This is a genomic window from Mucilaginibacter sp. (genome assembly GCF_028288225.1).
Lineage (GTDB): Bacteria > Bacteroidota > Bacteroidia > Sphingobacteriales > Sphingobacteriaceae > Mucilaginibacter.
Genome location: NZ_JAQBOC010000076.1, coordinates 1 through 115,343, shown reverse-complemented (window position 1 = coordinate 115,343; position 115,343 = coordinate 1). Strand labels below are relative to the sequence as shown.

Sequence of the window (115,343 nt, the reverse complement as noted above, 5' to 3'; positions counted from 1 at the left end):
TATTTGAACAAATGTATTGTTTTTGGTTGATTAAGTTTATCAAGCAGGGGCGCAGGTTGTTTTATAGCGCAAGTGTTGTTTGCCCCTGCCAGAATATTCCGGCAGGTGATTAACTATTTGTTATTTTTACATTAACAAATTAATTTGCGTTTGTTAGCGGCTTTAATATTCAAATCTTTGTAACTAATAAATTACAAGCGGCATGCCCGGGATATTAAAAGCATCAGCGAAATTTTTACTCTTCTTAGCAGTATTAGTTATTGTGGTAATGCCTTTTTCAAGCGTGTTTTCGGGCCTGACAAAAAATCACTACCATCATAGTATAGGCAATAGGCAAAAAAATGTGCATCCTCAATATTTTGAGCATGGCCTGCACGACATCAGTTGTGATTTTATTAATAAAAGGCATCTTATAACCCCACCGGTGCTTTTGAAAATACGGGCTGTTACTGTTATATGCCTGCTATTCAGTTTGTTCTTTATTAATTTAGGTTTAGCATCCCCAAAGTTATTAGGCTTTAATTTTTTTTCGGGTAAAAGCCCTTTCCCGGTATCTCAAAAGTACCTGTTCTACCAAACTTTCCTTATTTAACACTTCTCCGGCTATTTAGCCACATCCGTTATAATTAACATAATTATTCATTACCAGGCGACCAATTTTTTATTGGCGCAGGGTACAGATTTTATTATAAATGAATTTTGGAGAAGATTTAAGCTTGCAGATAATGCAGGCCAATAAATTATACCAGCAATATTTATTCAGGGCATTAAAGGAGATAGATATTTACCAGCATTATCAAATTATTTTGCTGATAAGCCGGGCAGGCGGCCGAACTACCCAAAAAGCAATTTGTGATACCTTACAGATAGAAAAATCAAACCTGGTAGCGATAATCACATTGCTGGAAAGCAAGAATTATATCAAAAAAGAGGTGAACTTTAAAGACAGGAGGGGCAAGCTCATTTCTCTTACATCAAAATCAAACTACCTTATAAGCATCATGAACAGTTTATTTGCTGTTTTTGAAGAGCAAATTGCTGACGACCTTACCTGGCAGGAAATGTATAATTGTTTACGTGTTTTAAATAAGATAAATGAGAAACTTAAAAACATTGCCATACAGGATGCCGGCTTTGATAAAATGATGAAACAAATGGCATTGCTAAATAATGAGCAGGTTTTATCCTGAATTTGCTTAAATGGTTATAAAACTGAACCATTGGTAACCTACTATGAAGAAACATATAATGGTTTAGTAATGGCAAAAAATCTTTAAGAACTTTTGATAGAAATAGCTTTGCATCAAAATATTTTTAGTGAAAAGAGCTGTATATTCTGTCTTTGTGTTCCTGTTGATAAACGTAATTAATACGGTGGCTTTTGCCCAGGGAACCGGTAAAATTGTTGGTAAAGTTATAGATACAAAAACCAGCGAAACTTTAATAGGCGCAACCGCCGGCATACAAGGTACCGCAACCGGCACTGCCAGCGATGTAGAGGGCCGCTATGTATTAAGCGGCATAACACCGGGTAAATACACCCTCGTAATTAAGTACATTGGTTACGAAAGTAAATCAATTTCTGATATAGAAGTTAAAGCAGGGCTTGCCACACAGCTTGATATTACATTGGCACCCGCTGCATCAACAAACCTTAATGAGGTTGTGGTAAAGGCAACTTTTCGCCAGGAATCAACCAATGCGCTGTATGCCATTCAAAAAAACAGCGTATCTATTTCTGACGGTATCTCATATGAGTTGATCAGGAAATCGCCGGACAGGAGCACAAGTGATGTTTTAAAAAGGGTAAGCGGTACAACTATCCAGGATAACAAATTTGTTGTTGTGCGTGGATTAAGCGACCGTTACAATAGCGCTTCGTTAGACGGCTCACCTTTGCCAAGTACCGAACCCAATAGAAAAGCCTTTTCATTTGATATAGTGCCTTCTAATCTTATTGATAACATCATCATCAATAAAACCGCCAGTCCGGATATACCCGGCGATTTTGCAGGCGGGAGCGTACAGATATTGACAAAAGACATACCCGACCAGAATTTTATAAATTTTGGTATTGGTTACTCTTATAATACGCAAAGTACATTTAAAGATTACAACACAGGTTTCCGTTCTGTTAGCGACTATTTTGGTTTTGACGATGGCAGCCGCAAGTTGAAAGGTAATTTTCCTTCAACTAATCAAATTATTAACAAGCAGTTGAGTGCAGGGCAAAATATTCAATCCATCAAGTCTTTAAACAATAATTTTAACATATATAAAAATAAAGCATTTCCAGGGCAAAACTATCAGCTCACTTTAGGGAATGTGCAGGAGGTAGGTAAAAATAAAAACCGGTTCGGCACCACCATCTCACTGACCTACAGGAACACGCAAACCGTTATACCAGACCTGGTTCAGAAGTTTGATAATTTTGACTATCACAACCAGCAAAACAAATTTTCGACCAACGTAGGGGCACTGGCAAATTTTGCGTACAGCTTCGGTAAAAATAAAATCACTTTTAAAAATTTATATAACCGGGTTTTTGATGACCAGTTTACTTACCGCACCGGCCCTAATACCAGTACAACCAGTTCAGACAACCGGTTTTATGCTTATGATCTGTTAGAGAAATCTTTATTAAAATCAACAATAGAAGGTGAGCACGGCATAGGTTCAAAAAGCTCAAAAATTAAATGGAACCTTGGTTACAGCAATGTAAAGAATGATCAGCCGGATCAGAAGAAGGTTAACTATAAGCAAAGCAATCCCGGTGAACCGTATTATGCAACCGTTACTACCCTTGGTAAAGAAAATGCCCGTGTATTCTCTAACTTAAATGAAAACATTTATTCCGGTAAAATAGATTACAATGTGCCGGTAAAATTATTTGATCAAAGTACACTTAAGGCGGGTGTTTATTCGCAGTATCGCGACAGGGATTTTAAGGCAAGGTTTATTGGCCTGGTACTTGATCAAAACAGTCAGGATTATGATGTGAACACCATACTGCAAAGGCCTGTTCAAACATTGTTTGGCCCTAATATTATTAATACCGGCTTGTACGGGCTTGAAGAACTATCTAATCCTACAGATAGGTATACAGCAAACAGCTTTACCAACTCCGCCTATGCAATGCTGGACAGCAAGATTGGTAAAAGCGTAAGAATAGTTTATGGTTTAAGAGTGGAGAAATTCAACCTTAAATTAAGAACCGAAGAAACAAGTGTAACACAACCGCGTGCAGAGCTGGATAATGTTGATCTGCTGCCTTCTGTAAATTTCACCTATTCTTTAACCCCGAAAGCAAATTTCAGGGCATCATATTACCGCACTGTTGCCCGTCCGGAATTTAGGGAGCTGGCGCCATTTGCATATTATGATTACGAGATGCTTGCAACCCTGCAGGGTAACCCCAATTTAAAACGGACCACCATTGACAATGCCGACCTTAGATATGAGCTTTATCCATCGGCTGGCCAGATATTTTCGGTATCGGCTTTCTATAAAAAGTTCACTGATGCTATTGAACCTGTAATTGATGATGTAAACTCATCAACCACTATAAGTTATTTTAATTCAAAATCGGCCTATGTATATGGTTTTGAAATGGAGGTGCGCAAAACGCTTGAATTTATCAGCAGCCAGGCATTTTATAAAAATACCACAGCTTATGCCAATCTTTCAATAAACAAATCAAGAATTACCAACCCTGATGACGGCATAACCAGGCTTGAAAAAACACGCCAGTTAGTGGGCCAGTCGCCCTATGTACTTAATGCAGGTTTGCTGCACACAGAATTTAACAATGCTCTTTCTATCAACCTATTGTTTAACCGTTTGGGAAAAAGGATCTTTTATGCAGGCGGTGAAAGGTTCTCAAGCATATATGAAAACCCGCGGAATATGCTTGATGTGCAGTTAGGCTATAAAGTGCTTAAAAGCAAAGGTGAGATTAAGTTGAGCGGAACCGATGTTCTTAATCAAAAATACAATTTCACCTACCAGCTAAACGGCAAACCTTACATCCCTTCAGGTACCGGAAACATTTTCAAAAGCTATAATACAGGCTCAAATTATTCATTATCATTTAATTATACATTTTAACAACCCAATAAATCAACATGAAAAAATCGTTATTATTATTAGCCTTAAGCGCTACTATTTTTGCTACGTCGTGTAGTAAAAAAAACAACACCGTTGACCCTCCGGTTAACCCGCCTGCTTCATCAACAGTTGAAGTTAAAGGAGATATTGCAACGAACACAACCTGGAAAGCAGATAAAATTTATCTTTTAAAAGGCTTTGTTTACGTTACAAACGGCGCAGTACTTACTATTGAACCCGGAACATTAATAAAAGGCGATAAAGCAAGTAAAGCTACCCTTGTAGTAACCCGCGGTGCCAAGTTAATGGCAGAAGGTACAGCTGATAAACCAATTGTGTTTACATCATCATTTGCTGCCGGAACACGTAATGCGGGCGACTGGGGCGGTATTATCCTTTTAGGAAAAGCACCGGTTAACCAGGGTGATAACGTAGGTATTGAAGGCGGCCTGGATGCCAAAGGCGATGCTGCTAAATACATCCAATACGGCGGTACTGCTGCTGATGACAATTCAGGTAGTTTAAAATATGTGCGTATTGAATATGCAGGGATCCCTTTTACACCTGATAATGAAATCAATGGCCTTACCATGGGTGGTGTTGGCTCAGGTACCACACTTGATTTTATTGAGGTTTATCGTTCAGGTGATGATAGCTTTGAATGGTTTGGCGGTACTGTAAATGCCAAGCACTTATTGGCTATAGGCGGTTTGGATGATGACTTTGATACTGATTTTGGTTACTCAGGCAAAGTTCAGTTTGGTTTAGGGCAGCGTTATCCAACAATTGCTGACGTTTCAGGATCAAATGCTTTTGAATCAGATAACGATGGTTCCGGTTCTGATAAAACCCCGCAAACTTCGGCTGTATTTTCTAACATGACGCTGTTAGGCCCTATCTCAAGCCCAACAGTTCCAAGCAACGTAAATGCCAACTATCAGCACGGCGCTCAAATTCGTCGTAACTCTGCAGAAAGTATTTTAAATTCTGTATTTGCAGGTTTTGTTGAAGGTATTTATATTGATGATTCAAAAGTTACTACTGCCGGCTCAACATCAACCAACTACACTGCAGGCCGTTTAGTTTTCACAAACAATATAATTTTCGGAAGCAACAAAAAAAGTAATGAAGTAAAAGGTGATAACGCTGTTCAAAAAACAATATTTGAAGCAACTTTAAGAGCCAATAATACTTTCAATTCAGCCTTATATGCTGATGCCCTGATTACTGACCCTTTCAAATTTTCATCAGATTTTGCTCGTCCGGGAACACCTAATTTCACGGTTAAAACCGGATCATTAGCAGAAACCGGCGCATTGTTCACCAATGCAAAAGTAACTGATGCGTTTTTTGATAAAGTTACTTACCGTGGTGCATTCGGTGCTACCGACTGGACTGCTGGCTGGGCTAATTTTGACCCGCAGGTAATGCCATATGCTACACCAGGTGCTGTAAAATAATTATTAATCACTATTAAAAAGCTGCTCCAAATATTGGAGCAGCTTTTTAAGTTATATTCAATTTTATCCAGCTTATTTTTAGATGAGTGCTTTGTCTGTAAAATTTAATGATAATGACGTCCAGATCTCAAAATTTGCCCGGGCGATAGCATTGCCCATCAGGGTTTTTATTTTACGTATGATCATTGAAAATGGAAATGCGATCAGTAAAAAGACCTTTTACACTGATACTTATAATTCAAGAACAATTGATAAGCATATACTTGAATTAAAATCCCTGGGAATTATAAAAACTAATACCGCACAATCTGTAGTTACTTACTACGTGGATCAAAAACTGTTTGACCAAATGTCGGTTAAGTTTAACCTGTTTCTTGACTGCACAAACCGCAAATCCAACAACTCTTGAACCGGCAGGACTATTTAGTAGTTTTTATTCTGGTCTAAATCAATCCTCCATCTATGCTTACTTATCACTTATCTATTATTTGTTCCTGATATTTATTTTATATTTACTTTTAATTGTGTCAAACAAACACAATGGTCTAACCACCCGCATTATATTATAAACCTGTTTAAATACCCTGAATTTAATTAACCCTTTGCTGTACTAACCATGAAGAAAAACCTTAAAGTACCTATGGCGCTTTGTCTCCTGAGCGCATCATCTCTATTGATATTAGGTGCAATGACCGCCGGTACATCCATCAAGCTAACAAAAAAGCAAGCAGCAGCCGATAGTTCCGGTATTGTATTGGTCAAAAATATAAACGGGCCAACGCTGGGCTATTCAACAGCATCGGGTATAAAAATTTTAACTGTTGACGGGCTATCTTTTAAGGACCTGAATAAAAACGGCAAGCTTGATAAATATGAGGACTGGCGTTTACCGGTTGATGAACGCGCAAAGGACCTGGCATCAAAACTTACTATCGCGCAAATTGCAGGGTTAATGTTGTATAGTGCACATCAGGCAATTCCCGCTATGCCAGGGCCAATGGGGGCAGCAACGTACAACGGGAAACCATTTCCTGAAAGTGGCGCCAGGGCATCAGATCTGACAGACCAGCAAAAGGCATTTTTAATAAATGACAATTTACGCCATGTGCTGGTTACTTCGGCTCAAACCCCGGCGGTGGCGGCACAATGGAATAACAATGTGCAGGCATTGGTTGAGGGAAGCGGCTTCGGAATCCCCGCTAACAACAGTTCTGATCCGCGGCATGGCACAAACTCGGGTGTGGAATATACAGCAGGTGCAGGCGGCAAGATCTCGCAATGGCCTGATCAGCTTGGCCTGGCAGCAACATTTGACCCGGCTGTTGTACAGCAATTTGGGTCAATAGCTGCCAAGGAATATAGGGCATTGGGCATTTCCACTGCATTATCCCCGCAAATTGACCTGGGTTCAGAGCCGCGATGGGCACGGATAAACGGTACTTTCGGCGAAGATCCGCAGCTTGACGCTGATATGGCCCGTGCTTATGTGGATGGTTTTCAAACCTCTGCAGGCAACAGCGAAATTGCCGGTGGCTGGGGTTACAACAGCGTAAATGCCATGATGAAGCACTGGCCCGGCGGTGGCCCTGAAGAAGGCGGCCGGGATGCTCACTTTGCCTATGGAAAATTTGCCGTATACCCTGGCAATTACTTTGATGAACACCTCGTATCGTTTGTTGATGGTGCTTTAAAGCTATCAGGCAAAACAAAAATGGCCTCGGCAGTGATGCCGTATTATACCATCTCCTACAACAGGGATAAGAATGGTGAGAATGGTGGAAATAGTTATAGTAAATATCTGATAACTGATCTGCTCCGCAAAAAATACAGCTTCGATGGCGTGGTGTGTACCGACTGGCTGGTTACTGCCGACGAAGGTAAAACGCCGGATGTTTTCGCCGGAAAATCATGGGGGATGGAAACCAAAACAGTTGCCGAACGGCATTATAAAATTTTGATGGCCGGGGTCGATCAGTTTGGCGGCAATAACGTAGCAGGCCCGGTAATTGAAGCCTACAACATGGGGGCTAAAGAACATGGTGAGGCTTTTATGCGCGCGCGATTTGAGCAGTCGGCAGTGAGATTGCTACGTAATATTTTCAGGGTGGGGCTTTTTGAAAATCCTTATTTAAATATCGAAACCTCCAAACAAACGGTAGGTAACCCTGAGTTTATGACAGCCGGGTATAATGCGCAGCTAAAGTCTATTGTGCTGCTGAAGAATAATGCCAATGTGCTTCCGCTGCAAAAGGGAAAAACGGTGTACCTGCCTAAAAAATATAGCCCGTCTGTAAAAGGTTTTTTTGGTTCGCCATCAAAAGAGAAATTTGAAGATGCGGTTGGTGCTGAGCTGATGAAGAAATATTATAATGTTACCGATGACCCTGCCAAAGCCGATTGTGCCATAGTATTTGTAAGCAGCCCGAGCGGTGGCGTCGGCTATGATGCCGACGATGTGAAAAAAGGTGGCAGCGGCTATGTGCCCATTACCCTGCAATACGGTGCTTACACCGCCACCGATGCCCGGGAACATAGCATTGCTGCAGGTGACCCGGCCGAACCTACTGTAAAAGACAGGACTTACAAAGGTAAAAGCATAACCGCAGCCAATGTTACTGACCTTAAAACGATTGAAGATACCAGGGCTGCTATGAAAGGCAAACCGGTTATTGTAGTGATAACGCTCTCAAAACCGGCTATACCTGCCGAGTTTGAAAAAGATGCTAATGCAATTGTTGCCAGCTTTGGCGTACAAAACCAGGCTATCCTGGACATTTTATCCGGGGCAGCTGAACCATCGGGTTTATTGCCTTTCCAGATGCCTGCCAATATGCAGACAGTTGAGCTGCAAAACGAGGATATTCCGCATGACATGCTTTGCTATACCGATGCCGACGGTCATATTTATGATTTTGGATTCGGGATGAATTGGAAAGGGGTAATTAATGATGCCCGCACCGCAAAATATGCAAACCGGGTTGTAAAACCAGCCATCAGCATAAAAGGAAATATGGTTACCATTACCTGCCCGACTGCTGATACTAAAGTTTATTATACCACCAATGGCGCCACACCTGCTTTTGTTGAAGAAAATGAATATTCAAAACCATTTGCTATAAGCAAGGGTTTAACTATAAAAGCTATAGCAAAAGTTTATGGGGTTGATAATAGTGGCATGGTGGTATATAAGGTGAAGAAATAATATCGAATAATGTTTCATCACGCGCAAATCTGACGATGGTATAATTTATCCTATCTTTAGTTTTAAAAACCCTATTCAATCATGATCAAGCAAATAAAAATTTTCATCATCTTATTATTATTGCCGGCCGCTTTGTGGGCACAAACAGAACCAATGGTTATCCCGCTTTGGACCAAAGGTGCACCGGGTTTTGAAAACCGCCGTAACGAACCTGAGCAGGCAAAAGATTATTGGGTGAAAAATATCCATAATCCATCACTTACGGTATTTTTACCGCCAAGGGATAAGGCTACAGGTGCTGCGGTGATTGTTTGTCCGGGTGGTGGTCACAGGTTGTTGGTATATACTGCCGAGGGTGTTGACCCCGCTAAATTTTTAAATAATTTAGGTGTAGCCGTATTTGTGCTGAAATATCGTTTGGGCCGCGATACGCTTTCTCCCTATAAAATTGATGTACATGCTAAGCAGGACGGGTTCAGGGCTATGCGGCTTGTCCGCAGCAGGGCAGCTGAATTTGGGATTGATACCAACCGGATTGGCCTGATGGGCTTTTCGGCAGGTGGTGAGGTGGTTGATATGGTAGCTTTTGATAAGGGTAAAGGTGATCCAAAATCAGCTGACCCTATCGATCGCCAAAGCTCGAAGCCTGCTTTCGTGATCCAGATCTATCCGGGGCCGCTTTATATTCCGGACGTTATTCCGGCTGATGCACCACCGGCATTCTTGCTGGCCGCCAATGACGATCCTTGCTGTTCCATATCAGTAATGCAGCTGCTGCAACGCTATCGCGATGCCAAAGTACCTGTAGAAGCGCATTTGTTTACCCAGGGTGCGCATGGCTTTAACATGGGGCAACGGTCAAAACTTAAATCAATAAATACATGGCCACAGCGCCTGGCTGATTGGCTGTCTGATAATAATGTTTTGCAACCGGTGAGCAATGTCAGGCCGAAAGTGATGCATTAGAGGCCCCCTAACCCCCTAAAGGGCGAACGTTTTTTGGTAAGTAATTTTAGGTTTTTAATTCCGACATCGAAATTCCGACATCCGAAATCTTTTTGTTACTCCCAGGTAATTTTCAGCAATAAGTAAACCTTATGGCTTATAAAAGTGTTACCTTGTTATAAACCCCAAAACATCATGGCAAATTTCCAGGAGATAATAGCATCAGATAAACCTGTATTGGTTGATTTTTCAGCAGAGTGGTGCGGACCGTGTAAGATGATGCCGCCCATATTAAAGCAGGTAAAGGATGCTTTAGGCGATAAGGTGACTATTATAAAAATAGATATCGACAAAAATCCGGCAGCGGCGAATGCCTATAGGGTGCAAAGCGTACCTACCCTTATGATATTTAAAAATAGCGAAACCAAATGGCGCCAAAGCGGCGTAGTACAGGCCGGGCAATTGCAGCAGGTTATACAGCAGTTTGTTTAATACTTTGCGTCCTTGCGAGGAACGAAGCAAACATTGCGAAGGACAATCAAGAATTTAATGATTGTGGTGACCGATTAGCTTTAAGCCAATTGGTCACCATAAACCTTTTCTTATGGATTAGCATGTGCAGAGTTTGCTTCGTTCCTCGCAATGACGATATTTTTTCAACACCTACACATTCCCCATTTGCGGATCACTAAAGCTTGGTTTCCCGGTTTCAACCCTGCCGGCGTACCTTTTTTCAAAGGTTTGTACTCCATTAACTTTAACGCTGAAATCATACCAGCCATGGCTGTTGATCAGGTTAAGCATTACTGTTGATGAACCGGCTGGCTTAACCGTTACTACGTGGTTATTGGTTTTATAAGCATGATCGGCAATCGTAATGGTTTGTTGATGGCTACCCAAATTATTCAGGTTCAGCTCAATATTACCGGTAAGTTTTTTTCTGTCTATATGGTTGGGCTGGTATTCGCATACAACATCTAATGCCGGATCATTGGCGCTGCCCTTAAACTCGCGGAAAAAGCCGTTTGGCCCATATACCCGCAGGTGGTAATGGCTGTTTTCAAAGTCACTTAAAGGCCATTCATCTGTTAAAGTATCGCCTGCTTTTGCGGTGTACGCCCATGTGCGCAGATCTTCAGTAAGATATTTTCCAGGTGCATAAACATTAAATGGTGAACCCGATGCCGAACTGCCAAAAACTTTATCGCTTGCCGTAAACTTTAACCCGAATGATTTTTTATCCGCACTTAATTTGCCATCGGCATAAAGCTGGTAGGGCAGGGCGCATGATGGCTTGATGCCTTTTTCCTGCTTCGGCATGTACGGCGATGTATAAGGAGCTTTATTAATTAAAGCTATCTCATCGGCAGTAAGCAATTTATAATTATCAGGCAGCTTTTTAAACTGCGCTTTGTGGATACTCTCTACAAATTCGTCTTTCGGTAAAAACTCCGGTTTAGGGATAACCTCACCATTATAAGGGCGGAATACCGAGGTAAGATCACCGCAAACGGTACGGCGCCAGTCGCTGATGTTTGATTCCTGGATTTTTTTACCTGTTTTTTTGCTCAGGAATGTTTCTAAAAACTGTAACGTTGAAGTATGATCAAACACTTCGGAGTTTACCCAGCCGCCTTTACTCCATGGTGATGCAATCACAAGCGGCACGCGGAAGCCTAAACCTATGGAATTTTCCTTATCATATTTCTCAGGAAAATCCTTCCGGGCAAGTTCTTGTTCAAGTGTTACAAATTCAACACGGGTATCAATCCCGTCAGATACCTTGCCTGTTCCTGTTTTATGCGAATGCGGAGCAGTAAATGGCGGCACATGGTCAAAGTAGCCATCGTTTTCGTCATAGGCCAATATAAAGATAGTTTTTTTCCAAACCTCGGGATTTTGGGTAAGGATATCCATCACTTCTGATACATACCATGCCCCAAACCATGCTGCGCTTGGGTGATCGGAAAAATTCTCAGGAGCCGTTACCCATGATACGGTTGGCAACTTGCCGGTTTTTACATCCTCTCTAAATTGGTGCAGCACATCGCCTTTTGGCACTTTCAGCTCGCGCGTGGTACCGTCGTCTGTATATTTTAAGTCGACGAGGGTGCGGTAATCCTGGTCGTTTTTATTATTGCTGAATGCTTTGTTATGCAGGCTTTTTTCCTTGTCTGACAGCTTATCAAACATACCCTGCTTATAAACTTCACGTTCTTTATTAACCGATTCCAGGTAGCTTTTCATCTCCCTTAATTGTTTTTTAAGGTGACTGATATGTGCATCACCGGCAGGCAAAGCATCTATCTTTTTTTGCAGCTCATCAATCTTAGCAGGCAGCTCGGCCGATCTTTTCTCCATAGCGATGATATGCGGCTCGTGCAAATGAATGTTGTATTGTGCAAAAAATTCCAGGGGATTATCCTGGAAGTTTGACAGCCATGGGTCTTCTTCGCCTTCAAAACCGGTATCTATGGCTACCTCGTTCTGGTAACAGTTCCATGAAATGCCGTTCTCTTCCAAACGCTCAGGAAAGGTTTTCCATTTAAGGGTGCCATAATCCATATCCTCGTTCCAAACGTGGGCGCGTGAGTTTTCATTTTGCTCTTCGCGGATGGTGCCACTCCAAAAATATAACCGGTTAGGGTTAGTACCTGTTAAGGCCGAGCAAAAGTTCTGGTCGCAAACGGTAAAAGCATCTGCCAAAGCATAGTAAAAAGGGATATCCTGGCGGGTATGGTAGCCCAGGGTAAGCGGCATATTTGCATATTCTTTGTTGCCGTTGCGCTTATTATCGAGCCACTTATCAAATTTGCCATCGTTACGGGCATTAACCTGGTTCCGCCATGAATGCGGGAGTGAGCTCATCCAGGTTGATTTTGTATTTTTTATATCTAAATGAAAAGGTGCGTAAGTTTCACCTTTTTTGTTGGATTGAAGCCATACTTTATTTTTGTTAGGGAGATCAATGGCACGCGGGTCATTATATCCCCTTACACCCTTAAGCGTACCGTAAACATGATCAAACGACCGGTTTTCCTGCATCAGGATAACAATATGCTCGGCATCAATGTAAGTGCTGCCAGGTGGCGGGTTAATGGCCATTGCCTTTTGAATTGAAGCCGGTATTAAACCCGATAAACCAGCCGCGCCTGTTAACATTGCAGCCTTTTTTATAAAATCTCTCCTGGTATCCATTTATTTGATGTAGGTATAAATATAATATCTTTAGTTTGCAGTTTTCGGTTGGCAGTGCGCAGTTCTAATTGATTAACTCCAAAAGTAACAACTCTTTTATTGTTATATTGTTAACTGTACTGCCCGATATAAATTGTGCCAACTGCTTACTGCCAACTGCCAACTTTCTTCAAAAAGTACTCCTCGCACAACCCAAAAGATAGCGTCATTCCGTTGCCGCCAACTCCGTTTATTACGGTTACGCCGGGTGCGATATCAACAATCAGTTCGGTTGCGCCATTGGTCATTTTGGGGTAGATGCCGTGCCATGACTGCAGTAATTTCCAGTCCTTAAAAGTGGCAAAAGTTTGTAAGTAGGAAGTTATCATATCATTAATAAATTCCTTGTCGAAAGGGTCATGAACCAGGCCATATTCGTGCGAATCGCCGATGGTTAGCTCGCCGCTGCCGTTTTGCGATACCATTACATGAATGCCCCATTTCAGATATTCGGCATATTGTTCCTCGTAACGTTTCCGTAAAGCAGGCAATGATGCCGCAGCCTGGAAGCCAGGGTAATGGATCATGGATAAGCCGCCGCATAATGACGGGCCAATTCGCCATTCGTCTGGTTGGGTAACCAGTCGCATCATTTGCAGCTTGCATTTAGTTATTTGTGTTTCTGAAAATAAATCAGGGTACAGCGTTTCAAAATCAGCCCCGCTGCAAACAAAAATCTCATCGGCTTCCCAGGTGCGGTTGCCTGAAATAACTTTTGGATGATCTATCTGGCTGATGGCAGTGTTCCAGTAAAACTCCACATTATATTTTTCAGCAAGGTATTTAGCCACCTGCCCTACAGCAACTCTTGATTCTACTATCATTTCCTCGCCGCTCCATAAGGCTCCTTTTAAGCCATTCGGATTCACTGCCGGCGATTTTTGCAAAGCTTGCTTTGGCGATAATAAACTGCAGTCGCGGAAATGCTGGTTAATCTCCACGTATTCAGCTATTACCTGCAATTCATCATCATGATAAGCCAGGTGCATTGATCCAACCTCATCATGCCAGATCCTGGCTTCTGTACAAATTTCTTTCCAGATACTGCGCGACAGCATTGCCCGTTCAAACAGGGGACCGGTTGCCTGTCCAATTGGCCAGATCATCCCAAAATTACGGATGGATGCACCTACGGCACGCTCGTTACGCTCAAATATGGTTACTTTATAACCTCTGAGGGCAAGCGCCCTCGCGGTAGCAAGTCCTACAATACCAGCCCCTATAATTATTGCCGAGCCCCCCGACCCCCTGAAGGGGGAGTTTGTTGAAGATGTTTGTTTCATACAGGTTGTATGTTTAGTTCTCGTGGTGATTTTTCGCCTTTATTGCCTTTGCGGGCGCTTTGTAAAAAGTATAAAAGTGATAAAATTGCGCATACACCGCCAATAACTGCTACAAATACAACTCCTTCCTTAAAAAAATCAGCCCAGCTTATGTTTGGCCGGCCAATCTCTTTTATAAGCAGCAGGCTTACACTGCCCAGGTAACCTATTGAATCGGCAACGTATATCAGGAAACCAACATTACTTTTATAGTGAAAGGTGGCTATCATCCGCTCAAAAAATATGGCGTTGTAAGGTATGTAGCCCAGGTATAAGCCAAGGCCTGTCATAGTCATCCAGGCGGTGGGGCTTATTATATTTAAAGAAAATAAAATGGTTGATGCACCAATTAATACGCAGCCTCCAATAATCATTAGATGGATTATACTGAATGCCCGCAGGTTTTTTCGGATCAGGATCATCAGGCTGATGGCTATCAATACAATTACAGATATTTTTGTATTTGTAGTGGTGTAAATCATAGTGCCTTTTATGCCCAAACTAGCCCAAATTTCCGGCTCGAAATTATCGCGCACGTCGCGCATAACAGTTAGCAGTACATATATGATAAGGGTTAGGATGATGCCCGGTAAAAAGCGCTTTAAAAACTGCCTGCGTTCCTCAGCATTCATGGGTTTGCGTTTGGTACGCAGCTTAATATCTTCTGCAGTTGGCGGGGGAACAACCTCGAGAAAAAGCACAAATAATACCAGCGGAATTGCGAAAATAGCCCCCATTAAGAACGGCATCTGGAAGTCGTTTATAGGCAAAACCTGCAGCAGGGTACGTCCTATTGTTTTTACAAAGCCCGATGCAAATATCAGGCTGACTGACAGCACCGCAGCCATAAACTCGGTTGAGCGTCGGCCTTCCAAATAGCCGAACACCAGTCCCCATATTAACCCCAAAGGAAAACCGTTTATAAACAGGAAAATAATGTTATAGGGAGCCGGTACTAATGCGAAGCCTAACAAGGCCAGCCATGCAATTCCTATCAGCATTAAAATGGTTACCCCGCGTTTGGCGCCATTTATTTCGGAAATAAAACGAATGCCATAAAACTTGCTCAGGGCGTAGCCCATTATCTGTGCAATAACCAGCCAAACCTTATAGTCGACATGAAAATACTGCTGACCTGTGAACGTGCCGGCGGCAAAAGCTTTACGGAACGCATACATAGAGGTATAAGCCCCGAAGGCTGCAACACCCGCTGTTACCGATAAAAGCGCATAAGGCCATTTGGCAACTTTTATACGCAGGCGATCCATAACTTGCATAGCTATTTGCTTATGATGTTAATTACCTGTGCAATATCGTCAATAATATGTGTAGGATTATATGGCTCAAGCTCCTGGCGGGTAAAAATGCCGGTGGTTACGCCAATTACATATTTACAGCCCGCATTTTGGCCCTCGCGCACATCAACTTCAGTATCGCCAACCTTGGCAACCTCCCTTGGCCTGTCAATCTTACCGTCGATCATCATTTTCTGGATCATGTAAGGGTGCGGCCTGCCCAGCTCTACTTCGTCCGAACCAACAACATGGTCTATCAATTCTTTTTCAACCCATTTCAGGCGGTGAACTATAGTATCGGCGATATCACGTGAGAAGCCCGTATTTATACCTACTTGTATGCCTTGTGCTCTCAATGCCGCAAAAGTTTCCTCAACGTTTGGCAGCGGTTCAATGCCGGGTGCTGTTTTATAATGAGCTATCATTTGCTGTACAAACTCCTTATGGATCTTGCTTACCAGCTCCGTAGTTATTTTGGCATCGTTATGCTCATGCAGGCGCAGGATCTGCTTTATGGCAAGATTTTTTTCATATCCCATAAGGGGATTTATCAGGTCGAGAGGGACTTCATAACCTGATTTTAATAAAGCCTCCCGGAAAGCCTTGCTTACGTCATGGTCATCTTTAACCGTTGTGCCGGCTATATCAAACACTACTAATTTTATTGACATAATTGTCTATGGATTGTTGAGCAATACTAAACTTAGTTTATTAATAGCAAACTAATTTTGTGTTAAGGTTGTGTTATGGATTAGTTGATTGAGTTAGAATGAGTTGATTAGGTTGAATAAGTTGCTGCCGGAATTAACTTAATCAACTCAATCTAACCTAATCAACCCAATCAACTCACTTCCCCTTCTCCTCAAAAAAATAAATAACAAGCATGCTGGCAGTTGTGGTGCCAAGGTTTTTTGGAGTATGAGGGATTCGACCGTCAAATAACATGGAATCGCCCTGGCTTAAGATTATCTTTTCCTCGTTAAACTGGTATTCTATCTCGCCGGATAACACGTACTTGTATTCAAAGGCATCGGTTTCAACCAAAGGGCGGGTAGCGCCAGGCTCAAGCTCAAGAATAACAATATCAATGGTGCCTGGATTGATGGATTTTGTAAAGATCCGCTGGTAATGAAAACCCAATGCATGTTCTTTTTCAAAATGCTCGTAATCGGTTTTTCTTTTTACCAGGATAGGAAGATCATCACTTTTTGAGCGGATGTCTTTAAAAAACTCATTAAGATCAATTTCAAGCGCCTTGATGATTTCTATCAATACCATTAATGACGGTATGGTACGGCTGTTCTCAATCTGTGATATTAGTCCTTTACTAACGTTGGCCCTTATAGCAAGTTCATGTACTGTTATGTTTTTTTCCCGTCTTCGGTCTTTAATCCGGTTACTTATCTGGATCAGAATGTCGTCTTCCATTAATATTTAAAAGGTTTGAGGCACAAAGTAACTAATAAACCAAACGCCCGGAAATAATATTTATGTTAAGAAAAGTTAAACTAAGATTTTTAGGATTAAAAGATTATAAGATAATTTTTTGTCTGAATCAGAATTTAAAAATTACCAGGATGAGATCCAATAACGCAATCAAATTTACATTCTGCGAATTCTCAAATCCTGTAAACGGCGTAGCCTTCTTGAACGCCTTAGAAAACAAACAAGAGGTGAAAAATTCTGATTCAGACAATAGTTGCGACATTAATGCACCCTTAACACAATCATAATATTCGTTTGTTTAATTTGCACTCAAAAATTACCCAAATGAGATCCGCAGCTAACAATCACAAGGCAATAGTGAACAAAGTTTTTTCATTGTATGAAAAATATGGTGATGAGGATTATATAGGCGAGCCGGTTTCGCAACTGGAGCATATGTCGCAGGCGGCAGCGCTTGCCGAAGAAGAGGGTTATGATGATGAAGTGATTCTTGCCGCATTTTTTCATGATATAGGCCATTTATGTGCAGAAGAAGGAGAAGCGGAAAGTATGGATGGGATGGGTAATGTAGACCATGAAAAGCTTGGCGCTGATTATTTGTTGGAACGCGGCTTTTCAGAAAGGCTGGCCAATTTGGTGCAGGGCCATGTACTGGCAAAAAGATACCTCACTTACAAGCAGCCCGAATATTATAGCAAGCTTTCTGATGCAAGCAAGGTAACACTGGAGTTCCAGGGCGGCAGAATGAGCAAAGAGGAAGCTGATGAATTTGAACTGAACCCTGAAGCCGATTTAATAATCCGTTTACGCTACTGGGACGATATGGCAAAAGAAACGAATGTGCCCGTTAATAATGTAGCCCATTTGAAAGAGCTTGCATTGGCACACCTGGATAGGGGTTAGAAATTGGTTGAATAGAGATTAGAGACCGGAGATTAGTTTTTATAATTTTCAGTCAATTGCACACTTAGCATGCGGCGCAGGGTCCTTTTTCAAAGAGACCCCGCGGAAACTGGCACGGCGGAAAACCTTCGCCTTTTACCTTTCAGCTTTAACCTCTCCCCTCCAATATTAAAATATTGTAAGCAATAAGTAACGCCCCTGTTACAGAAATCTACCCGCTTAACATTTTCCTCATCTATTATTAAATATTGCTTAATACTAATTTAGTTTACCAATAATAAACAAAGTTTAGTATTGCTGCATGAAAACTTCCTTCCCATCACTATTAAAAATTAACAGATGAAACAGATTTACATGCAACTAAAGACCGTAATAACGGTATTGTTATTCTGTCTTGCCCCGATAATTTTATTCGGGCAATCAAAGATCGGCGGTACTGTAACCGATGACAAAAAACAGCCTTTACCAGGCGTGAGCGTTATGCTTAAAGGTACCACAAAAGGCACAGTAACAGATCTTAACGGTCGCTTTTTATTTACCGTTGAAAAAGGCCAGGTGCTTGTTTTTAAATTCCTGGGATTTGTAACACGGGAAATTACTATAGGCGATCAAAGCAACTACAATGTATCAATGGCTGATGATGCCAAAGTACTAAATGAAGTTGTGGTAACGGCCTTAGGTGTTAAAAAGGAAACACGCCGCGTAGGTTATGCTATTCAAACCGTAAACGGCGATGCCTTAACTACTGCCCGCGACCCTAATCCTATTAACGGCTTAATTGGTAAGGTAGCCGGTTTACAGGTAGGCGCCACATCAGAAATTTTGGGAAGTCCTAAAGTAACTATCCGTGGCAACGAAGTCTCGTTATATGTTATTGACGGATTGCCTTTTAACTCAGATACTTTTGACTTGAGCCCTGATGACATTGAGAGCTATACCGTGCTTAAAGGGCCGGCTGCTGCTGCATTATATGGTAGTCGCGCACAATTTGGCGCCATTTTGATAACCACTAAAAAAGGTGATAAAAATAAAAAGGGGTTATCTGTCGAAATAAACAGTAGCACCGTGATCAATAAAGGATTTCTTGCATTTCCGCGAATACAAAATTCATTCGGGCCGGGTGAAAATACCTTTTATCAATTTGTTGATGGTAAAGGTGGTGCACCGGGTGGTGTGGATAGTGATTATGATGTTTGGGGGCCATATTTTGCTGGCCAGCTTATCCCTCAATATGACAGCCCGGTTGTTAATGGTGTACGCCAGGGAACTCCATGGACTGCAAGAGGTGCAAATAACCTGGCTAATTTTTTACAAACCGGTTATCAAACCAATAACAACGTTGCCTTAACAGCAAATGGGGATAATTATAATATTAGGTTTTCCGCTTCGCAGGAACATCAAAAAAGTTATATCCCATCTCAATACCTTGATATAGCAAATGCAAACATTTATGCATCGTATAATGCATCCCCGCGGTTAAAATTTGAAGCAAGTGTTGATTTTAACAGGCAAAGCACTAATGATTTTCCGGACGTTCAGTACGGCCCGAATAGTATCATCTACAACATGGCCATCTGGACAGGAGCTGACTGGGATGTAAATGCTCCTGATATTAAAGCTATCTGGCAGCCGGGTAAAACTAATATTCAGTCGCAGTTTGCTGAGTATACCCGTTACCATAATCCTTATTTATTAACTAAAATATGGACAAGGGGACATTACAAAAATGATATTTATGGTTATTTGTCTGCTAACTACAAAGTTGATAACCACGTTAATATATCTTTAAAAAACCAGATTGACACTTACAACCTACTGCGTACGGAGGATATGCCTTTTTCTGCTCACCCTTACGGGCGTGAAGGAAACCAGGGTGACTATCGAGAAGACAGGCGCGACCTGTTTGACAACAATACCTTGTTAACGGTAAATTTCGATTACACCATAAAGCATTTTCTAAATTTATCCGGTTTGGTGGGTAGTAACCTGCGTAGTTTTAAATATAACTCCAGCTGGGTTTCAACTGATTACCTGAACGTGCCAAATGTTTATGCCTTCAGTAATTCACGTAATGCTTTACAGGCAACCAGCTTTAATTCAGCACAGATCCAGTTAAGTGAATTTGCATCGTTAGATGCATCGTTTGGCAAGTATGCAACTTTGTCAGCGACCATCCGTAATGAATATTCATCATCATTCCAGCAGCCAACCACTTATTTATATCCAAGTGCCTCACTAGCTACAGTGATCTCGGATTATATTAGAATGCCGGAGTTTATATCTTTCCTGAAAGCAAGATTTTCATATGCCAATATTCGCAGTGATGCCACCAGCCCTACTATAGGCCCCGCACCTTTTAGTTCAATAACAGCCTTTGGAGGAAGTACCGGTGCTTCACTTTTTAATAACCCACTGGGTTACGGAACCACTTATAATTCTCCTTATAATGGCCCTACATATGCACTTAATACCTCTTATTCTACGGCAAAGCCATACAATAGCCAAACCGCTGGTTATGGGCCTAACAGCTTGTATGCAAACGGCATTAAAACATCAACACGCGTAAATTACGAAGAAGGCTTTGATATTAAATTCCTTCAAAACCGTTTGGGATTAAGCGGTACTGCGTTCCAGTATGTAGACGGGCCGCAGATATTGGCTAATGCTATTTCAACGGCAACCGGGTATACTACAGAATACATAAATGCTTTAAAAACAAAAACCACCGGTTATGAACTTTCATTAACCGGTACCCCAATAAAGGACCTTGGCGGTTTTGGATGGGATGTTTTGGTTAACTTATCTACCTACAAACAAATTTTTGCTGAATTGCCAGCTGGCCAATCAACTTACAACACTTATTTTAAGAAAGGTGACCGTACCGATATATTTTACGGTTCGGCCTTTGTAAGGACACCTGAAGGAGTGATCATCAACGGAGCGAATGGCGAACCGTTAAAAAATAGCTTTCCTTCTGTGTTAGGGCACCTTAATGCTGACTACAACTGGTCTATCTATAATAAAGTTCACTACAAAAGCGTGAGCTTAAGTTTTCAGTTTGATGGTGCAGTAGGCGGGGTTACTTCAGATTATGTTCATAACAAAACAGTTCGTGGTGGTAGTAATGCCTTAACAGCTGAAGGCGCTTTGGGCGCTGCCCGTTACCAGGACTGGTTAAACTTTGGTAAAACAGGTTATACCGGTAGTTATGTAGGCAAGGGTGTAGTAATATCAAATGGCGTTGCCCCTAACTATGACTCAAAAACCGGTGCTGTATTAAATTACAGTGCGTTGCAATATTCGCCTAATACATCAAAAGCCTTTGTACAGGAGTACGCCAGTGAATATTATAATTTTACTGAAGCTAACCTAATGAGCAAAACCTATGCAAAATTACGCGAAGTAACAGTAAGCTATGATGTGCCTAAAAAATGGCTGCAGAATACCTTCATTGAAAAAGCGTCAGCATCGATTTATGGCCGTAACCTGCTTTACTTCTACAAGAATCCGGAATTTAAGGATGTTGATTTAGATCAGTATGCCAACTCTGCTACCACCAGTACAGGCTTGCAGTCACCATCAGTGCGCAGCTACGGGTTGAATATTAAACTATCATTCTAATTAAAATAAGATAATGATCATGAAAAAGATATTAAAAATTTATTTACTGCCGGTACTTATGGTATTGACGGTAAGCAGCTGTAAAAAGACTTTTGAGGACAGGGCTATAAACCATAATGTGCCAACCAGTGTACCGGCATCGTTACTATTAAATGGGGTGTTAAATAGTATGGTTGATTTCCCTGATGGTTCTTCAGAAATATACGATCAGTATTACATTTATAACTATAATTATTATGGTGATAATACTTATGATTTGGGTTCAGGAGACAATTATTACCTTACGCTGAAAAATGTACTTCTTATGGAGCAACAGGCAGTAGTTGCAGGCTCTCCGGCTGTTAATCCGTACAGTGCAATCGGTAAATTCTTCAGGGCTTATTTCTTTAGTAAAATGAGTTTGGAAGAAGGGGATATCCCAATGACACAAGCTTTACAAGGACTTGCTAACCTTAAACCTGTTTATGATAGCCAAAAAGCAGTAATGGTACAATCATTAGCCTGGTTAGAAAGTGCAAACGCCGATCTTGCATCATTGATCACCACAGGCAGTAATACATTGACCGGGGACATATTTTTTGGTGGCGATTTAACTAAATGGCAAAAAGTTGTGAACGCTTACAGGATAAGGTTGTTAACAGAACTGAGTAAAAAAACTTCTGAAACAGATTTAAACGTGCCGGCACAATTTGCAGCCATAATTGCCAATCCTGCAAAATATCCGCTGATGGCCAGTTCCGATGATAACCTGCAATATACATTTGTTGCACCTACCAATTATTATCCGCAAAATCCTGATAACTTTGGTCAAAATGGCTCAAGGCAAAACTCTTCTCAAACATATATTAAATTATTAACTTCTTTTAAAGATCCAAGGGTTTATGTTACAGCTGAGCCTGCGCGTTATTTAGTTGATACTAAAAAGCAGAGCCCAACAGATTTTGCTTCATTTGTAGGTGCAGACCCTGGTTTAGACCTTGGAGTAATGTATAATAATGCCGGATTGCAATTTTATTCATTCATTAACCGCAAACGTTATTATTCAACCTATACCGGCGAGCCAAGTATTCAAATTGGTTACCCTGAATTGATGTTTAATATTGCAGAAGGTATTAACCGTGGCTGGGCTCCGGGAAATGCGGAAACTTACTATACCGCAGGTATCCAGGCATCAATGGCTTATTATGGTATCCCGGTTACAGGATCATTCACCGCTTATTTTTACCGTCCTGGTTCATCCAGTACAACCAATATCGCCAATTATGATACCTATGCTATTAATACAAACTGGAATACTTATTATACACAATCAGCTGTAAAATATGCCGGTGGTGCAACTGGCTTAACACAAATCCTGCAGTAAAGATATCTTGCACTATTCCGCCATTCAGGTTTAGAGTCATACTTTACTTATCGCAGAACAGGGGTGCCAAACTTTACTACTGGTCCTGGTACCAGCAACGGGCAGCGGATAGCTTTACGTTTTCAGTACCCATCGTCAGAGCGTACCGCAAATGCTGCCAATTACAATACTGCGCTTGCAAGCCAGTATGGTGGCAACGATGATATTAATGGTGTAATGTGGATCCTTAAATAATAATACTTTCTACAGGAAGCCATCCGCCAAAACCGGGTGGCTTCTTTATTTTATAATATTAATGAGCTTACTTTATACGTAATGCTTTTATTGCAAAAAGTAAATAAAATCCATAATAATTGATAGCGATGAAAGATAAATTTTTTTCTGTAGCAGCATTTTTATTTATAGTTGCTTCCTCTGTATGTGCTCAAAAACGAGCAACGATTCTGGAAGTTCCGGGTGTGAGCGAATATTGTAAAATTGATCAACACAGGGTCTCTGTATTACCCAGCGGCCGTTTTGTAACGCCAGCGGGACAAATAGTACGCATCACCCATGATCCCTTCGGGCTTTCCATCTCTCCCGATGGAAAAAAAGCAATTACACTGCATAATGGGGTAATTACTTTAATAGATCTTGCATCAATGGATGCCTTAAGGGTTCCCTCGTACGATAAAACAATAATTTCACCCATTAAAGATGGTTCATTTTTAGGAGTTGCTTTTGCACCGGATTCAAAAACCGTGTACCTGAGCGGGGGAGATAACGGAGCTATAATTGTATATGATACCGAAACGTTGAAACGGGTAGACTCCTTATCGCTAAATGGCAAAGTGGATGGAGTAAATTATGAAGATAGTTTTACCTCAGACCTGCTGCTGAATGATGCAAATAATGAGCTACTGGTTTTGGACAGGGGGAATTTCAGGATGGTTCGTATTGACCTGGCAACTAAAACCATTACAGCGTCGATCCCTTCGGGAAGGCAGCCATTTGGCCTGGCCCTTAGTCCGGATAAAAAGACCGCATTTGTGGCCAATGTTGGGATGTATTCATACCCGCTGATAAAGGGAGCAACCCCCAAAAATGTTGACTCTATAATGATCACCCATCATCCTTATGGCAACAACACTAAAGAATCAATAGAAGGAACAGTTGTAGAAGGCCGGCAAATTCCGGGCGTTGGTAGTCCGTTATCGCCTGAGGCTATGAGCGTTTTTACTATTGACCTTGCATCCAACCGCATCATTAATAAATTTAAAACAGGCCACCAGGTAGGGCAAATGATTGAAGGGGCCGAGGTTGTTGGCGGAGCTAGTCCAAATTCAATAGCCGTAGGCAGCAGGTATGCTTATGTTACAAATGCTACTAATGACAATATTTCAATAATCGACTATAAAAATCATCAATTGCTGGGTGACATACCTATTACAACAGATAAAAGAGTTGATCATTATCGCGGCCTGCTTCCATTTGGAATTTGCTTAAGCAAGGATGAAAAAACACTATATGTAGCTTTGCTTGGTTTTAATGCGGTAGCGGTTATTGATGTACCTTCAAAAACTACCCTGGGCCTTATCCCTACAGGCTGGGGTCCGTCAAGGGTTAAGTTATCTGCCAATGAAAAAGAACTTTATATAACATCATGCAGGGGGCTGGGTGCGGGTCCGAACGGCGGGGCCGGGTTTATTAAACCACCACAGGGAACTTATATTGGTGATATACAACTGGGCCTGTTTCAAAAACTTCTTGTGCCTGATATTGAAAAGCTGAAAAATTATACCAGTCAGGTTATCAGTAATACTTTTTTAAGTAAAACTGTTACTGTTGACCCAACCAATCCCTTACCGGCGCTGCCGGGGCTAACGCCAACCCCAATTAAGTACATTGTTTATATAACAAAGGAAAACCGTACTTATGATGAGGTAATGGGGCAGCTAAAAAATGCGAACGGAGACAGCACACTTGCCCGGTTCGGCGTAAATTGTGAGTATACCCTGCCCGATGCCTTAAAAACTCAATTGCCGAATCTTAAGGTAGCCCCAAATCATCTAAAAGCAGCGCAGCAGTTTGCTTTTTCTGATAATTACTATTGCGATAGCGATGCCTCAATACATGGCCATCACTGGATGCTTGGCGTTATTCCGAATGAATGGGTTGAAGCAAATTCAAACGTAAGCAAAACAGCCAAAATATTTTCAACCGCACCGGGAAGGCGCTTTCCGGGATCAACGGGAAGCATGGATCCTGAAGACTATGCTGAACGTGGCGGATTATGGGAAGCTTTGGACCGCAAAGGAGTTGAATTTTACAATTTTGGCGAGGGAAATGAAACCGCCCACAATCGCGAAGAATGGCAGGATACTGCAACAGGTTCAGGCCATGTGGTAATGGTACCTATGCAAAAGGCATTATTCAACCGAACCAGCCATAATTATGCCGGCTTTAATACCAATATCCCTGATCAGTTCAGGATGGATCAGTTTGAGGGTGAATTTACCAAGATGTGGATTAAAGGCAGGAAAAAAATGCCTGCTTTAATAACCATGCAAGTACCCAATGATCATACTGCTGATGTAAGGCCGGAAGACGGGTATCCGTATAAACAATCTTTTGTTGCTGATAATGACCTTGCCGTAGGGCGCATATTGCATTTTTTGTCGCGCACCAAATACTGGAAAAATATGCTGGTTATTATTACTGAGGACGATCCCCAGGGCGGCGTTGACCATCTTGATGCCCACAGGTCAATACTTATGCTGGCGGGGCCATATGTTAAAAAAGGATATGTGAGCCATACGCATGCAAATTTTGGAGCGATCATTAAAACCATTTATAACATACTGGATGTTCCCTATGTAAATCAATATGATGCTACGGGTACTTTATTACAGGATTTTTTTACATCCAAACCTGATTATACACCCTATACCTTAATTAAAAGCGATACCAGGATCTTTGACCCGCAAAAGGCAATGTTGAGATATAATAAAACCATTGACTGGCGAAAAATTGAAAAAGGCCCTGATATGGATGATGAAGAACATGAAAGAAATGAACGCAAGCGCCTGGATAAGGGCGATAAGGATTAATAACATCTAATTTATAATAACTAAATATGAAATTCATATGTTTAGCAGCCACTCTGCTACTACTAATACCAATAACAAATTACGCTCAAAACCCCGTACCAAAAGCAAGGCATAAATATATTGTTGTTGCTCACCGGGGCGATCATACCGTTTATCCTGAAAATACCCTGGAAGGTTATGCCGCAACTATTAAGGATGGTGCCGATTACATTGAGATAGACTTACGCACCACCAGCGATGGAAAACTCATCAGCATGCACGATGCCAGCATAAACCGGATGACCGATAGCAAAGGATTGATCAAAGATCTTACCGTGCAGCAGGTAGCGGAGCTTAAAGTAAGGGTTAAAAGCAAGCCTGATACGGCTACTTACCGGATCCCCACTTTTGAACAGATCCTGGAGCTTTGCAAGGATAAAATTTATATTTATATAGATTTTAAGGAAGCCGATGCAACAGCTACCCTGAACCTGCTAAAACAATACCATATGGAAAAACAGGTGTTGGTTTACATTAACAAGGCTTCGCAGATTACCGACTGGCGTAAAACCGACCCAGCCATGCCCCTGATGTTGAGTATGCCAGATAGTATAAAAGATCCCGTGGCCATGAAAAAGTTTATTGATGCATACCACCCGGATGTGCTCGACGGAAATTATAATACCTATAACAGTGATATGCTGGCGTTTGCTGCATCCCTTAATTTACCCGTTTGGCCCGATGCTCAGGGGCCGCTGGAAGGGCCGCTGGTTTGGGATAAGGCAATTGCCCTTGGTTTAAAGGGTTTGCAAACAGATAACCCGCCGGCTTTAATAAAATATTTAGAAGAGAAGGGGTTGAGGTAAGATTGGGGTGTATTTATTGGGGGCTTATAAATTTTTTTAAGAGTTCATATTTTATGTGACGTTAGCGCGTATTTTCCGGTAGTTTGAAAACTAATTACCCTGATAAATGTTATTGCTTTATATAAAACATATTCTTATTTTTATATAGCGATACAAAAGGCCGTTTAACTCATTAACTCCATTTTGTATCATAACAATTTATAATCTTAAAACCGGAGGTTATTTATGAACGTGGTTCACCGAATTGAAAGTTGGGGAGACAGCCATCACCCAAAGTTCCTCGACATTGTCCGCATTGCGCTTGGTGCTTTTTTATTATGGAAGGGTATTGCCTTTATGAACAACACCGAGTATCTGAAACAATTGATAACAGACCAGAACGTTGTTGATGTTTCACCGGGACTTTTAATGTCGCTGGTTTATTATGTAACCTTTGCACACATGGTAGGCGGCATATTGATAGGCGTGGGGATCTTAACCAGGTTTGGCTGTATTATTCAAATCCCAATAGTACTTGGCGCCGTATTTTTAACCGGTATTTTCAATGACCCTATTAATGCAATGGTATGGCCGTCCATTGCTGCATTGGCCGCCCTGATAATGTTTTTAATTTTAGGTTCGGGGCCGTTGTCGTTAGATAAGTATTTAGCTGAACAATAGTAATAAGTTTGCAGTTTTCAGTATGCAGTTGGCAGTTTTGGTTACACGGTTTAAATTTTTACTGCCCACTGAAAACTGCCTACTGCCAACTAATATTCAGCCATTTCATCATCTACATAACACCATAACCAGCGTTCGCCGGGCTCAGACGAGATCACTACCGGATGACCGGCTGCTGCTGCATGTTTACTGGCATGCTGACCAGGCGAGCTATCACAGCAAAGGGTAACCCCGCAGGTTTGGCAGGTACGCAGGTGCATCCAGGTACCACCCACTTTTATACATTCCTCGCATACATATTCTTTAGCATGCTTTAGGGTTTTAATAGCAGCCAGGTGCTCACATACTTCGTCTTCCATGGTGATAATTTACTTTTATAACTTTTTCAACAACATTCCAGCCAAAACCTACACCTCAGCTAAATACTTATGTACAAAGCTGATGGCCATTGAGCCTTCTCCAACAGCGGATGCAACCCGGTTCATGGCGCCTGCACGTACATCGCCGGCCGCAAAAATGCCGTTGCAACTGGTTTCAAGCAAAAATGGATCGCGTTTTTGTTTCCATATTTTTGGGAATTCATCATAACGCCTTAGCTCACGCCCTGTTTCAATAAAACCTTTTTCATCTTTAAGAATATCAAGTTTTAGCCAGTCGGTATAAGGTTTGGCGCCAATAAAGATGTAAAGGGCAGCCGCAATATTGGTGACAGTTTCCTTTGTTTTAACGTTGATAAGTGTTAGCTTTTCCAGGCAGTTATCGCCTGCAACTTCAATAATTTCAGTATCAGCCAAAACATGAATATTGGGCAGGTTAGCTATCTGCTGGATCAGGTAGGCCGACATGGTATAACTTAAACTATCCCTGCGAATAATGATATAAACGTTTTTGGCAAATTTTGACAGATAAACAGCCGCCTGCCCTGAGGAATTCCCCCCGCCTATAACATAAACTTCCTTTCCCTTGCAAGCCGATGCTTCGGTAGTTGCGGCGCCATAATAAATGCCGGCACCGGTGTAATTTTCAACACCTTTAACATCCAGCTTCCGGTAATCAACTCCAGTGGTTATTACAACAGTGCGGCTAACAATTTCCGGCCCGTCATCTAATATTATGGTTTTATAGCCGTCTTTTTGTTTAATATCGTTCACAGCCTGCGGTGATAAAAATTCCGCTCCAAGGCGCATGGCCTGGCTTATGGCGCGGCGCGTCAGATCGGCCCCGCTTAAGCCAGCCGGGAAACCCAGGTAGTTTTCAATGCGTGAGCTTGTGCCGGCCTGTCCGCCCGGCGCTTTACGCTCGATAAGCAAAGTTTTTAAGCCCTCAGAGGCACCATAAACCGCTGCTGCAAGCCCTGCAGGGCCTGCGCCAATGATCACTACATCATAAATATCATTAGTAATCTGCGGGTTAGCACCCACCTTTTCAGAAATTGACCTGATGGTAGGTTTGCATGAATAAGTGCCGTCATCAAAAACTACAACCGGCAATTGATCCATCGAAATATTGTTGAGATCAAGAACTTCTTTGGCATCCGGGTTTTTTTCAATGTCCAGCCATTTATAGGGGATCAGGTTGCTGGCCAAATAATCCTTTACTGTATGTGATTGCGGCGAAAACTGGTAGCCGACCACTTTTATGCCTTTAAAATCGGGGATATAACCACTTTGCCAATCATCAAGTAAATCATCTAAAACAGGGTAAAGCTTTTCAGACGGCGGGTCCCAGGGCTTCATCAGGTAATAATCAAGCTGAACATCATTTATGGCCTTTATAGCTGCTTCGGTATCAGAATAAGCAGTAAGCAAAACCCGCTTTGCCTTTGGGAATATTTTTATGGCCTTCTCTAAAAAGGCAACGCCTTCCATCTCTGGCATGCGCTGGTCGCACACAAACATGGCAACCACATCCGAACTGTTTTTTAGGTCGATAAGGCTTTCCATCGCTTCATTAGCCGACGTAGTATTAATAATCCTGTATTCCTTGCCGTACATCGATTTCAGATCTCGGGTTATTGCGCGTAACACCTGCGAATCATCATCTATTGAAAATATTATGGGTTTTTCCATGGTAAAAGGTGTATGGCGGTAAATTAATAATTTATTACAAAAGTAGTATAGTTAGCGCTGTGATTTGTATGTTTTTAAGCAAAAAAGAAGGACCTATCCAAATCCGTTTCGGAGAATTATCGCCTGTACAAATATTTTTCTTTCCTTCTATTAGTCTGCGGTAGATAGGGGGCAAGCTTATTTTTTATCATCCCTGTCCAATAAATCACATCAATCAAAACAGAACGCTCAGGTTAGTTTATAATTATTTATAGATTTGAAAACAGGAAAAGAACATCAGTTCACATACAACTGATCAATTATTCTAAATACAAAACCAATGGACCACATACTTGATAATCCTGCCTTTAATGCATTAAATACAGGAAATAAAAAAATAGCAAAAGGCAATGAACAGGCTAAATATTTCCCGCCGGCTGTTTCACCGTTCTCTGGCCTTGCTGAAAATACCCTGCATAACTTTAAAATATTGTATGATATAGCTCCAAATAACGTTGTATTTGGATTTATCAGCCCAACAGAAATAGAGATCCCGAAGCCATGGAAAGTTCTTCAGCGGATGGCGGTTTTGCAAATGGTATGTGAAACCGCTGCCAGGCAGGCAGAGGCAGATCAGCAGATTGTTCCCCTGGGTGAAGAACACATCCCAGCCATGCTCGCCTTAACCAAACTAACTAATCCCGGGCCGTTTGCTCAACGGACCATTGATTTTGGCCACTACAAGGGAATTTTTGACGGCGGTAAGTTAATAGCCATGGCCGGCCAGCGCTTAAACCCATTGCCATATGCCGAGGTTAGCGCAGTTTGCACACACCCGGATTATTTGGGCCGTGGTTATGCTGCACAACTGCTTTTAAACCACGTTCATCGCATCAAGGCGGCATCGGGCATCCCGTTTTTGCATGTACTATCATCAAATCTGCGGGCTATAAATCTTTACAAATCACTGGGTTTTGCAACCCGGAAGGAGATCTCCATTTATTTAATACAGAAAGAACAGGTCTGAGATTTAGCCGACCCCGGATATCGTTATTGCTATATTCTATTTCTCAGCGCTATCCTTCTTTACACTGTCCCCTTTGGTTCCGCCTGATCCGCTATTATCCATACCGGTAGCTTTAGCGGTATCAACTTTTGATGAATCTGCTGTTTTGCCGTACGTGCTTTTTACGGTATCAGCCTTTCCGCTTTGGGGCACGCGGTCGCCGCCGCAGGCGGCTATAAGGCATACGCTGCATGCCAGGGTTGTTATAATGAGTTTGCTTTTCATGCCGGTTAATATTGATGTGTTTATTAAACAGGCGCGGAGGTGTTTAGGTTTTTATAATTTTAAAAAGCACAGAATTCGTCGATTGTGGCTCTGTAACGTGTTAATAAATGTTAAAGATGTTGTATTCATTGTATTCTGCCCGGAATTTCATGTTAGCTACAGATTCTTAAAGTAAGATTGCCGATACTTAAAACACGGTATTACTTTACGATTTTCATTTTTATATGCCCAGTCCTCAAATTTTTAAAAAAAGCTGCAAACTAATGGGAAACCGCTTTGAACTAAGCGTGGTTGCCGAAAGCGGACAGTGGGCCAATGAAAAAATTGATGCAGGTATTGATGAAATTAAACGGATTGAACGCTTGCTTACCACCTTTAGCGATGACAGCGAAACCAACCATGTAAACAATAATGCAGGTATAAAGCCGGTTGCTGTAAGCAGGGAAACTTTTGAACTGGTAAAACGCTCCATAGTTATATCAAAAGTTACGCAGGGTGCCTTTGATATTACTTATGGCTCAATTGATAAGCGACTTTGGAACTTTGATCGACATATGACCTCCCTGCCTGATAAAGCCACCGCGAAAAAAATGGTGAGGCTTATCAACTACCGCAACATAAGTCTCGATGAAGAAAACTGTACGATTTTTTTGCGCGAAAGAGGCATGCGGATCGGGTTTGGAGGTATTGGTAAGGGATATGCAGCAGAAAGGGCCAAGCTTATAATGAAACAACTGGGAGTAACAAACGGGGTGGTAAATGCATCCGGCGATCTGAATACATGGGGGCTGCAGCCAGGCGGTAAAAAATGGACCATCGGCATTGCAAACCCCGATGCCTCAAACCAGGTGTTTTCCTATCTCACTATTTCTGATCTTGCTGTTGCGACCTCGGGCAATTATGAGAAGTTTATTATGGTAGACGGCAAAAGATTTTCGCACACCATCAACCCGCGTACAGGCCTGCCGGTAACCGGTATTAAAAGCGTTACCATTATTACCACCAATGCCGAAATTGCCGATGCAATGGCAACCCCGGTAACCATAATGGGCATTTACGCCGGTTTGGATCTGATTAACCAGATGAAGGACATTGAAGCTATAATTATTGATGACGATGACAAGCTTTATACATCAAAAAATATAAATATCACTTAATACCCCTAATTAATGACAAACCCATCCCTTAAACTAATGGCAGGCCTTCTGTTGATGGCTTCCATAACATCATGTGTGCATTTAAAAGAGTACCAAAAAAACAGGATCAATGACTCGGAAATGGCATTAAGTAACCGTAAAGTCGAGAAAAATGAAATGAATTTCCAGTCGTACCGGGAAAGTGCTTCAGGCGCTAATGCCGGGAAGACCGGCGGTGGCTGCGGCTGCAATTAATTACAATCATTTTTTAACCCTTACAGTACATGAAAAAAGTATATCTATCCGTATTCGGATTTGCGCTTATATGCCGTTTTAGTGCCCATGCGCAAACTAAAGAAGATACCAGCCGTAATAAAAAACCTTTTAGCTTATACCAACCGGCTACTGTTGACCCCCAACCCACAGAATATAATCCGCGTGCTTTACGGGTTGATGAAATTAATTTGGTTTCGAGTTATTACTGGCAAAATGGCAACCATTCGGCAATAACCGGGGGCATCGGCACCGAAAAAGTTACAGATATATCCAATGGGATAGATCTGAAGCTGGTATGGGTGGGCGACAATGAGAACAAAAACACAATTTCTATAGGTTTAGGCTACGATCATCATACTTCAGCATCCTCGGCCTTTGTTACTACAACCGGGCAGGGTAAGCAGGGTGGCACAAGGATCTATCCATCATTGGACTGGACCGTTGAAAATCCAAAAACCGGCAACACTTTTGGTTTAGGTGCTTACTATTCAGGCGAGTATAACTATAAATCGCTGGGTGCCGATGTGCATTTTTCACAAAAAACGGCCGATAAAAACGGCGAGTTTAGTTTTAAAGCGCAGGCATATATGGATCATGTAACAATGATCTATCCATCGGAGTTTATACCGGCAATAACGCCTGTTTCCAGCGGATCAACCTATATCACTACAGCCAGCGGCAATGTGGTGCTCAGTAATGGCAGTTCCGTTTCAACGCCAAGCCTGCCAACAAAACCAAGGGGCACTTATACCGCATCATTCGGTTATTCACAAATTATTAATTCCAGGTTCCAGGTAATGTTACTGGCCGATGTGGTTGCACAAAGCGGGTATTTAAGTCTGCCTTTTCACAGGGTATATTTTTCAAACCAAAAAGATACTATTGAAAAACTCCCGTCATCGCGTTTTAAGCTGCCCTTAGGCTTCAGGGCAAATTATTTTTTGGGTGATAATATTATTTTGCGGTCATATTATCGCTACTATATGGATAACTGGGGCAGTAAGTCAAACACGGCAAATCTCGAAATTACCTATAAGGTTTCGCCATTTTTATCCATCTCACCGTTCTACAGGTATTATACGCAGTCGGCTGCTAAATATTTTGCACCTTACGAAGCGCATAGCTCAACAGACGAATATTATACCAGCAATTACGAATATGCAAAGTTTGACAGCCAGTTTTTTGGAGCAGGTTTCCGCATAGCTCCGCCAAAAGGAGTTTTTGGCTGGCAAAACCTCCACGAACTGGAGCTTAGGTATGGACATTACTCACAAACCACCAGTTTAGTGTCTGATGTGATTTCATTAAACCTGGGTTTTAAATAGCGGGAGTATTTAGCGTTTATATTTGATGCGGTCCGGAATAAAGAGGTAAAAAATAGCATGATATTGTATATCATACTGGTATTTACCTTTTTTTATTGCCGTTGTATCTGCATTAAAAATCCGGACTTAAGCTAAACTTAATACCATAAGGCGCAACTCCCGGATGGTCGAGATAATTATACCTTTTGACCACATCTATCCGTAAAATTTTAAAGATATTGCCTATGCCGGCTCCCGCTTCAATATAGGGCACATTTCCTAACGCATAAGTGCCGTTTGCACCATTTGTACCTGAAGGGAATTTATATAAGTTTTTTGAGTAAAAAGGATTGTTTTCGTTGCGCAGGCCGCCATATAAAATTTTAAGTGAAAGATATTCCCTTAATTTTAAATGTTCTATTAGCGGGATCTTATTCAGAAAAAAACCATTAAAGCTTTGTGTAAGGTTTAAACCAACGTAATGATCACTCACAAACTCCAGGTAGTCCATCTTATTGTATAAATCAGGATCATAGCGGATAGATTGATTAGCTGCACTTATATTCAGCAGCGGGAACGGAACCTTCCCGCTTAAATAACCGCCCATCAATGTAATATCTGAATAGCCTAACTGCGAAAAGTAAAAACGCTTATAAATATTTGCACCAATATTGGTATAGGCATATGATCCGTTTAAGAACCCGGTAAAGCCATGGTTTACCTGCAGATCAAAAATTGGATATTTACTATAAATGGTATGACGTTCCTGGGTTCCCTGTAAAATTTGTTCGTGCGGGGCATACCTTAAATGCAAGTCAATTTCACTGGTGGTTAAATTATGTACTATAGTATTGTTGGCATCATTAAGCTGGTAAACCAATTTGGCGGCGGGCTGCTGATTCCAGTTTTTAAAGGCAATGTTGTATGAAAAATGATTTTCAAAGTCCTTTACATATTCAAGCCTGAAGATTTGGCTATAAAGCCAGTAATCGGTTTTGCCTGTTTGGAATGACGACAGTGCAGCTTGCCTGTTATTAATAGAAAAGCTATGTCCCGGTACATCAACATCAGACAAGTAACTAACTTTAAAATAATCATTTGGGAAACGATAAGGCGGTGTTTTGTTTAATGAAAAATAAGTGATCAGATCATACTTTATTTGCTTGTCCGTTGTTCCGTAACCGGTATAACCCTCCAGGTAAATGGATTGATTGAATTTCGGTGTCGTCCTTCCGCCTATCTGAAAGCGAAGGCCTTCCTGGCTGTTAAAAGAGAAAAACTGCCCAATCGGACCTACTTGCACAGGTCCAAAATCGCCATAGCCACCTGTAAGGGTGGATGCTATCCACATTGTCCGCTTAAAGGAGGGCATTTGCTCTAATTTACTGATCTTGCCATAGATCTGTGCTTGCTGCCCGCTAAGGGTATCAGTCCGGTGACTAGCCCAATAGCCGGTATCAGCCTCACTAGCGTTTTCTGCAATTTGTAAACTTTTACCCTGGTAAAATGCTTCTGGCTGTGGTGTGTTTAATTTATAGTTCGAATAAAAGACCGTTCGTTCGCCAATAACACCCAGGCCCTTGGTTTTTGAAATTCCAAAATCAGCTGTTACATCGCTTTTGTTGAGGTAATAACGCCCGCCGGGATCGTGTACGAAATCAAGACGGATCTTCAGGCTGCGCATAAAATTAATGTTGATCTGCTTATTTACATTCAGTTCGCATGCTGCAACAGCATAATGGCCGTCCATGGTAACCAGTAATTTTCCTTCAAATAGCAGATCGCCTTTGTTACGGGGCGTAAAACTAACTTCAACCAACTTTCCATTTGCCGTTTTTATGGTGTCGGTAATAAAAAACTTATAAAAATCAGGGGCATGGTTAGCAATCGGGCTCAGGAACTGGTTTGTAATGATGAAAATATTGTTTGAATAAATATCCAGGTTATTCCCGTAAAGTCGGTTCAAATAAACATCCAAACCAGCTGTATCCACAAATTTGATGATATTGATCTGCTTTTGCGCGTTCAATACCTGGATAGATTTGGAAGGATCTTTCCGGTAGTAGTTTTGAGATAGCTTTTCACTGAAATAAACCGGGAGCGATGTTTGCGCCTGCCCGTTTATCTTCAACGTGGTATCAAGCATAAATTTATACTTGCTGAAAAAATGGCCGTTAATAAACTTTTGCGACAGGTTAAAAAAAGATAAGCCTATCCGCTCGTATTGGTCATATTGAAGGTAATCTGAGCTTTCCATCCGGTTCTCATCCTTATGGTTAATGATCTGCTGGATAAGTGATACCGCAGGATTTCCCTTGTTCCGGTATCGTTTGCTTTTTCCCGAGGTAACTGAAACTTCTTTTATCTGGGTCTGACTGCTGTGAAGGCGGACGTTCAGCTCATTTACCTGCCCTGGTATAATGATTTTGGTGATGGTTAGGTAGCCGACGCGCGAAAATGTTACACGATTAAAGAAGCCCTGGGCGCTTAAAGTAAAATTCCCCAGCTTATCGGTGTTGGTGCCAAAATTACTGCCGCTAAAGCTGACGCTGGTAAGAGGAAGCGGAATGCCACTAACTGCATCAGTAACCCGGCCGTTAACCTGGGTAACTAGACGGGCCTGATCTTTCTTTTTAAGGCTATCTGTTTGCTGGGCAGCAACATTTAACGAAGCCAGAATCAAGCCAAAACAAGCTGATTGTTTTAATAGGTTACCGTTTAAAAACTTTAATAATTGAAAATTTCTCTTCCGTTGAAAAGTTAATGCGACTATAAAATTCCAAAAAATCAGTAACAAGTTATATGTAGAATTAATATTAAAAACGAACTAAAGAAACGTATTTATGACGCCATAAAGTATTAAAAAGGGGATATTAATTAAATGTAAAGATAAACTTTGATTCTGTATTGTTTTTGAAGTTGCACATAAATAAAAGCCCGTACTGAAGTTTGTTCCATGTGAACGGTGCGCACGATTGAAACATTTGGAACAAAATTTCACCCGTTGGAACAGCATGGAACAAGTGGAACGCCCGCAATAGTTAAAGGAATTTATCTAAACGAAAATTTGAGACAAGTATGGACGGTTAACCGCGAAGCAGGTCGTAAACCGGCGGCTCTCTGACGATGCGTGGGAGAGTAACATTTTATCACAATAAAGTATACAAGCTGCCATTGTTGCTTGCACGCGTTTATAATTGTTTATTATTTTATAATAAAAACCAAGCCATGAAACGCAATTACCTATTGATAGCTTGCACAGCTATTTTAATATCAGCTTGTAAAAAAGACTCCGTTCCAGATTTCAAGATGCCGGAAAATGCAGATCAGCCGCTGGCTGTTACTGTTGCTGCGGTTCAACCGTTAGTCGTTACAACCATAGCAGGGTTAGCGCGTTCGGTTGGTTATGTTGACGGGGTTGGCAACGGCGCAAGGTTTGCTTATCCCGATGGTATTGATGTTACGGATGACGGCACCATTTATATTGCGGATACTTTTAATAACGCAATCCGTAAAATATCCCCTTCCTATGTGGTGTCAACTGTAAAGATCCCTAAAAGCACCGACGGACAAACTTTGAGGTTCCCGCACCGGCTAAGAGTGATGAAGGATGGAACTATAAATATTTTAACTGTAAACTCTTATTTGCTTCCAAACCACAAAGTATGGATCTTAAAACCTGATGGCAAGGTTTTAACAGCCGATTTTAAACCCGGCTACCGGACATATAATGCCCTGGAACGGGATCCGTATACCGATTATTTATGGATAGGCGGAAATATGAATGCAAATGACGGCACCATAAAGGATGAGTTTGGGGTATTTGAAAAATTTATTATTAAAAATAAACTTATCGGAACTGATAATACCTACTTGCCACGCAAGTCCCTGTTGGCCGAAGATGCCCTGGCAATCAAAAGTACGCTTATATCATCAACCAGGACCTTTTTTTGCGGCTATAACAACATAAAGTACCTGGTGTTTGGCGGCAAACATATTTATAAATTAACATCATCAGGCCAATTTAGCGTGATTTTCAAGGATCTGGATTTTACAAATATCAGGTGCCTTGTTGTTACAAAAGATAGCCGTACAATTTATGTTGCCGATAACGGCCGGATAAAAAGCATCTTCAACAATAAGCTAACCTACCTGGCAGGTCCGCAGCCACCACATGACGGCGGCGACGGGACAGGCAGCAGCGCCGATGTGGATGCCGACCAGCTGGCGCTTGCCAATGACGAAAGCGCACTGTATTTCACTGACAGGAGTGGGATAATAAGAAAGATCACATTAAGGTGATGGAAACAATTCACGCGGAGGCAGAGATACGCAACTTCTTTAGTCCGGCACTGCATGCCCGCGCCAGGATGGGTAGTGTATGGTTGAAATTGAGTTTTCGTCTACCGTCAGCAGATAAGCTTCGGCAAAAATCTGTCAACACTGATGGCCTTAAGCGCGGGCAAGGGGCATAGGAAATTTTTCCATAGAAGGTCTGAAACAGAAAGGGTATCCCGGCAAAAATATTCCAGCCCGTGGTTTTTTCGCGGTTGTTTATTTTTTAAGGTGCTCAAGAGGGCTATGCCGTTTGACGGATTTGTGCGTGAAAGGCCCTGTGCGCAAAGAAGCATTTCTGCTGACTTGATGTTATTCGTATGCTGTTTGTTTTTTAAGGCACTCATTATCTCGCTATTGCTCGGTCTTTGGTCCTTTTTGTATCAAGACAAAAAGGACTAGCCTCCGCGGCAATTGAGCGGGAGAGTCATTAAGTGTTTGCACAAAATAAATTTCGGAGCAATCCGCGTTTGAATGAAGCTTTTGCATTTGAGAATCAGCCGTACGCTAATTACAGCAGATGGCACGCCACAGGCCTCGTGTTTGGTTGGTGACAACACCACAAAAGTAAATGGCGTTACCAATGATAGTGCAGACACACTATTCGCTTAAATGCCTGAGATATTTAGTTAAGGATTTTTCTTCCCTCCTTATGTGCAGCAAATGGAGGGCAGGTCGAGCGAAGCGTCGACAGGGTGGGTAAACCTACGTGCGGTACTCACGCAAATGCACTCGCGCAATATCAGCTTATAGACTCACCCCGCCCCGACGCTTCGCTGGATTAACCCAGCGCGGCAGTACGGCCAACTCTCCCATCGTCTACGTCGGCCGACCGCTCTATCGCCTTACTATGATTGAAAAAAATCGGGTAATGAAAGTAGAATATCTTCATAAAATGTTCGTTTTCGAAATGCGTTAATTTATTTCAAACTTGCTCATTTAAAATCATAACTTTTTAAGTTTCAAACAATTGTGCAATAAATTGGGAAGTGTTGTGCATTGTGTAAAAGTTAAAAATCAACTAAATTTTACATAATGGTTAATCTTTTTAAACGAATTGTAAAAGAATGGTTAAACTACATTTTACATAAATACAGATCCAGTCCAACTACTGTAGCAGGCCCCAATAACAACAATACTTCTGGTATGAACAAATTTTGTATTTTTAAGGCATGGGCCGTAATTATAAGTTTCACAATTTGCCAAAATTTATCACCATTGCTATAATGATTTTTAACTGTCATGCATCATTTTGCCAGTCGCGGTATAACCCTTCTGAGCTATTCCCGGCCCTCCCAATTTTCACACCTGGCAACCAATATCGTACAGCCACCGGCGAACCGGGGCCCGCATATTGGCAAAATCAGTCGGCTTATGTAATAGATGCAACCCTGGATGACAAGGAAAACCTGATAAAAGGAGTTGCAACCGTAACTTATACCAACAATAGTCCCAAAGCGCTTTCTTCTTTATGGATGCAACTGGATCAGAATGTTTATAAAAAAGATTCAAAAGGGATCCTGTCAGGATTATTTCTTTACAAAAATCCGGATGAAAAGGTAGCGGATGGTGGCTTTGAAATTGAAGGAATAAAGCTTGCTGATGATAAAGCTGGTGAAATAAAATATAATATTTATGATACCCGGATGGAACTGCGGCTGCCGGAACAGCTGAAAAGCGGGCAAAAGTTAACCTTCCGCATTCAGTATCAATACCGCTTCCCGGTAAATTATAAAAATGCCGATTTCCAGGTGAACAGAACAGATCTGTTGCCCACAAAAAACGGCAATATCTATGCGGTGGCGCAATGGTACCCAAGGATGTATGTATTAGACGATGTGGAAGGCTGGAACACGCTGCCCTACCTGGGCAATGGAGAATTTTATCTCGACTTTGGTAATTTCCGGGTGAACATTACGCTTCCTTCATCCTACATTGTCGAAGCATCCGGTGACCTGCTGAATCCCGAAGACGTATTAACCCCGGTTCAGCTTAAACGCTGGCAGGCTGCAAAAGAAGGTACGGAACGTGTGTTCATCAGGTCGGCAAAAGAGGTTGGGGAATCTTCTTCCAGGCCATCATCCGATACCTGCACCTGGAAATTCCGGATGGATAATACCCGTGATTTTGCATGGACAGCCTCCAAATCATTCATCTGGGAAGCTTTAAGCTTTAAACTTTTTAACGGAAAGCGTGTTATGGGCAGTTCCCTGTACCCCACAGAATCTGCAAAAAAGAATAGCTGGCTGCGGTCATCGGAATATATCAAATTTACCCTGCTGTATTTTTCTGAAAAGTGGCACGAATATCCTTTTAACAAAGCGGTTAATGTGGCATCAAACCTGGATGGCATGGAATACCCCGGCATGGTTTTTTGTTCGGCAAAAGATACCGGGAATATGTACTGGGCGGTAGTTAATCACGAATTGGGGCATAACTGGTTCCCGATGACCGTTGGCAGCAATGAGCGCAAATATGCATGGATGGATGAAGGGTTTAACCTTTTTATGGATAATATGGCCACCAAAGCGTTTAATAAAGGCGAGTTTATTGGGTATGCAGAAATTGACAGTCCGCGGATGGCGCTGTTTGCAGATAAATTACTGCCCATCCTCAGTCGCCCGGATGCCATACCGGGCAACCAGGTATACACTATTCAATACCAGAAAGTGGCTTATTTGTTGACCCTGTTACGCACCCAAATCCTCGGGCCCGACCGGTTTGACCGCGCTTTCAGAAAATATATCAGCGACTGGGCATTCAAGCATCCCACTCCCTGGGATTTTTTCAGAAGTATGGACAGTTCCACAGGTGAGGACCTCACGTGGTTTTGGAAATCCATGTTTTTAGAAAATTTCAAGCTCGATCAAAGGATCGCAAAGGTAGAGGCCGGGGCTAATAACAAAACACTGATCACTATTGAAAATATGGAAAGAGCTGCTATGCCGCTGGTAGTTGAAATAACTTATAAAAACGGCGCAAAGGAGCGGCGGGATTTCCCGGTAGAAATCTGGGAGTACAGCAGTTTATACATTTTTGCTGCCGCTAAAAATGAAGCCGTTGCCAAAGTGGTTATTGACCCTGAGCAGGTTTATCCAGATATGAACATTGGGAATAATGTTTATGAGGTGAGATGATGGGGAATTGGGATTTATATAGAGTTAGCCGCTGTCGCTGCCATCACGCAGATCTTAATAGCGTTGATTATCAATTGCAATTGCATCCATCTCAGACTTTCGTCAATAAAAAGACTGCTTTGGATTTATAATCAACACATGGAGGGAAATCTTTTATCTAAAAAGCAATATCACTCAATGAGTGGTATTGCTTTTTACCACCATGCATCGCAAACGACACTATCAACAAACTATCTATATTCCCAACTCCCATAATATTCCCCCAACCCTCCAAAAAATCCCCCATCAAATACATTATCCTAATAGTTAAATAATATTAACCATTTCACCATCCAAAACTCTAAATTTCAGCAAAAAACACACCCTCCCATATAATAATATTACCTTAAACGCAGCATATTAACTGAATAATAAATATTTTAATCAATAAATTATATGTAAAGTATTATTGAGAGATATAAAATATGTATATTTAGTTACCCCAAAGCTAAAACGCACTACCAGCTTATTAATATTTTCAAAATGTTTGGATAATTTTAATTGATTAGCCTATGAAATCGTTTATCTTGACTATTTCGCTACTTCATTTTATCACTTTCTTTGCATTGGCGCAGGATAAAAAAACCGAAGCCGACGATCATTATAAAAAGCTGGAAGAAAAATATAAACGGTTAAAAGATTCTTTAGCCTTAACGCCATTTATACCGGCGGTTTCATCGGTAATTATAAATTATCAGCAAATAGAAGTTAACTTTTTTACCTCGCTTATCTCCACAAACAAATACCGGGATGACCACGGCCAGCTGCTTGATATAAATGCACGCCAAACCTATTTGTATAACACTGTGCAGGTAAATTACGGCGTATCTAAAAATGCCCGGTTCAATGTTGGCTTAAACATAAATTCAATTTTTGGCCGCATTGACCAGGACAGGAACAGTTCGCCATTTAAAGTATTTGGTTCAGATGCAACGGGTAATAGCAGGTATGCAAGGGCCATAACTTCCATTGGTCCCCGCGTAGGGTGGCGGCCCTTTAAAAACAATTATAATTTTACAGTACAAAGCAGCTTTAGCTTTCCTGCCTTTGTAAGTACGGAGGACGAGAATATTTTAGGGCGAAGGCAAATTTATTTCCTGGCCCAGTTTTTATATAATCAGCCGCTAAGCAAGCGCCTGTTCCTTTTTTCGCAGCTGAGCACCCAGTATGGTTTTGAGCGGGATAATGCGCCTGCCGTATTTTACACGCCCGTATCGGTTTACCTGAGTTACCTTATTCCCCGTAAAACCATACTTTTTGCCTTATTTAATTATGTGCCCGTATTTACCAAAAATGACAGCTGGACCTATAACCGGTATATCACCCAGGTAGGCGGCGGGGTGCAGTACCAAATTTCACGGCATTTTTTAATTAATACTTACTATGCCGCCAATATTAAAGGAAAAAACTACCCTGATTTTGACAGTTATAATATCAGTTTGCGCTATATAAGTTTAAAGCATTAACTATTTCTCACATACTAAAGTAGGATCATCTTTCTGTCTGTCAAACGTACAGGTATGCACGGTGCCATCTTTTGACGAGATCAAAACCATCTCCAGCACACACGGATTATTAAACTTTGATGAAAACTGGCCCGCAAGTACTTCGTTGGTAGTATGATTAACAATTTCAACATAATTGATAAAATTATAGTTCGACGCTTTATTGAAATCATACTCATACCTGCCGGTAATATTAAAATTGCCGGTTCCTGTTGGGTCTGAACCTGGATCAACAAGCGTTCTGCCGTTCGGGGGATCAACCTGTGAAAATAAGCCGCAGCTCCATTGATTGGATATGGAAGGAATATAATTTGGCGGCGGAATAGTTACAATAGACCAGTTGATGTCGGCAGGGGCAGGCGGCGGCCCCAGGATTTGAAAACTAATGGAGGTGGTGCCTTTTACTGTTCTTATTTTAATGGTAACTGCTCCTGAGGGTAAATTTTTAGGGACAGTTGTTGTAACAACCTTTTGGTTATTGGTATAAACCACAGCATCTTTATCATTAAAAGTTAAACTAATAACTCCCGAAAGGTTATCGCCATAAATTAAAAGTGGATAATCAGTGTAATTTGCAGCAGGTAAAACCTTGCTTAGCGTAGGGGGGAGCGGGTCAATATGATCGGGGTTTTTAATTACCGAAAATTGCAATTGATTGGAGGTGCCCCCGCTTGTATGTACCGCAATATTATTTAAACCGGCAGTAGCCCCATTTGGAACCACGCTAATTACTGATGAATTTGTGGCCTGTACTATTTTTGATGAGATCCCATTGAATGTGATGCCGTCAGCATTTTGAAGATTGGAACCATTTACCTGTACCGGGTCGCCAACAATACCATTAACAGGGTCGACTGAAGTAAGGGTAGGGGCGGGAATAGTTTCTTTTGTCTTGGTTTTACCACAATGGATCTGGATAAATATTAAAGATAGAAATAGCAATACCAGGCCGGTTGTTTTTATCGATACCTTCATGATAATTTAGTTTAAAACAAATGTTTAACACAAAAAACAATAAAGTACGTGGTAGGTAAGTGTTTTTAAATTTAAAGTTAAATATATTAAAAAGCAAAATTTATATTTTAATAATATATTATAATAATTATAACCTTTTTAAGAGCCGTTTTAAGGTGGATTTACCGGGCCAGGTCATTTAAAACAAACTGCGACCGTTTATCTAATTCCTGCAGTCGTCGTTCCAATTGCAGCACCGCAGCTTCTATCTCGTGAATAATGATCTCTTTAAAAGCTTTTTTCTGTGAGCCTTTAACATTGCCCCTGTTATACTCATTAATGTCCCTTATTTTCAAGTTCAGGGTAAAAATATTAGCGCTGTGCAATTCGCCCAATGCGTAGTTCAATAGATCTCTTACTTCAGTTGCTTTAGTTTCATTCCATAGGTCGTGAACCTTTTTCTCGTAATCGCTATGCTGTTTATTTATATCTTCAAAAGCGGCATTATAACTTGTAACGGCATCAGCTAAAATTTGGAAAGCCTGGGGATCATCAAATGCATGCATCGCACTAAACTTAAAAGCGTCTTTTAGGTCCTTTGCTTCATTGGTATAGTTATTAATGGCCGATGCCAGTACGGGGTAAAAATCCGTTCTTTTGCTGTCCAAATCAATTTCATCTTTCAGGTCGGCAAGTTTAATGTCGCTCATTTTTTGTATCTCAGCCCTAAAAGCATTCAGTGTTTTTTCTATCCCATCCTGTTTAACCCCAAGCTGGGTTAACCTGTCTTTTAATTGATTGTTGCTTCGTGCAACGGCTTTGGTCAGGATGTCCTTAGGCGAATCGCCAATGTAGAATTCAATTTCCTCGTTTGCGCTTTTTGGAACTTTTGCTTTTCCGCCCACCGGGTAAATAATAGACCAATCGCTTTTAACCAGCTCCAAAACCACCACATTGGTAGTGTCCTTAATGGCAATTGTAAATATTCCATCAGTACCAGTTGTTCCGCTTCCCTCATTTACCAGCCTTACCGGTGCATTGGGCAAAGGCTTATTATTGCCATCAAAAAAGATCACCCTGCCCTTAAAATTTCGCTGGCAAAAGCCGGAATAAACAGGCAGCGCAAAGAGAATGATCAGCCCCAGCTTTAAAAGGTTTTTCATTATAAATTCAATTAAGGTTTTAATGATAACTTTAAGTTAATGGGCGTGCTTGCCGAAATGGTTACTCCTTCATTAAATAATATGGTCCCGTTAACCAGTACTTTCAGGGGCACTTGTTCTCCGGGCGGCAATGGCACATTTAAAACAAAATCGCCATTATCATTGGTATAACAAGTTGCCAGTCCGCTTCCGAAATTTAAAAAGGCATGCTTAACCGGCGCGTTTTTTTCATTAGTAATTGATCCTCTCAGTTGAGTGTTTAATGATTGTTTTGTCCTGGCGATATTAATATCAACATAATCTTCATTTTTTGAGATCAGCACCGAATCAGGGCCAGCCAATTGATAGCTTGTAATGATAGGCTTTACCTTAACCTTTTTATTATTAAAAGCTGCGGGGATGTCATGGAAAGTTACTTCGCCATCGTGGATCTTAACGTTGATGGGGTTTTTCCCGACGTATAAAATAACCGTGCCTTCATTCAGCAGTTCTGATGGGTTATCCGTACGGATTATGCGCATCTTTAGGTCAAATTGCGTTTTTTTGTTAAGATTTGGCATAATAAAGCCTCCCCCAACAACCAGGGCAAATATTACGATAGGTCCGGATAAGTTTAATTGCCCATAGGGAAAGGTTTCATTTGATTTAAAGGAAGCGTATGATTTCATTGCCCCGGCCAAAAAAGCAGCCGAGCTAAATCCAAGCGGGATAAGAATAATATAATAGATATTGCCCGTTATTCCCAGGGCATCCAGTTGTTTGCCAAAAAATATTAACACCGATGAGGCCGCTATACACAACAGAAATGCAATTCCGCTGATCCATACCCAACTGATTTGCCGGGTAGACTTTAGGCGATCCGTTTCACCAGCTTTCATACCATCTTTAAATAACTATTAATTAATATAGATGAGCCGTAAATATTTTATTAAATATAATGAAATAATATTTTTTATAAAGAAGAAATCAAGGGTGCAATTCAAATCGTCGCTAACCTGATGGTTTTTGGCTAAAGGCCTTAACTCTTATTTTATCTTTACCCGCCCCATAAACGGGACGGCAATGATGTTGTCTGCTATTTTTTTCATTCATTGCCATTTGGCTTCAGCCTGCGAACGATGGGCTTAGCCTAATTACCCGGGTTTAAAATATCCGCATTAAGATAATCAGCATAATTGCTGCGGTTTAAATTTTTTGGATCGGCAGTTATTGGCACAGCAGCGCCTACATTAAAAAAGTTAATATATGCACCGAGGCCTGTTGTGTCCGTTTTAAATTTATTGATGAACCTGGTTATACCGTACGGACTAATTGAGCTCAAGCTAAGTTTTTTTTGCAGATCAAAGGTGTTGTTCCACTTGTTTGCGTTGTTGGTTAAATCAAAATAATAAGTTTTCTCATTAATCAGGTTGTTCGTTTTTTTGTCGATCTCAGCTATTTCAAACGATGGATTGTTGCCATAAACCGGGCTTACAGACGGTACCGTACGGATGTATGCAACAGGGCCGCCAGCATTATTTATCACCCTGAAATCATTCCGGTGAATATGGCTTGCAATTATTGTCCTGATGGTTGTTTTATTGCCAGTGCGTGCATACTTCGCAACAGTATCCACAAACATTTTTGAATATTCATCACGCCACATTTCATTACTGTCATGGATGTTTTTGCCCGGCGGAATATGCGAAAGGATCCACACATCATTTCTGTTTTTCACGGCTTTACGTAATTCGCGCCCCAGCCAGGCAAGCATTTCTTTAGCATCATTGTCAGGAAATGGTTTTACCAGGTTAGGGTTAAAGCCCACAAGGCTGCTATTAATAACGATGAATTTTAAATTGCGCGCATTTGCCGGATGATAGGTATAATATCCATTTCTTCTTAATGATGGGCCATAGGTATCTGTACCACCCTTTTCCCAGGCATCTGCAAACCTGTTGCGGAAAGCAGGGCTTTGTTTATGGTAATTTCCATTATCGGTATCATTATTTCCAAACAAAGGAATAATATGAGTATGCGGAAAATTAGCCCTGAATAGTTGGGCAAGAAACTTAATTGCATTTGTTTTCAAAAGATTTTTTGTACCGCTGGGCAAGGAGGCGACAGACGGCGGTTCAGCAGAGCCATGCCAGATAAAATCACCTGCCAATATGATAAAAGCGGGCGGGTGCTTGTCGTCAAATTGCATTTTCATGCCCTTCATGGCCGACATTAAAAGACCATAATTTGAATCGTGCCCGCTCATTGTTGAAAAATCATATTTCACTTTTGAACCTTTAAAGATCCCGTCCCACCTGTCGTAAGGAGTCTTTTTTAGCTGGCTAACCAAAGTTGTATCATAAAACGGGTTAAAATGAATATCCGAAACAATCAAACACCTGCCTGTCTGCTTATCTGCTGCAGCTTTTTGCCCGTTTCCGCTCAGCGGAATAAAAAAGCAAACCATAATAAATAAAACGTAGATAAAGCAAAGAGGATTTTTTAATATTTTCATGCCGGTAAGGCTTACGGTTAAATGAGAATGAATTCTTAAAATTAACATAGAAAATAGTATAATCCAACAGGTAGGCTTTTATTGTGCACTGGTTGTATAAATGTTTACAAAAACCTCCCCCAAAAACATCTTTCTGACTTCTTCTCAAAAAACCTTCTACCTTTCACCTTTTCTACTTATTATTGTACAATTGACAATTCCACGTACATTGCCTAAATAATTGTACCATGCCTAAGTATTGTTTAACGCTCGATTTAAAAAACGACCCTGCTTTAATTGCTGAGTACGAAAAGTATCACCAGCAGATCTGGCCGGAGATAAGGGAAAGTATTTTAAATTCGGGGATTGTGGGTATGGAGATCTACCGCTATGATACGCGCCTGTTTATGATCATGGAGGTTAACGAGAGCTTCAGCTTTGAGCGCAAGGGCGAAATGGATGCCGGCAACGCTAAAGTGCAGGAGTGGGAAAACTTAATGTGGAAATACCAGCAACCGCTAAAAAATACAGCCAAAGGGGAGAAGTGGGTGCTGATGAATAAGATTTTTGAACTGTAGAGAAGAGAGTCAGGAAATCAAGAATTAAGAATCAAGATATTAAAATTAAACCGACTTACATTTTCTATCTTGACTCCTGATTCCTGACTTCTTGAATCCACTAACCAACTATACAATAAACCTATGCTTAAGAAACTAAAACTACTCCTCTTGCTGGCCTTATTAGGCGGCTCACCTGTTTTCGCACAAAAACAGATCGGTAACGAAACAGATGCCCAAAAGCAAAAACGAATGGAATGGTGGACGGATGGCCGTTTCGGCATGTTCATTCACTGGGGTTTGTACTCCGGCGCTGCCCGGCACGAGTGGGTAAAGCATAATGAGAAGATTGACAATGCAGGTTATCAAAAGTATTTCGACCAGTTTAACCCCGATTACTTCGATCCTAAAAAATGGGCAAAAGCCGCCAAAGCTGCCGGGATGAAATATGCCGTGCTTACCACCAAGCACCACGAAGGTTTTTGCCTGTTCGACTCCAAATACACGGATTATAAAGCTCCCAACACCGCCGCTAAACGCGACTTGGTGCGCGAGTATGTGAACGCTTACCGCGCCGAAGGCCTGAAAGTCGGCTTTTACTATTCCCTGCTCGACTGGCACCACCCGGATTATACCATTGATGAGCATCACCCGCAGTCGCCGCTCGATAAAAGCGATGCTTCTTACACACAGCTGAACAAGGGCCGCGATATGGCCAAATACCGCCAGTATATCCGCAATCAGATCACCGAGCTGCTGACCAACTACGGCAAAATTGATATTTTATGGCTCGATTTTTCATTCCCGCAGAAAAACGGGCATGGCAAGGGCAAAGATGACTGGGGATCGGTTGAATTATTAAAGCTGATCCGGAAACTGCAGCCGGGCATTATTGTTGATAACCGCCTTAACCTGGAAGAATACAAAGACGGCGCTGATTTTGAAACTCCAGAACAGGTGAGCACCGCCGAGCTGGCAAAATACAGGGGCAAAACCTGGGAAACCTGCCAGACATTTTCAGGCTCATGGGGTTATTACCGCGATGAAAATACCTGGAAAACGCACCGTCAGCTGCTCGATCTGCTGATAACCTCGGTTAGCAATGGCGGCAACCTGATATTAAATGTTGGCCCCACCGCCCGCGGCGAGTTTGATTACCGGGCAACCAAAGCTTTGGATAGCCTTGCCACCTGGATGCATGCCAACAACCGCGCTATTTACAATTGTACCTATGCTCCGGATAGTTATAAGATCCCTGAAAATGATAAGTTAACTTATAATGCCAAAACTAGACGCCTGTATGTACATTTGTATAATTATCCGGCGGGCGGCACAGTAACTTTGCCGGGTTACGCGGGCAAAATAAAATATGCGGCGTTTTTAAATGATGCTTCGGAGCTGTTATACAAGCCATCGGCCACAAACCCGGATGATCTGGTGTTAACGCTTCCGGCTAAAAAGCCTGATTTTGAGATCCCGGTAGTTGAGCTAACACTTCAATAATGAATTAAAGAAAATGTCGACACAAAAACATAGCTATATCCGCATCCACCCAAAAGATAATGTATTGGTGGCTTTGCAAAACCTGGCGCAGGGCACAGAAATAAACTTTGAGGGCCAAACCTTTAAGTTAACTGAAAAGGTTGATGCAAAGCATAAATTCAGCATAAACGCACTGCAGCCCGAAGATGAGATCTTTATGTACGGGGTACTAGTGGGCAAGGCAATGCAGCCTATTCCGCAAGGCGGGCCGATCAGCACACAAACTGTTCACCATGCATCGGGCGAGTTTCACCTTGGCAAACGCAAGCTCGACTGGCATCAGCCGGATATCAGCAAGTACACAGGTAAAACGTTTAACGGTTACCACCGTGCAGATGGCTCGGTTGGTACCGGCAATTACTGGATTGTTGTGCCTCTGGTATTTTGCGAGAATCGCAATATTGATGTGTTGAAAGAAGCGCTGGTTGATAAGCTTGGCTACAAAAAAGCGAAAAGCTATGAGGGTGATGTCGACCAGCTGATCAGCCTTTACCAGGCGGGTAAGTCGGTTGAAGAGATCCTGAATGCAGATATCCAGGTTACGGCAGACAAAGCAAAATCAAACCGTTTTTTTAAAAATATTGACGGTATCAAATTCCTCACCCACGAAATGGGTTGTGGCTGTACCCGCAGTGACGCACAAACTTTGTGCGGAATAATAGCTGGTTACATTACGCACCCAAATGTAGCAGGTGCAACCATATTGAGCCTTGGCTGCCAAAATGCGCAGGTAAGCATTTTGCAACAGGAAATAAAGGTACGCGATGCCAATTTCAGTAAACCTTTAGTGATATTGGAACAGCAAAAAGTAGGCACTGAAAGCGATCTGTTAAAGCAGGCCCTTAAACAGACCTTTGCAGGGTTAATGCAGGCTAATCAAACAGAACGCACACCAGCACCGTTGTCAAAACTATGTATCGGGTTGGAGTGTGGTGGCTCTGACGGGTTTTCGGGGATCTCTGCAAACCCTGCATTGGGCTATGTAAGCGATCTGCTGGTAACTATGGGCGGGTCGGTAATATTATCCGAATTCCCGGAGCTTTGCGGTGTAGAACAGGAGCTAAGCGACCGTTGTGTGGATGAAGACAAAGCCAATTACTTTATGCAGCTGATGACCACTTATAATAAACGCGCGGAGGCAGATGGATCTGGCTTTTATGCCAACCCTTCGCCTGGCAATATTAGGGATGGGTTAATAACAGATGCCATAAAATCGGCAGGGGCGGCAAAAAAGGGCGGAACATCGCCGGTTGCTGATGTGCTTGATTATCCGGCTAAGGTATCCAAACCGGGCCTTAATCTTTTATGTACCCCCGGCAGCGATGTGGAAAGCACCACTGCCGAAGTAGGCGCAGGTGCAACTATTGTATTGTTTACCACCGGCCTTGGTACGCCGACCGGCAACCCGGTTACCCCGGTTGTTAAACTATCAACAAACACGGCTACCGCATTAAAAATGCCCGATATTATCGACATTAACTGCGGAACAATTATAGAAGGCGATGAAACCATCCAGCAAGCCGGTGAGCGGATCCTGGATTATGTGATCCAGGTTGCCAGCGGCGAGACTGAGCCCGCATCTGTAAGATTAGGGCAGGATGACTGGATCCCCTGGAAGCGGGGGATCTCGTTGTAAAATTACAGAAACGTAAAAGCTTGGCGCAGAGTTGACTCACCCGACGACTCCGCTAGCCAGCGAATGGTCGACCTTTCTTCGCCTGCGGCGAAAAGAGGTGGGGAAAAGAAAAAATAGAAATTCTTCGGCCCTCTTTACCGCTTGCGGAAGAGAGGGCAGGTCGAGCGAAGCAATGACCGGGTGAGTAAATATGCGAGCGATATTAACGCTAATGCTCAGATGTAAAGGCGTGAGAAATGCTTTTGGATTAACAAAAATAACAGTCTCCCCAATTGGGGGAGATTTAGAGGGAGCTAAATAGGAACACAAATGTTTAAACTAACCAACAAACAAGTAATAATAACAGGCGGTGGCAGCGGCATAGGCAAAGCAATGTCCATTATGTTTGCAAAACAGGGAGCAATCGTGCACATCATCGAACTAAATGAAGACGCAGCGAGTGATACTGTTACCGAAATTAAAGCTGCAGGCGGCTATGCCTTTGTTCATAAATGCGATGTAAGCAATCAGCAGCAGGTTATGGATATTTTTAACTCGATAGGAAAAATTGATATACTAATAAACAATGCAGGTATTGCCCACATCGGTAAAGCCGATAATACCAGTGAAGCTGATTTCGACAGGATCTATAATGTGAACGTAAAAGGCGTGTATAATTGCTTGTTTGCTGCTTTACCATTAATGAAAGCCAATAATGGCGGTATAATATTGAACACATCATCTGTAGCCGCTCATGTAGGTATAACCGACAGGTTTGCCTACTCAACCAGTAAAGGCGCCATCCACGCCATGACCTTATCAGTAGCGCGTGATTATATGGTTGATAACATCCGCTGTAACAGCATCTCGCCTGCAAGAGTGCATACGCCATTTGTAGATGGGTTTATCGCTAAAAATTATGCGGGACAGGAAGCTGAGATCTTTGAAAAGCTTTCAAAATCGCAGCCAATTGGCCGCATGGGTCAGCCTGAAGAAATTGCTGCGCTGGCGCTGTACCTGTGCTCGGACGAAGCTGGTTTTATAACCGGCACCGATTATCCTATCGACGGTGGGTTTATTACGCTAAACAACTAAATCACATGATAAAAAAACTCACCCTGCTTCTATTGTTTTTGTACTGTTGTAGCGCCAATGCTCAAACTGCAAAGTACACGCCAACAGCCGATAACCTGGTATCGCGCGAAAAATTCCAGGATCTCAAATTCGGGCTGTTCATCCATTGGGGCATTTACAGTGAATTAGGAGCAGGCGAATGGGTAATGCACGAGAAAAACATCCCCTACAATAACTACAAACGCCTCGCTGACTTTTTTAATCCGCAAGGCTTTAATGCCAAAGAATGGGTAGCTTTTGCTAAACGGGCGGGCATGAAATACATCACCATCACTTCACGTCATCATGATGGTTTCAGCATGTTTGGCACCAAAGCATCACCCTATAACATTGTTGATGCAACACCTTACCATAGAGACCCCTTGATGGAACTTGCACAGGAATGCCAGAAGGAAGGAATTGAGCTGCATTTTTATTATTCGTTGCTGGATTGGGGCAGACCTGATTACGCATTTGGCAGCCCTATTGTTAACGGCAAGCCTGTAAAGGGCGATTGGGACAGCTATATAAAATTTATGAAAGACCAGCTTACCGAGTTGATCACCAAATACCCCGGCGTAAAAGGGATCTGGTTTGACGGGCAATGGGAGCGCCGCTCGGTTGACTGGCATTTTGACGAGATCTATGGGTTGATCCATAAACTTAATCCTGCTATACTGATAGGCAATAACCATCACCTTGCACCTATTGATGGCGAAGATTTCCAGATGTTTGAGAAAGACCTGCCGGGTGGTAACACTACCGGCTTTAGCGGCGAATCGAAAATTGGCAAGCTGCCTTTAGAAACCTGCGAAACCATTAATAACAGCTGGGGTTTTAATATAACCGACCGGAGCTATAAATCGGTAAAGCAGATCATTCATTATCTTGTAAATGCAGCCGGGCGCGATGCTAATTTTTTACTCAACATTGGCCCCATGCCAAACGGAAAAATTCAACCTGAATTTGCAGATACGCTTGCCCTGGTTGGTAGCTGGATGCAAAAAAATGGCGAAAGCATTTATGGTACCAGGGGTAATATTATAGCTCCTCAGCAATGGGGTGTAATTACCGCTAAAAACAAGACATTATATGCACATGTATTTGAGCTGCCGCAGACTTACATATTTTTGCCCGAAGTAAAAGGAAAAATAACCAAAGTTGCCCTCATGAGCGATGGCAGCAGCGTAAAATACAAACAGGTGCCCGAAGGTGTTTTTGTTTACACCAGCAGCCTTAAGGCAGATCCTGATGACACTATTATACAACTAACTACCAACTAATAATAATATGAAGCTGATAAGATTTGGCGAAGCCGGAAAAGAAAAGACCGGCGTGATCATTAACGATAAAAAGTACGATACATCTGCATTTGGCGAAGACTATGGAGAAACATTTTTTGAAAATGATGGCTTAACCCGTTTAAGTTATTTTTTGGAGGATAGCCTGCTGCCCGAAATTACGGAAGATGTACGCCTGGGTAGTCCGCTGGCACGGCCGTCAAAAATAGTTTGCATAGGATTGAACTATGTAGATCATGCCAAAGAAACCAACGCCACACCGCCAACCGAGCCGGTGATCTTTATGAAATCAACAACGGCCATCGCTGGTCCGTTTGATAATATTATTATCCCTAAAAACTCTGTTAAAACCGACTGGGAAGTTGAGTTGGCCATAGTTATCGGCAAAAAAGCAAGCTATGTAAGCGAAGCCGATGCGATGGATTACGTGGCGGGATATGTGCTGCATAACGATGTATCTGAACGCGAGTTCCAGATAGAGCGCGGCGGCACCTGGGATAAGGGGAAAGGCTGCGATACTTTTGCGCCGATAGGCCCCTTCTTTGCCACAAAAGATGAGATATCCGACCCGCATAACCTGCGCCTGTGGTTAAAAGTTAACGGCAAAATCATGCAGGATGGCACAACCGCAAATTTTATATTTGATATTCCGCATTTGATCTCATACACCAGCCAGTTCATGACGTTATTGCCCGGTGATATAATATCTACGGGTACACCTGCAGGAGTTGGCCTGGGCATGAAGCCTCCCGTTTATCTTAGGGCAGGCGACGTGATTGAATTAGGTATTGATGGATTAGGTGAGGCTAAGCAAACTCTTGTTGCATACAGTTAAGCTGCATTAAATAACATCCCTGAAAGCAGCAATATATTTATCAATGTATTGCTGCTTTGTTTTTGATTTATACTGCATAATAAACCGTGGATGCTCCAAAGCGACTATCTTTTTGAAAAAGCCTTTTTCATCATTGAGCTTCCGCAAAAAAGTTTCGTTTTTGCCTGTACCAAAGCAAAAACAGGTATCGGTACAATTACCCAGGTCAAGTTGCTTTTGGATATTCTCCACCATAAAGTCATACACGGCTGCCGTTAGTTCTTTGCTATCGTAATAATTGTAATTTATTTCCTTCCCATCTTTTGTATTGGCAGTAAAGCCTAATGGGCACATGGAGTTGATGTAAATATGCTTATAAAACTCCTCAGCTCCGCCAAAAGCTGCAATCACCTCGTATACAAATACGGATGATGGCTCGTGTGTTTCTTTACCTTCATAGTTTATGCCACAAACAGCCTTTAATCGCTTCGAATCGGTAAAGGGGATTCCGGTTACACCACCGCCAAATCTGCCGGGGTTAATGCCCAGTATCAAATGCCGTTTATTATCGTCATTATAATACTTGCCATAAAACTGTTCCGTTAAGCTATTGGCTTGCGGGTTTTCCTTAAACGGGTTCATAATGTTGATCCCGTCAGGCAGCGTTCCCTTAAAATTAAGTTGCTTATTAAATTGAATTACTTTTTCGGCGAAGGTCATGGTAGATTGATAAAGTACTGATCGGTAAAATTAAATGGATATATCCAATTTGTATCCAATCTTATCCAAAAAAATAGATCTGAAAACAACGAGAGTAAAAAACATCATTTTTTACTCTCGTAATAACAACAAGGGCGTTTGTTACTCTCGACTTACCCCAACAAAAAGCCCCGGCAGATAACATCTGCCCGGGGCTCTCACATTAAATCGTATTAATATTATTGCTGTATTGCTTTTCCGTCAAATGTTGCTGATTTCAGGATCTTTTCGGCAACGGCAACAGCCGCTGGTGACAGCGGTGCATAGTTCAGATCATTACAATATTTCTGGCCATTGTGAATGTTCCACCAAAGTAGCTTTACTACTTTGTCAGCACGATCTTTACTGCGGCCGCTATAGTTTTGCTCTTTGTATATTAATGCCCAGGTAAACCCGCTGATAGGATAACCATCTTTAGCATCAGTATTGCTTAATGAAACTTTAGCATCATCAGGTATAGTGATGTTACCTGCTGCGCTTGTTGAAGCAACGGTTGGGGTAATGTAATTCCCACTTTTGTTTTTCAGATCGGCAAAGGTCATTTTATTTTGAATGGCATAAGCAAGTTCGATGTAGCCAATAGCACCCGGCGTTTGTTTTATCAAACCTGCAACACCTTCGTTACCTTTTCCTCCAAGTCCAACCGGCCAGTTAATGGCTGATCCTTTTCCTGGTTTGGTGTTCCAGTCGCTGCTAACTTTTGCAAGGTAGGTGGTAAAAATGTTAGTTGTTCCGCTGCCGTCGCTTCTATGGGCTATAAAAATCCCGGTTGATGGTAACTTAACACCCGGATTTATTTTTGCAATGGCTGCATCATCCCATTTGGTTATCTTTCCTAAAAAGATATTGGCCAGCACTTCAGGGTCTAATTTTAAAGTGCTTTTCAATTCAGGCAGGTTATAGCTGATAACAACAGCGCCGGAGCACATAGGAATATGTAATACATCGGCGCCCATTTTTTTAACCTGGTCGTCATTTAATGGCGCGTCTGAATCGCCAAAATCAATGGTTTTATTGGTAAGCTGTAAAATGCCTCCGCCTGAACCGATAGACTGGTAATTTACTTTTATACCGGTTTCTTTATTATATTCAGCAAACAATTTTGAAAAAAGCGGGTAAACAAAGGTACTTCCTGCACCAAGCAAAGTATTTGCATCGGCAGTTGAAGCTGTAGCAGCAGCTGGTTTTGCTGAACTGTCGCTTCCTGATTTTGTATTGTTACCACCACAGCTTATTAAAGCTGTTTCTGCCAGCAGCATTGCTGCAAAGGCAAATTGACTTATTTTAAAAAATTTCATTTTAATGTTTTTAATTGTCTAACAACAAATAGACGACTTAGTGTTATCTCCTTCGTTACGTTATTGTTAACAAATTGTAAAGTCGATACATAAATATTTAATATAGGGCAGAAAAATATACACCCTGGTGATAAAGCCTCCGCACTTTTAAAAAAATTAAATAATGAAAAGTTTTAATAAACTATTATAATGTTATCAATATGGCAGGCTTAAGCCTTTTTACAAATAAATAATAAGGGCAAAATTGAGCTTTTTTAACAATTTGGAAGTAATGCTAAAACGCTATGAAAATAATTGGCATTGATTTAGCTTTGTTATAGCAATCAGCATTTGGCCTAAACAAACATAGGGATAAATTCCTGTACATAAACCAATTGCAGATGCTTTTGCTATTTATTTACTTAGTATACATTTATATGCTTATTGAATTATTAGAGATCGGCGCTTTACTTGCGGTGGTTATTTTACCTTTATTTTTTCCGTACAAAAAGAAGGTGAGAGCAATTAAAATTCCCAAAAACCATAATGATACATCGGAAGCCAATTATGCCATTAATGAGCATGGCTTTTTAGAAGAGATCCAGCATGATAATTTGAAAAGTCATGCTGATTAGCAGGTATTAATAAAGCCTCTGCCAATGCTGGTCGGAGGCTTTTATTTTGATATCCTATACTAACTATATAGGGTATATAACTTCCATTGATATGAATGCCCAATTGGTTTTTATCCCTGTAATATTCTTATCAGGTCATTATTAAGGTAATATACTTCCTTCCCATCTTTTTGGGGGCTTAAAATCCCTGTTTTTACCAGGTCTGTCATATACTTGGATAATGTAGTACGTGAAGATCTTTTTATTAATTCGCCAATAGTTCTGGCTTTTAAATAAGGCTGACTAAAAATAGCTTCATTAATTTCTTTATTATACCACTTCAATTTTGATTTTCCATAGTTAAGCGTGGCATTCATTTGCGACAGGATTTCTAAAATTAGTTTCTCCGTTAAAAGTGATGTGTTTTCAATCGCGTCAAGCATATACAATATCCATTCTTTCCACGCACCGCGTTGTGTTACCGTTCCTAAATTATAATAGTAATCATCTTTATTTATAATGATATATTTGGAAAGATATAGTGTAGGTTGTGATAACAAACCTTTATTTACCAGGTAAAGCAGATTTAAAATACGCCCCGTTCTTCCGTTACCATCCTGAAACGGGTGTATAGCTTCAAACTGGTAATGTGCAAAACACATTTTCAGTAATGGATCGGTAGGATATTTTTCATCATCGTTCAAATAATCCAGCAGGTTTACCATAAGTTTTTCAATCAATCCAACCCCTCTTGGTGGGGTGTAAATAATCTCTCCTGCTCTAAATTCGCTTTGCCCTCTTTTAATTGTTGTTTGTGATTGCGGAGGCCGGATTCCTGCCGATGAATTTTTTATTTGCCTGAAAATGCTGATGATACTATCAAGATCGATAACTTTCTTTTCATTTATTATTCTGTAGCCTTCCCATAAAGCTTCGCGATAACGTAAAACCTCTTTAGTAGCTGCATTGGCGCTATCTTCCTGTATGGTATCAGACACAGCTTTGTAAAGTTCATCCTCTGTTGTAAAAATATTTTCAATAGCGGTTGATGCTTTGGCTTCCTGTAGAGCGATTGTATTAACCAGCATGAAAGGATTGGGCAGGCGCAGTACCGTATTATTTGCAGTAGCTAATGCCCTTGATGCCGATACCAGTTTTTTAAGAACTTCAACGTCATTCTCAATTTCTCCGTGTGGAGGCAGCAAAGGGATATTATTATAAGGTTGATTTCTATCGTAAGCCATATAATTATGTTCAGTTTTCGAATGTTTTCTGAACGTGATACAATATTACGGTAAAAAACTGGACAAAAAAAGCAACATGTTCAATTTGTAGCCAAAAACTGAACATGTAATCAAAACTGTCCATTTTCTTTAATATTTCTTCTTTAAAATTTAATTTCTTAATCTTGATATGTTTTATAAACAGGGTATACTCTTACCAAAATGAACCACATCAAATCAAAAATTTTAACCGTTTTTTTTAGTTGCATAGCAACCATTACCATTTATGCGCAGCCAAAAAGCATCCCGCAAAAAGTTGAAGCATTATTAAAAAAGATGACCCTGGCCGAAAAGATAGGTCAGCTAAATCAATACAATGGCGACTGGGCAGCTACCGGCCCGGTAACTACCGATGTCGGCAACAAGCTTGACGCCATAAAGAGTGGCGAAGTAGGTTCTATACTTAATATAGTTGGGGTGCAGCACACAAGAGTTTTCCAGGAGGCAGCTATGAAATCGCGGCTAAAAATTCCTTTGTTATTTGGGCAGGATGTGATCCATGGTTACAGCGTTACTTTTCCTATCCCCCTGGCCGAAGCCGCAAGCTGGGATCTAACGGCTATTGAAAGATCGGCCCGGATTGCTGCTACAGAGGCCGCAGCGGGCGGCGTACACTGGACGTTTGCACCCATGGTTGATATTGCCCGGGACCCACGCTGGGGCCGTGTAATGGAGGGAGCCGGCGAAGACCCATATTTAGGCTCATTAATTGCAACTGCCCGCGTTAAAGGTTTCCAGGGAAATGGTTTAGGGAACCTGGATGCCATTATGGCCTGTGCAAAACATTTTACAGCTTATGGCGCAGCTATTGGCGGTCGCGACTATAACAGTGTTGACATGAGTTTACGTACACTATGGGAAGTGTACCTGCCCCCGTTTAAAGCCGCGCTTGATGCCGGTGTTGGTACGTTCATGAATTCTTTTAATGATTTAAATGGGATCCCGGCATCGGCAAACCGCTATTTGCAGCGTGACATTTTAAAGGATAAGTGGGGTTTTAAAGGTTTTGTAGTGAGCGACTGGGGATCTATCGGCGAAATGATAAACCATGGCTACGTAAAAGATAATTATGAGGCTGCTGAAGCTGCTATAAATGCGGGCAATGATATGGATATGGAAAGCCGCAGCTACATTAACAACCTGGCTAAGCTGGTTGCCGCTAAAAAGGTATCCATAAAAACTATTGATGAAGCAGTAAGGCGCATCCTTACCAAAAAATATGAGTTAGGCTTATTTAATGACCCCTTTCGTTTTAGTGACGCCGAACGCGAAAAGCGGATATTAAATACAGATGAGCATATAGCGGCGGCTCGTGATGCTGCCCGCAAAAGCATAGTACTGCTAAAAAATGACAAACAGTTATTGCCTTTGTCAAAAAGTATAGGCTCAATTGCTCTTATCGGCCCAATGACGAAGCTGAAAAAAGAGAACAAAGGTTTTTGGGCGCTGGATGTTGGGGACGAGAACCAGGTAGTTTCATTATACGAAGGCATGCAGCAGCAGGCAGGTAATACCAAACTGCTTTATGCAAAAGGATGCGATATTACCGATACCAGTCGCGCAGGTTTTAATGAGGCTTATAAAACGGCCATGCAGGCCGATGTGGCAGTAATGGCTATGGGTGAAAGATTTGACATGACCGGCGAAGCCAAAAGCCGCTCAAACATTCATTTACCCGGTGTGCAGGAAGAACTGATAAAAGCTATAGTGGCAACCGGCAAACCTGTTGTGGTGCTGCTTTACGCTGGTCGGCCTATGGTGTTCGACTGGACCGCCGATCATGCGCCGGCAATTTTATATACCTGGTGGCTGGGTAACCAGGCCGGCAATGCCATTGCCGATGTATTATATGGCAGTTACAACCCTGCCGCAAAACTGCCAATTACCTTTCCGCGTACTGAAGGGCAGATCCCAATCTATTACAATCATTATAATACCGGGAGACCTGCTAAAACTGATAGCGATGTAAACTATACCTCGGCTTATATTGATCTGTTGAATAGCCCCAAATTTGCTTTTGGACATGGCTTAAGCTACACCACTTTTAAATACGATAACCTTAAATTAAGTAAAAAATCGATGCTGAAGAGTGGTGCAATAACTGTTTCTTTCGATCTGCAGAACACCGGTAAATATGCCGGTGAAGAAGTAGCGCAGCTTTATTTGCGCGATATGGTATCGCAGCCTCTGAGGCCCGTAAAGGAGCTGAAGGATTTTAAAAAGCTGATGCTGCAGCCCGGTGAAAAAAAGACTATAATTTTTACCATAAATAAAGATAAGCTTGCTTTTTATAATGATCAGCTGCAACGCATCACTCAGCCCGGCGAGTTCGGATTGATGATTGGCAGCGCATCTGACGATATCAGACTACAGGATAGTTTTGAACTGGCTAATTAAATTTTGACAAACCTATATGAAAATACTAACTCATAAAAACTATAATGAAATGTGCCGGGCTGCGGCTGACATAATTTTAAACCAAATAAAACTAAAGCCCGATTCGCTTATTTGTCTTACATCAGGCGATACACCGGCAGGCATCTACAAGCTGCTGGTTGAGGACGCACAGCAGGGCAAGGTAGATTTCAGCGCTTGCTATTTTGTTGGGTTGGATGAATGGGTAGGGATGGATAAAAACGATACAGGCAGCTGCACCAATTTTCTGTATGAAACCTTTTTCACCCCTGCCAGGATCGATCCATCCCGGATGATGATTTTTGATGCCAAAGCTGCCAATCTTGATGCTTCATGTGCAGCAATGGATAATTTTATAAAAGAGAAAGGCCCGCTTGCCATAATGCTTGTTGGCATAGGCATGAACGGCCATATAGGCCTTAACGAGCCCGGCGCTGATTTTAACTCATATGCGCATCATTCGGCATTGGCGCCGGTAACTATCGAAGTTGGTCAGAAATATTTTACGCATCAAACACAATTAACAGAAGGTATCACCCTCGGCCTAAAACATTTGCAGGAAGCTAAAATTCCAATGTTGTTAGCTTCGGGCATTAAAAAAGCGAATATTATAAAGCTGGCTTTACAGGGCGAAGTAACCAACCAGGTACCGGCTTCCATTTTTCAAACGCTTTCATCAGCTTATGTTATGCTTGATGAAGATGCAGCTTCTTTGTTGGTTCATTAGCTCATTTCTAACCATGATTGTGCATGATTAAAAGATTGAGGGATTTTTCGGCGTTAATTAATCTAAAGACTTTTGACTCAGGACTAAATGTCAATTTATATGTGAAATAACAGAAGTGGTTATGGTTCAAAAAAAGATTTAAAAAAGTCATATCATCAAATTGTAACAATTCATTTTATACCTAACAATTATTAACTAAGCGTGTTACAATCAAGATTAGCCGAACATTAAATCATCGCATAAAATGAAAACAGAAGAATTGATCAGTACAGCCACAGCACTTATGGCTGGTGATAAAGGGTTGCTGGCAATGGACGAAAGTACAGGCACCTGCAACAAGCGTTTCGCAGAAGCAGGTATACCCCAAACGGTTGAGTACCGGCGCGCTTATCGTGAGCTTATTGTAACCACTCCCAATTTAGGTAATTGCTTAAGCGGCGCCATTTTGTATGATGAAACCATTTATCAATCCACAAAAAAGGGGATGCTGTTTATTGATATTTTAAAAAAAGCTGGAATTATTCCCGGGATTAAGGTTGACGAAGGCGCAGTTAATATGGCCGGTTTCCCCGGCGAAAAGGTTACCGAGGGTTTGGATGGTTTAAGGCAGCGCCTGGAAAAATATTACGACCTCGGTGCGCGCTTTGCCAAATGGCGTGCTGTAATAATTATTAATGAAGATACACCAACTAAAGCAAATATTGAAGCAAACATGCACTTGCTTGCCCGTTATGCAGGCCTTTGCCAGGAAAATGGGATAGTACCCATTGTTGAACCCGAGGTATTAATGGATGGCGATCATAGTATAAAAAGGTGCCAAAAGGTTACCGAAAAGGTATTAAAAGCGCTTTTTAAACAACTGGAAAAACAACGGGTTGATCTGCGTGGCATTATCCTGAAACCCAATATGGTATTGCCCGGCTTAAAAAACACAAAACAGGCAAGTATTAATAAAGTGGCAAAGGCCACCGTCAATACCTTGCTAAAATGTGTACCGCCAATTGTACCCGGAATTGCTTTTTTATCCGGCGGACAATCGCCCGAGCTGGCTACAGCACATTTAAATGCTATGCATGTAAACTATAAAGGTAAACTTCCGTGGGCGCTCACCTTCTCGTTTGCAAGGGCTATCCAGCAGCCTGCGATGGACCTTTGGAAAGGCGATGATAAAAATGTAAAGGCAGCACAAAAGGTGCTTTATAAAAGAGCAAGCCTGAACAACGCAGCACGCAGGGGTGAATATACACCTGATATGGAGCAGGAGGAAAATCCTAAGTTAACAGTAATGAGTCAAAAAGTAATTGGGTAATGCGCCTATAAACTAAGGACTCAACACTTTGGACGACTAGTGTTGTGTCACATATAAATAGATATTTAGTCCTGAGTCAAAAGTCTTTAGTTCTAAGTCAAAAAAAGCAAAATTTGACTTATGACTTACGACTAAAGACTGTTGACTTAACACTGGTTGAAATAGCTAAAAATGGAACCATTACAATTATATCCCCTGAAATTTGAACCTATTTACCAGTACCGCATCTGGGGTGGCCGAAGGTTCAGTAAGTTAATGGAAAAGCCTTTACCCAAAAATGACCCTATTGGCGAAGCCTGGATCCTGAGCGACCGTAATGATCATCCAAGTAAAGTAACCAATGGCAAGTTAAAGGGGAAAACCATAAGCGAGCTGTTTAAACTTGCACCAAAACAGTTAATGGGAAAGCTTGCAGATAAGTTTAAAAAGTTTCCGTTATTGTTAAAGTTTTTAGATTGCCAGCAGGTGTTATCAGTACAGGTACACCCGTCTGACAACTTGAAGAAATATATTCCTAAAGGCGAAAATGGAAAAACTGAAGCCTGGGTTGTATTAGAAACGGGCAAAGATGCAACCATTTATGCGGGATTAAAGTCTGGCACTACCAAACAAAAGATAGAAGCTGACCTTGATAAAAACCGGGTGGCTGATGATTTGGCCAGCTTTAAACCAAAAGTTGGCGATAGCGTATTGATTGAGGCAGGAACTGTACACACTTTGGGCGATGTGGTGGTATTTGAAGTACAGGAAAACAGCGACGTAACTTACCGGCTGTATGACTGGGACCGCATTGATGAAAAAACCGGTGAACCCCGCGATCTGCAGGTTAAGGAAGCCCTGGCCTGTATTGATTTTGCAAAAACAGAGATTGGTCCGGTTACAACCGTAGTAAAAACCAGGAAGCCTGAACTGCATGAAATGGTTATTGAAAATGAACATTTCAGCCTGTGCAGGATAACAAGTGAATGCCCGTTTATGGTTGGCAAAGAGGCAAGCCCGCGTGTATTGGTGTGCATTGAAGGCAAGGGAGAAGTAGAAAGCAAAGATGAATTTTATTACCTGGCAAAAGGTGATGTAATGATGCTGCCCGCTACCGTAGGAGCCTGCCCGTTTGTGCCAAAAGGAGAAGTGATAATGTTAGAGTTAAGCTTACCGGAAACTTTTTAGACCATGGTCTATAGTCCATGGACCATGGTCTAAAAAGCACTAATGCCCAATGACTAACCCAATGAAGAAACTAATCGTTTTTGACCTTGATGGTACGCTTGCCGAAAGTAAAGCCGCTATTGATAAGGATATGGCTGAGCGGCTTGCTGCACTTTTAACCGTGGCAAAGGTGGCCGTAATATCCGGTGGCGACTGGCCCCAGTTTGAAAAACAGGTGCTGGCGCATTTGCCCAAAGGAAAAAAGCTGCAAAACCTGTCTATACTGCCTACTTGCGGCACCAAGTTTTACCGATATACAACAAATTGGAAACTGCTGTATGCCGAAAACTTTACCGATGCACAAAAAAGGAAGATCATCGATTCGTTAAATGAAGCAGTTGATGCATCGGGTTATAAAGCAAAAAAAACCTGGGGCGAAACCATTGAAGACAGGGGAAGCCAGGTAACCTACTCGGCATTGGGACAGGAAGCGCCGCTGGATGAAAAGAAAAAATACGATCCCGATTTTAAAAAGCGTGAAAAAATAAAGGAACACCTTGATAAGCTGATCCCTGAGTTTGCTGTGAATTTGGGCGGTGCAACATCTGTTGACGTTACAAAAAAAGGCATCGACAAAAAATATGGCATCCATAAGCTGCGCGATGTTTTGGATATCAGCATCAGCGATATGATATTTATTGGTGATGCTATTTTTCCGGGTGGTAATGATTATCCTGCCAAACAAGCCGGGGCATTCTCCATCCGCGTAAGTGATCCAAACGAAACAAAACGCGTTATTGAAGGTATTATAGGATGCCTTGATAATGGGCGTTTTAAAAAAGGATTTTAAATTTATGGTAGACGTAAAAAAAGACGGTGTTTTATTAAGACAATCGGACCTGGATTTTGAAAATGAAGGTGTTCTTAATCCCGCAGTAATAAGGGAGGGGAATGTAATTCACCTTTTTTACAGAGCTGTTCGTAAGGGCAATTATTCAACCATAGGTTATTGCAGGCTTGATGGACCTTTAAATATTGATAAGAGAGACACAACTCCTTTTTTATCGCCGCAATTGGATTACGAGAAACATGGGATGGAAGATCCCCGGATAGTAAAAATAGACGATACCTATTACCTTACTTATGTTGCTTTTGACGGAGATAATGCATTAGGCGCATTAGCTACTTCAACAAATTTGCAGCATTTTGAAAGGTATGGAATAATTGCCCCCCAAATAAGCTATGCCGACTTTGATCGCCTTACTAAAGATAATTGTGAATTAAATGGGAAGTACCTGCGTTATAATCGCGGTGCAAATATTTTGGCTGATAAGGATCTTGTTTTCTTTCCCCGCAGGATCAACGGAAAATTAACCTTTCTGCACCGTATAAAGCCTGATATTCAAATAGTTTCTATAAATGATTTAAATGAGCTCACTGATGCATTTTGGGAAAATTACTTCCGGCACTTTGACCGGCATATCCTGTTGGCTCCTAAATATCCCCACGAAGTAAGCTATGTAGGTTCCGGTTGTCCTCCGGTAGAAACCAAAGCTGGCTGGCTGCTGATCTATCATGGTGTAAAAGACATGGTAAAAGGGTATGAATATTCCTGTTGCGTGGCATTACTTGATCTGGACGATCCAAAAAAAGAGATCGCCCGCCTATCATACCCTTTATTCAAACCTGAATTGGATTATGAGCTGGCAGGCGATGTAGATGATGTATGTTTTCCTACAGGTACAGCGTTAATTAACGGTGTACTTTACATTTACTATGGTGCAGCCGATGACTTAATTGCATGCGCCTGTGTACGCTTATCAACCCTGGTAAATGAATTGGTAGGCATAGGTAAGGCCAAGCAACAGCAAACGCCGGTTATACCAGTACCGCCCCACCATCAATTGTAATGTTCTGTCCTGTGCCAAACTGCTGTTTCATCAGGTAAATAAAAGCAAGGGCAATATCTTCAGCCTCACCAACACGTTTTAACAACAAGGCGTCGGCCTGTGATTTGTACAAACCTTCACGGTCTGCGTCACTCAGCCCACCCCACAAATTGGTTTTAATAACACCCGGCACAACACTGTTTACGCGGATAGGCGCCAGCTCAACAGCCATGGCCCTTACAAAACCTTCCATAGCCCCGCAAATGCTCGAGGCAATTGACCACCCGGAACCCGGCCGTGCGCTGGCTGTGCCGCTGGTTAATGAAATGGATCCGCCGGCATTAATGTGCGGTGCACCATATTTAACGGCTGTAAACGCCCCCCAGTAACGCAAATTGAAAAATGTACGTGCCTCATCAATATTGGTTTCATTGATAGTATGCAATGTTAAATTCTCACCTGCTGTATACACCAAATGGTCAAAGCTGCCAGCCTGCTCAAAAAATGCTTTAATGTTTTCTTCTTTGCCCAGATCTACAGCAAAACCGGTGCTGCCTTCGGGCAATTCGTTCAAAGCATTATCTATCCGCTGCTGGTTGCCTGATACAATTACCACGCTGGCGCCTTCAGCGCTGGTAGCCTTAGCAGTAGCAAGCCCCAGGCCCGAGCTGCCGCCTAATATGATTATTCTTTTTCCCTGTAATGTTTGATTGGATTTTATTGAAGTTTCCATTGTCGTATTTATTTTAATAAGACAAAGTTGCAGCGTTTAAAATGGAGTGCACTTACCAAATGGTAAATTCGGAAGGATCGGGGCTGATATGATCTGTATTATCCTGTGTCGACTCTCCGCGCGTCATGGCGAGGAACGAAGCCACCTCCGCGTAGGACAATCAACGAACCTTTATACTGATTGGACCTTACAGTCGCTGATCGGTAGCCCACATAGTTCTACTCTTTTGCCCGAATAGCTCAGAGATTGCTTCGAACCTGACTGCAAAGCAGTCAGGCAACGACGATGGTAAGTTGTTTCGTTCCGTTTCACACTGTGTCGGTCAGGAAGCGAACGGAACAAAATATTAATTTCTCACACCTCTTCTAAAAAATAAATATTATAGTTTTTTAAAGTAGTTAATTAATGGCTTGCCGGTGCCGTAGTGTTGCGTTCGCTATTTGAATAGCACAACCTGAAACGCAGTGAAACAATGCAAAATTTACAATTAAATAAATCTTCCGGGCCGTTATTATCTCCCTCCCTTCATTAAGAAAGAAGCAAACGCTATACCCTTAAGAGATTGTGATACTTTCACCCCCCCCGGCAGCATCGCCATTCAAAACCCTATCTGTTCCGTTCTCTCCCTGATCCGGCACACCCTGAATCAAAGTGAAACACTTCAAATTAAAAAAAATGCTGTTTCACCCTGTTCCGGAGTGTGCCATCCAAATAGCGAACGGAACATTTAAGTAAAAATTAGCTTACCCCTTTCCCTAACAACTCCAAAACCTCATCCCAGTTATTAACCCTTTGATGATGGTTATAGTTAACATTATGAAAAGCGTGGAACATAATGGTTGTGCCTTTAAAATGGTCTAGGTTTTTAATGTGGTCATCAATCATATAATCAGTGTTGATAATGCTTTTATCGCCGCAAAAAATAATGTTCCGCCAGCTGATAAATGGAAAATGCTCATGCAGCCATTCCAGCTTTTCGGGTAACGATTGCGGGAACTCCATTGCCGCTGAAACAATGTATACTTCGTAGCTTTCCATCAAAGTTTTTACGGCCTCAACTGCACCCTGCATAAGGGGCAATGTCCTGAAAAAGCCGGGCGTAAAGGCAAATTTACGGGCAGCTGTTTTTTCCGGGAACATTTCATCTTCTTTAAGCCCCTGTATTTCGTGTGTACCTACGCGCACACCGTATTCTCTTTCGTACCAGTTTATAAAATGAGTTTCGGTATCGGCAATAACACCATCCATATCAATAGCAATAGATTTTTTCATAGTTTAAAGGTAAAAAAACATTTTTTGTGATTGGCAGCGGGAGCGAAGAATGGCAAGGCTTTTTTAACTTTCTTTCGCCATCAACGCCAACACTTCATCCCAGTTATTAACCCGCTGATGATGGTTATAGCTAACATTATGAAAGGCATTGAACATAATGGTTTTGCCTTTAAAAAAGTCGAGATTTTTAATGTGGTCATCAATCATATAATCTGTACCGATGATGCTTTTATCGCCGCAAAAAATAATGTTCCGCCAGCTAATAAAGGGAAAGTGCTCATTCAGCCAGCCCAGTTTTTCGGATAAGCTATGCGGGTATTGCATAGCTGCCGAAACAATATAAACATCAAAGTTTTGCATCAGTTCTCTCACTGCTTCAATTGCCCCCGCCATAACAGGGGTGGTTCTGAAATACCCCGGAATACTTGAAAGTTTATTATAGGCATCTTTTTCAGGAACAACATCTTCCTCCCTGCGGCCGGTAAGCTCATGGGGATGCACTTTTAACCCGTAATGTTTTTCATACCACGTTAACAATTGGATCACCTCATCGGCAATAACCCCGTCCATATCAATAGCGATAGATTTTCTCATGGATTAAAGATAAAAAATAGCGATGGCTTTAAAACGCACCGCCATCTAAACGACTTCTTTTTTCTTTTCAGACTTTACCGACTTTCGGACTTTCCCTACTTTCCGACTTCTTTTATCACCGCAATAATATCTTCTTCGCCAAGCGTGCTTTCTGCTTGCTGAAAAGTTTCAAATGCAGCTTCACCAAGCGGTGTTGAAAGGCCAAGATCCTTTGCCAGGCGAAGATCCTTTGCAATATGTTTCAGGGCAAATGCAGCATTGTAATTATCATTATTAATAGCCTCGCCCTTTATTTTGATGAAAGGACTGCCTAATGCACTGTTATTTACAAGCGTTAACAGATCAGTTGCAGCAATGCCGTTTTGCTGTGCAAATACAACAGCCTCGGCCAGTCCCTGTGCATAGATGCCAAGCAGTGTATTAATAACCAGCTTTGCAGTATTGCCGGCACCAGTATCCCCAACGCGCATGGCAAGCCTGCCTATTTTTTCAAGCACAGGCTTAGCTTGCTCAAAAACACTTTCATTACCACCAACCATTATTACCAGCGTTCCATCTTCGGCCTGTTTAACACTTCCTGATACCGGCGCATCCAAATAATGGTTACCCTGCTGCTCACATAATCCGGCCATTTGTTTGCTTATAGCCGGTGATACGGTGCTCATGTTAATGATGATCTTACCGCTGGTTTTAGCGCTCAATAAGCCATCTTCGCCATTAAAAATATCATGGATAGCTTTATCATCCGACACCATAATAATTACCAGGTCCACCTGTTGTATCAGCAAGGCAGGGGTTGCTGCAGTTGTTGCACCTATCGCCCTTAAAATATCTTCTTTGCCTTTACTGCGGTTATAAACGCTAACCGGGTAACCTGCTTTAACCAATTGCTGCGACATAGGGATCCCCATTTTACCGAGGCCTATCCAGCCTATTTTTGTTGTGCTCATTTTTATATTGTTTTTGTAGATTTTATATTAATATTAATTCAGGAGACATTCACGCTAATGTTTACCCCAACGTTATGCCAGATAACCTTTCACACGCTGCGAGGAACTTTTCCTGTGTCTCCACATTTGCCGCTGCCTGGTGAAAAGCACTTAACTTTTTATGATAAAAATATTTACCACTCACTAATGCGTCCGCATCATTGCTCACGGCCAGCCAGGCTTGTGTTACAGGCGCATCTTTCAGGCTATCCGGCGCGCCCGGACCACCCATTTTTGTAGCTACCCATCCCGGTTCCAGTGCATTTGAGTATACATCAGTCCATTTGCGGGCAACGGCAAAAGCCAGTATTACATCATGCAGCTTTGAATCGGCATAGGCACTGAATCCGTTCCATCTCCTGTTGGTCCAGGTAAGGTCTTCCAGGCTTGGATCGCCATCCCGGTGCAGGCCGGAGCTTAAGTAAATGAGCCTTTTTGGTTTAGTAATTAAGCAGGTAAGTATATAAGGCGCCAGGCTGTTTACGGCAAAAACTTGCGACAAACCGTCAACGGTATTAATCCGGCCGGGCTCCTGGTAGCCAACTCCTGCATTATGAATTACAGCATCAAATATACCCGACTTGTTTACCTGTTCAGCAACCTGTTTTGTTTCTGCTATGCTTGACAGATCACCTGTAACTACTGTTTCTGCACCGGGTACTGCCAGTAAAGCTTCTTTACCCCGGCTTTCATTTCGTGCGTGGAGCACCACCTGGTGCCCATCGGCAACCAATAGCTGTGCGGCCATTTTGCCAAGCCCATCCGCCGATCCGGTTATGAATATTCGCGACATATAAACCTCCTTTTATTTGATACAACAAAGGTGGGCATGAAAATGCTTGTAATACTTACCAAAAGGTAAAAATGACGATAGATAATGAATTTATATTAAACCTTTTGATACATAATATAGGCATTGGTCAATCCATTTTGTTGATGATTAAACGCGTCAGGAATCTCGCCGATTATTTTAAAACCCAGCTTTTCCCAAAGCCTTACTGCCCGCTCATTGCTTTTAATAACAAAGTTAAACTGCATGGCCTTATAACCAAGTCGCCTGGCTTCTTCAATTGAAAACTCACCCATTGCTCTGCCTATTCCTAATCCGGCAGCGTCCGGCGATACCATATAGGCCCCGTTTGCAATGTGCCTGCCCAAATCAGGCTGGTTATCTTTTAAAAGAAAGGTACCTGCAACTTTGCCGGCAATGGTGGCAACATAAGTGTGTTTGCCCTCGCTGCACCAAAAATCAAGCATTTTTTCTTTGGGTGATGCGGGATCAAATACATAAGTATCGCCTTTGGAAATTACCTGGCGGATAATCTCCCAGATCTGGTCATTGTCGGCAGGTTTCGCTTTTCTTATTTCAATCATAATTAGCTTATATTTTTACGGATGCGGCTTAGCGATTGCGGTGTAATGCCAAGGTATGAGGCTATATCCTTTAATGGTACCCTTAAAGCAATATCCGGGTTTTGCATAATAAATAGCTTGTATTGGTTCTCTGCATCCTCACCTAAATAAGTGTTCCGCACGTTTATCTTTTCAATTAGCCGCAATTGGTTTTGCTGATCAATTACTTCTTTCATGTAAGGCAGTTTCTTATACAATTCAAGAAGCCTGCTTTTGCTTATCGCCAGCACTTCAGCGTCGCAGGATGCCTGGATAGCTGCGGGTGTTGGCACCTCGTCATTAAAGCTTTGCAATATGGTGCTCAACTGGTTCTCCCTATAAAAATAATGTGTAAGCTCAATACCCTTATCATTAACAGATACAATGCGTAATACGCCTTTGCACAAAAAAAACAGCTCACGACAAATCCTGCCATCACCCTTAAACAGGTAATCTCCCTCCTTAAAAATCTTATGCTCAAAGCAGGATGAAATGATCTGAGCATCGTTGGCAGAGATGTGTCTTATTAAACGCAGGTAGTTGATTAGCTGGTTTTGCATAAAGCAAATATACGACGGGTTTAAAACCTTGAGTGTTTGAAACAAATTCTAATGATGATTGTTTTCCTGGTTCATCCTATTTCACGCAGGCCTTCACCTGCGCTGATGGATGTAGTCCTTTCCTTTGAATATTATGGTTTCCCTAATACAATTGCTCCGTTGGTTGCGCGGATAGCACATTATTTTACTGTTAGATGTTGGTCATTTGGCTTTATTTTGTATAAAATATTAAAGCAATGAAGAAGATAAAAAGACCTCCCCTACTTTTTAAAATTCTGATCGTAGCAATAGTTCTGTTTGCTGCAGCTCAGTTTATCCGCCCCAAACTTAACAACCCGCCAGTTACCGGCGACTTTAAGGCACCAAATGATGTTAAAAATATTGTAGTGCGCGCCTGTTATGATTGTCATTCTAACGAAACCTATCTGCGCTGGTATGATAAGATTTCGCCAGGGTTCTGGCAAGTGGCGGAGCACGTGAAAGATGGGCGCAGTCACCTCAACTTTTCAAAATGGGATAGCTTAGCCCCGGCTGATCAAAAAGAAAAATTATGGGAAGTAGTTAACCAGGTTGCAGGTGGTGCTATGCCTGTTAAAAGCTATGAATTTGTACACCCATCAACTAAAATATCGCCTAATGATCTTGCCGTATTAAAGAAATATGTAGCCGGAATGGCGCAAAGCCATCCAGGTGATACCGCAAAAATAAATGCTGCGGATAAGCAGTACAAACAATGGCAAAATGTTAAACCAGCTGTTAATCTTCCGCAGGCCGCCAATGGGATAACTTACAATCCCGACTATAAAAACTGGCAGCCTATCAGTACCACCGAGCGGTTTGATAACGGCACCATGCGGGTTATTTTTGGAAATGATGTTGCGGTGAAAGCCATAAAAGAAAACAACATCCGCCCATGGCCCAACGGAACCATATTTGCCAAGGTAGCCTGGGACCAGCTGGAAGATATGGACGGCAATATTACTACCGGCGCCTTTAAGCAGGTTGAATATATGATTAAGGACGATAAAAAATATGCATCGACCAAAGGCTGGGGCTGGGCAAGGTTTAAAACACCTAAAATGGTACCCTACGGCAAAAATGCCATGTTCGCCACCGAATGTGTTGATTGCCACAAGCCTTTAAAAGACGAGGATTTTGTATTTACCAGGCCTATTAAAAATTGACATTATGAAATCAGCATATATATTATTGGCAGGTATAGCATTAGGGCTGAGCGCCTGCACAAACACCGTCAGCAACACTGCATTAATAAATAGCGAAGCTACAATACCTGCATCTTTTAACTTCGGTAAAATGGGTTTTAAAGTTATCACCTCATCCATCAATAAAAAGAAAGGCACCATGTCAACGTTGTACGGCAATGAGCTTGCTTTAAAAGCAGCAATAGCAGGTACGGGTACTATAGCTGCCGGCGAAGTTTTCGCGCTGGTTACCTGGAAACAACAGGCAGACGACCATTGGTTTGGGGCTAATATCCCCGGTAATCTGCAATCGGTTGAGTATGTTAAAACATCTGATGCGGGCAATAATATCAGTTACCAAAGGTTTGAAGGTAAAGGCCTGATGTTAAGTACTGATACTTTGCAGAACCGGGAAAGGACAAAGTATATCCTTGATCAGAAGCCATCTGTTATGCCGTAATCTCTGCTGAAAACAAGACCAATCATCCCCAAATGGCGTTTACACCCGGTCTAATGACATTTCAACGATAGTTAAATGACAATTAAATGAACACACTTAATAATTTATCGGAGTACATTTGCTTAACGGTGTTAAATTATTTAATGCCTAAACAAAATGGCTAGTAAAGACAGGATATTACGATTGAAGGAAGAAACCAGGACTAACATTCTGGATGCTGCACTTCAGATTGTTAAGGAAGAGGGATGGCAAGCCTTGAGCATGCGCAAAATTGCCGATGTGATTGAATATACTGCTCCTATTATATATGAATACTTCTCGAACAAGGAAGCAATATTATTGGAGCTTACCCGCCAGGGATATTTAAAGCTGGCGAGAGAACTAACAGAGGCCAGGGACAGGCACCGCCTGCCGGCTAAGCAGCTGGAAGATATGTGGCTAAGCTACTGGAACTTTGCTTTTGCAAACAAAGAGCTTTACCAGGGAATGTTTGGCATAACTACAAACTGCAGCTGTGAGCTTGTAAATGGTTTACCTGAGGCGGATATACCCTATGATCTATTTAGCGAAGTAATAGGCGAGATCATGAATATCAAGGATCTGGAAGGCGATGTGATCTGTACAAAGTATTATACCTTTTGGTCGGTTGTACACGGGTTGGTATCCATTAATTTGTTAAGCCGTGGTTCTTCAGATGAGATCAACCGCCAGGTATTAAAAGATGCGATAGGCGGCATAATAAGGACCATGACTGTATAATTTTTTAACAAAACCGTAACATCGTTAAATTATTTAACAGTGTTAAGTAAATATTAATTTATTAATAACTAAATACATAAAACTATGAAAACACTAAATCAAACTCACCTCTCTATATTTAACATCGTTAAACAATTTAACACTGTTAAATTATCAAAAACCCGCTGTTGCAATTAACTGTGCACAGCTTTTAATCCAGTTGATGATTTTTTAATTAACTGAAAATGAAATAGATAACAGCATGGTGACTTAATTGCCAATCATGCTGAAAAACAAAAAAATAATTTAATCAACATATATACACATAAGGCCCTGGCCTTAAAATCTTTCACTTATATCAATAACAATTAATCATGAAAAGTTTAATTTTTGCGTTTATCGCACTAGCACTATACAGTTGTTCACCAAAGCCGCAAACAGCTGGAGCGCCGCCGGCGCCATCATTGCCTGTAGCCACAATAGTTACGGGTACTGATACCACTTACCAGGAATACCCTGCATCAATAGAAGGTACTGTTAATGTAGAAGTACGCCCGCAGGTAAGCGGAACATTAGATAAAGTATTTGTTGACGAAGGCTCTTTTGTAAATGCCGGTCAGCCTTTATTTAAAATTAACGATCAGCCATACCGTGCTGCTTTAAACAATGCACTGGCAAGCCAGCACGCCGCAGAAGGCGCAGCAGCTAATGCACAATTGGAGATCGACAAACTAACTCCGCTGGTTCAAAACAAAGTAGTATCAGAGTACCAGTTAAAAACAGCAAAGTCAGCCTATGATGTTGCCAAAGCAAATATCGAACAGGCAAAAGCAAATGTTTCTACAGCGCAGATCAATGTAGGTTATACTTTAATAAAAGCCTCTGTAAGCGGTTACATTGGCCGTTTAATTAAAAAACAGGGAAGCCTTGTTGCCCCTGCAGATGCTGAAGCGTTAACTCAATTATCAGATGTGCATGATGTACATGTTTACTTTTCACTGAGCGAAAAGGATTTTGTAAGCTTTAAAGAACAATATCCCGGCGAAACACTGAAAGACAAATTGCAGAAATTGCCAACCGTATCATTATTACTGGCTGATAACAGCGCTTACGCTAAACAGGGTAAGGTTGATATGATTGATGGTCAGTTTGATAAAACAACCGGCGCTATTACATTAAGGGCCAGCTTTTCAAATCCGCAGGGTTTATTACGCTCAGGCAATACAGGCAAGATCCGTTTAAGCCTTACCCATAAAGATGCCCTGATTGTCCCTGCAGAGGCAACTATCGAAATGCAGGATAAAGTATTTGTATTTACCGTTGGCGACAGCAGCAAGGTTAAAAAACAACCTATCGACATCATTGGCAAAAGCGGCAGCAATTACCTGGTTAAAAGTGGTGTAAAAGCTGGTGACCAGATAGTGTTAAGCGGCATTGATCACTTACAGGAAGGTACAGTTATCCATCCTGAAAAAGCGCCTGAAAAGAACGCTGTTATTGCAAAAAACTAATAATCAAGAATTAAGAGTCAAGAATCAAGAGACAAGATTTAGGCGCCAGGGATTTTTCATTAGACAGACAACAAAACCCTGTCTTGATTCCTGACTCTTACTTCTTTACTCTACAAAACGCAAAATCATGTTTCAGAAATTTATAGAAAGACCGGTACTCTCAACTGTTATCTCCATATTGTTGGTGATAGTTGGTGTGCTTGGTTTAACAAAATTGCCCTTAGAGCGGTTTCCGAATATTGCCCCTCCGGCAGTATTGGTGTCTGCTGTTTACCCCGGCGCTAATGCCGAGACCATTTTACGCTCCGTAACGCCTTCGTTAGAAGAAGCCATTAACGGTGTGGAAAATATGACCTATATGACATCTACTGCCAGTAACGACGGTACATTGGGTATCACTGTTTATTTTAAACAAGGTACCGATCCTGATCAGGCGGCAGTGAACGTTCAAAACCGCGTGTCACAGGCTACAAGCCAGTTACCTGCGGAAGTTGTACAATATGGTATAACTACTACCAAGCAGCAAAACAGCTTCATTGGTGCTATGGCTATCTACTCAGATGATCCAAAAAAATACGACCAAACCTTTGTAGCCAACTATGCGCAAATCAACATTGTGCCCGAAATTAAACGTATCCCGGGTGTAGGTTCTGCCAGTATATTTGGTGGTGTTAAGGATTACTCTATGCGTGTTTGGCTTAATCCGGGTCAAATGGCTACCTACAAAGTTACGCCTGCCGAAGTGATGGCCGCTATACAGGACAAAAACCTTGAAGCCGCGCCTGGTAAATTTGGCGAGCGCAGTAACGAGGCTTTTGAATACGTAATTAAATATAAAGGTAAACTTACCAAACCAGAGGAATATCAGAATATTGCTATCCGTGCAAATGCTGATGGTTCTGTATTGCGTTTAAAAGATGTAGCCCGTGTTGAATTGGGTGCCTATTCTTATAATAGCGTAAGTAACCTGAACGGACACGACGGTATCATCATAGGTATCATACAACTGGCAGGATCAAACGCCAACGAAATTCAGATTGGTATTGATAAGCTGATGGAAAAATTATCAAAGGATTTCCCTGTTGGTATCAAATACAACCAGTTCTATCGTACCAAAACCGACCTTGATGAATCAATCAACCAGGTTGAGCATACATTGATAGAGGCTTTTGTACTAGTGTTTATCGTAGTATTTATATTCCTTCAGGATTTCAGGTCTACATTGATCCCGGCTATAGCGGTTCCGGTGGCCATTATCGGTACCTTCTTCTTCATGAACCTGTTTGGCTTCTCTGTTAACCTTTTAACCCTGTTTGCATTGGTGCTGGCCATAGGTATTGTGGTGGATGATGCCATTGTGGTGGTAGAGGCGGTTCACGCCAAAATGGAGCACAACCCGGGAATGACCCCGAAAGTGGCAACTACCGAGGCAATGCACGAAATTACAGGTGCCATTATATCCATTACACTTGTTATGGCAGCCGTGTTTTTACCGGTTAGTTTCATGACAGGTTCAACAGGGATATTTTACCGGCAGTTTGCGTTAACCATGGCCATAGCCATTATCATATCGGCCGTTAACGCTTTAACTTTAAGTCCTGCATTGGCCGCCTTGTTCTTAAAGAACAAACATACTGCGGATGGTCACAATGCACCTAAAAAAGGTTTTGTAGAAAAATTTTATGCAGGCTTTAATGGTGGGTTTAATTATATGACCACCAGGTATGTAGGAGGCTTAAAATTCCTGATCCGTAAAAAATGGCTTAGCATAGGCGGATTGGTGTTGGTAGTAGCAATTACCTTTTACCTGGTAAACAGAACAAAAACGGGCTTTATTCCTACCGAGGATCAGGGTTTTGTGGCCATAGCTGTTAGTACACCATCTGGAACTTCTTTAAGTGGTACTAACAAGATCTTCAAACAAGCCGAAGATCAGCTTAAAACTTTACCATCAGCAAGGTTTGTTACCGCGTTATCTGGTTTTAACTTTTTAACACAATCCAGCAGTCCATCTGCCGGTGTAATTTTCTTGTTGTTAAAGCCGAACGAACAAAGGGGCGCGGTAAAGAATATTGATGATATACAAAATATAGTAAGAGGGAGATTAGGTGGCATACCAGGCGGTACGTTCTTCGTGTTCAGTTTTCCAACTGTTCCAGGGTTTAGTAACGTAGAAGCTATGGACGTGGTGCTGCAGGATAAAACCAACGGCAGGCTGGATAAATTCAGTGGCGTTGCCAATAACTTTATAGGCAAGCTGATGCAGAAACCGGCTATCGCTTATGCCTTTACTTCCTATAAAGCAGATTATCCTCAGTTACAATTAGAAGTTGATGATGAAAAAGCTAATCAGTTGGGTGTAAATGTTAAAGATATCCTTTCAACTATGCAAGCCTACTTTGGTACTGCCCAGGCATCGGATTTTAACCGCTTTGGTAAATACTACCGTGTGGTGGTTCAGGCTGACATTGCCGATAGGACAGACCCTGCATCTATTGACCGTGTATTTGTTAAAAACAAAGCAGGCGAAACCGTGCCAATCAATACCCTGGTTAAACTAACCCGTGTGTATGGTTCAGAAACCGCTTCACGTTATAACCTGTTCAACTCTATTGAAATCAACGCTATCCCTAAACCAGGTTATAGCTCTGGCGATGCCATTAAAGCCATCCAGGAAGTAGCCCAGGAGCAATTGCCATCAGGCTTTGCCTATGAGTTCTCTGGCCAAACGCGTGAAGAGATTTCATCAGGTGGTCAGTCGGCTATTATATTTATGCTTTGTTTGGTGTTTGTATATTTCTTATTATCAGCGCAGTATGAAAGTTATATATTGCCATTGGCAGTAATACTTTCAATCCCAACAGGTATTTTAGGAGTGTTTGTGGTATTAGGTTTAACCGGAATCGAAAACAACATCTATGTACAGGTAGCCTTGATCATGCTCATCGGTTTGCTGGCTAAAAACGCCATCCTGATCGTGGAGTTTGCCGTACAGCGCCGCAGGGCAGGTTTATCATTGGTAGCGGCAGCAATTGAAGCTGCAAGGTTGAGGATCCGTCCGATCATCATGACCTCGCTGGCATTTGTGTTCGGTTTGTTCCCGATGAGTATTGCAACAGGTCCATCTGCACAGGGTAACCACTCTATCAGTATTGGCGCCGCAGGCGGGATGGTGTCAGGAGTTATCCTGGGCTTATTCATTATACCTGTGCTGTTCGTGATCTTCCAGGGCTTACAGGAAAGAATATCCGGCAAACCGGAACCTGTTCTGACAGCCGATGGTGTAAACCAGCCCGAAGTTGAATTAGTATAAAGAAATCAAATAAAGGCTCGTGCGGTTCCCTCCTTGAGGTGGAGGGCAGATGGGATTAGTGAAACAGCACTCTTCCACGGGGTAGGAATCGCAAAGCTTTTGTTTATAAAGAATAACATAAAATGAAAAATTATATAAACGGGTCCATTTTGATACTGGTATTAGCAGTGCTAAGCGCCTGTAAAGTATCAAAGGATGTAGAGACACCCAAACCTGCCCTGCCTGAAACATTCAGAAGCGCAGTAACAACCGGCGATACCAGCAGCATTGCTGATATACAATGGAAAAACTTTTTTACCGAAGCAACTTTGCAAAAGCTGATAGACAGCGCCATCATAAAAAACTACGATATGCAAATAGCTGTGAAAAATATAGAAGCATCGCAGCTGTTATTTAAACAGGTAAAATGGAACTATGTTCCGCAGGTTGATCTGAATGTTACGGCAAATTCACAGCGTCCGTCAGATAACAGTATTACCGGTTTAAGCTTAAGCCAGTATAATATCGGCACAAAACATATTGAAGACTATTCAGCGAATCTAGCCCTGTCATGGGAGGCAGATATATGGGGTAAGATCCATAACCAGCAACGCAGCGCATTGGCAGCTTATCTGCAAACAACAGAAGCTAAAAAGGCTATCCAAACCAATATAGTTGCAAGTGTATCGCAAGGTTACTATAACTTATTGATGCTGGATGCACAGCTTAACATCGCACAAAAAAATGTGAAGCTGAATGATAGTACGTTGAGGATAATCAAACTGCAATATGATGCCGGCCAGGTTACTTCATTGGCTGTACAGCAAGCTGATGCTCAAAAACAGGCTGCTGAACAACTGGTGCCACAGTTTGAGCAAAATATTGCCATACAAGAAAACGCCCTGCGCATTTTAACCGGTGAATTACCTGATAAAATTGCAAGGAATTCAAATTTAGATGATATGGTTATTCCAACAAATGTGGCAACAGGTGTACCATCAGCCATAGTAAGCCGCAGGCCAGATGTTAAAAGCGCCGAGCTTGCTTTGGTAATTGCCAACAGTAAAGTGGGTATCAGCAAAGCTGAAATGTATCCCGCTTTGCGGATAACTGCACAAGGTGGTGTAAACTCATTTAAAGCCAGCAACTGGTTTAATATTCCTGCGTCATTATTTGGTGTAGTTGCAGGCAGCGTGGTGCAACCATTATTTGATCATAAACGACTAAAAACTGATTACCAGGTTGCGCAGGTTGACCGCGAGAAAACAGTGTTGCAGTTCCGCCAGTCTGTTTTAAATGCAGTTGGCGAAGTATCTGATGCACTGGTAAAAATTGACAAGTTAAAATCGCAGCAAACAATAGCCGCCAACAGGGTAAACACCTTACAGCAGGCTACAAAAAACGCCGACCTTTTATTTAAGAACGGGCTGGCTACTTACCTTGAAGTAATAACTGCCCAGGGTAATGTATTGCAAAGCGAATTGGAACTGGCATCAATAAAAAGAGATGAATTAAGCGCGGTGTCTGATCTGTACAGGTCACTGGGCGGTGGTTGGAAATAAATAAAGACTAATAACAATGAAAGAGTTTGTAACCTTAAGAAGCAAAATGCTTTATTGCTCGATAAGAGAATGGAATGTTACTTTGGTATTTTGGGGAATTGTGCTGTTGGTTGAAGTAGTGATAAATGTACTAAAGTAAAAGCAAATATATTGAGATCTGTGGGTTCGGATCACAAATTATCCCGGCGGGACAACACCATATAATGGTATGTTGTCCCGTTTTTAATTCATTTAGCCTCTTATTAAGAGATAAAAAGTAGATTAGCATATTAGTTGTTATATAGCGATGAGCATATTCAGATGACTTTGGCACAATTAATGGCAATGATAACACATAAAAACATTAAATGAATCCGGAAACAGACCTTAATAAAACTAATAGAATCGGATTAGCGCTGTCAGGAGGTGGTGTAAGAGGCATTGCTCATTTAGGTGTAATGCAGGCACTGATTGAGAATGGCATTACGTTTTCGCATATATCGGGCACAAGCGCCGGAGCAGTTGCCGCGGCCTTTTTTGCCGAAGGATACTCACCCAAAGAAATCTTACAAATAATTAAAGAAACCAGGCTGCTTAAGCTGCTGCGCCCTTCGCTTGGCAGTACAGGTTTAATTTCTATACTAAAGGCCCGGTTTTTATTTGGGAGATATATCCCTCATAACTCCTTTAGCAAACTCAAAATACATGTTACTATTTCTTCTGTTGATCTCGGCGAAGGAAGACTTGTTTACTTTACCGATGGGGAGTTGGATATGGCAATTTTAGCATCATGCTGCTTACCGGGTATTTTTAGGCCGATAATTATTAATGACCATATGTATATTGATGGCGGGATCTTAAATAATTTCCCGGTTGAACCATTGGTAGGCAATTGCGATCTTATTATTGGGTCATCATGTAACCATTTACCGGTGGTAACCGAGATCAAATCCTTTGGCAGCCTGGTTGACAGGGCCGCTATGATTGCTATCAACTCAAGTCTTAACATGCATAAAATTTTATGCGACGTAGTTATTGAGCCGCGTGGTTTGGGTGGTTACGGCATATTTAATACTGACGCTGCCGATGAAGTTTTTATGATTGGCTACGAGGAAGGCTTAAAAGCCGTTACAGGGAACGAGTTTCTTAAAGGCATTGTGCAGGCACACCAAAAAGCAATAAAAGCAGCTGATTTATAAAAAACTTATGTATTTTTAAGTAATTACAAATTCAACTCATACCTCGTACTTCTTCCTCCACTTTCCCCCAAAAGTATTATCGCCCCTTTTGCAAGCAGGTCTTGCAGATCTCGTGTTGCAGTTGCTTTTGATGCCTTGGATATGGTAATATACTTGCCCGCATTTATACTGCGTTCAAAACCTTTAGGGCCCTCTTTCAGTACTCTTTTGATCACTTTCAGCTGGCGTTCATTTAGCTCACCGCTGAACCTGACGAAAAATTTGGTCTTTTTCAACGTGAAGTCTATGTGGTTTTCGGTATACTGTTGTGCGTTTATGATAACATCCACAAAATAACTTATCCACGGTGTTATTTCATTTGCTTTTTGCGCCTGCTCTAATGCACTATAATAATCGTTTTTTTTTGCTTCTATGGTTCTGGATAAGCTTAAAAGCACCGGCCTGCCAACGCCCTGTGATAAAGCTTTTTCAGCAATTGCCCGACCTATCCTGCCATTGCCATCTTCAAACGGGTGGATAGATTCAAAATATAAATGCGCAATGGCCGATCTGATCGGGGCTTTTTTAATTTCATGTTTTCCACCCGGTGCGCTTTCATTAAACCAGGTAATAAATTGGTCCATTTCCCCGGATACTTTTTCTGATGGTAGCGCTTCGTAATGCACTTTTTCTTTTCCCATTGTGCCTGATACCACCTGCGTTGGCGCGGTGTGGTCACGCCAGGCACCAACCTTTAATTTAGTGCCTGTGCCCAACAGCATTTTATGCCACATAAACAATTGTTTTTTACTTAATGGCTGCTGGTATGTATCGCGTACGTTATATATCAAATCACCTATTCCTTTTGCCTTTTTATCAGCTATATGGTCCGGTGTTTTATTTAATCCAAGATCATTCCTTATTGATGACATTACATCTTTTCTACTCAAATACTCTCCTTCAATTTCTGAGGTTTTTATAGCTTCGTATACCATAAATTCAACAACAGTATCCATTTGTGAATTTTCTGGCAAGGATTTTAATACACCGCTTATCAACCCTGTTTTTTCAGAAAAAAGGTATAGCCTTTCTTCAATTCCTGAAGAACTATAAGTGAAATTTGGCCAGTCTTTTTGTTGCCAGTTATACATCTTGAGCCGAATATCTATTTTAATCGGCTCAAATATACGCATTTTTTGAGCCGAATAAATAAATTAATCAGCTCAAAATAATTAATGTCATGAGCCGAATAGTAAAATTATTCGGCTCAAAAATTTAAACCAGCTATCAAAAAATATTTAACGATGATTTTATCAAAAACCCTAGGAGCCTTTTTGATAAACAATGGAGAAAAAAGAATAAACATATACTAAAATGAGCCTTAAGTTAGGGATACTCCAAAACTTAAGGCTCAAATATCAATTTGATATAATACTTACTGTATTTTTATCTCCACTCTTCTGTTCAATACCCTGCCTTCTTCAGTGGTATTATCGGCAATAGGTTTGCTTTCGCCATAACCTTTAACAGCAAGGTTATCACCTGCGATGCCGGTATTTACAAGGTACAATTTTACAGAATTGGCCCGTTCAACAGATAAAGCCATGTTATGATCAAATGATCCCTCGGCTGATGAATTGCCGTTTAGAATAAACTTAACAGAAGGGTCTTTTTTCATTTCAGCAGCAGCCTTATCTAAAATGGGATACGACTCGGTTTTTAATATGCCCGAATTAAATTCAAACTGAATGTTCTTAAAGTTGTAATCAGGTTTTGCAACCGGGGCCGGTGGTGGTGGTGTTTCTTGCGCCGGAGCCTGCGCAGGCGGCGGTGTTTCTTTTTGTACAGGTGCAGGGTCAGGCGGGTAGGTAACCGCTTGCTTTGTAACAACCGGCTTTTTTGCTTTACAGGCTGGTAATAAAGCTACAGCAAATAAAATAACGAATAATAGTAAATGAGTTTTTATAATTTTCATAAGAAAAAAAATAATGTATGGATGTAAATATAAAAAACGCAGCTTAAAGTTGGTTATTGTAAATTATGAACATACTCACATTTTCTGCAAACACCAGGTCGTCATACATCTTAAATTCTGCACATTAGTAGTTTTAATGGGTTCATATAACTTTCCGTTCAAATCGGTTGTATAATCAAGCAGCATTTCTTCATTTACCAAAAAGCGTTCTGAACCATCAGGCAACAAATACCGGCCATTGCCCACGCTTTGAACCAGCGTTTCAATCCCAATATCCGATGCCAGTCGCGCAAACAAAAATCCACCCGGTTTAAGCACCCTCCACATGCATCGCAGCATGCTGTCAAAATGATACTCATTGGCAGCAAAATGCAGCACAGCGCTACTGATGACCAAATCAAACCAGGCATCTTCAAATGGCAGATCCTCTGCTGTAGCAACCTTAAAATTAGATGATGGAATACCGGGCGCCAGGTTAGCGGCCAATTCTGTTACCACTTCAACCAGTTGCGGATTTGGGTCTATTCCATAAACATCAAAGCCATTGCGAAGGAAATAAACCAGGTTTCGCCCGCTTCCACAACCGGCATCCAAAACCTTATTGCAATTATCAAAGCGGCCCTTTAATAACTGGTCAAACAAATAAATGTCAATATTGCCATAAAGCTGCCAAAGGTTGTTTTGCATATGCTAATGTAGGCCTAACTTTTTAGATATTAAAAAACCCCTTTCGGGGTTTTCATTTAGTTGAACAATTTATTTATAAGATCAGTTATCATTCTTTCTATCTTTTTTGTCGTGATGCTCAAACTTTTCAAAGCTGCCGCATTCGATAATTTTGGCTTTAATTATATTATAAATAGCTGCATTACTGGTACTGCTTATTACAATGGTCCCCTCTGTTTTTGTGGCTGCTTCAAGTGTGGCTACGGCTGTGCTGCTTATCAGCTTGTTTAAATGCAGCTTTATGGTGGTAGCCACGTCGGTTTTACCATCAACGGTTACATTTTCTGCCTCGGCCTTAATAATGGCATCATCATTAAAATCAAACTCAATAGGTATCACAGAGCCGCTGGTGGTTGTAAAATTACCTTTTAGGGTAAGCGGTATAGTACCCGATGTGCTTTTTGCAAGTACAATCTTTATTTCAATTTCACTATAGGTACCGGTATCAATAGCCGAGCTAATTACAGCGGGTATTGGGGCAAACAGATCTACATGCTGCAAACTTTTTGTTTTGATTTCAATTTCTGTGTTCTTTTTTTTTGCCTCCAGTTTAAAGTATGCGATATTAGCGATGCCCGATGTCCAGGTGATGCTAGCTGTTGCATTGGTAGTTAAGCCGCTTGCCGAGCTTGTAAACGTGCTTGCCGAATTGTCAGCACTAACCGCAAAAGCCATTTTAGTTCCTGAAGTTGAAGGGGAGGTGCTGTTTTTTTTGCACGCACTGAACATAAGGGCTATCACTATTAAGGAGAGTCCTTTGATTACATAATTTTTCTTCATAGTTATTTGGGTTGTTTATCGTAATACGTTTGTTACAGGTAATGGTTGCCTTCTTATTTAGTTATTTTCTCTCTGAGATATTTTTTGCCGAATCTATCTGTTTGCAGGTTATAAAAATTAACAACATCTTTATTATGATTTACTTATATCATAATTATTAAGTATGATACAATTATATCATAAATTTATTTTATGATATAAATAATTCATATATTTGAATTATGATATATATAATTCATAATTTGAAATGAAACAATTTGCAGTTATAACAGGCGATATTATCAATTTCACAAGGTTAGATAATGAGAAAAGGCAAAGCCTGATTGCAGCTACTGAAAAATTATTAAAATCGTGGGTTGCTAAACCTAATGAGGCAGAAGTATTCAGGGGCGATAGTTACCAGTTGATAATGGATGATATTTCCGATGCTATCAAAAAAAGCATCCAGCTAATTTGTTGGTTTATAAAGCATTCAGATGGTGTAAATAATATTCAATTAAGCTCCAGGGTATCAATAGGAATAGGGAAAATTGCTTATAAAGGTAAATCGGTTTTGGATTCTGACGGGGAAGCATTTCACCAATCAGGCAGGTATTTTGATAAAATGAGCGCCGGTGAAATATTGGCTATAAAAACCACCAACGAAGAAATTAATCAACAAATAACAATTATTCTTAGTTTTATAAACCTTTTTATATGCCAATGGACACCTAACCAGGCTGAAGTTATTTACTTAGCATGTGAAGGATATACCCAATTAAAAATGGCAGAGAAATTAAGTATAAATCAGGGTGCTGTTAATAGAAGGTTAAAGGCAGCAAAATGGAAGGAAATAGAAAAGGGTATAATTTATATTATTCAACTTGTAACAAAATAAACATATGGCCATCAATTTATTGCTACGTCTTATTATTGCGCATTTGCTTACTGACTTTGTTTTTCAGCCTTTATCATGGATAAAGGATAGAAAAGAAAAACAAATCAGGTCGGTTAAATTAATTTGGCATGTAATAGTTACAGCTTTATTTGCCTATGCATTTTCAGGATTGTACGCTTGCTGGTGGCTTCCTTTGGTTATATTAATTTCGCATTATCTTATTGATCTTGCCAAATCCTATTTGCCTGATAAGCTTGCCTGGTTTATAGCCGACCAGTTTATGCATTTGTTGGTGATATTTATCATCTGGTTAAGCATCGACAAGCAATGGGCTGCAATTACCACGGAATTAAGCGCAGTAGTTGAAAATACACATTTTTGGATCCTGGCTTTAGGCTATATATTGGTTACATGGCCATTGGGTATACTGATAGGCCTGGCAACCGCTAAATGGAGAAATGACCTGGAAACAAGTAAAGAAGTAAAAGACGGGCTTGAGAACGCAGGAAAATGGATTGGTATTTGTGAAAGAATACTGATTTTAACATTTGTATTAACTAATCAATATATAGCAATTGGTTTTCTGATCACGGCTAAATCTATTCTTAGATTTGGCGACAAGGATAAAAAAGCGGAGAAAAAAACGGAATATATATTGGTAGGTACATTATTAAGCTTTGCCGCATCTGCTTTGCTTGGTATAATTATTTCATACACCATAACGCCATGATCCCTAAAAATTATATGATTCCAACTCTTCGGCAACCAAATGTAAAAGCTCCTCCCCAACAATACCCGGGTTTTTGCAAATGTGTAAACCTTTATATCCATCGGGTTCAAAACTGGCTATGAACTTACCATCTTCAAATACTTCAAACTTACATTGATCGCCTTCGTGGTGCATATAATCACGCACCTCGAAATGATAGCTTTGGTTATCATTGGTGACTGAAATTTCAAATTTTTCCATTATCATATTGATCTTCGCTAATAACTATTAAGCAAGCCTATTGTTGTGAAAAATAATTACCGAAATAAGATCAGATTTTTGAGATAGATTGGAAAATAACAAACAGGGTACGCCATAAAAGTACCCTGTTTGTTATTTTTAGGCATAGTTAGTGCCTGCTGTTTGAATTTGATGAATGGGATGCTTTACCACCTTTGCTTGAAACTTCGCGGTGTTTACTTTCGTCCATGTTTGCAAAGTTTCCGCTGTTGCTGTTAGATGACCTGCTTTGGCTGTGCTGATTTGATTGTTTTGCACCGCCTGTTTGATTTTTTTGATTTGTTGCCATTTTAGTAATTTTTATGGTTTTATCAATCAGTGAACTATACATTAATCTATAATGACCATGCCAAAAAATGGTAAAGCAATAAAAGGAAAATGATTTACAAAAGCTTAGCGAAAATAAATGTCGGAGGAACATAAACAGGCAAAGTTTTAGCACACCTAAATAGTGTATACATCGCACAACAACAGTGTACATTATTCCCAATTAACGTTTAAACAGGTATTAAAACATCAAATGCATACAGTTAAAACTATTCAAATTAAATAGCTGTTAATAAGCTAACTAATTGATAATATTATGCCATCAACTATATTAATTGCCTGCCACAAAATTTTAAAAGACCGGAAACTCAATATTTCATTTGCAGAAAGCGCTACTGCCGGCCGGCTTTCTGCTGAATTTTCATTAATACCCGAGTGCGGCGAGGTTTTAAAAGGCGGGATTGTATGTTATGATGCCTGTATAAAACAGGATGTGCTGGGAGTGCCTGAAGAATTAGTTGAAAAATACACGCCGGAGTCTGCCGAAGTAACTAAAGAACTTGCCGAGCGCCTTGGTAATTTTATGAATGCGGATGTCCGGGTGGCTGTAACAGGGTTAACAATGCCCGGTGGAAGCGAGACTAAAGAAAAGCCGGTAGGTACCATGTTTATTCATCTCATTATAAATAGTAAACCAATAGCCTCCCGTGAAATATTCAAAGGATCGGCAGAAGAAATAGTGCTGTTAACGGTTGATAGGGTAGCTCAATTGATTATTAATGAATTTGCCTGATATTTATTTATAGGTTGTCGCTAATAATAGTTAATTGTATGGGGTTATCCATTACTATTTCAGTACCTGGCTGATAAAGAACGCATAAGTTAAGCGGCTAATAGTTGATCCACTCGCTTTAACAGAATATTAATATCAAAAGGTTTAGATATAAAATGATCTGCCCCTGAATTACACATTATCTCACGGATATTTGTTTCGCCCGAAATCAGCATAATCCTTATATGGCTCATTTGCGGGGTGGCTTTAATTTCCCTGCAAATTTCAGTGCCATTTAAATCGCCCAGGCGAATATCAAGTAATATAAGGTCGGGCTGAAACTCTTTAATTTGTTTAAAGATATGTTCACCGGTTAAGGACGTGCGTACTTCGTACCCGGCGTCTTCGAAAAGGTATTCATACATTTCCAGGATATCCCTTTCATCTTCAATCACCAAAACACGTTTTGCCAACATCGCTCTTATCTTTTTGAATTGTATTTTTTGGTTATACGAGTATAAGAAGCAAAATAGTTGCTTTCGTTTAATGATGCAGCTAATATGTAATTAAGATGACAAACAAAATGATAACGATCTGGTCCTGATTTGTGAAGTTGATATTAGTTAATTTGAATTAAATAAGGTAAATTTACGTTATAATTAACTTTTCTAAAAGTTCGCTCACCTTCTTTTCCATCTTAAAGGTGTCCTGTTAATTCATTTCAGTAAATCCGGATCGATGAATACAGAACTTACCCCAGTCCTGTTAGGGGAATTAATTAATGATGGCTATACTTATGTTCTGGTCAAACAGTTGAATTTGCCAGGAGAAAATCCCTCCGCTCACCAGGTACTTATACCAGTAAAGCAGAAGCCGACAATGAAAACGTTGCCGGAAGGTTTTCATACCTTTTATAAAATAACAGAGGAGCCGCTCCAAATGGCTTGCGGAAACGTTGAACTACCGGTTTTGGTTGATCTTTCAGAAGGAAATCATCTTTCGCTGATTCCTCCATCTGTTTCCGTAGAAGACTTTTATTTCCGGCACAGCGAGGATTTCTTTAGCCAGGTTTTGGAAAGTATTGATGATTACGCCGTTTACACAACCAACCTGGAAGGGGAAATTAATAGCTGGAATGCCGGGGCAAAACATGTTCTGGGTTATACCGAAAAAGAGATCATAGGATCAAATGTGGCGGTCATTTATACGGCTGAAGACAATAGGCAAGAGATTCCGAGGCTGGAATTTGAAGAGGTGGTGAGGGCGGGACATGCTGTAAATGAGCGGTATCATGTGCGAAAGGATGGCTCGCAGTTCTGGGGTAGCGGGCTATTGTTTCCTTTATTTGATAAACAGGGGAATCACAGAGGCTATACCAAGGTTATGCGAAACCTGGCGGAAAAAAAAGTGCCGGAGAAACAGGCTTTATATGCCAAAGCCCTTAGTCAGAATATTATTGAAACCTCCCGGGAACCGATGGCCATTTTAAACAAAGAGCTGGTCATAAAAGCGGCAAGCGAAAGTTTTTTTCAATTGTTCCAGGTAACACGTAAGAAAGCGATAAAAAAAAGTATTTATGATTTTGCGCCGCGATTAAACCGGGAGCGTTTAAAAGAGCTATTTGAAGGGATACTGACAAATGAAATGTCATTTATCAATTTTGAGTTTGCTTATGAACTTGCAGATGGCAGCACCAGGATCATGATGATCCATTCAAGAAAAGTGGTATCCTTTGTTGATCGCGTTGAACTGGTCATTCTTAGCGTGGAAGACATTACCCAGGAACGGATCTTACAACAGGATAAGGACGATTTCATCAGCATTGCCAGCCATGAGTTAAAAACTCCGGTCACTATGATCAAGGCCTCCGCACAGATCCTGGAAAAAGAACTGAAAGACGCTGCTTCCCCCTTAGTCATCCACTATCTAAAAAAGCTCAGCGAACACGTGGACAAACTGGTTAGCCTGGCTGCGTTTCTGCTGGATGTATCTAAGATCCGGACAGGCCGTTTTTCCCTGCAAAAGGAAATGCTTGATCTTGCTGACCAGATCAATGAGACCATACTGGATCTGCTGCCTGTTTATCATCATACCATCTCCTATGAAGGACCGCCTACCTGCATGGTAAATGCAGATAAAGCAAAAATAGCCCAGGTACTGATCAATTTAGTAAGCAATGCCGTAAAATATTCCCCGGATGCAGGCCAGGTCATTATCAGGCTTTTCAGGGACCAGGAAAAGCTAACAGTAAGCGTACAGGATTTTGGCCTGGGTATTTCAGAAGAAGAACAGTGTAACATATTTAAACGCTTTTCCCGGACCCGGGTGGTGTGTGAAAAGAAAATTGAAGGCGTTGGCTTGGGTCTTTATATTTCGGCCGAGATCATTAAACTGCACGGCGGCCAGATCTGGTTTGAAAGCAAACCAAATAAAGGTTCTACTTTTTTCTTCAGCCTGCCTGTTATAGCTTGATTGTTAACAAAAATAATTAAAACTATCGTTAATCAGGCTTGTTACTTTTCAATATGACCAGGTAGCGATAGTTTCTGCATCAGTCATTTTTTCAGACCGTTGTGAAACCTGGATAGGCTAAAAAATATAAAGTTATGATCACCCTCAGAGTAGAAAACCGACCGGCGGAAAGCGAGGCGGGGAAGAAAAACGATTTTTATATGGAAGGCACTGTCTTCGTTATTATGTAAATTTTCAGCTATTTCCGCCTTGTTTTAAGCTGTTTTCTGTTAACCTTAACCATTTTTTGCGTTCTCGTCAGGTTGCTCAATGATGAGCTGAGAGATGAAATATATTGACGTCTCATCCAGGACGATTTTTGATGGCTGCTTTAGCAGCAGTCTGACGGGGCGGTACCGGTAAAAAAATTGGCCGTACCGCAATTCTCCCGCTAAGGAAATTAAGGCATCTGCTATTATCGCCGGGAACTGCTCTGAAAAAATTAAAAATTTGAATCATGGAAACTAATAAAGTAAAACAATTGCACGATTTCGGCCAAAGTATCTGGCTAGACTTTCTTGACCGTAAGTTGATTCGTTCCGGTCAGTTAAAAAAACTGATTGAGGACGACGGCCTGCGGGGTATGACCTCTAACCCGGCTATTTTTGAAAAGGCCATCAGCAGCAGTGCTGACTACGATGAGCAGATCCGCGAACTGGCCGCTACCTATCAAAACAACGAAGCTATTTTTTATCAGCTGGCAATAACCGATATTCAAAACGCTGCAGACCTGTTTAAACCTGTTTTTGTGAAAGGCTCGGATGGTTATGTTAGCCTGGAGGTTTCACCTCACTTGGCGCATGATGCCAACCGGACGATCAGGCAGGCAGTGGAGTTGTGGAAAAAGGTTGACCGCGAAAATGTTATGATTAAAATACCCGCAACAACCGATGGATTGCCCGCCATCCGCAAATCGATCAGCGAAGGGTTGAACATCAATATTACCCTGCTGTTTGGCCTGGACCGCTATGAGGAAGTCACCGAAGCCTATTTATCAGGCCTGGAAGACCGGGTAGAAGCAGGGCAACCCATTGATCATATCGCATCTGTAGCCAGCTTTTTCCTAAGCCGCATTGATGTAATGGTTGACCCAATGCTGGAAATAAAGGGCCATCCTGAAATGAAGGGCCATCCTGAAATGAAGGGCGAGATAGCGATTGCCTGCGCTAAACAAGCCTACCAGATCTATAAACGGGTGTTCAGCAGCGAACGTTTTAAAAAGCTGCAGGAGCAGGGCGCTATGCCACAGCATGTTCTTTGGGCAAGCACCGGAACCAAAGATCCATCCTTTCCCGATACCAAATATGTAGATGCCCTCATCGGCCCGGAAACCGTTAATACCGTTCCGCTGGAAACACTGGAGGCCTACAGGGATCACGGAAATCCCGCAAACAGGCTGGAGCAGGACCTTGACAAAGCTACGCAGACATTAGCTCAACTGAAGAAGATTGGAATTAACATCGATGAGATCACCGCACTATTGGAAAACGAGGGCATCGAAAAATTCAATAAGCCTTATGATCAGTTATTACAGGCTATTGAGGAGAAAAAAGGTCATACTATTGATGCCTGAATAATCTGATTGGTTTGGGATTGGTCAAAGTTATACCATTGTCATATTGTTTATACTTTTTTGTATAAACAGGCAATGATTGTATCTTTGCAGGGTAATTATTATTGATTCCATTTAAAGACTGGCATCATGAAGGAAGAACTGAACACACTGGAGCAAACTGTATTAAATGACTATAAATACGGCTTTGTTACAGACATCGATACGGATACCGCTCCGAAGGGGATCAACGAAACGGTCATCCGCCTGATCTCTGCCAAAAAGAACGAGCCAGGCTGGATGCTTGATTGGCGCCTGAAGGCCTATGCCCAATGGCTGAAAATGGAAGAGCCTAAATGGCCGAACGTGACCTACCCGCCGATCAATTACCAGGATATTATTTATTATGCCGCACCTAAGCAAAAACCGCAGTTAAACGGTATTGATGAGATTGACCCGGAATTGCGCCGTACGTTTGAAAAACTGGGTATATCCCTGGATGAACAGAAGCGCCTGAGCGGGGTTGCGGTAGATGTGGTGATGGACAGTGTTTCTGTTGCCACATCATTCAAAAAGCAATTATCGGAAATTGGGGTTATCTTTTGTTCCATGAGCGAAGCCATACAGCAGCATCCTGAATTGATAAAAAAATACCTGGGCTCTGTGGTACCCATGACCGATAATTATTTTGCAGCGCTGAATGCCGCTGTATTTACAGATGGCTCATTTTGCTATATCCCCAAAGGGGTACGCTGCCCGATGGAACTGTCTACCTATTTTCGGATCAATACGGAGAATTCGGGGCAGTTTGAACGCACGCTGATCATCGCGGAAGATGATAGCTACGTGAGCTACCTGGAGGGCTGCACGGCCCCCATGCGGGACGAAAATCAGCTGCATGCCGCCGTGGTAGAACTAGTGGCGCTTAACAAGGCGGAGATCAAATATTCCACGGTCCAAAACTGGTACCCCGGCGACAAGGAAGGGCACGGTGGTATTTACAACTTTGTAACCAAACGTGGTATATGCCAGGGCGATCATGCTAAGATTTCTTGGACACAGGTAGAAACCGGCTCGGCTATTACCTGGAAATATCCCAGCGTTATTTTGAAGGGTGATTATTCCATCGGCGAGTTTTATTCCGTTGCACTTACTAACAATTACCAGCAGGCAGATACCGGCACCAAAATGATCCATTTGGGCAAGCATACCAAAAGCAGGATCGTTGCCAAAGGGATCTCTGCAGGGCGCAGCAATAATAGTTATCGCGGACTGGTGCGTGCCAGCAAATGGGCTACCAATGCCCGTAATTATTCACAATGTGATTCACTGCTGCTGGGTGACCGGTGCGGCGCGCATACCTTCCCTTATATTGAAGTTAAAAACACAACGTCGACTGTTGAACATGAAGCAACCACCTCAAAAATAGGGGAAGACCAGCTTTTTTATTGCAGGCAGCGGGGTATTGATACCGAAACCGCCGTAGCATTGATCGTCAACGGCTTTGCCAAAGAGGTTATGAATCAGTTGCCAATGGAGTTTGCCATAGAGGCACAAAAACTGCTGGCCATTAGCCTGGAAGGCAGTGTAGGTTAATTTTTAAACAAAAAAATATGTTATCTATCAAAAATATACACGCGGCTATTGAAGGGAAGCCGATATTAAACGGGATTGACCTCGAAATAAGGCCGGGAGAGGTACATGCCATTATGGGGCCCAATGGTTCAGGGAAAAGTACGCTGGCACTGGTATTGGCAGGCAGGGAAGGGTATGAAGTAACCCAGGGTTCAGTTACCTTTTCAGGGAAAGACCTGCTGCAGATGCCGCCCGAAGACCGGGCCCGCGAAGGCTTGTTCCTGGCATTTCAATACCCGGTGGAGATACCCGGGGTAAGCACCACAAATTTCATTAAAGCGGCCGTGAATGAAAAACGGAAATACCTGGGTGAAGAAGCGCTGGACGCCGTTGCCTTTCTTAAAATGATGAAGGAAAAAATGGCGCTGGTCAATGTTGATCAAGCTTTATTGAGCCGTTCTGTTAATGAAGGTTTTTCAGGCGGCGAAAAAAAACGTAACGAAATTTTCCAGATGGCCATGCTCGAACCCAAGCTGGCGATATTGGACGAAACGGATTCTGGATTAGATATTGATGCCCTGCGTATTGTAGCCCGTGGCGTAAATCAACTGCGGAATAAGGATAGGGCCATTCTGATCATTACTCATTACCAGCGTTTACTGGATTACCTGCAGCCTGATTTTATACATGTGTTATACAATGGCCGTATGGTCAGATCAGGAGGTAAGGAACTGGCCCTGGAACTCGAAGAAAAAGGATATGATTTTATTAAGGATGAGCTCAATTTAACAGAAGGGTTACCGGCGGGTACTAATTAAAGAGGACCATGACAGATGTAAGTTATTTTAAAGACCGGTTTGAACAGTTGCAGGGTGCAAGCCCGGATGGCGACATTGCCGGGGTGCGGCTGAAAGGCTTTGATACTTTTACCAATTCAGGCCTTCCTTCTTTGCGCAACGAGGAGTGGAAATATACTAATATCAGCAGTTTGTTTAATAAGGAATATCATGTTGCCGCGGTTGATGAAAAGCCTGTTCTGTCAGACGTTGATTTCCTCCGCTTGCCGGGACATTCCGGCGCTAATGAACTGGTTTTTGTAAATGGCCGGTTTATGCCAACGCTTTCTACCATCCGTTCTCCGGATAATCAGTTAACCTTGATGCCGTTGGAAGATGCGGCAAATGGAATTTATAAAGAACTGGTTAAGGAACATCTTGGGCAAAGCAGCAAGTATCTCAAAGATGGCATTCATGCGCTTAATACCTCATTTATTTCTGGCGGAGTATTTATACATATCGCTAAAAAGCAGCAATTGGAGCATCCTATTTACCTGTATCATGTTTCGGACGCGCGGGACCATCATACACTTTCCCAGCCCCGCAGCCTGGTTTATGCCGGCGAAGGAAGTAAACTACAGCTGGTAGAAACTTACCAAACTATAGGTACTGCCGATAGTTTCACTAACCAGGTGATGGAAGTGGTGGTTAACAACGACACCCGTATGGAATATTATAAGCTTCAGAATGATAGTGCTAATGCCAGCCAGGTAAGCACAACGCATATCCGCCAAGCGGGCCGGAGCTATGTACATGCGGTAACTATTACGCTTAACGGCGGCATGATCCGTAACAATATGAACCTGGTACTGGATGCAGCGGGCAATGAGACCCACCTGTATGGCTTATATTTACTAAATGGCCGTACTCATGCTGATAATCATACGTTGGTTGATAACCGCATGCCAAATTGTTTCAGCAACCAGCTTTATAAAGGAATTGTGGATGATAACGCAACAGCCGTATTTAACGGTAAGATCATGGTACAGCCACAGGCGCAAAAAACCAATGCTTACCAGTCCAATAAAAATATCCTGTTAACTGATCAGGCCAGTATTAATACCAAACCCCAATTGGAAATTTTTGCCGATGATGTCAAATGTTCTCATGGTTGTACTGTAGGACAACTGGATGAGACAGCCCTGTTTTATTTAAGGGCAAGAGGTATCCCTAAGGAAAATGCACAGGCTATGCTGTTACAGGCTTTTACGGCAGATATACTGGTGCAGGTAAAACCTTTATTGCTCCGCGAACATATAAGACAACTTATTACAGTGCAGCTTTTTAATAATAAATAAAAGAATGACAACTTTTAGCACGATATCGCCCATTTTTGATGTGGATACCATTAGGCAGGCTTTTCCTATCCTTGGCCGTATGGTGAAGGATAAGCCATTGGTATACCTGGATAATGCGGCAACATCACAAAAGCCATTAGGCGTTATTAATGCTATTCATGATTATTACACCGGTTATAATGCCAACATTCACCGGGGGATCCATAGCCTGGCTGAAGAAGCTACCGCGGCTTACGAAGTAACACGGCATGCGGTAAAACAGTTTATTGGTGCGGCTGCTGCTGAAGAGATCATCTTTACCAGGGGAACTACGGAAGGTATTAACCTGGTAGCCTATACCTGGGGAAGGCAAAATATAAATGCAGGGGATGAGATCATTATTTCAGGCATGGAGCATCATTCTAACATTGTGCCCTGGCAAATACTGTGTGAAGAAAAAAATGCTGTACTCAAGGTGATTCCGGTTACCGAAGATGGTGAGCTTTCCTTAATGGCCTATCAAAACCTCCTGACTGATAAAACGAAGCTGGTATCCATTGTGCAGGTATCCAATGCCTTAGGGACGGTAAATCCGGTTAAAGAAATGATTGCTGCAGCTCACCATGTAGGCGCTTTGGTATTGGTTGACGGGGCACAGTCGGCCGTTCACCTGGATATTGATGTACAGGATCTGGATTGTGATTTTTTCGCTTTCTCTGGCCATAAAGTTTATGGGCCAACAGGTGTTGGTGTGCTTTACGGTAAAAAAAAGATCCTGGAAAACATGCCGGTTTTTCAGGGCGGTGGCGAAATGATCAAAGAAGTTACTTTTGAGCATACCACGTATAATGAACTGCCATACAAGTATGAAGCCGGCACCCCTAATATAGCGGATACCATTGCTTTAAAGTCAGCGCTGGATTTTATTAACACAATCGGGAAAACAAAAATACGGAAACACGAGGCTGGGTTATTGGCCTACGCTACAGAGCAACTGGAAACCATTCCCGGACTGGCAATTATTGGCAAAGCCAGGGAGAAGGCAAGCCTGGTGTCTTTTGTGATCAAAGGCACACATCCCCAGGATATTGGCATTTTGCTGGATAACCAGGGAATTGCCGTAAGAACCGGGCACCACTGTTGCCAGCCGCTGATGAAACGCTTTGAAATTCCCGGTACAGTAAGGGCTTCATTTGCGCTATATAACACCTTTGAAGAAGTGGATAAATTGATTACCGGCTTACATAAAACCATTAAAATGCTGTCATGATGATAACAGGCAATAACGGGCAAATGCAGGCTACAGAAACAGCAATTATTGAAGATTTTTCTTTGCTGGACACCTGGGAAGAGAAATATGAATACATTATTGACCTGGGTAAAAAACTGCCTGCATTAGATGAAAAATATAAATTAGAGGAAAATAAGATCAAAGGATGCCAGTCGGCTGTATGGCTGGTAACAGATTATCATAATGGCAGGGTGTTTTTTAAAGCGGACAGTGATGCAGTTATTGTAAAAGGTTTGGTCAGTATGCTCATCCGGGTATTATCAGGGCATACGCCTGATGAGATCATTAGTGCAAAACTCGGATTTATAGAACAGATAGGCATGATGACACACCTGGCACAAACCCGTTCAAATGGTTTGCTGGCTATGATCAGGCAAATGAAAAACTATGCCCTGGTTTATAAAACAATCGGAAATTAAAAATACGATGATGAATGAAGAAGCATTAAAAAAAAAGGTCATTGATTGTTTACAAACCATCTATGATCCCGAGATCCCGGTGAGTATTTACGAACTGGGGCTGATCTATGAAACTGCGATCATGCCTCCTTTGAATAATGTACAGATTGTGATGACCCTGACCGCGCCCGGCTGCCCGGCTGCACAAATACTGCCCGTTGAAGTGGAACAGAAAGTAAAACAAATTGAAGGTGTGAATGAAGTACAGGTGTCGGTGGTATGGGATCCGCCCTGGCATAGGGAAATGATGTCTGAAACGGCTAAGTTCGAATTGGGTATGTTATAAAAGCTATAAGCACAACTACTAAAATATAGATCAAATATGAAAATTACGGCCCAGGAAGAGTATGGTTTACGGTTATTACTGCGGATTGCGAAATGCAGGGATAACGGCGGGATGAATATTCCGGATCTAAGCGAAGCTGAAGGCTTATCAGCAGCTTACGTAGCCAAGCTTACCCGTATATTGCGCATAGCCGGTTACATCAGCAGTACACCCGGCTACAAGGGCGGTTACGTGCTGGCGCGGCCCGCAGGGCAAATCAATATCAACCAGGTACTGAAGACTTTAGGGGGGGCATTGTTTACTAAGGATTTCTGTGGTGATTATCCGGGTACAGGTTCTTTATGCACCAATTCCGTGGATTGCTCTATACGTTCACTCTGGCAAACGGTCCAGCTCTCGGTTGACAGGTTATTAGATCAGGTAACCTTAGCGGATCTGATGAGTCCGGAACACACATCGGTTCAGCTGCTCCATGCGCTAATAGGGCAACAAACCAAGGTATTGTCCTGATAAATGAATTATTTAATTCAAACATTTTTGTTTTGCATACTTGCTGCGCCGGTACAAAATCAGATCTTATTTAACTTTTCACTATGAACTTTCCTGTCTTCAGGGTAAAAAGTTTATTGGCATTTTCAGTGCTATTGCCCAATATAATCAGGCAAACAGCTCTGATCCGTTCCCGCATTATTTTTTTTCTAGTGCCGTCTTTTTTTCTTCATATTCTTTCTGATCTATTTCCCCCCTGGCAAAACGTTTTTTCAGGATATCCAGTGCGTCTTCTTTTCTTCGCCGCTGGCCAGGTATATCATATGGAGTTGCAAATATCCACACCACCAGGATAAACCAAAGGAACCACCAGATCCAGTTCATTCCCCAGTAGTAAACAGTTGGATTGTACCACATCGGTTTATTTTTTAATGATTGAAAATTTAGTTAGTGGCCACTCTTTTTTAAACGTTCCCATTTTTCCAGTGCTTCTTTTTGAAGCAGTTTGGTACGCTCAATGGCTATGGCCTGTTCATCCTTTTCACAAAGCGGCCATTCGGTAACCAGGTTCGCATTCAGTTTCCAGGCATCTTTTTCTTTGTTTTTATTATTCTCGCTTAACATGGTATAAAAAATAAAGGCGCTGTTTAACAGCGCCAGGTTAAACAATGGGAAATTGTTCAAATTATTTAATTTCGATATGCCGGCTTGCTGCCCGGGCTTCCTCTTTTTTAGCTACGTTGATCTTTAGCACACCATCGGTGTATTCCGCTTCTATATCAGCATCATCCACCGAATCGGGCAACGTAAAAGAGCGGACGAATGAGCTATAGCTATATTCGCGTTTATTGTACTTTTTATCATTTTCGGTTTGCTCAGACTGCCTTTCTGCCGATATACTGAGCACATCTCCATCAAGGTCAACTTTAAAGTCTTCCTTCTTCAGGCCGGGTGCTGCCAGTTCAATGTGGTAATGCCCGTCTGTCTCCGAAATGTTTACCGCCGGTACCCGCGACACCATCCTGTCGGATAAAAAGGTGTCATTAAAAATGGATTCAAACATGTCGTCAAACCCGGGGCGGGCAAGGCCCCTGTTTTTCCCTTCACTGAATTTCACTAAGGTCATAACGCTTCCTCCTGCATTTTATAAGCCGGAACATCCCGGCCTGTTTTTACAACAAGCAGGAACAGGACAGGTTTGTCATTTTTTATTTTTTTTAAACCATATTGTTATGCATTTGTTACCCGGCCCATCTTTAAAAGAGTCAGCCGGTCACATTAGCTCCACGTTTCTTTTAACGTATAGTCCGGGAAGTAAAAGTGATGCAAGGAAACTGAAATTGACGCTTAGTCTTGAGTCGAAAGTCTTGAGTTCTAAGTCAGAAAAAAACAAAATTTGACTTAAGACTTGCGACTTAAGACTGTTGACTTAACACTGGCTGTTATACGCCGAATCACAATTTTTATGACTTGGCAACATATTGCTGGTGTCAGTAACAGTGTCTTTTAGCAAAGCTCTATTAAACTCTTCCAGCAACGTAAGATATTTGAGTTTCCAATGGCACTCTTTTCCCAGGTCTATGGTTGAGAGGGGCCTTGGGTTTGGTTTGGATAATTCGATAGCACTATCAAACTCTCCTGCAGTAAATAACTCAGGGAATTCTCTGCCAAAATCGTGCTTTATTATGCAGCCAATCTGGAAGATCGCGCTCCTTTTTAAATCCTTTTGTTTAAACCAGTTATATAGTGTTCTTCGGTCCACGCTCGTGCTTTTAGCAAGCTCACTAATATTGAACCCTGCTTTTCTCACTACATACTCAACAATTTCGCCGTAATGTCTATCCATATTTATTGTAAATTTTTTGTTTGAAGAGTTTCAATTTAAAGGCCACAAAAGCAGGGATCGCATAACGAAATTTACGTTATATTTATTTTTGTATTCGATCGTGTAACTGTTTTATTACACTGATTAACTGATGGTTAATAATTCTGTAGAACACACATAGGATTTCTCCAGAATTTAATTAATAAAAAATAACCCCAGATTCTCGGCAAAAACGCTACCATTTGCAGATAATTAAATTATTCATCTGCGTATGCCGGCTTTATCAATGTGTGTTTCATTAATTATACATGCATTTTAGCCTGCTGTATGCAAAAAAGGGCGGTTGCCCAATTGTTCATACGGGTTTTCCCGGATAGATGGAGCAGATCGAAAGCCGAAGATCTGGATGAGCAGCAGGCAGGGCAACAAATTGATTTACAAACTGCATTGGTCGCCGTGCCCGCCAACCGGGAATAGCTATGACGGCAGAAGAAATACTTCTTTAAACATTTTTGAATTATCTAAAAATTAAATAAAAACCTTAACAAAAGCCATCCTGCTTACGTATAATCGCACATATGTCCTATTTAATTTAACTATAGTTTTATTTTTCTGATGTTGTGGAAGTCATATAAAGTACTGGCCATTATATTTTTAGCCGGCCTGGGCTGGGCTTTATACAGCGATACGTTCATTTCCCATTTTGAAACGTATATACCATCAGATTACGTGGGGTACTTACGGGGCATCAACAATTCTATTTTGTTTGGCGTTACTGCTATCTTTCTTTACGGGCGGGTTAGGAAACAGCAGGAACAACTGGCGCTCTCTGAGAAACAATACCGCGATCTTTTTGAATCCAATCCCAACCCGATGTGGGTGTACCACCGCGAAACACTCGCTTTTATTGCAATAAATGATGCCGCTATGGCAAAGTATGGTTATAGCCGTGATGAGTTTTTAATCAGGTCGATCAGGGACATTCGCCCTTCAGGTGATCAGGATTTACTGGATCAAACGAAAAAAACTGATCACCCTGGGATCCGGGAGCTGGGTATATGGCAGCATATCAAAAAATCGGGCGAGATCTTCCCGGTCTCCATCGTATCACATGAGCTAACGTTTGATCAGCAACCCTGCAAAATGGTTATGGCTACGGATATGACCACTGTTATGCAAAACGAGAAAAAACTCCGGGAGGCCTATCAGAAAGAAAAAGACCTTCATCAAAAGCTGGCCGTTAATTACGAATTGACCAGGGAATCAGAGGAAAAAAATCAGCTCATGGCGCAAATCATTAACAAAATCAATAACCTGGTGGTGATAGTGGGCGGGGACGGCGTCATTTCATGGGTTAACCAGGCATTTACAGATTTTACAGGTTATTCCTTGCCCTATGCAACCGGAAAAAGGCCGGAGGAGATTTTATTTGGACCAAAAACAGACCAGGATACTGTTAGTCGGCTTATTCGATCTGTACGGCAAAAAATATTTTTCAGCGGGGAGATCCTTAACTATAAAAAAAATGGTGAATTATACTGGACCCAATTGAGTATTTCCCCTATTTTTGATGAAAAAGGAAATTTTAAATTCTTTGTTTCCGTTGAAAATGTCATTACGGAAAGAAAGGAGAGAGAGAAAAAAATATTTGCCCAGCACACCATGCTGCAAGATATCGCATGGGTCAATTCCCACCAGCTTCGCCGCCCTGTCTGTTCTGTATTGGGCTTGATCGATGTCCTGAAAATTGTGCGTAATGATGCGGATAGGGCTGAGTGCATGTGCTTACTCGAAAAGTCAGCGCTGGAGCTGGATCAATTATCTAAGGGTATCAACCAAAAAATAGATCAATTGGAACTTGCTGAAAGCCTGCATTAAGCCGGGTTGAAAAAATTCTGCTTTTCAGTCCGTTTAAAAAAGAAATTTATCAGGGCGATATATTTGGGCTAAACCAACTTGTCAGGCGTAATTGGCAAAGTGCGGATACGCTTGCCTGTGGCATGATAAACTGCATTGGCAACAGCGGCGGTAAAGCCGATAATCCCGATTTCCCCCAGGCCCTTAGCGCCCATAGGATCAATTACCGGATCATGCTTATTAATAAAATACACTTCTATATTGGGCACATCGGCATTTACAGGGACAAGATAATCGGCCAGGTTGTTATTTACATAGCGGCCATAACGATGATCGACAATACCCTGTTCCAGCAGGGCAATGCCAATACCCCAGGTTACTGCCCCTAGCACCTGGCTGCGGGCCGTTTTATAGTTCATGATCCTGCCGGCATCAATTGCCGATACCACCCGGGTTACTTTTACCTCACCTGTAAAAGGATGTACCTGCACTTCCACAAAATGAGCAGAAAAGGACTTGCCGGAATATTTCTCATTTTCAGGTCCCGGCTTTGATTCAACTGTCGCTTCCAGTTCAGACAGCTGGTGTTGCTTTAAAATATCGGTATAGTTGATTGTTGCATTTAAGTCTTCTTTTTGTGCAAGTACTGCAAATTTTTGTTTAAGGGCCAGCGATGCATCATGCACAGCAGACCCTGTTGATGCGGTAGTATGCGAGCCATACTGAGGCGGAGCAAAGGGAAAACCGGCATCGGCCCACTCTATCTGCACTTCATTGGCCGGAACGCCTAATGCGTCGGCTGCAATTTGCGTCATAATGGTAACAGAACCCGGGCCTGTATCGGCCACGGAGCAACGTATCAGCACTTTTCCGTTTGTCAGCATTTTTATACTTGCCGATGCTGGTGCACGTTCTGCTTTATAAATACCTGCGCTCATACCCATGCCGACCAGCATTTTGCCATTTTGCATAGAACGGGGAACAGGGTTGCGTTTGTCCCATCCAAATTTAGCCCCCCCGGTTTCATAACATTCCTTCAGGTAATTGCTTGACCAGGGCCGGTTGTTAAGCTGGTCAATAGCCGAAAAATTCTTCAATCTTAAATCCAGCGGATCCATATGTAAAGCATAAGCCAATTCATCCATAGCCGATTCCATGGCGAAAGACCCGCTGGTTTCGCCCGGCCCGCGGGTGGGGCAGGGGGTACTCATATCAAGCTGAACAAGCTTATACGTGGTATGCACATTTGCACAGTTATACATTGATTTGGTAGGCTCGAGGATGCGCTCCGTAAACTGCTCGTATTGACTGGTAGAACCATATGCTTCATGACTAATGCCCGCCAAAGTTCCGTCCGCATCAGCGCCTATTGCATATTTCTGTATAGAATAAGGCCTATATCCCACCATGTTGAATACCTGCGTACGCTCCAGTGCAACTGTTACAGGGCGCCCGACTTTTTTAGCGCCCATTACAGCGGCCATTTCCTGCGGCCACATGCGCGATGAACTGCCAAAGGCCCCGCCGACAAAAGGTGAATATACTTTTACGTTTTCCTCCTTTAAATTAAAATATTTGGCAAATTGCTGCCGGGTAGTTTTAACGCCCTGTGATTTATTATAAATATATAATTTATCATTATCCCAGTAAGCCGTGGTGGCATGCGGTTCCATAGGGTTGTGTACCTGTAAGGGGGTTTGATATTCCTGTTCAATGTTTACCGGGGCATTTTTCCAGGCGTCAGCTTGTCCCCGGGTATAATCTGCTGGCTTATCCGGGGTTATCGCTTCAGTAAGCTGATCATGAATATTGGTATGGTGCTTTTCTTCCTGGTATTTTATTTTTACCAGCCATGCGGCATACCGGGCTTCTTCAAGGGTAGCTGCTATCACCAGTGCAATGGGCTGTGAATTAAAGTGGATGCGGTCATCCAAAAATGGTTTAAATTCTTTACCGGCAAATATAGGAATAGCCGACATTGGGTTGTGGCCATAACCAGGTACATCAGGTGCATTCAAGTGGCTCATTACTGTTAAAACACCAGGAGCCCGTTCCGCAATTTTGCTGTTTATCTCCAGGATCCGTCCGCGGGTAATGGCGCTGGGTACAACAACACCGTAAGCAATATTTTTGAAATGATAATCTGCTGCATATTTGGCACTGCCGGTAACTTTAGCCCGCCCTTCAACCCGGTTCAAGGGTTGGCCGATTACATTTTCTCTCAAATTTGGCCCGCTCATGATCATGTTGCCTTTATCGGGTTAAACAGTTGATGTGGCAGTAAGTTTGTGGTATCAATTATTAAAACTTATTCTTTGCCCGATTGTAAAATCATTAAAGTATTTTTTTGATAAAAGATCAGGGAAAGTTTATGATAGATTATGAATTTAATGAAACGATTGAACTTCCTTTAAATGGTATTATTTTATCAGCAGATCTCGCTATTCCCAAAAATTCAACGGCAATTGTTGTATTTGCGTATTGTAGTGCCAGCAGCAGGTTTAGTTCCCGCAACCAGTATGTAGCCGAAAGGTTCCGGGAAAAAGGATATGCCACGCTTCTGTTTGGTCTTTTAACAGCAGAAGAAAGCCACAAATATTTTAATCGTTTTCAAATTGATCTGCTTGCAAAAAGGCTCACCAAGATAACAAAATGGGTAAATGCTGAAATACTGACCAGTAATATGGCTATCGGGTATTTTAGCGCCGGTACAAGCGCGGCGGCAGCATTAATTGCCGCAGCAGAATTACCTGATAAAGTACTGGCGATGATATCCAAAGGCGGACGTCCTGACCTGGCACCTGATGCTTTAAACAAAGTGCAGGCAGCCGTACTGCTGATTGTTGGAGGAAAAGATGAGGTGGTACGCGAGCAGAATGAGAAGGCATTTGAGGAGATCGAATCAGTCAGTGAACTGACCATTATTCATGATGCCACGCATTTGTTTGAAGAACCGGGTAAACTGGAGGAAGTAACGGATTATGCATTGGGTTGGTTTGGTAAGTATTTAAAAACTGAAGTGCCGCTGTAATGTACAATGTCCATTAAAAGCAAGCGATCCTTCCGGATCTTATTTTTTTTAAAAATCATAAAACTATCAGAACTTCAAATAGTTAACTATAAAAGTAAAATCAAATGGCATTGGTAATCAAAAGCAATACACAGCATTGGTGGATGTTTTTATTGCGTGGCTTGTTATTCATTATTCTGGGCATCTATATGATCGGTTCGCCATTAAGAAGTTATATGGCATTGAGCTTTCTTTTCGGGATCATTATCCTTTTGGCCGGCGTAACTGAACTCTTGTATGCTTATACAAACCGGCATACGGGTGGCTGGGTCTGGCGCTTGTTATTAGGGATCATTGATTCAAAGGATTTTCCCTGCTGGGTTTTGCCGGCATATTACAACGCCCGTTTTGGGTGATAACAGGTGGAGTATTGATGATACTGTTTGCCATGCTGGTAATTTTTAACCCGGCCATTGGCGCTATGACCATTGTATTATGGACCGCCTTTGCTTTTATAATTGCCGGCATTTTTAATTCATTGCTGGCTTTCAGGCTGAAAGCTGCCCACGATGTTTGAAATTATAGTTGCTTACTAATCTGGAATTATTTTCCACAGTACTGATTTGAATAAAATTACTTTTCAAAGTCAGTCTCTGCAGAGCCATTAAAAAAGCTTTAGAAATAGAGGAAAAAGCGGGAAACACAATTTCGGATATAAGCATAAAGAAGGAGTTAGTTACTAAATATTCACAAAAACAAATCAATAGTTTTTAAAAAAATTAAAAAGTTTTTGATTTTTTTAAAAAAACTTTCTAAGTTTATCGGAAATCTAGAAAATGATTGTCCGGAGTAAACAAAAGTTATTACGAAACGAACTTATTAAGCACTTCTATTTTAATCATCAGCTTACTCTTTCCGAACTAAGCAAGCTTACTCATAAAAGCTTGCCGGTGGTAACCAGCACGGTTAACAGTTTGATAGAAGATGGATACATACAGGAGCATGGCCTTGCCCGTTCTACCGGAGGAAGACGGGCATCAGCCTTTACGTTAAATGATCAAAAAAAACGATATATTATTGCAGTAGCAGTTGATCAGCTGGTTACCCGGGTAGTTATTTATGACCTGTTGAATAATATTAAAATGGAGCCCGGGATAAAGGAGCTTGCCCTGGTCAGTGCGCCGGCTCTAATCGATACATTCATTACGTTTCTGAAAGATTACATCTCCCGCTCCAATATACCGCTAAATCAAATATTGGGAATCGGTATTGGAATGCCCGGATTTGTTAATGCCGAACTGGGTGTAAATCATACCTTTTTTAAATCTGAGCAAGATCTCAACCTGAAAAAACACCTTACCCAGGAACTGGGCGTGCCTGTATTTATTGATAACGACTCCAGCCTGATCGCCTTAGCCGAATTGAAATTTGGTGCGGGCAAGCATTTGAAAGATGTATTGGTTGTAAATGTGGGATGGGGTACAGGTTTGGGCATGATCGTTAATGGCAGCCTTTTCAGGGGGCATAGCGGATATGCCGGCGAATTTAGCCACATTCCGCTGTCGCAAAGCAATAAGTTATGTTCCTGCGGTAAAAGGGGCTGTTTAGAAGTAGATACCTCCCTGGTTGTGATGATTGAGCGCGCAAAATCAGAAATAAATGCCGGTGCGAGCTCAAGTATGGAGCAGATTTTTAAAGAAACTGGTGAACTGTCAGCTGATCACTTTTTGCAGGCTGCAAAATCGGGCGATCCCCTTGCTGTATCCATACTTTCAGATGCGGCGTTTTTAATCGGGAAGGGCATGTCAACCCTGATCCACATTATGAACCCAAAACTTATGGTGTTAAGTGGAAGAGGAGCAATTGCCGGTAAAATTTTAATGGCTCCCATACAACAAGCCATCAACGAATTTTGTATCCCCTGGCTTGCTGAACAAACAGAGATCCAAGTTTCAAAACTGGCCGAGGATTCTGAGCTCTTAGGAGCCGCCACATTAGTAATAGAGAATTGCAACTTTAATTAACAGAATACTTAAACCCATCACAAATAAAAATTAACAGAATACTTAAATCCCTTACAAGTAAAATTTAACAGAATACTTAAACCCGTCACAAATAAAAATTAACAAAATACTTAAACCGTCACAAATAAACTGTCCTTATTTTTTAACCCTTAAATCCTAAAAATGAAACAAATGTACTTAAGATGCATGGCTTCATTGTTATTTAGCATGATAACAATAGTTGCGTATGCACAAAAAACCGTTACCGGTACGGTAACAGAAAAATCCGGACTAGCCATTCCCGGTGTAAATGTTACCGAAAAAGGTACCAGCAATGGCACGGCTACAAGCGTAGACGGAAAATTCAGCTTATCTGTGAAACCGGGCGCAGTGTTAACTTTTTCTTTTATTGGCTTCAAAACAACAGATGTTCCCGTTGGGACCAGTACAACTTTGAATGTTGTTTTAGAAGCTAATGAAAATGCCCTGACAGAAGTTGTTGTGACGGCTTTGGGTATTAAAAGAGAAAAAAAATCATTAGGTTACGCAGTGCAGGAGGTGAAAGGCGAAGCATTAACGGAAGCTAAAGAGCCTAACATTGTGAATGCGCTTTCAGGAAAAGTAGCAGGCTTGCAAATTACGCGCTCGGGTAATGGGCCCGGTGGTTCATCAAGAATTACGCTGAGAGGAAATAACTCGTTAACAGGCTCTAATCAGCCATTAATAGTGATTGACGGAACGCCTGTTGATAACTTTATCGGGGCCTCAAACAATGATTACTACAATCCGTCTTTAGATATGGGTAACGGTCTATCGGATATTAACCCTGAAGACATTGAAAGCATGAGTGTTTTGAAAGGACCATCGGCAGCTGCACTTTATGGTTCCAGAGCAGGTAATGGCGCAATTTTGATCACTACGAAAACAGGCAAACGACAAAGTGGCCTGGGTATAACCATATCGTCATCAATAGGCTCTGAAAGTATCTTTGCTAAACCGGGAATGCAAAATGTATTTGGCCAGGGATCAAATAATATTTATGATCCAACAGCATCCACCAGCTGGGGGCCGAAAGCAGATGGTCAGTCTGTAAAAAAATGGGATGGTTCTACAGCTCCGTTAAGAACCTATGATAATATCGGGAATTACTTTCAAAAGGGCTTAACGGCAAACCAAAGCATATCGTTTCAGCAGCAATACAAATCCACATCGGTTTATACTTCCTACAACCGTTTGGATGAAAAGAGCGTGATCCCCGGAGCAAAGCTGATAAGGAACAACTTAATGGGCAGAACGGTGAGTAAGTTTGGCACCGATGACAAGTGGACGATTGACACGAAAGTTCAATATATTAATGCTACTGCCCTTAATCGCCCGCAAGGCGGCTCCAACGTGAGCAATAATTTTTATGCGTTATCCTTACTGCCAACTTCTATTGATATAAGAGATTTCAAGGCACGTACAGACAAGAACGGAAAAATGCTTTGGTGGCGCCAGGAAAATGAGCTTAATCCATATTGGGCATCTCAATATAACCTGAACGAGGACATCAGGAACCGGTTTTTATTAAACGCATCAATAAAATATCAGTTTAACAGCTGGCTGAATGCTGAGGTGAAAGGTGGCGCGGATACTTATACCACCAATACCGATAACCGCACATACGCAGGCGCTACTCCCACCTCTACAGGTTCTTATGGCGCAGGCAAAAGCACATTTACAGAAACTAATTACAGCGGCTTACTTACAGCAAAAAAAGACAACCTTTTTGGCAAATTAGGAGGTACGGCTACTGTTGGCGGAAACCTTATGAATCGCCAGTCTTCTTTTCTGAGTGCAAATGCAAGCCCTTTACAGGTGCCAAACTTATTCTCCCTGAATAATGGAACAACCAATGCTTCCATCAGCGAAGGTTTATCACGTCATGATATTTATTCGGTTTATGGATCACTGGGCCTGAATTACGACGGATACCTGTTTGTTGACGGAACATTGAGGAATGACTGGTCTTCAGCCCTAAGCGCTGCAAACCGCTCTTATCTTTATCCGTCGGTAAGCGCCTCTTTCTTATTTACCGAATTAATGGGTAAAAACGGGAACGGATTACCATCATGGTTAACCTATGGTAAATTAAGGGGATCTTTTGCTTCTGTGGGGAATGATATGGACCCTTACCAATTATACAATACCTATAACATCGGTAAAGATCCGCTTGGCAATACTACTGCAAGCCGCGGCGATGTTCTCTACGATGCCAATGTCAAAAGCGAATTAATCAAATCATACGAGGCCGGTCTGGAAATGCGCTTTTTGAACAACCGGGTAGGATTTGACTTTGCCGTGTATAAATCAAATGCCACAAGGCAATTGTTGAATCTTCCTATGGACGCTTTAAGTGGTTATACCGCCCGAAAAATAAACGCGGGCGATATTCAGAATAAAGGGTTGGAGTTGATGGTTGATGGTAAAATCATAAAAAACAATGATGGCTTTAACTGGAATACTATGGTAAATTTCTCTATCAACCGGAACACCGTTAAATACCTTTCGCCGGGTGTAACCCAATATAGTTTGGGAGGGTTTGATGACCTTTCAATTGTTGCCCAAACCGGGCAGCTGTATGGTGAAATATATGGTTCCCAATTTTTGAGAGTAAAAGATGCCAACAGTCCATATAAAGGACAATTGCTGTTAGATGCCAGCGGGTTACCGCAGGTTGATCCGGAAAGAGCCAAGCTGGGCAATCAGCAGGCTTCCAGCTTATTGGGTGTTACCAACTCGTTCTCTTACAAAAATTTTGACTTTTCGTTCCTGGTTGATGCCCGTTTCGGCGGTCAGATCTTCTCAGGTACAATAGCCAATATGGAACAGTATGGTACATCTAACAAAACGGTAGTAAACGGATCAAGGGACGATATGTTGGTTGACGGTGTTGTTTTGAACCCAACTACAAACCAATACGAAAAAAATGCAGTGAAAACCACTGCGCAAAATTACTGGACAGTAGTTGCCGGCCACGGTAATATAGGGGTAACCGAAGCAAATCTTTATGATGCGTCTAACATACGGATCAGAAATGTACAGTTAAGCTATAACCTTCCGAAAAAATTATTAACGGGGATAGGTGTCCAAAGAGCAAAAATTGGCGTATCGGCCAATAATGTATGGTTAATATCAAGCCATATGAATGGTATGGATCCTGAATCTTCTTATGCAACGGGAACTAATGCTACGGGTTTTGAAAGTGGAAGCTTCCCAACAACACGTACAATTTTATTTAACTTAACTGTAGGCTTCTAATTATCACACAAGAATAATTCATAATATATGAAAACGATATTTAAAAAATCATGCCTGTTGCTTACAGCTACTTTGCTGCTTGCATCATGCAAAAAATTTGACGACATCAATAACGATCCGCTCAAAGCTAATGGCGATCAGGTGCAAACCGAATATTTTATAGACAATGCTATTGTTGGCGCTCAGCAGGACCCGGGTTTATCAGAACGTGTATTTATCCTCTATTGGGTTGTAGGCGGCCATGGCCTGCAGGACGAGGATGGAGAAACCTTCTCACGCGGATCATACGACGACGGATGGACCTCAGAATATTACAGGCAATCGTCGCAGTGGTTAAATAATGCCAATAGCGCAATCGAGATAGGAACTGATCAAATTGCCAAGGGAACATCCAAAGTTTATACAAAAAATCTGATCCAGGTTGCAAGGATCTGGAGAGCCTATTTAATGAGCGAATTTTCTGACAGCTTTGGCCCTATGCCTACAGACGGCTTCCAGGGTAAAAATCCGGAGTTTAAAGATGTTAAAACAGTTTATTACTTTTTGCTGGATGAGTTAAAAGATGCAAGCTCAAAATTAGATTTGACCATTACCAATCCATCAACCTTAACGAAAGAAGATCCGGCGTACGGATATGACTACGCTAAATGGCGTAAATATGCAAACTCTATGCGTATGCGCCTGGCTATGCGGTTATCTGAAATTGATCCGGCAAAAGCTAAAGCTGAATTTGAAGCTGCTGCTGCCACCAATGATTTCATTACAGATGTTGCTACCGAAACCTTTAGCGTACAGGAAACCCCTAACAGTTATAACCCGCTTAGCAGTGTGTTCAGAAAAGAGTCGTCATGGATGGGGTTGCCTATATCTGCAACTTATAACAACCTGGTGTTTGGCTTAGGCGGTGTTAAATCTGCCGATCAGTTAGCTGCATCGTTCCAATCAGCCATTAAGCCGGCTAACTGGATGGGGCAACGGTTTACAGAACAGTTTGCCACTAAAACCAATGATCCGGCGGCAGGTTATTGGTTTAACGGATTACCTTACTCCATTGATCCAAGGGCTTATAAAATTTTTAGCATCCCCGGCAACATCACCGACCCTAACTACCCGGGCATAGGTGATACCTTCACAGCTACTCAAAGGGATTTGAAAAATGCTGCGGGCGCAGTTGTTAAAACACTAAACTCAACCAACACATGGAATGCCAAGGCAGATGGCAACTGGGGTGCAAAAGCATCTATGAACCAAGCCATCACTACCAATGGGTTTAAACCGTTACTGAACCTGGTTTACAGGAATGGAAATAATAGAAGAGTTTTCTTTGCGCCATGGGAAACTTATTTCCTTTTAGCAGAAGCTGCAGTTCGTGGCTGGAACACCCCTGTTAATGCTCAAACCGCTTATGAAACCGGGATTGCCAAGAGTTTTGAATATTTTGGAACTACTGCCAATCTAAGTACCTACCTGGCATCTACCGACTACAACAGGGTTGGAACATCTGTTAAATGGGCCCATACAACAGAACCGGCGGCATCACATGCTATGAATTATGAAGATGGCATTACCGGTGCTGCGGGTGTGGTATCCGTTAACTATCCCAAAAATGATCTTTATAAGTCAGGCGCGGTTAGAAATGACCAGCTAACAAAAATTATTACCCAAAAGTATTTAGCCCAATTACCGTGGTTGCCTTTGGAAACCTGGAATGATCGCAGGAGACTGGGCCTACCTTTTTATGAAAACCCGGCTGTTGAAGATATTATGCCTGATTTACCTGCTTTAAATAGTTCTAACTATACTACAAGCAGTATCAAATTTTTCCCTCAGCGCATGAAATATCCTTCAAGTTTGAGTAATAGCAATGTTGCTGGCTATAACCAGGCTGTTGCTGCCCTGGGCGGTACTGATGCAGTGCTGACGCCGTTGTGGTGGGCAAAGCACTAATAACTTTTAAAATTAAAAGAGACCCCATAAAAAGGCTCTTCTAATTAATAATTACTTATAAGATTAAACAGTCACTTATAAGGCATTTTAAAGGGGTGAAGATCTATTCTTCATCCCTTTTTTATTATTTCCATTTTCTGTAAATGAATTCACTTACGCTTATAAACAGGGCGCTAAATGATAATTTTCACATTTTTCTACACCTAATTGTGCATTATATGTGAAATTTTATATTATTCTTAATTCTACCTTTATAAAATATTTTTTAGATAGCAATTGTAATTTAATGTTTAACCCAAAAAAAATTGCTAAAATAATTTGCAATACCAGCCATGCAGATAAATTTTACTTTCTATAAGAGAACAATTGCTAAATAAAATCATCAAAAGAGGTTGTAATCAAAATTGAAAATAAGTTGCATCATTTATGACAATTGACAAAGCTACCAAAAGCAGATTAGACTGGATTGATTATGCTAAAGGTGTAGGTATAATATTTGTGGTTTTTGGTCATGTTATTAAAGGATTAAATACGGCAAACCTTATTGATTCAAAATTTTATTATTACGCTGTAAATTTTGTTTACAGTTTTCATATGCCATTGTTTTTTATTCTTTCCGGATATTTTTTTTATTCAAGCTTAAAAAAAAGAGGGAATAAATCTTTCATGTTCAACAAGCTTGGCACCATTGCATATCCTTTTTTAATATGGTCTATATTGCAAACTATTATTGAAGTGAAAGCTTCGGGTTACATAAACAGCCCGCGTTCGCTGTGGCTGTCATTAGATTTTTTGTATAAGCCTAAAGATCAATTTTGGTTTTTATTCGCTTTGTTTTTTATAAATGTAATAGGGTTGTTGGCATTCAATTTTTCCAAAAAGTGGGGAATGCTGCTTTTGTTTTTAATATGGGCAATAGGCTACAGCACAAACCTGCAAACCGGGATATTTGGCAAAACATTTGTTAACCTAATTTACTTTGCAGTTGGGATAGCTTTATTTAAATATCAATACATTACAGAACAGATCCTAAAGAGCCGGATGTTTATACTTAATGCCACTATTTTTTGCATTTCGATATATTTTTATTTCACATTCCCGCATAACCTTTGGTATAATGAGATTTTTCCTCCATTGGCTGGCAGTTTTACAATATTCTATTTAAGTAATGTTTGCGCTAACAAAAACGGCTTTAAATTTTTGGAATATTTAGGGATCAATAGCATAGTAATCTACCTGGTTCATATTATAGCGAGCAGTGGTACGCGGATAATTTTGGCCAAAGCATTTCATATCACTAACCCGAGTGTGCATATTGTTTTAGGTACGCTAACCGGGCTTATAGTTCCATTATTATTTTACAATGTTGCTAAAAAAACAAAATATCTGTCCTGGCTATTTGTCTTTCCGATAAAACAAAAGCCGAAAAATTTGGCGCCGTCTACCTACACCCCCACTACGGCAAGGTTTACATAGTAACTTTTATTACGATTGAAGCAGGCGATGGATTAGTCCGAAAAGTTGGGGGAATGTTGTAATAAAAGAAACCTCAAATGATGTCATTCAAGGGTTTTTAGTGTTTCTTGGAGGCCCAATGCGGTCTTCAGATAAAAAATCGAAATTTGAACTTAATGGTTAGTACAGCAAACAAACAAAGACGGTAAATTCTTGTTGATAAGTAACACGCCTAAAGGTATTGGAAACAGTTCAGTCATTAACGGCAATTTGTGCAAGGTGTTTTTAGTGATCGAACTTAACACTCTCAACGTTATGCCACAAGCGAGTCCACAACCGACAGAATTACCTTTTTTACAGGGTGGGGGAGAGTGCGGTGAGATCATCCGTGAAACCGACTGGTCAAGAACCCCGCTGGGAGCCCCCCAATCGTGGGAGCCCGCGTTAAAGATATCCATTGGTATTTTGTTAAGTTCTCCCTTCCCGATGCACATAACCTGGGGCGCTGAATTTATCCAGTTCTATAATGATGGTTACCGCCCCATTTTGGGTTCCAACAAACACCCCCAGGCAATGGGCATACCAATATGGCGATCCTTTTCGGAAATTTGGGACACGATCGGCCCGATGTTTCACGGCGTTATGGAAGGCTGTCCGGTCAGGTTTACAGACTTTAAATTATTCCTGAACCGCAATGGATATTCCGAAGAATGTTATTTCAATTTCGCCTACAGCCCCGTTAAGGATGAAACCGGCAATATCAGAGGGGTTATCACCAATGTCATTGAAACGACTGATAAAGTCAGAGCCTTTATAGACAACGAGAACGCAAAACTTGAATTGGAGGCTGTGCAGGCAGAAACCGCCAGCCAACGAGACAGATTTGCTGAGTTCTTTATGCAGGCGCCGGCAGGGATATGTGTCCTAAACGGGCCTGACTATCAATTTGAACTGGTGAATCCTTTATACCAGCAGTTCTTTCCGGGAAGGGATATCTTAGGTAAGCCTCTGACTGAAGCTATTCCCGAACTTGCGGGCCAGCCGATAATAGACATTATTGAAAATGTTTACCGGACAGGTGAACTCTACGAAGGCCGAGAATTGTACGTACCAATGGCCAGAATGGCTGATGGGTTCATCGAAGAACGGTATTTTAATTTTATTTATCAGCCACGCCCGGGTCCGGGAGACCACGTAGACGGCATATTTGTTTTTGCTATCGAAGTGACAGATACCGTTTTGGCGAGGAGAAAAATCGAAGCAAGTGCCAATTTGTTCCGCACGCAGTTGAACGCTATTCCCCAAATTGCCTGGACAAACACGCTTGACGGCGAAGTAGACTTTTATAACCAGCAATGGTACAATTATACAGGGTTCGATGAAAAGCAGTTTAGCAGCAGGGGATGGGAGACGGTCATCCATCCTGATGACCTGGACTATTGTCAGGATTCTTTCCAGGACATTTTAAGAGGTACAACCGGTGGTGAATTCGAGATCAGGGAGAAACGTGCTGACGGGGAATACCGATGGCACCTGGTACGGATTCTGCCGATCAAAAATGAACAGGGAGCTTTACAAAGCTGGATCGGCACGGCGACTGACATTCACGATCTTAAAATATTGGCTGCCCAGAAAGATGATTTCATCTGCATCGCAAGTCATGAGTTAAAAACTCCGGTAACCAGTTTGAAGTCGTCTTTGCAATTGCTCGACCGGATGAAGGAACAGCCTTCGCCGGTAATGCTGCCCAGGTTGATCGTTCAGGCAAACAGAAGTGTCGAAAAGATCAGCGGCCTGATCGAAGAACTGCTGGACGCCAGTAAGCTCAATCAAAACCAACTGCATATTGCCAAAAAAATATTTAAGGTTTCAGAAATGCTGGAAGGCTGCTGTAATCACGTGCGCGCAGCAGGTAAACACGAACTAATCTTCAAAGGTGACCCGGAATTAACAGTTTTTGCCGATGAACACCGGATCGATCAGGTGGTGGTTAATTTCGTGAATAATGCCGTCAAATATGCCCCTGAATCTAAACAGATCTATCTAATCGTTGCAAAGATGGATCAGTATATTAAAGTTTCGGTCAAAGATAATGGACCCGGGATCTCACCGGATAAGATTCCGCATCTGTTCAATAAATATTACCGGGCAGAATATTTCGGTGCACAATATTCCGGTCTGGGTTTGGGTCTTTACATCAGCGCAGAGATCATTCACCGCCATAATGGTGAGATCGGCGTGGATAGCCAGTTAGGTAAAGGAAGCACCTTTTGGTTTACGCTTCCG

Annotated in this window: 102 protein-coding genes and 1 pseudogene (1 of these 103 running past the window's edge); 66 read left to right on the top strand and 37 right to left on the bottom strand. The window is 41.7% G+C overall.

Going from position 1 to position 115,343, the window contains the following annotated elements; all coding sequences use genetic code 11:
- Position 1 carries a 1-nt sliver of a flippase gene (locus tag JWQ54_RS22445; protein ID WP_299589644.1) on the bottom strand. The gene continues 1,316 nt to the left of window position 1, outside the view, so a 1-nt sliver of its 1,317-nt coding sequence is all that appears in the window; its start codon straddles the left edge of the window (only 1 of its three bases is visible, at position 1); the stop codon falls past the left edge of the window.
- Between the two features lie 201 nt (positions 2-202).
- Here JWQ54_RS22445 and JWQ54_RS22440 point away from each other — a divergent pair, with 201 nt between their 5' ends.
- The 8 genes from JWQ54_RS22440 (at position 203) to trxA (ending at position 10,206) form a co-directional block, all read left to right on the top strand.
- Positions 203-592: a hypothetical protein gene (locus tag JWQ54_RS22440; protein ID WP_299589642.1), complete on the top strand. Its 390-nt coding sequence runs from the start codon at positions 203-205 to the stop codon at positions 590-592.
- A gap of 100 nt (positions 593-692) precedes the next feature.
- A complete protein-coding gene (locus tag JWQ54_RS22435) occupies positions 693-1,190 on the top strand; it encodes a MarR family transcriptional regulator (RefSeq protein ID WP_299589640.1) in 498 nt (165 codons plus the stop codon).
- Positions 1,191-1,317: 127 nt separating this feature from the next.
- Positions 1,318-4,107, top strand: a complete 2,790-nt coding sequence (locus tag JWQ54_RS22430; RefSeq protein WP_299589638.1) for a TonB-dependent receptor — start codon at positions 1,318-1,320, stop codon at positions 4,105-4,107.
- 17 nt (positions 4,108-4,124) lie between these two features.
- Entirely contained in the window at positions 4,125-5,567 is a 1,443-nt protein-coding gene (locus JWQ54_RS22425) for a hypothetical protein (RefSeq protein WP_299589635.1), read from the top strand.
- 82 nt (positions 5,568-5,649) lie between these two features.
- On the top strand, positions 5,650-5,976 hold the full coding sequence (locus JWQ54_RS22420) for a hypothetical protein (RefSeq protein WP_299589632.1): 327 nt from the start codon (positions 5,650-5,652) through the stop codon (positions 5,974-5,976).
- A gap of 207 nt (positions 5,977-6,183) precedes the next feature.
- Entirely contained in the window at positions 6,184-8,769 is a 2,586-nt protein-coding gene (locus JWQ54_RS22415; RefSeq protein ID WP_299589629.1) for a glycoside hydrolase family 3 N-terminal domain-containing protein, read from the top strand.
- A gap of 81 nt (positions 8,770-8,850) precedes the next feature.
- On the top strand, positions 8,851-9,735 hold the full coding sequence (locus JWQ54_RS22410; RefSeq protein WP_299589626.1) for an alpha/beta hydrolase: 885 nt from the start codon (positions 8,851-8,853) through the stop codon (positions 9,733-9,735).
- 174 nt (positions 9,736-9,909) lie between these two features.
- Positions 9,910-10,206, top strand: coding sequence for a thioredoxin (trxA, locus tag JWQ54_RS22405; RefSeq protein WP_299589624.1), 297 nt, complete (start codon positions 9,910-9,912; stop codon positions 10,204-10,206).
- A 171-nt stretch (positions 10,207-10,377) separates the two neighbouring features.
- Here the strand turns inward: trxA and JWQ54_RS22400 are convergent, their stop codons facing one another.
- The 5 genes from JWQ54_RS22400 to JWQ54_RS22380 form a co-directional block, all read right to left on the bottom strand.
- Positions 10,378-12,912 carry a phosphocholine-specific phospholipase C gene (locus JWQ54_RS22400; RefSeq protein ID WP_299589622.1) on the bottom strand — a complete coding sequence of 845 codons (2,535 nt, stop codon included), beginning with the start codon at positions 12,910-12,912 and terminating at the stop codon, positions 10,378-10,380.
- A 146-nt stretch (positions 12,913-13,058) separates the two neighbouring features.
- On the bottom strand, positions 13,059-14,234 hold the full coding sequence (locus tag JWQ54_RS22395; RefSeq protein WP_299589619.1) for a TIGR03364 family FAD-dependent oxidoreductase: 1,176 nt from the start codon (positions 14,232-14,234) through the stop codon (positions 13,059-13,061).
- Positions 14,231-15,550, bottom strand: coding sequence for a DUF5690 family protein (locus JWQ54_RS22390; RefSeq protein WP_299589618.1), 1,320 nt, complete (start codon positions 15,548-15,550; stop codon positions 14,231-14,233). Before JWQ54_RS22390 ends, JWQ54_RS22395 begins: the two co-directional genes overlap by 4 nt.
- Positions 15,551-15,552: 2 nt before the next feature.
- Complete coding sequence (locus JWQ54_RS22385; RefSeq protein ID WP_299589616.1) at positions 15,553-16,239, bottom strand: HAD hydrolase-like protein; 687 nt, start codon at positions 16,237-16,239, stop codon at positions 15,553-15,555.
- Positions 16,240-16,414: 175 nt separating this feature from the next.
- Positions 16,415-16,996, bottom strand: coding sequence for an XRE family transcriptional regulator (locus JWQ54_RS22380; RefSeq protein ID WP_299589614.1), 582 nt, complete (start codon positions 16,994-16,996; stop codon positions 16,415-16,417).
- A 342-nt stretch (positions 16,997-17,338) separates the two neighbouring features.
- On the opposite strand from JWQ54_RS22380, the gene JWQ54_RS22375 reads away from it, so the two are divergent.
- The 6 genes and pseudogenes from JWQ54_RS22375 (at position 17,339) to JWQ54_RS22350 (ending at position 27,495) form a co-directional block, all read left to right on the top strand.
- Positions 17,339-17,917, top strand: a complete 579-nt coding sequence (locus JWQ54_RS22375) for a phosphonate degradation HD-domain oxygenase (protein WP_299589612.1) — start codon at positions 17,339-17,341, stop codon at positions 17,915-17,917.
- Positions 17,918-18,256: 339 nt separating this feature from the next.
- Entirely contained in the window at positions 18,257-21,538 is a 3,282-nt protein-coding gene (locus tag JWQ54_RS22370) for a SusC/RagA family TonB-linked outer membrane protein (protein ID WP_299589610.1), read from the top strand.
- A gap of 13 nt (positions 21,539-21,551) precedes the next feature.
- Positions 21,552-23,135, top strand: a pseudogene (locus tag JWQ54_RS22365) (SusD/RagB family nutrient-binding outer membrane lipoprotein).
- 128 nt (positions 23,136-23,263) lie between these two features.
- The gene (locus tag JWQ54_RS22360; protein ID WP_299589608.1) at positions 23,264-25,990 is read left to right on the top strand and encodes a hypothetical protein; all 2,727 of its coding nucleotides are present in this window, start codon (positions 23,264-23,266) and stop codon (positions 25,988-25,990) included.
- 26 nt (positions 25,991-26,016) lie between these two features.
- Positions 26,017-26,835, top strand: coding sequence for a glycerophosphodiester phosphodiesterase family protein (locus tag JWQ54_RS22355; RefSeq protein WP_299589606.1), 819 nt, complete (start codon positions 26,017-26,019; stop codon positions 26,833-26,835).
- Between the two features lie 225 nt (positions 26,836-27,060).
- The gene (locus JWQ54_RS22350; protein WP_299589604.1) at positions 27,061-27,495 is read left to right on the top strand and encodes a DoxX family membrane protein; all 435 of its coding nucleotides are present in this window, start codon (positions 27,061-27,063) and stop codon (positions 27,493-27,495) included.
- Positions 27,496-27,584: 89 nt separating this feature from the next.
- On the opposite strand, the gene JWQ54_RS22345 is transcribed toward JWQ54_RS22350, so the two are convergent.
- Both JWQ54_RS22345 and JWQ54_RS22340 read right to left on the bottom strand, forming a co-directional pair.
- Complete coding sequence (locus JWQ54_RS22345) at positions 27,585-27,854, bottom strand: UBP-type zinc finger domain-containing protein (RefSeq protein ID WP_299589601.1); 270 nt, start codon at positions 27,852-27,854, stop codon at positions 27,585-27,587.
- Positions 27,855-27,902: 48 nt separating this feature from the next.
- Positions 27,903-29,564 carry an FAD-dependent oxidoreductase gene (locus JWQ54_RS22340; protein ID WP_299589599.1) on the bottom strand — a complete coding sequence of 554 codons (1,662 nt, stop codon included), beginning with the start codon at positions 29,562-29,564 and terminating at the stop codon, positions 27,903-27,905.
- Between the two features lie 319 nt (positions 29,565-29,883).
- Between JWQ54_RS22340 and JWQ54_RS22335 the strand changes: the two genes are divergently transcribed.
- Complete coding sequence (locus JWQ54_RS22335) at positions 29,884-30,570, top strand: GNAT family N-acetyltransferase (protein WP_299589596.1); 687 nt, start codon at positions 29,884-29,886, stop codon at positions 30,568-30,570.
- Positions 30,571-30,606: 36 nt separating this feature from the next.
- Here JWQ54_RS22335 and JWQ54_RS22330 read toward each other — a convergent pair whose 3' ends face one another.
- Positions 30,607-30,834 carry a hypothetical protein gene (locus JWQ54_RS22330; RefSeq protein WP_299589594.1) on the bottom strand — a complete coding sequence of 76 codons (228 nt, stop codon included), beginning with the start codon at positions 30,832-30,834 and terminating at the stop codon, positions 30,607-30,609.
- 263 nt (positions 30,835-31,097) lie between these two features.
- On the opposite strand from JWQ54_RS22330, the gene JWQ54_RS22325 reads away from it, so the two are divergent.
- The 3 genes from JWQ54_RS22325 to JWQ54_RS22315 are packed head-to-tail and all read left to right on the top strand — an operon-like array spanning position 31,098 to position 33,571.
- Positions 31,098-31,991: an FAD:protein FMN transferase gene (locus tag JWQ54_RS22325; protein ID WP_299589592.1), complete on the top strand. Its 894-nt coding sequence runs from the start codon at positions 31,098-31,100 to the stop codon at positions 31,989-31,991.
- Positions 31,992-32,027: 36 nt separating this feature from the next.
- A complete protein-coding gene (locus tag JWQ54_RS22320; protein WP_299589589.1) occupies positions 32,028-32,225 on the top strand; it encodes a DUF4266 domain-containing protein in 198 nt (65 codons plus the stop codon).
- 29 nt (positions 32,226-32,254) lie between these two features.
- Entirely contained in the window at positions 32,255-33,571 is a 1,317-nt protein-coding gene (locus JWQ54_RS22315) for a DUF3570 domain-containing protein (protein WP_299589587.1), read from the top strand.
- A gap of 112 nt (positions 33,572-33,683) precedes the next feature.
- Here JWQ54_RS22315 and JWQ54_RS22310 read toward each other — a convergent pair whose 3' ends face one another.
- Positions 33,684-36,233 (bottom strand): DUF5686 family protein, encoded by a 2,550-nt coding sequence (locus JWQ54_RS22310; protein WP_299589585.1) that lies wholly within the window; start codon positions 36,231-36,233, stop codon positions 33,684-33,686.
- 545 nt (positions 36,234-36,778) lie between these two features.
- Between JWQ54_RS22310 and JWQ54_RS22305 the strand changes: the two genes are divergently transcribed.
- Entirely contained in the window at positions 36,779-37,852 is a 1,074-nt protein-coding gene (locus tag JWQ54_RS22305) for a hypothetical protein (RefSeq protein WP_299589583.1), read from the top strand.
- Positions 37,853-37,959: 107 nt separating this feature from the next.
- Here JWQ54_RS22305 and JWQ54_RS22300 read toward each other — a convergent pair whose 3' ends face one another.
- Entirely contained in the window at positions 37,960-38,232 is a 273-nt protein-coding gene (locus tag JWQ54_RS22300; protein ID WP_299589581.1) for a hypothetical protein, read from the bottom strand.
- Positions 38,233-38,359: 127 nt separating this feature from the next.
- Here JWQ54_RS22300 and JWQ54_RS22295 point away from each other — a divergent pair, with 127 nt between their 5' ends.
- The 3 genes from JWQ54_RS22295 to JWQ54_RS22285 all read left to right on the top strand — a co-directional run bounded on the left by JWQ54_RS22295 (position 38,360) and on the right by JWQ54_RS22285 (position 42,527).
- Positions 38,360-38,497 (top strand): hypothetical protein, encoded by a 138-nt coding sequence (locus tag JWQ54_RS22295; RefSeq protein ID WP_299589578.1) that lies wholly within the window; start codon positions 38,360-38,362, stop codon positions 38,495-38,497.
- 614 nt (positions 38,498-39,111) lie between these two features.
- Positions 39,112-41,022, top strand: coding sequence for a M1 family metallopeptidase (locus JWQ54_RS22290; protein WP_299589576.1), 1,911 nt, complete (start codon positions 39,112-39,114; stop codon positions 41,020-41,022).
- A gap of 551 nt (positions 41,023-41,573) precedes the next feature.
- A complete protein-coding gene (locus JWQ54_RS22285; protein ID WP_299589573.1) occupies positions 41,574-42,527 on the top strand; it encodes a hypothetical protein in 954 nt (317 codons plus the stop codon).
- Here the strand turns inward: JWQ54_RS22285 and JWQ54_RS22280 are convergent, their stop codons facing one another.
- From JWQ54_RS22280 to JWQ54_RS22265, 4 genes are all read right to left on the bottom strand, one after another.
- Positions 42,528-43,541 (bottom strand): hypothetical protein, encoded by a 1,014-nt coding sequence (locus JWQ54_RS22280; RefSeq protein ID WP_299589571.1) that lies wholly within the window; start codon positions 43,539-43,541, stop codon positions 42,528-42,530.
- A gap of 161 nt (positions 43,542-43,702) precedes the next feature.
- On the bottom strand, positions 43,703-44,683 hold the full coding sequence (locus JWQ54_RS22275) for an Ig-like domain-containing protein (protein WP_299589569.1): 981 nt from the start codon (positions 44,681-44,683) through the stop codon (positions 43,703-43,705).
- A gap of 11 nt (positions 44,684-44,694) precedes the next feature.
- The gene (locus tag JWQ54_RS22270; protein WP_299589567.1) at positions 44,695-45,561 is read right to left on the bottom strand and encodes a hypothetical protein; all 867 of its coding nucleotides are present in this window, start codon (positions 45,559-45,561) and stop codon (positions 44,695-44,697) included.
- A 251-nt stretch (positions 45,562-45,812) separates the two neighbouring features.
- Positions 45,813-47,177, bottom strand: coding sequence for a metallophosphoesterase (locus JWQ54_RS22265; protein ID WP_299589564.1), 1,365 nt, complete (start codon positions 47,175-47,177; stop codon positions 45,813-45,815).
- Between the two features lie 227 nt (positions 47,178-47,404).
- Here JWQ54_RS22265 and JWQ54_RS22260 point away from each other — a divergent pair, with 227 nt between their 5' ends.
- From JWQ54_RS22260 to JWQ54_RS22235, 6 genes are all read left to right on the top strand, one after another.
- Positions 47,405-47,734, top strand: coding sequence for an L-rhamnose mutarotase (locus tag JWQ54_RS22260; protein ID WP_299589561.1), 330 nt, complete (start codon positions 47,405-47,407; stop codon positions 47,732-47,734).
- 123 nt (positions 47,735-47,857) lie between these two features.
- Positions 47,858-49,216, top strand: a complete 1,359-nt coding sequence (locus JWQ54_RS22255) for an alpha-L-fucosidase (RefSeq protein ID WP_299589558.1) — start codon at positions 47,858-47,860, stop codon at positions 49,214-49,216.
- 13 nt (positions 49,217-49,229) lie between these two features.
- Complete coding sequence (locus JWQ54_RS22250) at positions 49,230-50,891, top strand: UxaA family hydrolase (RefSeq protein WP_299589555.1); 1,662 nt, start codon at positions 49,230-49,232, stop codon at positions 50,889-50,891.
- A 309-nt stretch (positions 50,892-51,200) separates the two neighbouring features.
- On the top strand, positions 51,201-51,965 hold the full coding sequence (locus JWQ54_RS22245) for an SDR family NAD(P)-dependent oxidoreductase (RefSeq protein ID WP_299589553.1): 765 nt from the start codon (positions 51,201-51,203) through the stop codon (positions 51,963-51,965).
- 5 nt (positions 51,966-51,970) lie between these two features.
- A complete protein-coding gene (locus tag JWQ54_RS22240; RefSeq protein WP_299589550.1) occupies positions 51,971-53,266 on the top strand; it encodes an alpha-L-fucosidase in 1,296 nt (431 codons plus the stop codon).
- A gap of 7 nt (positions 53,267-53,273) precedes the next feature.
- Positions 53,274-54,119 (top strand): fumarylacetoacetate hydrolase family protein, encoded by an 846-nt coding sequence (locus JWQ54_RS22235; RefSeq protein ID WP_299589547.1) that lies wholly within the window; start codon positions 53,274-53,276, stop codon positions 54,117-54,119.
- A gap of 6 nt (positions 54,120-54,125) precedes the next feature.
- On the opposite strand, the gene JWQ54_RS22230 is transcribed toward JWQ54_RS22235, so the two are convergent.
- Together JWQ54_RS22230 and pstS are read right to left on the bottom strand one after the other, a co-directional pair.
- Positions 54,126-54,818 (bottom strand): uracil-DNA glycosylase family protein, encoded by a 693-nt coding sequence (locus tag JWQ54_RS22230; protein WP_299589544.1) that lies wholly within the window; start codon positions 54,816-54,818, stop codon positions 54,126-54,128.
- A 218-nt stretch (positions 54,819-55,036) separates the two neighbouring features.
- Positions 55,037-56,155, bottom strand: a complete 1,119-nt coding sequence (gene pstS / locus JWQ54_RS22225; RefSeq protein ID WP_299589541.1) for a phosphate ABC transporter substrate-binding protein PstS — start codon at positions 56,153-56,155, stop codon at positions 55,037-55,039.
- Between the two features lie 416 nt (positions 56,156-56,571).
- Between pstS and JWQ54_RS22220 the strand changes: the two genes are divergently transcribed.
- Positions 56,572-56,769 (top strand): hypothetical protein, encoded by a 198-nt coding sequence (locus JWQ54_RS22220; RefSeq protein WP_299589538.1) that lies wholly within the window; start codon positions 56,572-56,574, stop codon positions 56,767-56,769.
- Between the two features lie 110 nt (positions 56,770-56,879).
- Here JWQ54_RS22220 and JWQ54_RS22215 read toward each other — a convergent pair whose 3' ends face one another.
- The gene (locus JWQ54_RS22215) at positions 56,880-57,992 is read right to left on the bottom strand and encodes a Fic/DOC family N-terminal domain-containing protein (protein ID WP_299589536.1); all 1,113 of its coding nucleotides are present in this window, start codon (positions 57,990-57,992) and stop codon (positions 56,880-56,882) included.
- 201 nt (positions 57,993-58,193) lie between these two features.
- Here JWQ54_RS22215 and JWQ54_RS22210 point away from each other — a divergent pair, with 201 nt between their 5' ends.
- The 6 genes from JWQ54_RS22210 to JWQ54_RS22185 all read left to right on the top strand — a co-directional run bounded on the left by JWQ54_RS22210 (position 58,194) and on the right by JWQ54_RS22185 (position 65,538).
- A complete protein-coding gene (locus tag JWQ54_RS22210) occupies positions 58,194-60,428 on the top strand; it encodes a glycoside hydrolase family 3 N-terminal domain-containing protein (protein WP_299589533.1) in 2,235 nt (744 codons plus the stop codon).
- Positions 60,429-60,444: 16 nt separating this feature from the next.
- Positions 60,445-61,173, top strand: coding sequence for a glucosamine-6-phosphate deaminase (locus tag JWQ54_RS22205; RefSeq protein ID WP_299589531.1), 729 nt, complete (start codon positions 60,445-60,447; stop codon positions 61,171-61,173).
- A 244-nt stretch (positions 61,174-61,417) separates the two neighbouring features.
- Positions 61,418-62,482 (top strand): class I fructose-bisphosphate aldolase, encoded by a 1,065-nt coding sequence (locus JWQ54_RS22200; protein WP_299589529.1) that lies wholly within the window; start codon positions 61,418-61,420, stop codon positions 62,480-62,482.
- Between the two features lie 171 nt (positions 62,483-62,653).
- A complete protein-coding gene (locus JWQ54_RS22195; protein ID WP_299589526.1) occupies positions 62,654-63,649 on the top strand; it encodes a type I phosphomannose isomerase catalytic subunit in 996 nt (331 codons plus the stop codon).
- A 61-nt stretch (positions 63,650-63,710) separates the two neighbouring features.
- A complete protein-coding gene (locus JWQ54_RS22190; RefSeq protein ID WP_299589523.1) occupies positions 63,711-64,478 on the top strand; it encodes an HAD-IIB family hydrolase in 768 nt (255 codons plus the stop codon).
- Positions 64,479-64,482: 4 nt separating this feature from the next.
- Positions 64,483-65,538, top strand: coding sequence for a hypothetical protein (locus tag JWQ54_RS22185; RefSeq protein WP_299589520.1), 1,056 nt, complete (start codon positions 64,483-64,485; stop codon positions 65,536-65,538).
- On the opposite strand, the gene JWQ54_RS22180 is transcribed toward JWQ54_RS22185, so the two are convergent.
- From JWQ54_RS22180 to JWQ54_RS22150, 7 genes are all read right to left on the bottom strand, one after another.
- Positions 65,507-66,250 (bottom strand): SDR family oxidoreductase, encoded by a 744-nt coding sequence (locus tag JWQ54_RS22180; protein ID WP_299589518.1) that lies wholly within the window; start codon positions 66,248-66,250, stop codon positions 65,507-65,509. The two genes, JWQ54_RS22185 and JWQ54_RS22180, sit on opposite strands and share 32 nt — an antisense overlap.
- Before the next feature lie 738 nt (positions 66,251-66,988).
- Positions 66,989-67,522 (bottom strand): 5'(3')-deoxyribonucleotidase, encoded by a 534-nt coding sequence (locus tag JWQ54_RS22175; protein ID WP_299589516.1) that lies wholly within the window; start codon positions 67,520-67,522, stop codon positions 66,989-66,991.
- A gap of 63 nt (positions 67,523-67,585) precedes the next feature.
- Positions 67,586-68,116 (bottom strand): 5'(3')-deoxyribonucleotidase, encoded by a 531-nt coding sequence (locus tag JWQ54_RS22170; RefSeq protein WP_299589513.1) that lies wholly within the window; start codon positions 68,114-68,116, stop codon positions 67,586-67,588.
- Between the two features lie 95 nt (positions 68,117-68,211).
- Positions 68,212-69,066 (bottom strand): NAD(P)-dependent oxidoreductase, encoded by an 855-nt coding sequence (locus JWQ54_RS22165; RefSeq protein ID WP_299589510.1) that lies wholly within the window; start codon positions 69,064-69,066, stop codon positions 68,212-68,214.
- Between the two features lie 61 nt (positions 69,067-69,127).
- Complete coding sequence (locus JWQ54_RS22160) at positions 69,128-69,898, bottom strand: SDR family NAD(P)-dependent oxidoreductase (protein ID WP_299589507.1); 771 nt, start codon at positions 69,896-69,898, stop codon at positions 69,128-69,130.
- Positions 69,899-69,993: 95 nt separating this feature from the next.
- A complete protein-coding gene (locus JWQ54_RS22155; protein WP_299589504.1) occupies positions 69,994-70,479 on the bottom strand; it encodes an N-acetyltransferase in 486 nt (161 codons plus the stop codon).
- A gap of 2 nt (positions 70,480-70,481) precedes the next feature.
- Positions 70,482-71,057 (bottom strand): cyclic nucleotide-binding domain-containing protein, encoded by a 576-nt coding sequence (locus JWQ54_RS22150; RefSeq protein ID WP_299589502.1) that lies wholly within the window; start codon positions 71,055-71,057, stop codon positions 70,482-70,484.
- 36 nt (positions 71,058-71,093) lie between these two features.
- On the opposite strand from JWQ54_RS22150, the gene JWQ54_RS22145 reads away from it, so the two are divergent.
- From JWQ54_RS22145 to JWQ54_RS22105, 9 genes are all read left to right on the top strand, one after another.
- Positions 71,094-71,297, top strand: a complete 204-nt coding sequence (locus JWQ54_RS22145) for a hypothetical protein (protein ID WP_299589499.1) — start codon at positions 71,094-71,096, stop codon at positions 71,295-71,297.
- Positions 71,294-72,241 carry a heme-binding domain-containing protein gene (locus tag JWQ54_RS22140; RefSeq protein ID WP_299589497.1) on the top strand — a complete coding sequence of 316 codons (948 nt, stop codon included), beginning with the start codon at positions 71,294-71,296 and terminating at the stop codon, positions 72,239-72,241. Before JWQ54_RS22145 ends, JWQ54_RS22140 begins: the two co-directional genes overlap by 4 nt.
- 4 nt (positions 72,242-72,245) lie before the next feature.
- Positions 72,246-72,719 (top strand): hypothetical protein, encoded by a 474-nt coding sequence (locus JWQ54_RS22135; RefSeq protein ID WP_299589494.1) that lies wholly within the window; start codon positions 72,246-72,248, stop codon positions 72,717-72,719.
- Between the two features lie 156 nt (positions 72,720-72,875).
- Positions 72,876-73,478 (top strand): TetR/AcrR family transcriptional regulator, encoded by a 603-nt coding sequence (locus tag JWQ54_RS22130; RefSeq protein ID WP_299589492.1) that lies wholly within the window; start codon positions 72,876-72,878, stop codon positions 73,476-73,478.
- A 353-nt stretch (positions 73,479-73,831) separates the two neighbouring features.
- Positions 73,832-74,968: an efflux RND transporter periplasmic adaptor subunit gene (locus JWQ54_RS22125; protein WP_299589489.1), complete on the top strand. Its 1,137-nt coding sequence runs from the start codon at positions 73,832-73,834 to the stop codon at positions 74,966-74,968.
- A 127-nt stretch (positions 74,969-75,095) separates the two neighbouring features.
- The gene (locus JWQ54_RS22120; protein WP_299589486.1) at positions 75,096-78,281 is read left to right on the top strand and encodes an efflux RND transporter permease subunit; all 3,186 of its coding nucleotides are present in this window, start codon (positions 75,096-75,098) and stop codon (positions 78,279-78,281) included.
- Between the two features lie 122 nt (positions 78,282-78,403).
- The gene (locus tag JWQ54_RS22115) at positions 78,404-79,822 is read left to right on the top strand and encodes a TolC family protein (protein ID WP_299589483.1); all 1,419 of its coding nucleotides are present in this window, start codon (positions 78,404-78,406) and stop codon (positions 79,820-79,822) included.
- Between the two features lie 16 nt (positions 79,823-79,838).
- A complete protein-coding gene (locus JWQ54_RS22110) occupies positions 79,839-79,961 on the top strand; it encodes a hypothetical protein (protein WP_299589480.1) in 123 nt (40 codons plus the stop codon).
- A gap of 208 nt (positions 79,962-80,169) precedes the next feature.
- Positions 80,170-81,000 (top strand): patatin-like phospholipase family protein, encoded by an 831-nt coding sequence (locus JWQ54_RS22105; RefSeq protein WP_299589477.1) that lies wholly within the window; start codon positions 80,170-80,172, stop codon positions 80,998-81,000.
- Positions 81,001-81,023: 23 nt separating this feature from the next.
- Here JWQ54_RS22105 and JWQ54_RS22100 read toward each other — a convergent pair whose 3' ends face one another.
- From JWQ54_RS22100 to JWQ54_RS22085, 4 genes are all read right to left on the bottom strand, one after another.
- Positions 81,024-82,172 (bottom strand): Fic family protein, encoded by a 1,149-nt coding sequence (locus JWQ54_RS22100; RefSeq protein ID WP_299589474.1) that lies wholly within the window; start codon positions 82,170-82,172, stop codon positions 81,024-81,026.
- A 242-nt stretch (positions 82,173-82,414) separates the two neighbouring features.
- Positions 82,415-82,954 carry an OmpA family protein gene (locus JWQ54_RS22095; RefSeq protein ID WP_299589471.1) on the bottom strand — a complete coding sequence of 180 codons (540 nt, stop codon included), beginning with the start codon at positions 82,952-82,954 and terminating at the stop codon, positions 82,415-82,417.
- Positions 82,955-83,029: 75 nt separating this feature from the next.
- Complete coding sequence (locus tag JWQ54_RS22090) at positions 83,030-83,641, bottom strand: class I SAM-dependent methyltransferase (protein ID WP_299589468.1); 612 nt, start codon at positions 83,639-83,641, stop codon at positions 83,030-83,032.
- A gap of 81 nt (positions 83,642-83,722) precedes the next feature.
- A complete protein-coding gene (locus JWQ54_RS22085; protein WP_299589465.1) occupies positions 83,723-84,460 on the bottom strand; it encodes a hypothetical protein in 738 nt (245 codons plus the stop codon).
- 247 nt (positions 84,461-84,707) lie between these two features.
- Between JWQ54_RS22085 and JWQ54_RS22080 the strand changes: the two genes are divergently transcribed.
- Both JWQ54_RS22080 and JWQ54_RS22075 read left to right on the top strand, forming a co-directional pair.
- The gene (locus JWQ54_RS22080; RefSeq protein ID WP_299589463.1) at positions 84,708-85,337 is read left to right on the top strand and encodes a SatD family protein; all 630 of its coding nucleotides are present in this window, start codon (positions 84,708-84,710) and stop codon (positions 85,335-85,337) included.
- 4 nt (positions 85,338-85,341) lie between these two features.
- Positions 85,342-86,067: a DUF3307 domain-containing protein gene (locus tag JWQ54_RS22075; RefSeq protein ID WP_299589460.1), complete on the top strand. Its 726-nt coding sequence runs from the start codon at positions 85,342-85,344 to the stop codon at positions 86,065-86,067.
- Positions 86,068-86,070: 3 nt separating this feature from the next.
- Here the strand turns inward: JWQ54_RS22075 and JWQ54_RS22070 are convergent, their stop codons facing one another.
- Positions 86,071-86,307, bottom strand: coding sequence for a hypothetical protein (locus JWQ54_RS22070; protein ID WP_299589457.1), 237 nt, complete (start codon positions 86,305-86,307; stop codon positions 86,071-86,073).
- Between the two features lie 148 nt (positions 86,308-86,455).
- A complete protein-coding gene (locus JWQ54_RS22065; protein WP_299589454.1) occupies positions 86,456-86,635 on the bottom strand; it encodes a KGG domain-containing protein in 180 nt (59 codons plus the stop codon).
- A 294-nt stretch (positions 86,636-86,929) separates the two neighbouring features.
- Between JWQ54_RS22065 and JWQ54_RS22060 the strand changes: the two genes are divergently transcribed.
- Entirely contained in the window at positions 86,930-87,406 is a 477-nt protein-coding gene (locus JWQ54_RS22060; protein ID WP_299589452.1) for a CinA family protein, read from the top strand.
- An 89-nt stretch (positions 87,407-87,495) separates the two neighbouring features.
- On the opposite strand, the gene JWQ54_RS22055 is transcribed toward JWQ54_RS22060, so the two are convergent.
- Entirely contained in the window at positions 87,496-87,861 is a 366-nt protein-coding gene (locus JWQ54_RS22055; RefSeq protein ID WP_299589449.1) for a response regulator, read from the bottom strand.
- A 403-nt stretch (positions 87,862-88,264) separates the two neighbouring features.
- Between JWQ54_RS22055 and JWQ54_RS22050 the strand changes: the two genes are divergently transcribed.
- From JWQ54_RS22050 to JWQ54_RS22010, 9 genes are all read left to right on the top strand, one after another.
- The gene (locus JWQ54_RS22050) at positions 88,265-89,857 is read left to right on the top strand and encodes a PAS domain-containing sensor histidine kinase (protein WP_299589446.1); all 1,593 of its coding nucleotides are present in this window, start codon (positions 88,265-88,267) and stop codon (positions 89,855-89,857) included.
- Positions 89,858-90,353: 496 nt separating this feature from the next.
- Complete coding sequence (gene tal, locus JWQ54_RS22045; protein WP_299589444.1) at positions 90,354-91,469, top strand: transaldolase; 1,116 nt, start codon at positions 90,354-90,356, stop codon at positions 91,467-91,469.
- Between the two features lie 129 nt (positions 91,470-91,598).
- Positions 91,599-93,044, top strand: a complete 1,446-nt coding sequence (sufB, locus tag JWQ54_RS22040; RefSeq protein WP_299589441.1) for a Fe-S cluster assembly protein SufB — start codon at positions 91,599-91,601, stop codon at positions 93,042-93,044.
- A 17-nt stretch (positions 93,045-93,061) separates the two neighbouring features.
- The gene (gene sufC / locus JWQ54_RS22035; protein WP_299589438.1) at positions 93,062-93,841 is read left to right on the top strand and encodes a Fe-S cluster assembly ATPase SufC; all 780 of its coding nucleotides are present in this window, start codon (positions 93,062-93,064) and stop codon (positions 93,839-93,841) included.
- 8 nt (positions 93,842-93,849) lie between these two features.
- Complete coding sequence (gene sufD / locus JWQ54_RS22030) at positions 93,850-95,157, top strand: Fe-S cluster assembly protein SufD (protein WP_299589435.1); 1,308 nt, start codon at positions 93,850-93,852, stop codon at positions 95,155-95,157.
- Between the two features lie 4 nt (positions 95,158-95,161).
- The gene (locus tag JWQ54_RS22025) at positions 95,162-96,406 is read left to right on the top strand and encodes a cysteine desulfurase (protein WP_299589432.1); all 1,245 of its coding nucleotides are present in this window, start codon (positions 95,162-95,164) and stop codon (positions 96,404-96,406) included.
- The gene (locus JWQ54_RS22020; protein ID WP_299589430.1) at positions 96,403-96,846 is read left to right on the top strand and encodes a SufE family protein; all 444 of its coding nucleotides are present in this window, start codon (positions 96,403-96,405) and stop codon (positions 96,844-96,846) included. Before JWQ54_RS22025 ends, JWQ54_RS22020 begins: the two co-directional genes overlap by 4 nt.
- Positions 96,815-97,171 (top strand): iron-sulfur cluster assembly protein, encoded by a 357-nt coding sequence (locus tag JWQ54_RS22015; protein WP_299589428.1) that lies wholly within the window; start codon positions 96,815-96,817, stop codon positions 97,169-97,171. The genes JWQ54_RS22020 and JWQ54_RS22015 overlap by 32 nt, the downstream gene beginning before the upstream one ends.
- A gap of 36 nt (positions 97,172-97,207) precedes the next feature.
- On the top strand, positions 97,208-97,681 hold the full coding sequence (locus tag JWQ54_RS22010; RefSeq protein ID WP_299589426.1) for an Rrf2 family transcriptional regulator: 474 nt from the start codon (positions 97,208-97,210) through the stop codon (positions 97,679-97,681).
- Between the two features lie 177 nt (positions 97,682-97,858).
- Here JWQ54_RS22010 and JWQ54_RS22005 read toward each other — a convergent pair whose 3' ends face one another.
- From JWQ54_RS22005 to JWQ54_RS21990, 4 genes are all read right to left on the bottom strand, one after another.
- Complete coding sequence (locus tag JWQ54_RS22005; protein ID WP_299589424.1) at positions 97,859-98,077, bottom strand: SHOCT domain-containing protein; 219 nt, start codon at positions 98,075-98,077, stop codon at positions 97,859-97,861.
- Positions 98,078-98,107: 30 nt separating this feature from the next.
- Positions 98,108-98,344: a hypothetical protein gene (locus tag JWQ54_RS22000; protein ID WP_299589422.1), complete on the bottom strand. Its 237-nt coding sequence runs from the start codon at positions 98,342-98,344 to the stop codon at positions 98,108-98,110.
- A gap of 1 nt (position 98,345) precedes the next feature.
- Positions 98,346-98,786 (bottom strand): Hsp20/alpha crystallin family protein, encoded by a 441-nt coding sequence (locus JWQ54_RS21995; RefSeq protein ID WP_299589419.1) that lies wholly within the window; start codon positions 98,784-98,786, stop codon positions 98,346-98,348.
- A 303-nt stretch (positions 98,787-99,089) separates the two neighbouring features.
- Positions 99,090-99,506, bottom strand: a complete 417-nt coding sequence (locus JWQ54_RS21990; protein ID WP_299589416.1) for a hypothetical protein — start codon at positions 99,504-99,506, stop codon at positions 99,090-99,092.
- Positions 99,507-99,812: 306 nt separating this feature from the next.
- Between JWQ54_RS21990 and JWQ54_RS21985 the strand changes: the two genes are divergently transcribed.
- Together JWQ54_RS21985 and JWQ54_RS21980 are read left to right on the top strand one after the other, a co-directional pair.
- Positions 99,813-99,962 carry a hypothetical protein gene (locus JWQ54_RS21985; RefSeq protein ID WP_299589413.1) on the top strand — a complete coding sequence of 50 codons (150 nt, stop codon included), beginning with the start codon at positions 99,813-99,815 and terminating at the stop codon, positions 99,960-99,962.
- 138 nt (positions 99,963-100,100) lie between these two features.
- Positions 100,101-101,363 carry a PAS domain S-box protein gene (locus JWQ54_RS21980; RefSeq protein ID WP_299589410.1) on the top strand — a complete coding sequence of 421 codons (1,263 nt, stop codon included), beginning with the start codon at positions 100,101-100,103 and terminating at the stop codon, positions 101,361-101,363.
- A gap of 68 nt (positions 101,364-101,431) precedes the next feature.
- Here the strand turns inward: JWQ54_RS21980 and JWQ54_RS21975 are convergent, their stop codons facing one another.
- Positions 101,432-103,582 carry a xanthine dehydrogenase family protein molybdopterin-binding subunit gene (locus JWQ54_RS21975; RefSeq protein WP_299589407.1) on the bottom strand — a complete coding sequence of 717 codons (2,151 nt, stop codon included), beginning with the start codon at positions 103,580-103,582 and terminating at the stop codon, positions 101,432-101,434.
- Positions 103,583-103,713: 131 nt separating this feature from the next.
- On the opposite strand from JWQ54_RS21975, the gene JWQ54_RS21970 reads away from it, so the two are divergent.
- From JWQ54_RS21970 to JWQ54_RS21935, 8 genes are all read left to right on the top strand, one after another.
- Positions 103,714-104,373 carry a hypothetical protein gene (locus JWQ54_RS21970; RefSeq protein WP_299589404.1) on the top strand — a complete coding sequence of 220 codons (660 nt, stop codon included), beginning with the start codon at positions 103,714-103,716 and terminating at the stop codon, positions 104,371-104,373.
- 104 nt (positions 104,374-104,477) lie between these two features.
- The gene (locus JWQ54_RS21965; RefSeq protein WP_299589401.1) at positions 104,478-104,768 is read left to right on the top strand and encodes an HdeD family acid-resistance protein; all 291 of its coding nucleotides are present in this window, start codon (positions 104,478-104,480) and stop codon (positions 104,766-104,768) included.
- Positions 104,769-104,785: 17 nt separating this feature from the next.
- Positions 104,786-104,929: a DUF308 domain-containing protein gene (locus JWQ54_RS21960; protein ID WP_299589398.1), complete on the top strand. Its 144-nt coding sequence runs from the start codon at positions 104,786-104,788 to the stop codon at positions 104,927-104,929.
- A 259-nt stretch (positions 104,930-105,188) separates the two neighbouring features.
- Entirely contained in the window at positions 105,189-106,376 is a 1,188-nt protein-coding gene (locus JWQ54_RS21955) for an ROK family protein (protein ID WP_299589395.1), read from the top strand.
- A gap of 207 nt (positions 106,377-106,583) precedes the next feature.
- Positions 106,584-109,655, top strand: coding sequence for a SusC/RagA family TonB-linked outer membrane protein (locus JWQ54_RS21950; RefSeq protein WP_299589392.1), 3,072 nt, complete (start codon positions 106,584-106,586; stop codon positions 109,653-109,655).
- A gap of 27 nt (positions 109,656-109,682) precedes the next feature.
- A complete protein-coding gene (locus JWQ54_RS21945) occupies positions 109,683-111,602 on the top strand; it encodes a SusD/RagB family nutrient-binding outer membrane lipoprotein (protein WP_299589389.1) in 1,920 nt (639 codons plus the stop codon).
- A gap of 426 nt (positions 111,603-112,028) precedes the next feature.
- Positions 112,029-113,078 carry an acyltransferase gene (locus JWQ54_RS21940; protein ID WP_299589386.1) on the top strand — a complete coding sequence of 350 codons (1,050 nt, stop codon included), beginning with the start codon at positions 112,029-112,031 and terminating at the stop codon, positions 113,076-113,078.
- A 294-nt stretch (positions 113,079-113,372) separates the two neighbouring features.
- A partial coding sequence (locus JWQ54_RS21935; RefSeq protein WP_299589383.1) for an ATP-binding protein occupies positions 113,373-115,343 on the top strand: 1,971 nt, incomplete at its 3' end.

Excerpts from the sequence above, each read along its gene's own strand:
- sufD (WP_299589435.1), top strand. The coding sequence starts at position 93,850 with ATGACAGATGTAAGTTATTTTAAAGACCGGTTTGAACAGTTGCAGGGT.
- JWQ54_RS22435 (WP_299589640.1), top strand. The coding sequence starts at position 693 with ATGAATTTTGGAGAAGATTTAAGCTTGCAGATAATGCAGGCCAATAAA.
- JWQ54_RS22275 (WP_299589569.1), bottom strand. The coding sequence starts at position 44,683 with ATGAAAAACCTTTTAAAGCTGGGGCTGATCATTCTCTTTGCGCTGCCT.
- JWQ54_RS22060 (WP_299589452.1), top strand. The coding sequence starts at position 86,930 with ATGCCATCAACTATATTAATTGCCTGCCACAAAATTTTAAAAGACCGG.
- JWQ54_RS22180 (WP_299589518.1), bottom strand. The coding sequence starts at position 66,250 with ATGGAAACTTCAATAAAATCCAATCAAACATTACAGGGAAAAAGAATA.
- JWQ54_RS22085 (WP_299589465.1), bottom strand. The coding sequence starts at position 84,460 with ATGAAGAAAAATTATGTAATCAAAGGACTCTCCTTAATAGTGATAGCC.
- JWQ54_RS22135 (WP_299589494.1), top strand. The coding sequence starts at position 72,246 with ATGAAATCAGCATATATATTATTGGCAGGTATAGCATTAGGGCTGAGC.
- JWQ54_RS21990 (WP_299589416.1), bottom strand. The coding sequence starts at position 99,506 with ATGGATAGACATTACGGCGAAATTGTTGAGTATGTAGTGAGAAAAGCA.
- JWQ54_RS22270 (WP_299589567.1), bottom strand. The coding sequence starts at position 45,561 with ATGAAAGCTGGTGAAACGGATCGCCTAAAGTCTACCCGGCAAATCAGT.
- JWQ54_RS22065 (WP_299589454.1), bottom strand. The coding sequence starts at position 86,635 with ATGGCAACAAATCAAAAAAATCAAACAGGCGGTGCAAAACAATCAAAT.
- JWQ54_RS22440 (WP_299589642.1), top strand. The coding sequence starts at position 203 with ATGCCCGGGATATTAAAAGCATCAGCGAAATTTTTACTCTTCTTAGCA.
- JWQ54_RS22070 (WP_299589457.1), bottom strand. The coding sequence starts at position 86,307 with ATGGAAAAATTTGAAATTTCAGTCACCAATGATAACCAAAGCTATCAT.
- JWQ54_RS22075 (WP_299589460.1), top strand. The coding sequence starts at position 85,342 with ATGGCCATCAATTTATTGCTACGTCTTATTATTGCGCATTTGCTTACT.
- JWQ54_RS22395 (WP_299589619.1), bottom strand. The coding sequence starts at position 14,234 with ATGAAACAAACATCTTCAACAAACTCCCCCTTCAGGGGGTCGGGGGGC.
- JWQ54_RS22280 (WP_299589571.1), bottom strand. The coding sequence starts at position 43,541 with ATGAAGGTATCGATAAAAACAACCGGCCTGGTATTGCTATTTCTATCT.
- JWQ54_RS22335 (WP_299589596.1), top strand. The coding sequence starts at position 29,884 with ATGGACCACATACTTGATAATCCTGCCTTTAATGCATTAAATACAGGA.
- JWQ54_RS22020 (WP_299589430.1), top strand. The coding sequence starts at position 96,403 with ATGATGATAACAGGCAATAACGGGCAAATGCAGGCTACAGAAACAGCA.
- JWQ54_RS22305 (WP_299589583.1), top strand. The coding sequence starts at position 36,779 with ATGAAACGCAATTACCTATTGATAGCTTGCACAGCTATTTTAATATCA.
- JWQ54_RS22360 (WP_299589608.1), top strand. The coding sequence starts at position 23,264 with ATGAAAGATAAATTTTTTTCTGTAGCAGCATTTTTATTTATAGTTGCT.
- JWQ54_RS22330 (WP_299589594.1), bottom strand. The coding sequence starts at position 30,834 with ATGAAAAGCAAACTCATTATAACAACCCTGGCATGCAGCGTATGCCTT.
- JWQ54_RS21940 (WP_299589386.1), top strand. The coding sequence starts at position 112,029 with ATGACAATTGACAAAGCTACCAAAAGCAGATTAGACTGGATTGATTAT.
- JWQ54_RS22150 (WP_299589502.1), bottom strand. The coding sequence starts at position 71,057 with ATGCAAAACCAGCTAATCAACTACCTGCGTTTAATAAGACACATCTCT.
- JWQ54_RS22095 (WP_299589471.1), bottom strand. The coding sequence starts at position 82,954 with ATGAAAATTATAAAAACTCATTTACTATTATTCGTTATTTTATTTGCT.
- JWQ54_RS22230 (WP_299589544.1), bottom strand. The coding sequence starts at position 54,818 with ATGACCTTCGCCGAAAAAGTAATTCAATTTAATAAGCAACTTAATTTT.
- JWQ54_RS22325 (WP_299589592.1), top strand. The coding sequence starts at position 31,098 with ATGGGAAACCGCTTTGAACTAAGCGTGGTTGCCGAAAGCGGACAGTGG.
- JWQ54_RS22410 (WP_299589626.1), top strand. The coding sequence starts at position 8,851 with ATGATCAAGCAAATAAAAATTTTCATCATCTTATTATTATTGCCGGCC.
- JWQ54_RS22355 (WP_299589606.1), top strand. The coding sequence starts at position 26,017 with ATGAAATTCATATGTTTAGCAGCCACTCTGCTACTACTAATACCAATA.
- JWQ54_RS22175 (WP_299589516.1), bottom strand. The coding sequence starts at position 67,522 with ATGAAAAAATCTATTGCTATTGATATGGATGGTGTTATTGCCGATACC.
- JWQ54_RS22315 (WP_299589587.1), top strand. The coding sequence starts at position 32,255 with ATGAAAAAAGTATATCTATCCGTATTCGGATTTGCGCTTATATGCCGT.
- JWQ54_RS21960 (WP_299589398.1), top strand. The coding sequence starts at position 104,786 with ATGATACTGTTTGCCATGCTGGTAATTTTTAACCCGGCCATTGGCGCT.
- JWQ54_RS22215 (WP_299589536.1), bottom strand. The coding sequence starts at position 57,992 with ATGGCTTACGATAGAAATCAACCTTATAATAATATCCCTTTGCTGCCT.
- JWQ54_RS22295 (WP_299589578.1), top strand. The coding sequence starts at position 38,360 with ATGAAGCTTTTGCATTTGAGAATCAGCCGTACGCTAATTACAGCAGAT.
- JWQ54_RS21955 (WP_299589395.1), top strand. The coding sequence starts at position 105,189 with ATGATTGTCCGGAGTAAACAAAAGTTATTACGAAACGAACTTATTAAG.
- JWQ54_RS21980 (WP_299589410.1), top strand. The coding sequence starts at position 100,101 with ATGTTGTGGAAGTCATATAAAGTACTGGCCATTATATTTTTAGCCGGC.
- JWQ54_RS22130 (WP_299589492.1), top strand. The coding sequence starts at position 72,876 with ATGGCTAGTAAAGACAGGATATTACGATTGAAGGAAGAAACCAGGACT.
- JWQ54_RS22015 (WP_299589428.1), top strand. The coding sequence starts at position 96,815 with ATGCCCTGGTTTATAAAACAATCGGAAATTAAAAATACGATGATGAAT.
- JWQ54_RS22285 (WP_299589573.1), top strand. The coding sequence starts at position 41,574 with ATGAAATCGTTTATCTTGACTATTTCGCTACTTCATTTTATCACTTTC.
- JWQ54_RS22200 (WP_299589529.1), top strand. The coding sequence starts at position 61,418 with ATGAAAACAGAAGAATTGATCAGTACAGCCACAGCACTTATGGCTGGT.
- JWQ54_RS22255 (WP_299589558.1), top strand. The coding sequence starts at position 47,858 with ATGCTTAAGAAACTAAAACTACTCCTCTTGCTGGCCTTATTAGGCGGC.
- JWQ54_RS22205 (WP_299589531.1), top strand. The coding sequence starts at position 60,445 with ATGAAAATACTAACTCATAAAAACTATAATGAAATGTGCCGGGCTGCG.
- JWQ54_RS21970 (WP_299589404.1), top strand. The coding sequence starts at position 103,714 with ATGATAGATTATGAATTTAATGAAACGATTGAACTTCCTTTAAATGGT.
- JWQ54_RS22340 (WP_299589599.1), bottom strand. The coding sequence starts at position 29,564 with ATGGAAAAACCCATAATATTTTCAATAGATGATGATTCGCAGGTGTTA.
- JWQ54_RS22290 (WP_299589576.1), top strand. The coding sequence starts at position 39,112 with ATGATTTTTAACTGTCATGCATCATTTTGCCAGTCGCGGTATAACCCT.
- JWQ54_RS22100 (WP_299589474.1), bottom strand. The coding sequence starts at position 82,172 with ATGCGTATATTTGAGCCGATTAAAATAGATATTCGGCTCAAGATGTAT.
- JWQ54_RS22220 (WP_299589538.1), top strand. The coding sequence starts at position 56,572 with ATGCTTATTGAATTATTAGAGATCGGCGCTTTACTTGCGGTGGTTATT.
- JWQ54_RS22250 (WP_299589555.1), top strand. The coding sequence starts at position 49,230 with ATGTCGACACAAAAACATAGCTATATCCGCATCCACCCAAAAGATAAT.
- JWQ54_RS22050 (WP_299589446.1), top strand. The coding sequence starts at position 88,265 with ATGAAAACGTTGCCGGAAGGTTTTCATACCTTTTATAAAATAACAGAG.
- tal (WP_299589444.1), top strand. The coding sequence starts at position 90,354 with ATGGAAACTAATAAAGTAAAACAATTGCACGATTTCGGCCAAAGTATC.
- JWQ54_RS22240 (WP_299589550.1), top strand. The coding sequence starts at position 51,971 with ATGATAAAAAAACTCACCCTGCTTCTATTGTTTTTGTACTGTTGTAGC.
- JWQ54_RS22105 (WP_299589477.1), top strand. The coding sequence starts at position 80,170 with ATGAATCCGGAAACAGACCTTAATAAAACTAATAGAATCGGATTAGCG.
- JWQ54_RS22245 (WP_299589553.1), top strand. The coding sequence starts at position 51,201 with ATGTTTAAACTAACCAACAAACAAGTAATAATAACAGGCGGTGGCAGC.
- JWQ54_RS22370 (WP_299589610.1), top strand. The coding sequence starts at position 18,257 with ATGAAACAGATTTACATGCAACTAAAGACCGTAATAACGGTATTGTTA.
- JWQ54_RS22345 (WP_299589601.1), bottom strand. The coding sequence starts at position 27,854 with ATGGAAGACGAAGTATGTGAGCACCTGGCTGCTATTAAAACCCTAAAG.
- JWQ54_RS22160 (WP_299589507.1), bottom strand. The coding sequence starts at position 69,898 with ATGTCGCGAATATTCATAACCGGATCGGCGGATGGGCTTGGCAAAATG.
- JWQ54_RS21945 (WP_299589389.1), top strand. The coding sequence starts at position 109,683 with ATGAAAACGATATTTAAAAAATCATGCCTGTTGCTTACAGCTACTTTG.
- JWQ54_RS21995 (WP_299589419.1), bottom strand. The coding sequence starts at position 98,786 with ATGACCTTAGTGAAATTCAGTGAAGGGAAAAACAGGGGCCTTGCCCGC.
- JWQ54_RS22425 (WP_299589635.1), top strand. The coding sequence starts at position 4,125 with ATGAAAAAATCGTTATTATTATTAGCCTTAAGCGCTACTATTTTTGCT.
- JWQ54_RS22260 (WP_299589561.1), top strand. The coding sequence starts at position 47,405 with ATGCCTAAGTATTGTTTAACGCTCGATTTAAAAAACGACCCTGCTTTA.
- JWQ54_RS22235 (WP_299589547.1), top strand. The coding sequence starts at position 53,274 with ATGAAGCTGATAAGATTTGGCGAAGCCGGAAAAGAAAAGACCGGCGTG.
- JWQ54_RS22420 (WP_299589632.1), top strand. The coding sequence starts at position 5,650 with ATGAGTGCTTTGTCTGTAAAATTTAATGATAATGACGTCCAGATCTCA.
- JWQ54_RS22080 (WP_299589463.1), top strand. The coding sequence starts at position 84,708 with ATGAAACAATTTGCAGTTATAACAGGCGATATTATCAATTTCACAAGG.
- JWQ54_RS22140 (WP_299589497.1), top strand. The coding sequence starts at position 71,294 with ATGAAGAAGATAAAAAGACCTCCCCTACTTTTTAAAATTCTGATCGTA.
- JWQ54_RS22025 (WP_299589432.1), top strand. The coding sequence starts at position 95,162 with ATGACAACTTTTAGCACGATATCGCCCATTTTTGATGTGGATACCATT.
- pstS (WP_299589541.1), bottom strand. The coding sequence starts at position 56,155 with ATGAAATTTTTTAAAATAAGTCAATTTGCCTTTGCAGCAATGCTGCTG.
- JWQ54_RS22265 (WP_299589564.1), bottom strand. The coding sequence starts at position 47,177 with ATGAAAATATTAAAAAATCCTCTTTGCTTTATCTACGTTTTATTTATT.
- JWQ54_RS22385 (WP_299589616.1), bottom strand. The coding sequence starts at position 16,239 with ATGTCAATAAAATTAGTAGTGTTTGATATAGCCGGCACAACGGTTAAA.
- JWQ54_RS22125 (WP_299589489.1), top strand. The coding sequence starts at position 73,832 with ATGAAAAGTTTAATTTTTGCGTTTATCGCACTAGCACTATACAGTTGT.
- JWQ54_RS21950 (WP_299589392.1), top strand. The coding sequence starts at position 106,584 with ATGATAACAATAGTTGCGTATGCACAAAAAACCGTTACCGGTACGGTA.
- JWQ54_RS22390 (WP_299589618.1), bottom strand. The coding sequence starts at position 15,550 with ATGCAAGTTATGGATCGCCTGCGTATAAAAGTTGCCAAATGGCCTTAT.
- JWQ54_RS22055 (WP_299589449.1), bottom strand. The coding sequence starts at position 87,861 with ATGTTGGCAAAACGTGTTTTGGTGATTGAAGATGAAAGGGATATCCTG.
- JWQ54_RS22165 (WP_299589510.1), bottom strand. The coding sequence starts at position 69,066 with ATGAGCACAACAAAAATAGGCTGGATAGGCCTCGGTAAAATGGGGATC.
- JWQ54_RS21975 (WP_299589407.1), bottom strand. The coding sequence starts at position 103,582 with ATGAGCGGGCCAAATTTGAGAGAAAATGTAATCGGCCAACCCTTGAAC.
- JWQ54_RS22415 (WP_299589629.1), top strand. The coding sequence starts at position 6,184 with ATGAAGAAAAACCTTAAAGTACCTATGGCGCTTTGTCTCCTGAGCGCA.
- JWQ54_RS21965 (WP_299589401.1), top strand. The coding sequence starts at position 104,478 with ATGGCATTGGTAATCAAAAGCAATACACAGCATTGGTGGATGTTTTTA.
- JWQ54_RS22120 (WP_299589486.1), top strand. The coding sequence starts at position 75,096 with ATGTTTCAGAAATTTATAGAAAGACCGGTACTCTCAACTGTTATCTCC.
- JWQ54_RS22350 (WP_299589604.1), top strand. The coding sequence starts at position 27,061 with ATGAACGTGGTTCACCGAATTGAAAGTTGGGGAGACAGCCATCACCCA.
- trxA (WP_299589624.1), top strand. The coding sequence starts at position 9,910 with ATGGCAAATTTCCAGGAGATAATAGCATCAGATAAACCTGTATTGGTT.
- JWQ54_RS22195 (WP_299589526.1), top strand. The coding sequence starts at position 62,654 with ATGGAACCATTACAATTATATCCCCTGAAATTTGAACCTATTTACCAG.
- JWQ54_RS22190 (WP_299589523.1), top strand. The coding sequence starts at position 63,711 with ATGAAGAAACTAATCGTTTTTGACCTTGATGGTACGCTTGCCGAAAGT.
- sufC (WP_299589438.1), top strand. The coding sequence starts at position 93,062 with ATGTTATCTATCAAAAATATACACGCGGCTATTGAAGGGAAGCCGATA.
- JWQ54_RS22300 (WP_299589581.1), bottom strand. The coding sequence starts at position 38,232 with ATGAGTGCCTTAAAAAACAAACAGCATACGAATAACATCAAGTCAGCA.
- JWQ54_RS22010 (WP_299589426.1), top strand. The coding sequence starts at position 97,208 with ATGAAAATTACGGCCCAGGAAGAGTATGGTTTACGGTTATTACTGCGG.
- JWQ54_RS22170 (WP_299589513.1), bottom strand. The coding sequence starts at position 68,116 with ATGAGAAAATCTATCGCTATTGATATGGACGGGGTTATTGCCGATGAG.
- JWQ54_RS22185 (WP_299589520.1), top strand. The coding sequence starts at position 64,483 with ATGGTAGACGTAAAAAAAGACGGTGTTTTATTAAGACAATCGGACCTG.
- JWQ54_RS22115 (WP_299589483.1), top strand. The coding sequence starts at position 78,404 with ATGAAAAATTATATAAACGGGTCCATTTTGATACTGGTATTAGCAGTG.
- JWQ54_RS22110 (WP_299589480.1), top strand. The coding sequence starts at position 79,839 with ATGAAAGAGTTTGTAACCTTAAGAAGCAAAATGCTTTATTGCTCGATA.
- JWQ54_RS22380 (WP_299589614.1), bottom strand. The coding sequence starts at position 16,996 with ATGGAAGACGACATTCTGATCCAGATAAGTAACCGGATTAAAGACCGA.
- JWQ54_RS22400 (WP_299589622.1), bottom strand. The coding sequence starts at position 12,912 with ATGGATACCAGGAGAGATTTTATAAAAAAGGCTGCAATGTTAACAGGC.
- JWQ54_RS21985 (WP_299589413.1), top strand. The coding sequence starts at position 99,813 with ATGCAAAAAAGGGCGGTTGCCCAATTGTTCATACGGGTTTTCCCGGAT.
- JWQ54_RS22005 (WP_299589424.1), bottom strand. The coding sequence starts at position 98,077 with ATGTGGTACAATCCAACTGTTTACTACTGGGGAATGAACTGGATCTGG.
- JWQ54_RS22320 (WP_299589589.1), top strand. The coding sequence starts at position 32,028 with ATGGCAGGCCTTCTGTTGATGGCTTCCATAACATCATGTGTGCATTTA.
- JWQ54_RS22375 (WP_299589612.1), top strand. The coding sequence starts at position 17,339 with ATGAGATCCGCAGCTAACAATCACAAGGCAATAGTGAACAAAGTTTTT.
- JWQ54_RS22090 (WP_299589468.1), bottom strand. The coding sequence starts at position 83,641 with ATGCAAAACAACCTTTGGCAGCTTTATGGCAATATTGACATTTATTTG.
- JWQ54_RS22155 (WP_299589504.1), bottom strand. The coding sequence starts at position 70,479 with ATGATTGAAATAAGAAAAGCGAAACCTGCCGACAATGACCAGATCTGG.
- sufB (WP_299589441.1), top strand. The coding sequence starts at position 91,599 with ATGAAGGAAGAACTGAACACACTGGAGCAAACTGTATTAAATGACTAT.
- JWQ54_RS22210 (WP_299589533.1), top strand. The coding sequence starts at position 58,194 with ATGAACCACATCAAATCAAAAATTTTAACCGTTTTTTTTAGTTGCATA.